General features: G+C 71.8%; 102 protein-coding genes, 1 tRNA gene and 2 pseudogenes (1 of these 105 cut by a window edge). 42 read left to right on the forward strand and 63 right to left on the reverse strand.

Going from position 1 to position 115343, the window contains the following annotated elements; translation table 11 throughout:
• Together O7605_RS14950 and O7605_RS14955 are read right to left on the reverse strand one after the other, a co-directional pair.
• Nucleotides 1-907 carry the beginning of a bifunctional FO biosynthesis protein CofGH gene (locus O7605_RS14950; RefSeq protein ID WP_269739756.1) on the reverse strand. It extends 1673 nt beyond the left edge of the window, so 907 of the gene's 2580 nt are visible here — the first part of the coding sequence; it begins with the start codon at nucleotides 905-907; its stop codon lies beyond the left edge, outside the window.
• 76 nt (nucleotides 908-983) lie between these two features.
• Nucleotides 984-2309 carry a hypothetical protein gene (locus O7605_RS14955; protein ID WP_269739757.1) on the reverse strand — a complete coding sequence of 442 codons (1326 nt, stop codon included), beginning with the start codon at nucleotides 2307-2309 and terminating at the stop codon, nucleotides 984-986.
• 97 nt (nucleotides 2310-2406) lie between these two features.
• Between O7605_RS14955 and cofD the strand changes: the two genes are divergently transcribed.
• Together cofD and O7605_RS14965 are read left to right on the forward strand one after the other, a co-directional pair.
• Nucleotides 2407-3354 (forward strand): 2-phospho-L-lactate transferase, encoded by a 948-nt coding sequence (gene cofD, locus O7605_RS14960; RefSeq protein WP_269739758.1) that lies wholly within the window; start codon nucleotides 2407-2409, stop codon nucleotides 3352-3354.
• Entirely contained in the window at nucleotides 3351-4439 is a 1089-nt protein-coding gene (locus O7605_RS14965; protein ID WP_269739759.1) for a coenzyme F420-0:L-glutamate ligase, read from the forward strand. The genes cofD and O7605_RS14965 overlap by 4 nt, the downstream gene beginning before the upstream one ends.
• A 10-nt stretch (nucleotides 4440-4449) precedes the next feature.
• Here O7605_RS14965 and O7605_RS14970 read toward each other — a convergent pair whose 3' ends face one another.
• Nucleotides 4450-5442 carry an ArsR/SmtB family transcription factor gene (locus tag O7605_RS14970; protein ID WP_269739760.1) on the reverse strand — a complete coding sequence of 331 codons (993 nt, stop codon included), beginning with the start codon at nucleotides 5440-5442 and terminating at the stop codon, nucleotides 4450-4452.
• Nucleotides 5443-5776: 334 nt separating this feature from the next.
• Between O7605_RS14970 and O7605_RS14975 the strand changes: the two genes are divergently transcribed.
• Nucleotides 5777-6376 carry an NUDIX hydrolase gene (locus O7605_RS14975; protein WP_269742640.1) on the forward strand — a complete coding sequence of 200 codons (600 nt, stop codon included), beginning with the start codon at nucleotides 5777-5779 and terminating at the stop codon, nucleotides 6374-6376.
• On the opposite strand, the gene O7605_RS14980 is transcribed toward O7605_RS14975, so the two are convergent.
• Together O7605_RS14980 and O7605_RS14985 are read right to left on the reverse strand one after the other, a co-directional pair.
• Nucleotides 6345-7436 (reverse strand): mannose-1-phosphate guanylyltransferase, encoded by a 1092-nt coding sequence (locus tag O7605_RS14980; protein WP_269739761.1) that lies wholly within the window; start codon nucleotides 7434-7436, stop codon nucleotides 6345-6347. The two genes, O7605_RS14975 and O7605_RS14980, sit on opposite strands and share 32 nt — an antisense overlap.
• Nucleotides 7437-7485: 49 nt before the next feature.
• A complete protein-coding gene (locus tag O7605_RS14985) occupies nucleotides 7486-8631 on the reverse strand; it encodes a glycosyltransferase family 4 protein (protein WP_164446048.1) in 1146 nt (381 codons plus the stop codon).
• Nucleotides 8632-8781: 150 nt separating this feature from the next.
• Between O7605_RS14985 and O7605_RS14990 the strand changes: the two genes are divergently transcribed.
• Nucleotides 8782-9492, forward strand: coding sequence for a TIGR03089 family protein (locus O7605_RS14990; RefSeq protein WP_269739762.1), 711 nt, complete (start codon nucleotides 8782-8784; stop codon nucleotides 9490-9492).
• A 630-nt stretch (nucleotides 9493-10122) separates the two neighbouring features.
• On the opposite strand, the gene O7605_RS14995 is transcribed toward O7605_RS14990, so the two are convergent.
• Complete coding sequence (locus tag O7605_RS14995; RefSeq protein ID WP_269739763.1) at nucleotides 10123-12105, reverse strand: acetoacetate--CoA ligase; 1983 nt, start codon at nucleotides 12103-12105, stop codon at nucleotides 10123-10125.
• A gap of 179 nt (nucleotides 12106-12284) precedes the next feature.
• The gene (locus O7605_RS15000; RefSeq protein ID WP_269739764.1) at nucleotides 12285-12806 is read right to left on the reverse strand and encodes an acyl-CoA thioesterase; all 522 of its coding nucleotides are present in this window, start codon (nucleotides 12804-12806) and stop codon (nucleotides 12285-12287) included.
• A 23-nt stretch (nucleotides 12807-12829) separates the two neighbouring features.
• On the opposite strand from O7605_RS15000, the gene O7605_RS15005 reads away from it, so the two are divergent.
• Entirely contained in the window at nucleotides 12830-13483 is a 654-nt protein-coding gene (locus O7605_RS15005) for a hypothetical protein (protein ID WP_269739765.1), read from the forward strand.
• Between the two features lie 73 nt (nucleotides 13484-13556).
• Here the strand turns inward: O7605_RS15005 and O7605_RS15010 are convergent, their stop codons facing one another.
• Nucleotides 13557-14720 carry an acyl-CoA dehydrogenase family protein gene (locus tag O7605_RS15010; RefSeq protein ID WP_269739766.1) on the reverse strand — a complete coding sequence of 388 codons (1164 nt, stop codon included), beginning with the start codon at nucleotides 14718-14720 and terminating at the stop codon, nucleotides 13557-13559.
• A 248-nt stretch (nucleotides 14721-14968) separates the two neighbouring features.
• Between O7605_RS15010 and O7605_RS15015 the strand changes: the two genes are divergently transcribed.
• Nucleotides 14969-16396, forward strand: a complete 1428-nt coding sequence (locus O7605_RS15015; RefSeq protein ID WP_269739767.1) for a UDP-glucose dehydrogenase family protein — start codon at nucleotides 14969-14971, stop codon at nucleotides 16394-16396.
• A gap of 110 nt (nucleotides 16397-16506) precedes the next feature.
• Entirely contained in the window at nucleotides 16507-21435 is a 4929-nt protein-coding gene (locus O7605_RS15020; RefSeq protein WP_269739768.1) for an SCO7613 C-terminal domain-containing membrane protein, read from the forward strand.
• A gap of 8 nt (nucleotides 21436-21443) precedes the next feature.
• Here the strand turns inward: O7605_RS15020 and purE are convergent, their stop codons facing one another.
• From purE to mca, 6 genes are all read right to left on the reverse strand, one after another.
• Nucleotides 21444-21935, reverse strand: a complete 492-nt coding sequence (gene purE, locus O7605_RS15025; RefSeq protein ID WP_269739769.1) for a 5-(carboxyamino)imidazole ribonucleotide mutase — start codon at nucleotides 21933-21935, stop codon at nucleotides 21444-21446.
• Nucleotides 21932-23128 carry a 5-(carboxyamino)imidazole ribonucleotide synthase gene (locus O7605_RS15030; RefSeq protein ID WP_269739770.1) on the reverse strand — a complete coding sequence of 399 codons (1197 nt, stop codon included), beginning with the start codon at nucleotides 23126-23128 and terminating at the stop codon, nucleotides 21932-21934. The genes purE and O7605_RS15030 overlap by 4 nt, the downstream gene beginning before the upstream one ends.
• A 12-nt stretch (nucleotides 23129-23140) precedes the next feature.
• Nucleotides 23141-25219, reverse strand: coding sequence for a thioredoxin domain-containing protein (locus tag O7605_RS15035; protein WP_269739771.1), 2079 nt, complete (start codon nucleotides 25217-25219; stop codon nucleotides 23141-23143).
• Nucleotides 25220-25262: 43 nt separating this feature from the next.
• A complete protein-coding gene (locus tag O7605_RS15040) occupies nucleotides 25263-27731 on the reverse strand; it encodes a putative bifunctional diguanylate cyclase/phosphodiesterase (protein WP_269742641.1) in 2469 nt (822 codons plus the stop codon).
• Between the two features lie 240 nt (nucleotides 27732-27971).
• The gene (locus O7605_RS15045; RefSeq protein WP_164446060.1) at nucleotides 27972-28268 is read right to left on the reverse strand and encodes a hypothetical protein; all 297 of its coding nucleotides are present in this window, start codon (nucleotides 28266-28268) and stop codon (nucleotides 27972-27974) included.
• A 48-nt stretch (nucleotides 28269-28316) separates the two neighbouring features.
• Nucleotides 28317-29198, reverse strand: coding sequence for a mycothiol conjugate amidase Mca (gene mca / locus O7605_RS15050; RefSeq protein WP_164446061.1), 882 nt, complete (start codon nucleotides 29196-29198; stop codon nucleotides 28317-28319).
• Between the two features lie 220 nt (nucleotides 29199-29418).
• Here mca and O7605_RS15055 point away from each other — a divergent pair, with 220 nt between their 5' ends.
• The gene (locus O7605_RS15055; protein ID WP_269739772.1) at nucleotides 29419-29853 is read left to right on the forward strand and encodes a DUF4307 domain-containing protein; all 435 of its coding nucleotides are present in this window, start codon (nucleotides 29419-29421) and stop codon (nucleotides 29851-29853) included.
• A gap of 191 nt (nucleotides 29854-30044) precedes the next feature.
• The gene (gene greA, locus O7605_RS15060) at nucleotides 30045-30542 is read left to right on the forward strand and encodes a transcription elongation factor GreA (protein ID WP_164446063.1); all 498 of its coding nucleotides are present in this window, start codon (nucleotides 30045-30047) and stop codon (nucleotides 30540-30542) included.
• Nucleotides 30543-30602: 60 nt separating this feature from the next.
• Here the strand turns inward: greA and ilvA are convergent, their stop codons facing one another.
• Genes ilvA through O7605_RS15080 form a run of 4 tightly spaced genes read right to left on the reverse strand, consistent with a single transcriptional unit; the run spans nucleotide 30603 to nucleotide 35347 of the window.
• Complete coding sequence (gene ilvA / locus O7605_RS15065; protein WP_269739774.1) at nucleotides 30603-31823, reverse strand: threonine ammonia-lyase; 1221 nt, start codon at nucleotides 31821-31823, stop codon at nucleotides 30603-30605.
• A 2-nt stretch (nucleotides 31824-31825) separates the two neighbouring features.
• Entirely contained in the window at nucleotides 31826-32734 is a 909-nt protein-coding gene (locus O7605_RS15070) for a DUF4328 domain-containing protein (RefSeq protein ID WP_269739775.1), read from the reverse strand.
• A 44-nt stretch (nucleotides 32735-32778) separates the two neighbouring features.
• Nucleotides 32779-34188, reverse strand: coding sequence for an amidase (locus O7605_RS15075; RefSeq protein WP_269739776.1), 1410 nt, complete (start codon nucleotides 34186-34188; stop codon nucleotides 32779-32781).
• A 16-nt stretch (nucleotides 34189-34204) separates the two neighbouring features.
• Complete coding sequence (locus tag O7605_RS15080; RefSeq protein ID WP_269739777.1) at nucleotides 34205-35347, reverse strand: cystathionine gamma-synthase; 1143 nt, start codon at nucleotides 35345-35347, stop codon at nucleotides 34205-34207.
• Between the two features lie 76 nt (nucleotides 35348-35423).
• Here O7605_RS15080 and O7605_RS15085 point away from each other — a divergent pair, with 76 nt between their 5' ends.
• From O7605_RS15085 to O7605_RS15135, 12 genes and pseudogenes are all read left to right on the forward strand, one after another.
• Nucleotides 35424-35750: a hypothetical protein gene (locus O7605_RS15085; RefSeq protein WP_269739778.1), complete on the forward strand. Its 327-nt coding sequence runs from the start codon at nucleotides 35424-35426 to the stop codon at nucleotides 35748-35750.
• A gap of 2 nt (nucleotides 35751-35752) precedes the next feature.
• Complete coding sequence (locus tag O7605_RS15090) at nucleotides 35753-36445, forward strand: nucleotidyl transferase AbiEii/AbiGii toxin family protein (RefSeq protein ID WP_269739779.1); 693 nt, start codon at nucleotides 35753-35755, stop codon at nucleotides 36443-36445.
• 57 nt (nucleotides 36446-36502) lie between these two features.
• Entirely contained in the window at nucleotides 36503-36919 is a 417-nt protein-coding gene (locus tag O7605_RS15095; protein WP_269739780.1) for an HIT family protein, read from the forward strand.
• Nucleotides 36920-36993: 74 nt separating this feature from the next.
• Nucleotides 36994-37653 carry a peptide-methionine (S)-S-oxide reductase MsrA gene (msrA, locus tag O7605_RS15100; RefSeq protein ID WP_269739781.1) on the forward strand — a complete coding sequence of 220 codons (660 nt, stop codon included), beginning with the start codon at nucleotides 36994-36996 and terminating at the stop codon, nucleotides 37651-37653.
• Between the two features lie 95 nt (nucleotides 37654-37748).
• Nucleotides 37749-38033, forward strand: a complete 285-nt coding sequence (locus O7605_RS15105) for a type II toxin-antitoxin system Phd/YefM family antitoxin (RefSeq protein ID WP_269739782.1) — start codon at nucleotides 37749-37751, stop codon at nucleotides 38031-38033.
• The gene (locus O7605_RS15110) at nucleotides 38030-38320 is read left to right on the forward strand and encodes a type II toxin-antitoxin system RelE family toxin (protein ID WP_269739783.1); all 291 of its coding nucleotides are present in this window, start codon (nucleotides 38030-38032) and stop codon (nucleotides 38318-38320) included. The genes O7605_RS15105 and O7605_RS15110 overlap by 4 nt, the downstream gene beginning before the upstream one ends.
• A gap of 41 nt (nucleotides 38321-38361) precedes the next feature.
• Nucleotides 38362-38439 (forward strand): annotated as a pseudogene (locus O7605_RS32120) (peptide-methionine (S)-S-oxide reductase MsrA); the annotation flags it as partial.
• Nucleotides 38440-38736: 297 nt separating this feature from the next.
• Nucleotides 38737-40521, forward strand: a complete 1785-nt coding sequence (locus O7605_RS15115; protein ID WP_269739784.1) for an N-acetylglutaminylglutamine amidotransferase — start codon at nucleotides 38737-38739, stop codon at nucleotides 40519-40521.
• A 2-nt stretch (nucleotides 40522-40523) separates the two neighbouring features.
• Complete coding sequence (gene ngg, locus O7605_RS15120) at nucleotides 40524-42416, forward strand: N-acetylglutaminylglutamine synthetase (protein WP_269739785.1); 1893 nt, start codon at nucleotides 40524-40526, stop codon at nucleotides 42414-42416.
• Nucleotides 42413-43606 carry an osmoprotectant NAGGN system M42 family peptidase gene (locus O7605_RS15125; RefSeq protein WP_269739786.1) on the forward strand — a complete coding sequence of 398 codons (1194 nt, stop codon included), beginning with the start codon at nucleotides 42413-42415 and terminating at the stop codon, nucleotides 43604-43606. The genes ngg and O7605_RS15125 overlap by 4 nt, the downstream gene beginning before the upstream one ends.
• Before the next feature lie 316 nt (nucleotides 43607-43922).
• The gene (locus O7605_RS15130) at nucleotides 43923-44852 is read left to right on the forward strand and encodes a ribonuclease Z (RefSeq protein ID WP_269739787.1); all 930 of its coding nucleotides are present in this window, start codon (nucleotides 43923-43925) and stop codon (nucleotides 44850-44852) included.
• On the forward strand, nucleotides 44849-45358 hold the full coding sequence (locus O7605_RS15135) for a GNAT family N-acetyltransferase (protein ID WP_269739788.1): 510 nt from the start codon (nucleotides 44849-44851) through the stop codon (nucleotides 45356-45358). The genes O7605_RS15130 and O7605_RS15135 overlap by 4 nt, the downstream gene beginning before the upstream one ends.
• Before the next feature lie 98 nt (nucleotides 45359-45456).
• On the opposite strand, the gene O7605_RS15140 is transcribed toward O7605_RS15135, so the two are convergent.
• Both O7605_RS15140 and O7605_RS15145 read right to left on the reverse strand, forming a co-directional pair.
• A complete protein-coding gene (locus O7605_RS15140; RefSeq protein WP_269739789.1) occupies nucleotides 45457-46827 on the reverse strand; it encodes a cystathionine beta-synthase in 1371 nt (456 codons plus the stop codon).
• Between the two features lie 82 nt (nucleotides 46828-46909).
• Entirely contained in the window at nucleotides 46910-47266 is a 357-nt protein-coding gene (locus tag O7605_RS15145; protein ID WP_269739790.1) for a YkvA family protein, read from the reverse strand.
• Nucleotides 47267-47405: 139 nt separating this feature from the next.
• On the opposite strand from O7605_RS15145, the gene O7605_RS15150 reads away from it, so the two are divergent.
• The 3 genes from O7605_RS15150 to O7605_RS15160 all read left to right on the forward strand — a co-directional run bounded on the left by O7605_RS15150 (nucleotide 47406) and on the right by O7605_RS15160 (nucleotide 50662).
• Complete coding sequence (locus tag O7605_RS15150; RefSeq protein ID WP_269739791.1) at nucleotides 47406-48458, forward strand: SGNH/GDSL hydrolase family protein; 1053 nt, start codon at nucleotides 47406-47408, stop codon at nucleotides 48456-48458.
• Between the two features lie 52 nt (nucleotides 48459-48510).
• Nucleotides 48511-49314 carry an SGNH/GDSL hydrolase family protein gene (locus O7605_RS15155; protein ID WP_269739792.1) on the forward strand — a complete coding sequence of 268 codons (804 nt, stop codon included), beginning with the start codon at nucleotides 48511-48513 and terminating at the stop codon, nucleotides 49312-49314.
• An 88-nt stretch (nucleotides 49315-49402) separates the two neighbouring features.
• Complete coding sequence (locus tag O7605_RS15160; RefSeq protein WP_269739793.1) at nucleotides 49403-50662, forward strand: acetyl-CoA C-acetyltransferase; 1260 nt, start codon at nucleotides 49403-49405, stop codon at nucleotides 50660-50662.
• Between the two features lie 71 nt (nucleotides 50663-50733).
• Here O7605_RS15160 and O7605_RS15165 read toward each other — a convergent pair whose 3' ends face one another.
• The 3 genes from O7605_RS15165 to O7605_RS15175 all read right to left on the reverse strand — a co-directional run bounded on the left by O7605_RS15165 (nucleotide 50734) and on the right by O7605_RS15175 (nucleotide 52326).
• The gene (locus O7605_RS15165; protein WP_269739794.1) at nucleotides 50734-51027 is read right to left on the reverse strand and encodes a hypothetical protein; all 294 of its coding nucleotides are present in this window, start codon (nucleotides 51025-51027) and stop codon (nucleotides 50734-50736) included.
• Between the two features lie 237 nt (nucleotides 51028-51264).
• Nucleotides 51265-52098, reverse strand: a complete 834-nt coding sequence (locus tag O7605_RS15170; RefSeq protein WP_093406384.1) for a Bax inhibitor-1/YccA family protein — start codon at nucleotides 52096-52098, stop codon at nucleotides 51265-51267.
• A gap of 147 nt (nucleotides 52099-52245) precedes the next feature.
• Nucleotides 52246-52326, reverse strand: a tRNA-Leu gene (locus O7605_RS15175).
• A gap of 101 nt (nucleotides 52327-52427) precedes the next feature.
• Here O7605_RS15175 and O7605_RS15180 point away from each other — a divergent pair.
• Entirely contained in the window at nucleotides 52428-54263 is a 1836-nt protein-coding gene (locus O7605_RS15180; protein WP_269739795.1) for a hypothetical protein, read from the forward strand.
• Between the two features lie 34 nt (nucleotides 54264-54297).
• Here the strand turns inward: O7605_RS15180 and O7605_RS15185 are convergent, their stop codons facing one another.
• The 13 genes from O7605_RS15185 to eno all read right to left on the reverse strand — a co-directional run bounded on the left by O7605_RS15185 (nucleotide 54298) and on the right by eno (nucleotide 65981).
• On the reverse strand, nucleotides 54298-55623 hold the full coding sequence (locus tag O7605_RS15185) for an NAD(P)/FAD-dependent oxidoreductase (protein ID WP_269739796.1): 1326 nt from the start codon (nucleotides 55621-55623) through the stop codon (nucleotides 54298-54300).
• A gap of 155 nt (nucleotides 55624-55778) precedes the next feature.
• Nucleotides 55779-56342 (reverse strand): hypothetical protein, encoded by a 564-nt coding sequence (locus O7605_RS15190; RefSeq protein WP_269742642.1) that lies wholly within the window; start codon nucleotides 56340-56342, stop codon nucleotides 55779-55781.
• A 58-nt stretch (nucleotides 56343-56400) separates the two neighbouring features.
• Nucleotides 56401-57753 (reverse strand): DUF58 domain-containing protein, encoded by a 1353-nt coding sequence (locus tag O7605_RS15195; RefSeq protein WP_269742644.1) that lies wholly within the window; start codon nucleotides 57751-57753, stop codon nucleotides 56401-56403.
• A gap of 44 nt (nucleotides 57754-57797) precedes the next feature.
• Nucleotides 57798-58805, reverse strand: a complete 1008-nt coding sequence (locus O7605_RS15200; RefSeq protein ID WP_164446087.1) for an AAA family ATPase — start codon at nucleotides 58803-58805, stop codon at nucleotides 57798-57800.
• Nucleotides 58805-59389, reverse strand: a complete 585-nt coding sequence (locus tag O7605_RS15205) for a hypothetical protein (RefSeq protein WP_269739797.1) — start codon at nucleotides 59387-59389, stop codon at nucleotides 58805-58807. The genes O7605_RS15200 and O7605_RS15205 overlap by 1 nt, the downstream gene beginning before the upstream one ends.
• Nucleotides 59386-60114, reverse strand: coding sequence for a DUF4129 domain-containing protein (locus O7605_RS15210; RefSeq protein WP_269739798.1), 729 nt, complete (start codon nucleotides 60112-60114; stop codon nucleotides 59386-59388). The genes O7605_RS15205 and O7605_RS15210 overlap by 4 nt, the downstream gene beginning before the upstream one ends.
• A gap of 8 nt (nucleotides 60115-60122) precedes the next feature.
• Nucleotides 60123-60863 carry a uracil-DNA glycosylase gene (locus O7605_RS15215; protein ID WP_269739799.1) on the reverse strand — a complete coding sequence of 247 codons (741 nt, stop codon included), beginning with the start codon at nucleotides 60861-60863 and terminating at the stop codon, nucleotides 60123-60125.
• Nucleotides 60856-61542 carry a dienelactone hydrolase family protein gene (locus tag O7605_RS15220; protein ID WP_269739800.1) on the reverse strand — a complete coding sequence of 229 codons (687 nt, stop codon included), beginning with the start codon at nucleotides 61540-61542 and terminating at the stop codon, nucleotides 60856-60858. Before O7605_RS15220 ends, O7605_RS15215 begins: the two co-directional genes overlap by 8 nt.
• A 127-nt stretch (nucleotides 61543-61669) precedes the next feature.
• The gene (locus tag O7605_RS15225) at nucleotides 61670-62623 is read right to left on the reverse strand and encodes a Ppx/GppA phosphatase family protein (protein WP_269742645.1); all 954 of its coding nucleotides are present in this window, start codon (nucleotides 62621-62623) and stop codon (nucleotides 61670-61672) included.
• Between the two features lie 344 nt (nucleotides 62624-62967).
• Nucleotides 62968-63480, reverse strand: a complete 513-nt coding sequence (locus O7605_RS15230) for an amino-acid N-acetyltransferase (RefSeq protein WP_269739801.1) — start codon at nucleotides 63478-63480, stop codon at nucleotides 62968-62970.
• Nucleotides 63477-64034, reverse strand: a complete 558-nt coding sequence (locus O7605_RS15235) for a DUF501 domain-containing protein (protein ID WP_269739802.1) — start codon at nucleotides 64032-64034, stop codon at nucleotides 63477-63479. Before O7605_RS15235 ends, O7605_RS15230 begins: the two co-directional genes overlap by 4 nt.
• Before the next feature lie 22 nt (nucleotides 64035-64056).
• On the reverse strand, nucleotides 64057-64668 hold the full coding sequence (locus tag O7605_RS15240; RefSeq protein WP_269739803.1) for an FtsB family cell division protein: 612 nt from the start codon (nucleotides 64666-64668) through the stop codon (nucleotides 64057-64059).
• Between the two features lie 29 nt (nucleotides 64669-64697).
• The gene (gene eno, locus O7605_RS15245) at nucleotides 64698-65981 is read right to left on the reverse strand and encodes a phosphopyruvate hydratase (RefSeq protein WP_269739804.1); all 1284 of its coding nucleotides are present in this window, start codon (nucleotides 65979-65981) and stop codon (nucleotides 64698-64700) included.
• Nucleotides 65982-66202: 221 nt separating this feature from the next.
• Between eno and O7605_RS15250 the strand changes: the two genes are divergently transcribed.
• Nucleotides 66203-66895, forward strand: coding sequence for a hypothetical protein (locus O7605_RS15250; RefSeq protein WP_269739805.1), 693 nt, complete (start codon nucleotides 66203-66205; stop codon nucleotides 66893-66895).
• Nucleotides 66896-66925: 30 nt separating this feature from the next.
• Here O7605_RS15250 and O7605_RS15255 read toward each other — a convergent pair whose 3' ends face one another.
• The 4 genes and pseudogenes from O7605_RS15255 to mfd all read right to left on the reverse strand — a co-directional run.
• A complete protein-coding gene (locus O7605_RS15255; protein WP_269739806.1) occupies nucleotides 66926-68545 on the reverse strand; it encodes a DUF885 domain-containing protein in 1620 nt (539 codons plus the stop codon).
• Nucleotides 68546-68664: 119 nt separating this feature from the next.
• The gene (locus O7605_RS15260) at nucleotides 68665-69663 is read right to left on the reverse strand and encodes a nucleoside triphosphate pyrophosphohydrolase (protein WP_269739807.1); all 999 of its coding nucleotides are present in this window, start codon (nucleotides 69661-69663) and stop codon (nucleotides 68665-68667) included.
• Nucleotides 69664-69665: 2 nt separating this feature from the next.
• Complete coding sequence (locus O7605_RS15265) at nucleotides 69666-70433, reverse strand: hypothetical protein (RefSeq protein WP_269739808.1); 768 nt, start codon at nucleotides 70431-70433, stop codon at nucleotides 69666-69668.
• Nucleotides 70434-70446: 13 nt separating this feature from the next.
• Nucleotides 70447-73929 (reverse strand): annotated as a pseudogene (gene mfd, locus O7605_RS15270) (transcription-repair coupling factor); the annotation flags it as partial.
• A 518-nt stretch (nucleotides 73930-74447) separates the two neighbouring features.
• Here mfd and O7605_RS15275 point away from each other — a divergent pair.
• Nucleotides 74448-75362, forward strand: a complete 915-nt coding sequence (locus tag O7605_RS15275) for a cyclase family protein (protein ID WP_269739810.1) — start codon at nucleotides 74448-74450, stop codon at nucleotides 75360-75362.
• Nucleotides 75363-75390: 28 nt separating this feature from the next.
• Here O7605_RS15275 and O7605_RS15280 read toward each other — a convergent pair whose 3' ends face one another.
• Nucleotides 75391-76431: a S66 family peptidase gene (locus O7605_RS15280; protein WP_269739811.1), complete on the reverse strand. Its 1041-nt coding sequence runs from the start codon at nucleotides 76429-76431 to the stop codon at nucleotides 75391-75393.
• A gap of 205 nt (nucleotides 76432-76636) precedes the next feature.
• Between O7605_RS15280 and ppc the strand changes: the two genes are divergently transcribed.
• Nucleotides 76637-79423, forward strand: a complete 2787-nt coding sequence (ppc, locus tag O7605_RS15285) for a phosphoenolpyruvate carboxylase (RefSeq protein WP_269739812.1) — start codon at nucleotides 76637-76639, stop codon at nucleotides 79421-79423.
• Nucleotides 79424-79532: 109 nt separating this feature from the next.
• Here ppc and O7605_RS15290 read toward each other — a convergent pair whose 3' ends face one another.
• Complete coding sequence (locus tag O7605_RS15290; protein WP_443083928.1) at nucleotides 79533-80267, reverse strand: hypothetical protein; 735 nt, start codon at nucleotides 80265-80267, stop codon at nucleotides 79533-79535.
• Nucleotides 80268-80378: 111 nt separating this feature from the next.
• Between O7605_RS15290 and O7605_RS15295 the strand changes: the two genes are divergently transcribed.
• Together O7605_RS15295 and O7605_RS15300 are read left to right on the forward strand one after the other, a co-directional pair.
• Entirely contained in the window at nucleotides 80379-81548 is a 1170-nt protein-coding gene (locus tag O7605_RS15295) for a DNA recombination protein RmuC (protein ID WP_269739814.1), read from the forward strand.
• A gap of 163 nt (nucleotides 81549-81711) precedes the next feature.
• A complete protein-coding gene (locus tag O7605_RS15300) occupies nucleotides 81712-84978 on the forward strand; it encodes a S8 family serine peptidase (protein ID WP_269739815.1) in 3267 nt (1088 codons plus the stop codon).
• A gap of 78 nt (nucleotides 84979-85056) precedes the next feature.
• Here the strand turns inward: O7605_RS15300 and O7605_RS15305 are convergent, their stop codons facing one another.
• From O7605_RS15305 to O7605_RS15315, 3 genes are all read right to left on the reverse strand, one after another.
• On the reverse strand, nucleotides 85057-85893 hold the full coding sequence (locus tag O7605_RS15305; RefSeq protein ID WP_269739816.1) for a hypothetical protein: 837 nt from the start codon (nucleotides 85891-85893) through the stop codon (nucleotides 85057-85059).
• Between the two features lie 72 nt (nucleotides 85894-85965).
• Entirely contained in the window at nucleotides 85966-86418 is a 453-nt protein-coding gene (locus O7605_RS15310) for a hypothetical protein (protein WP_269739817.1), read from the reverse strand.
• Between the two features lie 76 nt (nucleotides 86419-86494).
• Nucleotides 86495-87487, reverse strand: coding sequence for a 4-hydroxy-3-methylbut-2-enyl diphosphate reductase (locus O7605_RS15315; protein ID WP_269739818.1), 993 nt, complete (start codon nucleotides 87485-87487; stop codon nucleotides 86495-86497).
• Between the two features lie 157 nt (nucleotides 87488-87644).
• On the opposite strand from O7605_RS15315, the gene xseA reads away from it, so the two are divergent.
• Nucleotides 87645-88865 carry an exodeoxyribonuclease VII large subunit gene (xseA, locus tag O7605_RS15320; RefSeq protein WP_269742646.1) on the forward strand — a complete coding sequence of 407 codons (1221 nt, stop codon included), beginning with the start codon at nucleotides 87645-87647 and terminating at the stop codon, nucleotides 88863-88865.
• Between the two features lie 169 nt (nucleotides 88866-89034).
• Nucleotides 89035-89256, forward strand: a complete 222-nt coding sequence (locus O7605_RS15325; protein WP_269739819.1) for an exodeoxyribonuclease VII small subunit — start codon at nucleotides 89035-89037, stop codon at nucleotides 89254-89256.
• Nucleotides 89257-89449: 193 nt separating this feature from the next.
• Here the strand turns inward: O7605_RS15325 and O7605_RS15330 are convergent, their stop codons facing one another.
• The 3 genes from O7605_RS15330 to O7605_RS15340 form a co-directional block, all read right to left on the reverse strand.
• Complete coding sequence (locus O7605_RS15330; RefSeq protein WP_269739820.1) at nucleotides 89450-90286, reverse strand: hypothetical protein; 837 nt, start codon at nucleotides 90284-90286, stop codon at nucleotides 89450-89452.
• 234 nt (nucleotides 90287-90520) lie between these two features.
• Complete coding sequence (locus O7605_RS15335) at nucleotides 90521-91324, reverse strand: hypothetical protein (RefSeq protein ID WP_269739821.1); 804 nt, start codon at nucleotides 91322-91324, stop codon at nucleotides 90521-90523.
• 134 nt (nucleotides 91325-91458) lie between these two features.
• Complete coding sequence (locus O7605_RS15340; RefSeq protein WP_443083929.1) at nucleotides 91459-92034, reverse strand: DUF4245 domain-containing protein; 576 nt, start codon at nucleotides 92032-92034, stop codon at nucleotides 91459-91461.
• 144 nt (nucleotides 92035-92178) lie between these two features.
• On the opposite strand from O7605_RS15340, the gene glpX reads away from it, so the two are divergent.
• Nucleotides 92179-93210, forward strand: coding sequence for a class II fructose-bisphosphatase (glpX, locus tag O7605_RS15345; protein ID WP_164446111.1), 1032 nt, complete (start codon nucleotides 92179-92181; stop codon nucleotides 93208-93210).
• A complete protein-coding gene (locus O7605_RS15350; RefSeq protein ID WP_443083930.1) occupies nucleotides 93207-94235 on the forward strand; it encodes a DMT family transporter in 1029 nt (342 codons plus the stop codon). The genes glpX and O7605_RS15350 overlap by 4 nt, the downstream gene beginning before the upstream one ends.
• Here the strand turns inward: O7605_RS15350 and O7605_RS15355 are convergent.
• The 5 genes from O7605_RS15355 to O7605_RS15375 form a co-directional block, all read right to left on the reverse strand.
• Nucleotides 94165-94818 carry a rhomboid family intramembrane serine protease gene (locus O7605_RS15355; RefSeq protein WP_269739822.1) on the reverse strand — a complete coding sequence of 218 codons (654 nt, stop codon included), beginning with the start codon at nucleotides 94816-94818 and terminating at the stop codon, nucleotides 94165-94167. The genes O7605_RS15350 and O7605_RS15355 overlap by 71 nt on opposite strands.
• A 109-nt stretch (nucleotides 94819-94927) precedes the next feature.
• Entirely contained in the window at nucleotides 94928-95602 is a 675-nt protein-coding gene (locus O7605_RS15360; protein ID WP_269739823.1) for a lytic transglycosylase domain-containing protein, read from the reverse strand.
• A gap of 291 nt (nucleotides 95603-95893) precedes the next feature.
• Nucleotides 95894-97309 carry a PhoH family protein gene (locus O7605_RS15365; protein ID WP_269739824.1) on the reverse strand — a complete coding sequence of 472 codons (1416 nt, stop codon included), beginning with the start codon at nucleotides 97307-97309 and terminating at the stop codon, nucleotides 95894-95896.
• Nucleotides 97310-97691: 382 nt separating this feature from the next.
• A complete protein-coding gene (locus O7605_RS15370) occupies nucleotides 97692-98120 on the reverse strand; it encodes a hypothetical protein (RefSeq protein ID WP_269739825.1) in 429 nt (142 codons plus the stop codon).
• Between the two features lie 28 nt (nucleotides 98121-98148).
• Entirely contained in the window at nucleotides 98149-98493 is a 345-nt protein-coding gene (locus O7605_RS15375) for a hypothetical protein (RefSeq protein ID WP_269739826.1), read from the reverse strand.
• 264 nt (nucleotides 98494-98757) lie between these two features.
• Here O7605_RS15375 and O7605_RS15380 point away from each other — a divergent pair, with 264 nt between their 5' ends.
• The 3 genes from O7605_RS15380 to otsB all read left to right on the forward strand — a co-directional run bounded on the left by O7605_RS15380 (nucleotide 98758) and on the right by otsB (nucleotide 100605).
• Nucleotides 98758-99198, forward strand: a complete 441-nt coding sequence (locus tag O7605_RS15380) for an XRE family transcriptional regulator (RefSeq protein WP_269739827.1) — start codon at nucleotides 98758-98760, stop codon at nucleotides 99196-99198.
• Nucleotides 99199-99357: 159 nt separating this feature from the next.
• On the forward strand, nucleotides 99358-99711 hold the full coding sequence (locus O7605_RS15385; protein WP_164446118.1) for a hypothetical protein: 354 nt from the start codon (nucleotides 99358-99360) through the stop codon (nucleotides 99709-99711).
• 69 nt (nucleotides 99712-99780) lie between these two features.
• A complete protein-coding gene (otsB, locus tag O7605_RS15390) occupies nucleotides 99781-100605 on the forward strand; it encodes a trehalose-phosphatase (RefSeq protein ID WP_269739828.1) in 825 nt (274 codons plus the stop codon).
• A gap of 25 nt (nucleotides 100606-100630) precedes the next feature.
• Here the strand turns inward: otsB and O7605_RS15395 are convergent, their stop codons facing one another.
• From O7605_RS15395 to O7605_RS15410, 4 genes are all read right to left on the reverse strand, one after another.
• Nucleotides 100631-101401, reverse strand: coding sequence for an isoprenyl transferase (locus tag O7605_RS15395; protein WP_269739829.1), 771 nt, complete (start codon nucleotides 101399-101401; stop codon nucleotides 100631-100633).
• A gap of 31 nt (nucleotides 101402-101432) precedes the next feature.
• A complete protein-coding gene (locus tag O7605_RS15400) occupies nucleotides 101433-102575 on the reverse strand; it encodes an NAD(P)/FAD-dependent oxidoreductase (RefSeq protein WP_269742648.1) in 1143 nt (380 codons plus the stop codon).
• A 491-nt stretch (nucleotides 102576-103066) separates the two neighbouring features.
• Entirely contained in the window at nucleotides 103067-103927 is an 861-nt protein-coding gene (locus O7605_RS15405; RefSeq protein WP_269739830.1) for a hypothetical protein, read from the reverse strand.
• A 31-nt stretch (nucleotides 103928-103958) separates the two neighbouring features.
• Nucleotides 103959-105809 (reverse strand): phosphoenolpyruvate carboxykinase (GTP), encoded by a 1851-nt coding sequence (locus O7605_RS15410; protein ID WP_269739831.1) that lies wholly within the window; start codon nucleotides 105807-105809, stop codon nucleotides 103959-103961.
• 138 nt (nucleotides 105810-105947) lie between these two features.
• Between O7605_RS15410 and O7605_RS15415 the strand changes: the two genes are divergently transcribed.
• The gene (locus O7605_RS15415) at nucleotides 105948-106754 is read left to right on the forward strand and encodes a GtrA family protein (RefSeq protein ID WP_443083986.1); all 807 of its coding nucleotides are present in this window, start codon (nucleotides 105948-105950) and stop codon (nucleotides 106752-106754) included.
• A gap of 63 nt (nucleotides 106755-106817) precedes the next feature.
• Nucleotides 106818-107534 carry a GtrA family protein gene (locus O7605_RS15420; protein WP_269739833.1) on the forward strand — a complete coding sequence of 239 codons (717 nt, stop codon included), beginning with the start codon at nucleotides 106818-106820 and terminating at the stop codon, nucleotides 107532-107534.
• Between the two features lie 42 nt (nucleotides 107535-107576).
• Here the strand turns inward: O7605_RS15420 and O7605_RS15425 are convergent, their stop codons facing one another.
• Nucleotides 107577-108134 carry a PH domain-containing protein gene (locus tag O7605_RS15425; protein WP_269739834.1) on the reverse strand — a complete coding sequence of 186 codons (558 nt, stop codon included), beginning with the start codon at nucleotides 108132-108134 and terminating at the stop codon, nucleotides 107577-107579.
• A gap of 181 nt (nucleotides 108135-108315) precedes the next feature.
• A complete protein-coding gene (locus tag O7605_RS15430) occupies nucleotides 108316-109191 on the reverse strand; it encodes a biotin--[acetyl-CoA-carboxylase] ligase (RefSeq protein ID WP_269739835.1) in 876 nt (291 codons plus the stop codon).
• A gap of 74 nt (nucleotides 109192-109265) precedes the next feature.
• Here O7605_RS15430 and O7605_RS15435 point away from each other — a divergent pair, with 74 nt between their 5' ends.
• Entirely contained in the window at nucleotides 109266-110849 is a 1584-nt protein-coding gene (locus tag O7605_RS15435) for an acyl-CoA carboxylase subunit beta (protein WP_269739836.1), read from the forward strand.
• Between the two features lie 43 nt (nucleotides 110850-110892).
• On the opposite strand, the gene O7605_RS15440 is transcribed toward O7605_RS15435, so the two are convergent.
• From O7605_RS15440 to O7605_RS15450, 3 genes are all read right to left on the reverse strand, one after another.
• The gene (locus tag O7605_RS15440; RefSeq protein ID WP_269739837.1) at nucleotides 110893-111732 is read right to left on the reverse strand and encodes a hypothetical protein; all 840 of its coding nucleotides are present in this window, start codon (nucleotides 111730-111732) and stop codon (nucleotides 110893-110895) included.
• Nucleotides 111733-111736: 4 nt separating this feature from the next.
• Nucleotides 111737-112237, reverse strand: coding sequence for an RNA polymerase sigma factor (locus O7605_RS15445; protein WP_269739838.1), 501 nt, complete (start codon nucleotides 112235-112237; stop codon nucleotides 111737-111739).
• A 70-nt stretch (nucleotides 112238-112307) separates the two neighbouring features.
• On the reverse strand, nucleotides 112308-113048 hold the full coding sequence (locus tag O7605_RS15450; RefSeq protein ID WP_269739839.1) for a M50 family metallopeptidase: 741 nt from the start codon (nucleotides 113046-113048) through the stop codon (nucleotides 112308-112310).
• A gap of 132 nt (nucleotides 113049-113180) precedes the next feature.
• On the opposite strand from O7605_RS15450, the gene O7605_RS15455 reads away from it, so the two are divergent.
• Nucleotides 113181-113732 carry a Uma2 family endonuclease gene (locus O7605_RS15455; protein WP_269739840.1) on the forward strand — a complete coding sequence of 184 codons (552 nt, stop codon included), beginning with the start codon at nucleotides 113181-113183 and terminating at the stop codon, nucleotides 113730-113732.
• Nucleotides 113733-113850: 118 nt separating this feature from the next.
• Entirely contained in the window at nucleotides 113851-114600 is a 750-nt protein-coding gene (locus tag O7605_RS15460; protein WP_204004703.1) for a GH25 family lysozyme, read from the forward strand.
• A 105-nt stretch (nucleotides 114601-114705) separates the two neighbouring features.
• On the opposite strand, the gene O7605_RS15465 is transcribed toward O7605_RS15460, so the two are convergent.
• Nucleotides 114706-114942: a hypothetical protein gene (locus tag O7605_RS15465; protein WP_164446131.1), complete on the reverse strand. Its 237-nt coding sequence runs from the start codon at nucleotides 114940-114942 to the stop codon at nucleotides 114706-114708.
• Between the last annotated feature and the right edge of the window lie 401 nt (nucleotides 114943-115343).

The raw sequence follows: 115343 nt of genomic DNA on the forward strand, positions 1-115343 counted from the left end.
GCACCCGGGCCACCGCCACGGTGGCCGCGAGGTCGTGCAGTTCGGCGTCGGGCATCCCCCGCATCGCCGTGTCCGGCTTCGCCCGGAAGTTCTGCACGATCACCTCCTGGAGGTGGCCGTACTCGCGTTGGGTGCGCCGGATCGCGAAGATCGCGTCGACCCGTTCGGCGAGGGTCTCGCCGATGCCGATCAGGAGGCCGGTGGTGAACGGGACACCGACCCGGCCGGCGTCGTCGAGGACCCGCAACCGCACCGCCGGCTCCTTGTCCGGAGAGCCGTAGTGCGGGCCGCCGGGCTCGGACCACAACCGGGTGGCGGTGGTCTCCAGCATCATCCCCATGCTCGGCGCCACCGGCTTGAGCCGTTGCAGCTCCGCCCAGGAGAGCACCCCCGGGTTCAGGTGCGGCAGCAGGCCGGTCTCCTCCAGCACCGCCACGGCACAGGCCCGCAGGTAGTCCAGGGTGGACCCGTAGCCGCGTTCGTCCAGCCACTGCCGGGCCGCCGGCCAGCGCTCCTCCGGCCGGTCACCGAGGGTGAACAGGGCCTCCTTGCAACCCTGCGCCGCGCCGGCCCGGGCGATGGCCAGCACCTCCTCGCGGTCGAGGAAGGCCGCCGGCAGCCGGTGCGGCACCGTGGCGAACGTGCAGTAGTGGCAGCGGTCCCGGCAGAGCCGGGTCAACGGAATGAAAACCTTCTTCGAGTACGTCACGACGCCGGGCCGGCCGGCGTCCCGCAGGCCGGCGTCCCGGATCGCACCGGCGATGCCGAGCAGTTCCTCCAGCGCCGCGCCCCGCGCGGTCAGCAGGGTCGACGCCTCGTCGACGTCGAGCGCCCGCCCGGCGGCGGCGCGGCGCAGTGCCCGCCGTACGCCTCCGTCACCCGGCCCGCGCTCGCTCTGATCAACCATCCGCTCAGCCTATGCGCTGCGGCCCGGTGCGGCCCCGGCCCGTGGGCAACCGCACGTGCCTTCGACGACCCGCCGGTCAGCTCGGCTGCTCGCCCGGATCGATCCGCTGGGTGCGGTCGGCCTCTCCGTCGCCCGACCGGGAAACCGGCGGGGCGGCGTCACCGTCGCCCGGCCGCGCGATCGCCTGGGTCGGCTCGGCGCTCTGGTGCGGGATCGCCTGGGTCGGCTCGGCGTCCTGCCGCTCGGCGCGCCCGGCCTGGTCGCTCTGACGCGGCACGCCCCCGCCCGGATCGCCCTGGCGCGGGATGCTCTGGGTCGGGTCGGCCGAGGCCGGCTGCCCGAACGGCGGTGCGGCCGGCGAGGCCGGCGACCCGAACGGCGGCGCGGCCGGCGGGGCCGCCTGCCCGAATGTGGGCGCGGCCGGCGAGGACGGCGCCGACTGCGGTGGCACCGCCGGCTGGCCGTGCGGCGGCCAGGTGTGCGGTGACTCCGGCGGCCCTCCGGCGGAGGGTGCCTGACCGGCCATTGGCCAACCCGGCTGGCCGCCCTGACCGCCGGGGTGGCCCTGGCCGCCGGCGTGGCCCTGGCCGCCGGCGTGGCCCTGGCCGCCGGCGTGGCCCTGGCCGCCGGCGTGGCCCTGGCCGCCGGGGTGGCCCTGGGTCGTGCCGCCGGCCGGGTAGCCGCCGAACTGGCCGGACCCGGACTGATTCGGCTGCCCCGTCCCCTGGTGCCCGGAGCCGGGGTAGCCGGCCGGATAGCCGGCGGGCCGCTCGGCACCCGACCAACCACCCGACTGGCCGGGCGGCGCCCACCCGCCACCCTGCTGACCGGGCTGGCCACCGAACTGACCCGGGCCGCCCGGTTGCGGCCAGCCCGGCTGCGGCGTGCCGTACAGGCCGGGCTCGGGCTTGGGCCGGGGTACGTGGTACAGCCGCTGCCACACGCTCCACACCACGTACGCCGCCGCGGCGAACAGCGCCACCCAGGCGACCCGGGTGAGCAGTCCGGTCATCGCGTCGAAGAGCTGCGCCTCGGCCAGCCGACCGACCACCCAGATCAGCAGGGTCAGACCGCCGAGCACGGCGCTCACCGCGTACTCGACGAGCGCCACCTGCGTGATCAGTTTCGCCCGGCCGACGGTCGGGGCGAGGTGCGTGGCCAGCAGCACCGCCAACACCGGCAGCACCACCGCCTCGACGCCGATGAAGGCGAAGAAGGAGCTGGCGGCGCGCCCGGTGACCGTGCTGTAGGCGCCCTGCGGGGTCAGCAGCCGGATCAGCCCCACGAACAGAAAGACGGCGTTGGCGCCCAGGAGCACGAGAGCGACGAGTTCGCGTAGCGGCCCGGTCACCTGGCGGGCCGGGGTCGGGTCGGTGGGTGGGGGCTCGGCGGGGCTGGTCACGAACTCTCCCTGGGGCGAAAGCGGACAGATGCCGACGTGAGCCTAGTCTCCCGGGGCAGTTGGCTGCCGGAGGCGTCACGTAGGCGAGGATGGGCGGATGCGCATCGTGGTTCTGACCGGCGGAATCGGCGGTGCCCGGTTCCTGCTGGGGGTGCGGGCGTACGCCCGCGAGGTGGGTGCCGAGGTGACCGCCGTGGTCAACGTCGGCGACGACCTACGGCTGCACGGACTCCGCATCTGCCCGGACCTGGACAGCGTGCTGTACACCCTCGGCGGCGGCGCCGACCCGCAGCGGGGCTGGGGACGGGTCGACGAGAGCTGGACGGTCAAGGACGAGCTGGCGGCGTACGGCGCCGAGCCGAGCTGGTTCGGACTCGGTGACCGGGACATCGCCACCCACCTGGTCCGCACCACGATGCTCGACGCCGGCTATCCGCTGCACCAGGTCACCCAGGCACTGGCGACCCGCTGGCAGCCCGGCGTACGCCTGCTGCCGGCGACCGACGACCGCCTGGAGACGCACGCGGTCGCCGACCTCGACGGTGGTCAGCGGGCGATCCACTTCCAGGAGTGGTGGGTACGGTACCGGGCGCGGATCCCGACCCACCGGTTCGTCTTCGTCGGAGCGGAGTCGGCGAAGCCGGCACCTGGGGTCACGGAGGCGATCGCCGGAGCCGACGTGCTGCTCGTGGCGCCGAGCAACCCGGTGGTCAGCATCGCGCCGATCCTGGCCGTGCCAGGGCTGCGCGAGGCGGTGACGGACGGCACCGCCCCGGTGGTGGGCGTTTCACCGATCATCGGTGGCGCACCGGTACGCGGCATGGCCGACCGTTGCCTGGCGGTCGTCGGCGTGGATTGCAGCGCCGCCGGCGTCGGTGGGTTGTACGGAAGCCGGACGAGTGGCGGACTGCTCGACGGCTGGTTGGTGGCCGAGGAGGATGCCGCAACGGTGGTGCCGGACGTGACGGTCCGTGCGGTGCCGTTGCGGATGACCGACGAGGCGGCGACGGCGGCGATGGTCCGCGCCGCGGTGGAGTTGACGTGAGACTGGAGATCCTGCCGGTGCCCGGGATCGGGCACGTGACCGAGGGGGACGACCTCGCGGTCCTGATCGGGAGCGCGGCGCCCTGGCTGCGCGACGGGGACGTGCTCGTGGTCACCAGCAAGATCGTCTCCAAGGCCGAGGGGCGGCTGGTCGACGTGCCCGCCGACGGCCCGGATCGACAGGCCGTCCGGGACGAGGTGCTGGCGGCGGAGACGGTACGGGTGGTCGCCTCGCGCGGCCCGACCCGGATCGTGCAGACCCGGCACGGCTTCGTGATGGCCGCCGCCGGAATCGACGCCTCGAACGTCGACAAGACCCGGCTGGTGCTGCTGCCGGAGGACCCGGACGCCTCGGCCCGCGCGCTCCGCGCCGGCCTGCGCGACCGGTACGGCGTGGACGTCGCGGTCGTCGTGAGCGACACCATGGGCCGCCCCTGGCGCAACGGGCTGACCGACGTGGCCCTCGGCGTCGCCGGGATGGACGCCATCCGCGACCACCGGGGCGAGGTCGACCCGTACGGCAACGAGCTGGCGCTGACGCAGATGGCGGTGGTCGACGAACTGGCCGCGGCGGGTGAACTGGTCAAGGGCAAGTGCGACCAGGTGCCGGTCGCGGTGATCCGCGGCTACCTGACGCCGCCGCTGTCGGGGGACGGCGAAGGCGCCCGGGTGCTGGTCCGGGACGCCTCGATGGACCTGTTCTCGCTCGGCACCGCCGAGGCGACGGCGGCCGGTCTGGCGGCTGCCGCCGCCCTGCCGGATCACCTGTCCGACGCTCCACCCGACCCGGCCACCGTCGCGCGGGCGATCGACTCGGTCGCCGACGTGATCGCGCCCGGCACGGTCTTCACGCAGGTCACCGACGACGAGGTACGCGCCGCGCTGGCCCCCATCGTGCCGGGCTGGCCGGCGCACGCGACCGGCCTGGTGCTCTGCTCCCCACCCACCCCGGTGGGCCCGTTCCAACTGGTCCGCTTCGGCACGGACGTGCAACGCCTGCGCACCGCCCTCGCGGCGGCACACGTCCCCACCCAACTCCTTCCCCCACCCGGCGGCACCACCGCCGCCGCCACCCTCGCGCTCTGACAGGTGACTGTCAGGGGTTGAGGATGGCGCGGCCGAGCGGGGTGAGGGTGTGCAGGACGGTGTTGCGGTCCCGGTGGCTGACCAGCAGACCCGCGTTCCGCAGCACGGTGGTGTGCTGGCTGGCCGCCGCCGCCGAGATGCGCAGCCGGCGGGCCAGCTCGCCGGTGGTGCAGCCGTCGTCGCTGGCGGCGAGAACCGCCGCGCGGGTACGGCCGAGCAACGCGGCCAACGCCTCCCGGCCGGTGTCGCCCGCCGCGGGCGCGTCCCCGGTCAGGCCGCCCAGCCGGTCGACCGGGTAGACCAGCACCGGCGGTAGTTGCGGGTCGAGCAGCGCGACCGGCGTGTTGGCGCAGAAGAACGACGGCACCAGCAGCAGTCCCCGCCCCTCCAGGTGAAGTTCCCGGCTCCTCGGGTAGGTGGGAATCTCCAGCACGCCCGACTCCCAGCGCAGGCCCGGCCGCAGTGTGGTCAGCAGCCCTTCGACACCCCCGTCGAGCATCGCCCGGGCGCGGCGGGCACGATCGGCCTCCACCGCGCCCTGGACCCGCGTCCAGTACGGGCCGAGGGCGAGCTGCCGGTAGCGGTCCATCGTCTCGGTCAGGTGGATCAGGGCCTCCGGCTCACCCCGGGCGATGGCGGCCACCCCGGCGGGCAGGTTCCGGTTGTCGCTGGCGAGCAGCGTCAGGTCGCGTTGCAGCGACGCCACCGGGGTACGCCGCAGCGCCTCCATCCCCGCCTCGAAACCGTGCACGCCCTCGTACGGGGTGAGGAAGTCCGGAAAGTAGCCGCGCGGCGGGCTCAACGTGGAAAGCAGTCGCAGCGCCTCGGCGTCCAGTTGCCGACGCAGCCCCCGGGAGACCTCGCGACGCCAGCCGGCGAGCAACGGATCGCGGCTGCGCCCGGGCAGCAGGTGCAGACTCAGCACCACTTCCCAGACCGGATCGGCTGCCGGAGCCACCCGGGTCCGGAGAATGTCCTCGCCGGAGAAATGGATCTTCAGCATGGGTACTCCCACCGCCCGGCGGAGGGGGCACCCGGCGACCTCCGAACTCTACCCGGCCGCCCCGGCCTCGGGCAGTTAAGCCTCAGCTGAAAGACCTCGACGCCCGGGACGTGAATCCGCCATGCTTCCCGTGCCACAGGGGGCGACCCACGTCGAACGTGTCCGCCCACTGGGTGCCCGAGAGCGGGCGGCACCATACGAGGGTCTGCGGCTCAGCTTCCGCAGGGGGTGCCGCCCGTTCTCCCTGGCACCGGTCCGGCCGCCGCACCGGCTCGTCCACCAGCACCCCGTACGCTGGCTCGGACGAGAGGAGCGGCCGTTGTCGACGCCCCGAATGGTGGACCGATCCCCGTGCGACGACGCGGACGGCTGGACGGCGCTGCACGCCGACGCGCTGGCGGTGCTCACCGGCTGGACGCCGACCAGCCCCGACGCGGCGGTGGCCCGCGACCGGACCCTCGGCCTGCTCAACGCCGGGCCGATCGCGATGAGCCGCGCACACCGCGCCGGTCACGTCACCGCCAGCGCCCTGGTGTTCGACGCGACCGGCAGCCAGGTGCTGCTCTGCCTGCACGGCAAGTTCCACAAGTGGGTGCAGTTGGGCGGGCACTGTGAGCCCGCCGACCGGACGCTGGCCGGCGCGGCGTTACGGGAGGCCACCGAGGAGTCGGGCATCGCCGGTCTGCGGATCGATCCGCTGCCGATCGACGTGGACGTGCACCCGGTGGCCTGCCAGGGCGGGTCGCTGCACCACGACGTACGCTTCGCCGTGTTCGCCCCGGTCGGCGCGACGGAACGGGTGAGCGTGGAGTCCGAGGCGCTCGGCTGGTTCCCACCGGAGCGTCTGCCGCAGCCGCTGGCCGGCGGCACGGCCCGGCTCGTCACACCGGGCCTGGCGGCCTTCAGACGAGCTTCTCCGCACCCCGTCTCTTGAGTTCGTCCACGATCGACTTCACGTCCTGAGCGCGCTCGCGCGGGCATACCAGCAACGCGTCCTCGGTGTCGACCACGATCAGGTCGCGTACGCCGACGGCGGCCACCAGCCGACCGGCCTGCGGCGCCACCACCATGCCGCTGCTGTCGCGCAGCAGCACCTCGGTCTTGGCGTCGCTGGCCAGCACCACGTTGCCGTCCGGGTCCGCCGGCAGCACCTCGCCGAGGGTGTGGAAGTCACCCACGTCGTTCCACCGGAAGTCACCGGGCACGGTCGCCACCCGACCGGCCGCGGCCGCGCCCTCCATCACCGCGTAGTCCACCGAGATCTTCGTCAGCGTGGGCCAGACCGCACCGAGCACGTCGTCCTGTTCGTCGGAGTGCCACGCCGCTGCGATCGTGGTGACCCCGGCGTGCAGCTCGGGCTGCTGACGTGCCAGCTCGGCGAGAAACGCCGACACCCGCCAGACGAACATGCCGGCGTTCCAGAGGTAGTGGCCCGACCGCAGGTACGTCTCGGCGACCTCGGCGCTCGGCTTCTCCTTGAACTCGACCACCGGACGCATCGGGCCACCGTCGACGGGCTCGCCGGTCCGCAGGTATCCGTAGCCGGTCTCCGGCCGGGTCGGGGTGATCCCGACCGTCATCAGCAGCCCCTGCTCCGCGCCCCGGACCGCCTCGCGGACGGTGTCCACCCACCGCTGAGGATCGCCGATCAGATGGTCGGCGGCGAACGATCCCATGACGGCGTCCGGGTCGCGTACGGCGATCACCGCCGCGGCCAGCGCGATGGCGGCGCAGGAATCCCGTGGCGACGGTTCGACCAGGATGTTCTCCTCCGGCAGCCCGGTCAGCTGGCGGGCCACGGCCGCGGCGTGCGCGGCCCCGGTGACCACCATGGTGCGTTCGGGGGTGGTCAGCGGCCCCAGCCGCTCGACGGTCGCCTGCAACAACGACGCGGACGTGCCGGTGAACGGGTGCAGGAATTTGGGATGCCCGGCACGGGACAGCGGCCACAACCTTGTGCCGCTGCCACCGGCCGGAATGACGACATAGATCACCAGGACATCATGCCCGAACCGCCCGGACCGAGCGTCTCGGTTGCCGGCCTCAGGCCCGCGCCCTGGTCCACGCCGCGATGTGCACCTCGGCGCTGGACCCCCAGGTGAACTCCTTCGCCCGATCGAAACCGGCCTTGGCCAGCGACAACCGGCGTGGTTCGTCGTCGAGCAGCGCGGCCAGGTCGGCGGCGATCTGATCCGGATCCTCGCTGGTGTAGGCCACCGCGTCGCCACCGACCTCCGGCAGCGACAGCCGGGGCGTGGTGAGCACCGGGGCGGCGCACGCCATCGCCTCCAGGATGGGCAACCCGAACCCCTCGCCGTAGGAGGGGTACGCGGCCACCAGCGCCCCGCCGAGGAAGCCGGGCAGGTCGCCGTAGCGCAGGTAGCCGGGGCGCAGCAGCCGCAGGTGCGAGGGCACCTCGGCCACCGCGCGGTCGATGTCGTCGTCGTGGCCCTGTCCGCCGGCCACCACGAGTGCCGGCGGGTCCGGCCGCTCGGCGACCGCCCGGGCCCAGCCACGGATCAGGTTCGGCACGTTCTTACGCGGCTCCTTGGCGCCGAGGAACGCGACGTAACTGCTGCCGCCCAGCCCCAGGCGGGCCCGGACCCGGGCCTTCTCCTCGTCTCCGGGCGCGTGGAAGGCCTCGTGGTCCACCCCGTGGTAGGCCACGTCGATGCGGGTCGGGTCGGCGTCCAACAGGCGGATCAGTTCGTCGCGGGTCGCCTTGCTGGGCACGATCACCCGGTTCGCGCGCCGCAACGAGGTCTTGATCGCGCTACGGAAGAACGTCCGGCGGGACTTGTCGTAGTGCTCCGGCTCGGTGAAGAACGTCGCGTCGTGCACCGTCACGGTGACCGGACAGCCGGCCCGCAGCGGGCAGGTGTAGAAGGGCGAGTGCAGCACCTCCGCGCCGACCTGCTGGGCGAGCAGGGGCAGGCCGGTCTGCTCCCAGGCGAGCCGCGCCGGCCGGTGCGCCACCGCGGCCGGCGCCGGAATGATCTCCGCGCCGGGCAGCTTCCGCCGGTAACGCTCCAGGTCGGTGCGGAGGCTGACCACCACCAGGTCCACCGCCGATCCGCACACCTTGCCGAGGGCGCCGAGCAGGCCATCGACGTATCTACCGACGCCGCCGCGATCGGCGGGAACACTCGTGGCGTCGATGAGCACGCGGGGCGGGCGACCGGCGGTCACGGGGCGACTCCTTGCGGTGGCGGGACTGTGGGGAACGACACTCCGGCAAGCCTACGCCGGAGCCGGGCACGGACGCTGACTGCGACCCGACGGTACGCCGACTTGTCGCTGTCATCGAGTACGGCCGCCGGGCGCGTATCGTTCGCGCCGATGGCCGACAACATTGCCCGGGTACTCGCCGACGCGGTCGCGACCGACCCGAACCGCCCCATGCTGACCTGGTACGACGACGCCACCGGCGAGCGCACCGAGCTTTCCGGAGCGACGCTGGCGAACTGGGTGGCCAAGACGGCGAACCTGCTCGTCGACGAACTGGCCCTCGAGCCGGGCGGCACCGCGGCGGTGCTGCTGCCGCCGCACTGGCAGAGCGCCGCGGTGCTGCTCGGATGCTGGTCGGCCGGGCTGACGGTGCGTCCGGCCGGTCTGCCGGTCGCCGACCGGCCGGGCGAGGTGGACGTGCTGTTCGCCACCGTCGACGGCGTCGCCGAGGCCGACGCCTGGTCGGCGGCCGACCGATACGCGCTCGCGTTGCACCCGTTCGCGCTGCCGCTGCGGGAGGTGCCGGCGGGCTTCGCCGACTACGTCACCGAGGTACGCGCGCACGGCGACCACTTCACGGCGTACCCGCCCGGCGGCCCGGAGCACACCGCGCTGCGCGCCCGGGTCACCACCCGCGCCGCCGAACTCGGCATCTCCGCGGGCGACCGGCTCCTCGTGGACGTCGACCGCCGGCCGGACCCGCTCGACTGGCTGCTGGCCCCGCTCAGCGTCGGCGCCACCCTGGTGCTCTGCGCCCACCTTGACCGGGCCCGTCTGGCCGAACGCCAATCGACGGAACGCATCACCCACTCGCTGACCTGACCTGCCCGCCCAGTCCTGCCCTTACCGCCCGGACCCGCCCGCCGGGCCCGCCCGGCCCGGCCTGCCGGGACCGCCGGTCTACCCGGCCCGACCTGCCTTGCTGGCCCGCCCCCGCCCTATCCGGCCTTGACCGCCGTGCCCCGACCGCCGTGCCCTGACTCGACCGCCCCATGGCGAGGACGACGCTGCCCAGTGCCAGTGTTCGAACCAGCGAGTCGACCTTCACCCTCCGCGTCGCTCACTCACCGTTGCTACGCCAGCGCCGGGCTATATACCCCTTCCCGCCCTTTGCTCTGCTTCAACCTACGCACAACCGCCTAACCTGCAACGACGCAACGACGGTCCGGTGCCACTCACGCGTCGGACGCTACGAAAAGTAACTGTTGCGTGGGTTGAAGCAGAGCAAAGGACGGTGGAAGGTATTGGTTGGGCGAACTGCGACAGCACGCTGAGTAACGCAAGGTCTCAGCTCGTAGCTGCTTCTCGACGGAGGGAAGCTCGAGCTATGGCGACCAGCGCCCAGGCCGACACCGCCCGAGCCCGAGCCACACAGCCCGAGCCACAGCCCGGGCCGTCGCCGGCGGGGCGGTGCTGGAGGCTCGGGTCGAGGGGTCGGCGTCGAAGGTCGGGTCAGGTGGCGGGGCGGTCCGGGGTGCGCTGTCGGGCCAGGGTGGCGAAGGCGGTCAGGGAGTCCGGGTTGGCCAGGGCGCCCTTGGCCGCCGCCTGGTTGACCGGAGTCCCGGTGAGGATCTTCTTGACCGGCACCTCGAGCTTCTTCGCGGACAGGGTGCGTGGCACCGCGCGGACCTGGTGGATCTCGTCGGGTACGTGCCGGGGCGACAACGCGGTACGCAGCTCGCGGCAGATCGTCCGGCGTAACTCGTCGTCAAGGGTCACCCCCTCGGCGAGCACCACGAACAGCAGCAGCTCACCGGCGCCGCCCTCGTCGTCCTCCAGGTGCACCACCACCGAGTCGGCGACCTCGTCCAGCCCTTCCACGACGGAGTAGAACTCGGCGGTGCCGAGCCGTACGCCGCCCCGGTTGAGGGTGGCGTCGGAGCGGCCGGTGATGACACAACCGCCCCGGGAGTTGATGGTGATCCAGTCCCCGTGCCGCCACACCCCGGGATAGATGTCGAAGTACGCCTCCCGGTAGCGGGCTCCGTCCGGATCGTTCCAGAAACCCACCGGCATGCTCGGCATGGGTTCAGTGATCACCAGCTCGCCCAGTTCCCCGATGACGGGGGTGCCGTCCGGCGAGCGGGCCTCCACCTTCGCACCGAGGGCGCGGCAGGCGATCTCACCGGCGTGCACCGGCAGCAGCGGCACACCGCCGACGAAACCGGTGCAGACGTCGGTACCGCCGGAGAGCGACTGGAGCTGAAGGCCGTCGCCGATCGTGTCGTACACCCAGGTGAAGCCCTCGGCGGGCAGTGGCGCGCCGGTGGAGCCGAGGCCGCGCAGCGCGGAGAGGTCGGCGATCTCGCGCGGGACCAGCCCGGCCTTGCGGCAGGCCAGCAGGAACGGCGCCGAGGTGCCGAAGTACGTGGTGCCGGTCTGCTCCGCCAGCCGCCACAGGGCGCCCAGGTCGGGATGGCCGGGGTTGCCGTCGAACAGCACGATGGCCGCGCCCACCGCCGGCCCGGAGACCAGGAAGTTCCACATCATCCAGCCGGTGGTGGTGAACCAGAAGAACCGGTCCGCCGGGCCGAGGTCGTGGTGCAGGGCGAGCATCTTCAGGTGCTCCAGCAGGATGCCGCCGTGTCCGTGCACGATCGGCTTGGGCAGCCCGGTGGTGCCGGAGGAGTAGAGCACGTAAAGCGGGTGGTCGAACGGCACCGGGGTGAAGGCCAGCGGTTCGTCGGTCTCGACCGCCAACTCCGCCCAGGCGAGTGCGTCCGCAGCCGGCGAACCGTCGGGGTCGAGGTAGGGGATCGACACGGTGTGCCGCAGCGACGGCAGCGCGGCCCGGATCGCGGCCACCTCGGCGCGCCGGTCGACCGGCTTGTCGCCGTAGCGGTAGCCGTCCACGGCGACCAGGACCTTCGGCTCGATCTGCTGCCACCGGTCGGTCACGCTGCGGGTGCCGAATTCCGGCGCGCAGGACGAGAAGACGGCACCGAGGCTCGCGGTCGCCAGCATCAGCACGTACGTCTCGGGGATGTTCGGCGCGTACCCGGCCACCCGGTCGCCGGTGGTGACGCCGAGCCGGCGCAGTCCGGCGGCGACCCGGCGGACCTGCTCGCGCAACTGCCCGGCAGTCAGGGTGACCGGCGGCCGGGTCTGCCCGTGCGCCACGACCACGGGCTCGTCCTCGGCCCGGCCCGGCATCCGCAGCACGTTCTCGGCGTAGTTGAGGGTGGCGCCGGGGAACCACCGGGTGCCCGGCATGTCCCGGTCGGTCAGGGTGGCGGTCGGCGGGGTGTGCGCGACGACACCGAAGTGGTCCCAGATCGACCGCCAGAAGGCGTCCAGGTCGGTGACCGACCATCGCCACAGCGCGTCGTAGTCGGCGAACGTCAACCCCCGGTGCTCGGCGAGCCAACGCAGATAAGCCCCGATCCGGGACCGCTGGAGCACGTCCGCCGGTGGCGTCCACAGCACGTCCGTCACTGGTCCACTCCTCCCCTGGCCCGGCACGACGCTGTGCGGTGGGCCGTGGCGCCATCTTGCCCTACCTCGAAGCGCCATTGTCCGCACCCGACCCGCGCAGGCGCATGTGCCCGCCCCACACCCCCTGGACCCGACCAGTGTGGCCGGGACGCAGGAAGCGCCGTCGGCGGCCGGAGCGGTCAGGGTTCGCTACGGGCCGCCTGGATGGCCTGGCGGCGGGCCAGCCGGTGGGCGCGGCGGATCTCCGCCTCACGCCAGCGCCGCTCGTCCTCCGGCGTCTCCGGCAACACCGGACGCACCGGCCGGGGCGCGCCACCCACCTCGACCCCGACGAAGACGAGGTACGCGGTGGCCACCCGCACCGGCGCCTCGTCGGCCGAGTCCCAGCGCTCGGCCATCACCCGGACGCCGACCTCCATCGAGGTCTGCCCGGTCCAGTTCACCTGGGCGTACGCGTGCACCAGGTCGCCCACCCGGACCGCCTCCGAGAAGACGATCTCGTCGATCGCGGCGGTCACCGCCGTGCCACCGCTGTGCCGCGCCGCCGCCGCGCCGGCCACGTCGTCGATGAACTTCATCAGCACCCCGCCGTGCACCGTTCCGTACAGGTTCACATCCACCGCGGTCATGATCCGGCTGAGGGTTACCCGGGAGTACGAGGTCGGCTTGCCCGGCAGGGCGGTGGCGGGGTGCTCGGTCATGTCGGAAACGGTACGGTGCGCGGATGCGACATCTGTGGAGCTTCCTCGCAGGGCTGGTGGTGGTGCCGGTCACCTGGGTGCTGGTCACCCTCGGTCAGGACGGGTCGGCCGACACCGTCAACCGGTGGGTGGAGATCGGCACCGCCAACACGGCGAATCTCATCGAACCGGCCGTGTACCTCGCTGTCGGTGGCATCGTGCTGGGCCTGCTCGGCACGCTACGCATCTCACCGCTCGGTCCGCTGGTGGCCGGCCTGCTGCTGGTCACCCCGTACGTCGGACTGTTCGTCTCGCCCTTCCGGGTACGCGAGCGCATCCCGTCCGACTGGAGGTTTCTCGGCGACCCGCTGCCGCTGGGGCTGCCGGTGGAGAACGGCACGCTCTTCCTGATCGGCGTGCTGCTGCTGATCGCGACGTTCAGCGGGCAACGGTGGCGGCGTTGGCCGGTCGCGGCGCCGCAGCCGGAGTCGGGCACCCCCGACGCGCCGGCGCCGGACCAGACGTTGACCGACTGGTCACCAGGCCCGTCGGCGGAACGGGACACCGCGCCGCTGAGCCTGGGCTACCCGGACCCGGACCCGACACCGACCGAGCCGCTGCCCCGGCGGACCGGAGGTGGGTCGCCCTGGTCGGCACCGCCGGGCAACCTGCCCCGACGCGACGACGCCACCAGCTGACCCGACAGATACGGGTCGGCACCTCCGCCCGGCACCCGCGCGGGCGGAGGTGCCGACAGCCGTCGTCGGAGTGTCAGTCCTTGAGCAACTGCCGGGCCATGACGATGCGCTGCACCTGGTTCGTGCCCTCGTAGATCTGGGTGATCTTGGCGTCCCGCATCATCCGCTCGACGGGGTAGTCACGGGTGTAGCCGTAGCCGCCGAGCAACTGCACCGCGTCGGTGGTGATCTCCATCGCGGCGTCCGAGGCGAAGCACTTGGCCGCCGCGCCGAAGTAGGTCAGATCGGCGTCGCCGCGCTCGGACCGGCCGGCCGCCGCGTACGTCAATTGCCGGGCCGCCTCCAGCTTCATGCCCATGTCGGCGAGCATGAACTGCACGCCCTGGAACTCGGCGACCGCCCTGCCGAACTGCTTGCGCTCGGCGACGTACCCCTTGGCGTAGTCGAGCGCACCCTGCGCGATGCCCACCGCCTGCGCGGCGATGGTGACCCGGGTGTGGTCCAGGGTCTTCATGGCGGTGGCGAAGCCGGTGCCCTCGGCACCGATCATCCGGTCCGCCGGGATCCGGACGTTGTCCAGGTAGACCTCGCGGGTCGGCGACCCCTTGATGCCCAACTTCTTCTCCGGCGCGCCGAAGCTGACCCCCGGATCCGACTTCTCGACCACGAAGGCGGAGATGCCCCGGGACCGGGCGGTGGGGTCGGTCGTCGCGAAAACGGTGTAGAACTCCGAGACACCGGCGTTGGTGATCCAACGCTTCACCCCGTTGAGCACCCAGTGGTCGCCGTCACGTACCGCCCGGGTGGTCATCGCCGCCGCGTCGCTGCCGGCCTCCGGCTCGGAGAGGCAGTACGAGAACATCGCCTCGCCGGCGGCGACCGGCGTCAGGTAGCGGCGCTTGAGATCGTCGGATCCGGCCAGCAGCAGCGGCATCGTGCCCAGCTTGTTCACCGCCGGGATCAACGAGGAGGAGGCGCAGGCCCGGGCGACCTCCTCGATCACGATCGCCGTGGCCAGCGCGTCCGCACCCGCCCCGCCGTACTCGACCGGGATGTGCGGTGCGTGGAAGTCGGCGGCACGTAGCGCGTCGTACGACGCCTTCGGGAACTCACCGGTCTCGTCCGCCTCGGCGGCGTGCGGAGCCACCTTCGCCGCACAGACCTCACGGACCGCTTCCCGGATCGCCTCGTGCTCCTCCGGCAGGCGGTACGCGTCGAACGACTGCTCTGCGGCCATGTCGGCCCCTCCCCTTCACCGCTATCATGCGCAGTCTGTAACGTCGGCTGGACGCCCACCACGCAGACTGAAGGATAACGACCACAGTTCAGGTGATGTTACCGGCGCGTAGGCTGGGCCATGACGAAGCTCTGACGCCGCTCGGCGATGATGGACCCAGCAGACGACCCACCCCTGCGGTGCCCACCCTGGCGCCGTGGCGGAACGCGACGCAGCCACGCGGCGCCAGTGCGAGCGGAGAGACAGGCGTGACCATCCCGTACCCGAACACCCAGCCGGTGCCCGCCATCGCGGCGGTCACACCCCCCTCGGGTGCCTCCCGGCCCCGGGTGACCTTCCTGGGCACCGGCTACCTTGGCGCGACCTATGCCATCTGTTACGCCGAACTCGGCTACGAGGTGCTCGGCTTCGACGTCGACGCGGACAAGATCGCGAAGCTGAACGCGGGCGAGGTGCCGATCCACGAGCCCGGGCTCGACGAACTGCTGCGGCGCAACCTCGCCGCCGGCCGGCTGCGCTTCAGCACCGACATCGCCGAGACCGCCGACTTCGGTGACGTGCACTTCATCTGCGTCGGCACCCCGCAGCGGGCCGATGGGATGGGCGCCGACCTGTCGTACGTCGAGGCGTCGGTCACCGGCCTGGCCCAGCACCTGACCCGCAAGGCGCTGATCGTCGGCAAGTCCACCGTCCCGGTCGGCACCGCCGAGTGGGTGGAGCAGCTCGTCGGCAAGCACAGCCCGGCCGACCTCGGCGTCGAGGTCGCCTGGAGCCCCGAGTTCCTCCAGGAGGGCTTCGCCGTCGACGACGTGCTGCGCCCCAACCGCATCGTCGTCGGGGTCAAGAGCGAGTGGGCCAACGGCATGCTCTACGCCGCCCACAAGGGCGTGTTCGATCTCGCCGCCACCGAGGACCGGGAAGTACCGCTGGTCGTCACCGACTTCGCCACCGCCGAACTGGTCAAGGTCGCCGCGAACGCCTTCCTGGCCACCAAGATCTCCTTCATCAACGCGATGGCCGAGGTCTGCGAGGCCTCCGGCGGCGACGTGACCCAGCTCGCCAAGGCCATCGGCTACGACCCGCGCATCGGCAACCGCTTCCTCCAGGCCGGCCTCGGCTTCGGTGGCGCCTGCCTGCCCAAGGACATCCGCGCCTTCCAGGCCCGGGCGCAGGAGCTCGGAGCCGGCGAAGCCCTCCGCTTCCTGCACGAGGTCGACCTGATCAATTTGCGTCGCCGTACCCGCGTCCTGAACCTCGCCGCCGACCTGCTCGGCCGCCGCTCCGGCCCCGCCGGCCCCGACCTGTCCGGCACCCGCGTCGCCGTGCTCGGCGCCACCTTCAAACCCAACACCGACGACGTACGCGACGCCCCCGCCCTGGCCGTCGCCGCCCTGTTGCACAAGGCCGGCGCCGATGTCCACGTCTACGACCCCGAGGGCATGGAGAACGCCCGCCGCGCGGTGCCGGAACTCACCTACGAACCCGACATCAGCACTGCGGTCACCGACGCCGACCTGGTCTGCGTCCTCACCGAATGGGCCGACTTCCGCAACGCCGACCCCGGCCTCCTCGGCGACCTCGTCGCCGGCCGCCGCATCGTCGACGCCCGCAACTGCCTCGACCCGGCACTGTGGACCCAGGCCGGCTGGGAGTACCGGGGCATGGGGCGTCCGTGATCCCACCGTGTGGTGATGTTGGCGGTTGACCCGCCGACAACTGTCGAATTCCCGGCCCGCTTTGGGCATGCTGCGACAGTGGGATTCCACAGTGCGGGTGGAGGGGTGTCGTGGCGAGCTTTCAGTGCCCTTCGTGCGGCCGGGAGATCAAACCGGCGGTTCGCTGCCCGCACTGCGGTGCGCACCAGCCACAATGGGCCGAGCACCTGGCGGAGATCGAACGATCCATCGCGGAGTTGAAGGCCCGCGAGGCCGCCATCGCCCGCGAACAACGGCAGCTCGCCGCGAAGATGCAGGCCGCGCTCTTCCAGCGGGACATCCTCTCGCACGCCGGCAGCCAGGGGGACGAGCGCATCCGGCAGGCCACCCGCCCCCGGCGCGTACTCCGTCGCCGGCCACCGCGACGCTCCGCCTCCGCGGATGCCTCGCCGCCCCGCGACGGCGCGCCCCCGCCGCCCCGGGTACCCCGGCAGGGCGCCGCCGGCACCCAGGGGCCACCGCCACCGACCGAACCGGTCTGGCTGGACGCCGACGATCCTGAGCATCCGCCCGAGGCCTCCTCCCGGGAGGTCCAGAACATCCCGCTCGGTCTCGGCGCGCTGCTGCTCGGCGTCGCCGCCGTGGTGTTCGCCGTGGTCGCCACCAGCTCGATGGACGCGCTGGCCCGGCTGGGCATTCTGCTGCTCGCGACGGTGCTCATGCTGCTCGCCCCGCCGGTGCTGGTCCGGCGTGGGCTGACCTCCACGGCCGAGACCATCGCCGCCGTGGGTCTGCTCCTGGTGCCCCTCGCCGGGTACGCGTTGTGGGCCGTGGACCGGATCGGCAACGGCGGCGCCTCCGGTGCCGTCTTCGCCGGTGTGATCTTCGCGGTCACCGCTGCCGTCTCGGTCGGCTACGCCGGTTGGACCAGGCTGCGCGCACCCCGGTTCGCCAGCGTGCTGGCCGCCCAGCCGGTGGTGCCACTGCTCGCGTACGACCGGATCACCGGTCCGGCGGGCTGGGCGCTGGCGCTGACCGTGGTGGCGCTGCTCGATCTGTGGCTGGCCCGCTCACCGGTCACCGTGGAGCAGCCGGTCACCGACGGCCCGGCCGGCTCCGGCCGGTCGGGTGCCCCCCGGCAGCGGTCGGCCGAACAGAGCCAGGTTGACGGTAGGCCGGAGGCGGCGCCGGAGGAGAGCGGCGAACTGCTGGATCCCGTCGGCGGCAGCGTGACTGCGCCGACCCGACCGGTGCCGGGGTTGCGGGAACTGACCTGGGTGCTGCACGGGGTGGCGGTCGCCGTCGCCCTGGCGTACGCGGTGACCGCCCTGCTGCGGAGCACCACCGTGCCGGGCGCGACCGGCGCGGGCCTGGTGCTGCTCCTCGCCGCCGCCGTCTGCCTGGCCGGGACGCTCGTGCTCCGCCGTCCGCCCCTACCCGACCTGGGCGCGGGCGTGTTCACCCTCGCCGTCATCGGTGCCCTCGGGCGGATCGCCTCGGTGGCGCTCCCCGGCCGAGCCCTGCTGTTGATCGCCCTGGTGATCACGGTCACCGGTCTCGCGGTCCGGGCGGTACCCGAGTCCGCCCGCCGGGGACCACAACTCGCCTCCGCGGTGGCGCTCACGGTCAGCGGGGTGGTGGTCGCCGGCAGTGCGCTGCGTGCCGGCATCGCCCCGATCGAGGCGGCGCTGCCGGCCTGGGCGGCGGACCTCGACCGGTATCCGGGCGAACTGGCCGCCGCCGTGGGACCGGCCGCCTGGCAGCTCGCGGCCAGCGCCTTCCTGCTGACCGTGGCCGCGGTGCTGGCCCTACCGTCGGAGATCCGCCGTGAGTTCGCGGTGACCGGTGCCGCGCTCACCGCGCTGGCCGTACCGGCCTCCTTCGGGCTGGCCTGGACGTACGCGCCGTGGCCGATGGTGCTGACCGCGATCGGCATCGGGGCGGCCGGCCTCTCCGCCCGTACTCCCCGCGCCGCGTTGGCGCACGCGGTAGCCGCCGCCACGGTCGGGCTGGCCGGTGCCGGCGCGGCCCTCGCCCGGCCGGCGTTGACCGCCGCCGTGCTGCTCACCCTCGTCGTGGCCGGCACGCTGATCGCCGCCGCTCCCCGGATCCGGCTCGCCCCGGCGGCGGCGGACACCGTCTCGGCCTGGGCCGCCGGAGGTGCCGCCTTCGCGCTGCCCGGAGCGGTGGCCGCCTTCGTGGCGGCGACCCTGCCGGTGGATGACACGCCGACCCCGGCGAGCCTGCGCGAGGCGACCGTGCCGGTGCTCGCGGCGAGCTTCCTCGCCGTGTGTGTCACGCTCGGTTACGCCGCCCTCGTACAGGTGTCGCAGCGCCAGATCCCGGTCCCGCTGTCGGTGGGCACCGGCCTGGGCGCGTTGCTGGTCGCCGCGGCCGGATTCGGCGCACCGGGGGCCACCGTGGCGGATGCCTGGGTCGGCGCGCTGCTGCTGGTCGCCGCGGTACTCCTCTTCCTGGCTCCCTCGATCGACACCGGCCGCCGTTCCGATCTCACCCTCGACGGCTCCGACCTGGCGACCGCCGCGGTGACCGCCGCGCTGGTCGCCACCCTGCTGCGGATCGGCACGGTGCTGGCGCCGAGCGGGCAGCTCGCCGTCGCCGCCGCGCTGGTCCTGGTCGTCGCCGTGGCGGCCCGGGCGATGCCCGAGGAGTGGCGTCGTGGGCCGGTGCTCGGCCTCACCATCGGCGGCGTGCTGATCGGGCTGTTGGCAGGCTGGATGGCGCTGCGCGGTGGCGTCGGTGTGCTGGCCACTCCCGGCCCGATCTGGGACGGTGACCTCAGCGGTTGGCCGGCCGCGCCCACCGGCGGCACGACCTGGCAGGGCCCGATCGCCCTGGTGCTGCTCGCAATCGCGGCGGGGATTCTGCTGCCGCCACCCTGGCGCTACGACGTGGCGGGCGTGGCGGTGGTGCTCGCCACCATCGGCGCTCCCGCCGCGTTCGATCTCGCCTGGTGGTCGCCGGTCCTGATCGGCGGCATGGTCGCCACCATCTTCGGGATGGCCGCGGTCGCCACGATCGATCCCCGGGCCGCGCTGTCCCGCATCACGGTGGCCGGGGTGGTCGCGTTGCACGCGGCCGGCGCCGGCCTGGTACGGCCGTGGACGACCGCGCTGGCCCTGGGCAGCATCGTGCTGATCGGCGCGGTGGTGGCCGCGCTGGCCCGCAACCTGGCCGAGCCGCTCGTCGAGGACATCGAGGCGGAGGGCATGCCGCCGCACCTGGCGCAGATCGGTGGTGCGGGTTTGGGCGCGGCACTGTTGGCGTTGCCGGGTGCCGTCGCCGCCCTCGCCGTCGAGTTCGGCCACGCCCCGCAGGTGGTGCTCACCGCCGGCCTGGCCGCATCCAGTCTCGGCCTGGCCGCGGTGGCGGCGGCCCGTCGGCAGGTTCCCCAGTACCTGCCCTGGGCCAGCGCCGGGGTGGTCGGCGGAGCGAGCGTGACCGCGCTCGCCGCCGTCCCGATCGCCGTGCCCGTCGGTGTCTACGCCGCTGCGGCGGCACTGCTCGGTGTGCTCGCCGAACTGGTACGCGGGGCGACCGAGCCGCCGGCCGGCGCGGCCCAACCGGTGCGCCGCTGGACCGTGCTGCTGGACGGGGCGCTGCGCCGACTGCCCGACGACAACCGACGCCGGTGGCGGGTGAGCCCGGCCGCCGGTGCGCTGGCCGCCGCCGCCGTGCCGACCGTCCTGGCCCTGGTCTCCATCGCACCAGCGCTGATCGCGGCCCTCGTCGATCCGCATCGCACCGTCGGCCGGATCTGGCAGGGACCACCGGCGGTCCTGCTCGACCCGCCGCCGGCAGCGGTCAACCCGACCCATGTGCTCACCGCGTTGCTGCTCACCGCGACGGCGGCCCTGGCCGCGACCGGGTTCAGTGGCGGCCGCCGGTCCCGGGCCGTGCCGGTGGTGCTGCCCGGCGCCGCCGTCACGCTGCTCATCGCCCCGATCGCGCTGGGTGGCGGCTGGCCGACGAGCACCCTGTCGGCGCTGGCGGTGTTCACCATCTCGATGCTGGGGCTGGCGCTGACGCCGCCGCCGGCTCTGGTCGAACGGGCCCGCTCGTTGCGACTGGCCCGGGTGCTGGTCTTCCTGATCGGGCTGGCGGCGGGCGGGGCCGGGCTCGCCGGCAGCCTCGCCACCCGGGAGCTGACCCTGTTCACGCTCGGTGGTGCGGTCGGGGTCGGGCTGGTGGCCGCCCTCTACGGCCTCACCTCCCGGGCCCGGCTGCTCGGCTGGCTGTTCGCCTCGCTGATGGCGCAACTGTTCGTGCTCACCGCCGGTCTGGTGGCCGGGCTCGCCCCGGTCTGGTCGGCGTTCGGGGTGCTGGCGGTCGGCGCGGCGTTGCAGGTCTTCTCCGCCACTCTGCCCCGGCTGCGCCGTCCGGAGGCACGTCGCGAGGCGGCGACCGTGGAGTGGAGCGGCCACGCCGCCGCGCTGATCGCACTGGCGCTGGCGTTCGACTCGCCTCGGCACATCGCCGCACTGCTCGCCGCCTGGGGTGCGGTCCTCGGTCTCGCGGCGACCCGGCCGGGCCGCCGGCCGGCGGAGCGACGGGTCCTGTTCTGGGCGGTGGTGCTCTGCGAGATCACCGCCTGGTGGATCCTGATGCGGGTCGCCGAGGTGGCCCTGCCCGAGGCGTACACGCTGCCGTTCGCCGCGCTGGCTCTGCTGGTCGGAGTGCTCGAGCTACGGCAGCGCACCGACCTGAGCAGCTGGGTGGCGTACGGACCGGCGCTGCTCGCCGCCTTCGTGCCGACCCTGGCGATCGTGCTGGCCACCGATTCGAGCACCATGCGCCAGGTGCTGCTGCTCCTCGGCGCAGTCGCGGTGCTGGTCTTCGGCTCGATGACCCAGCAGCAGGCACCGGTCATCGTCGGTGCGGTGGTCACCGCCATCGCGGCGGTGCACGCGCTGTTCAGCCTCGGACCGTGGCTGGCGCTGATCCCGGTCGGCTTCCTGCTGCTGATCCTCGGCGCCAGCAACGAACGCCGACGCCGCGCCCAGGAACGCCTGCAAACGGCGCTACGCGGCATGCGCTGAGTGTGGCGTCAAGCCAGGGAGGCGCGGAGTGCGGCGTCCTTCTCGGCGACCAACTGCTCCAGGTCGGCCTGGTAGGCCGACATCCGGTCGAGCAGGGCGCGGTCGGCGGCGGCGAGGATGCGGACGGCGAGCAGCCCGGCGTTGCGGGCGTTGCCGATGGACACGGTCGCCACCGGCACACCGGCCGGCATCTGCACGATCGACAACAGCGAGTCCATGCCGTCGAGGTGCTTCAACGGCACCGGTACGCCGATCACCGGCAGCGGGGTCACCGAGGCGACCATGCCGGGCAGCGCCGCCGCGCCACCGGCCCCGGCGATGATCACTTTGAGTCCCCGATCGGCGGCGGCCCGACCATAGTCGATCATTTTGACCGGGGTGCGGTGCGCCGAGACCACCTCGACCTCGTACGGCACCTCGAATTCGGCGAGCACGTCGGCGGCGGCCCGCATCGTCGGCCAGTCCGAGTCGCTCCCCATGATCACACCGACCGTGCTCATGCCGCTTGTTCCTCCGGTGTTCCGTCCCGCAGCCAGCGGGCGGCCCGGGCAGCCCGGGCGCGTACCTCGTCCAGATCGTCACCGAGCACGGTGACGTGCCCGATCTTGCGGCCGGGGCGCACCTGCTTGCCGTACAGGTGGACCCGGGCGGTCGGCTCGGCGGCGAAGAGGTGGTGCAACCGCTCGTCGATCGACATGCCGCCGGGCTGGCCACCGAGCACGTTCGCCATCACCACCACCGGGGCGGTCAATGAGGTGTCGCCCATCGGATAGTCCAGCACCGCGCGCAGGTGCTGCTCGAACTGTGACGTCCGGGCGCCCTCGATGGTCCAGTGCCCCGAGTTGTGCGGGCGCATCGCCAGCTCGTTGACCACGAGCCGGCTACCGCCCGGCACCGTCGGGTCGACCATCTCGAACAGCTCCACGGCCAGCAGGCCCACCACGCCGAGCGCGGTGGCCAGGTCGATGGCGAGTTGCTGGGCGGCGACCGCCAGTTCCTCGGCCAGGCCGGGCGCCGGGGCCAGCACCTCGACGCAGATGCCGTCGCGTTGCACGGTCTCGACGACGGGATAGACCGCGACCTGCCCGAACGGTGAGCGCGCCACCTGCACGGCCAGCTCCCGGCGCAGCGGCACCCGCTCCTCGACGATCAGCTTGGTGCCGCCGGTGAGCAGCGTCTCCGCCAACTCGCTCGCGGACGCCGGGTCGGTGGCCGGCCACACGCCCCGCCCGTCGTACCCACCACGGGCGGCCTTGAGCACGACCGGCCAGCCGACCTCGTCGCCGAAGGTGACCAGCTCCGCGGGGGATCCGACCGGTCGCCAGCGCGGGTTCGGTGCGCCCAGGGTGGCGAGCCGTTCCCGCATGACCTGCTTGTCCTGGGCATGCACCAGGGCGTCCGCGGGCGGGAACAGCTTCACGCCCTCGCCGGTCAGCGTGCGGATGTGTTCGGTCGGGACGTGCTCGTGGTCGAAGGTGACCACCTCGCAGCCCTTGGCGAAGGTACGCAGCGCGACGAGGTCGGTGTGGTCGCCGTACTGGACGTCGGCGGCGACCAGCGCCGCCCCGTCGTCCGGGGTGAGCGCGAGCACACGCAGCGACTGGCCGAGGGAGATCGCAGCCTGGTGGGTCATCCGGGCCAGTTGGCCGCCACCCACCATGCCGACAACGGGCAGACCGGTACGGGAATCCATAGCGGCGTCAGCCTAACCGGGCCGGTCCCGGCACCGGCCGGCGGATCCGGCTCGACGCAACTGTCCCACCAGCTCCTCGACGCCGGTCACCGGTCGCTGGCAGACGAAGCCCCGACAGACGTACGCGGTGGCCCGCCCGTCGACCAGCGGACGGTCGGCCAGCAGCGGTGTCCCGGGCCGGTCCGGGGGGCCCGCCACGATCACCGCGCCGGGTGGGGCGTGCCGGTAAGCCGCCGCCACCAGCGGGTCACCCGCCGGATCCTCGGTCGCCACCGCGATCTCGTACGGCCCGGAGAGCAGCGCCTCGCCCACGGTCGCCGCGTAACCGGTGAAGCGGGCGTGCCGCCCGACGATCGGCGCGACGGTGGACAGGGCCGTCTCGGCGGCCTCGCGGTAGCGGTTCTCCCCGGTCAACGCCGCGTACGCGACGAGGGCGGCGACGATCGCGGACCGACCCGAGGGGGTGGCGTTGTCGGTCGGGTCGGCGGGCCGGGCGACCAACTGCTCCGCGTCGTCGGCGGTGTCGTGGAACGCTCCGCCGGGCGCGGCGAAGTGGGCCAGCGCCGCGTCGATGAGCTGACCGGCCAGGTCCAGCCACCGCCCCTCGCCGGTGACCTGGTGCATGGCGCAGAACGCCTCGGCCACACAGCCGTAGTCCTCCAGCACTCCGGCCGGATCGCCGACCCGGCCGTCGCGGGAGGCGCGGCGCAGCCGCCCGTCGACGACGTGCACCCGGGCGAGGTGCTCGGCGGCGTCCCGCATCGCCCCGTCGGCCACGATCGTGACCCCCTCCAACAGGTTCGCCTCGCCCTCGGTGCCGAGCCGGCCGGTGGTCTCGACCAGCCGGACGAACTCCGCCAACGCGGTGATCGCCAACCCGTTCCAGGCGGCCACCACCTTGTCGTCCCGCGCCGGCTGGGGTCGGGCGTCCCGGGCGGCCAGCAGTCGGCGGACCACCACCTGCCAGCGTTCCCGTACCGTCGGATCCGCGTCGTCGACGTCGCGCGCCAGCCGCAGCACGCTCGTACCGTGCTCGAAGCTGCCGGCATCGGTCACCGCGAACAGGTCGGCGGCCCACCGGCCGTCCTCCTCGCCCAGCACCTCGACCAGTTGGGCCGGCGTCCAGACGTAGGTCAGCCCCTCGACCCCCTCGGTGTCCGCGTCCAGCGCGGAGGCGAAGCCCTGCCCGGGCCGGTGCAGCTCGTCGGCGAGGAACCGGGCGGTGTCCCGGGCCACCCGCAGCGCCAGCGCGTCGCCGGTGAGTCGCCACAGCTGGGTGTAGACCCGCAGCAGCAGCGCGTTGTCGTAGAGCATCTTCTCGAAGTGCGGCACGGTCCAGTGCCCGTCCACCGAGTACCGGGCGAAGCCGCCGGCGAGCTGGTCGTGGAGGCCGCCACGGGCCATCGCCTCGCAGGTGTGCCGGACGATCTCCAGGCTCCGCGCCGAGCCGGTGCGTTGGTGATGGCGCAGCAGGAAGAGCAGGTTCATGTGCGGCGGGAACTTCGGCGCCCCACCGAAACCGCCGTTGACCTCGTCGTACTCGCTGGCCAACTGGTCGGCGGCGGCGTCGAGCAGCTCGGCGGTGAGCGGGGCGGTGGGGCCGCCGACGGCCTGGGCGCCGCCGATCGCCTCCACCACGGCGGCGCCCTGGCGCAGCACGGCCTCACGCTGGTCGCGCCACGCGGTGCCGACCGACTCCAGCAGCCGGACGAAGTTCGGCCGGGGAAAGTACGTGCCGCAGAAGAACGGGGTGCCGTCCGGCGTGGCGAAGACGGTCATCGGCCAGCCGCCCTGACCGGTCATCGCCTGCGTCGCGGTCATGTAGACCGCGTCGACGTCGGGCCGCTCCTCGCGGTCCACCTTGATCGAGACGAAACCCTCGTTCAGCAGCTTGCCGACCGCCTCGTCCTCGAACGACTCGTGCGCCATCACGTGGCACCAGTGGCAGGCCGAGTAGCCGACCGAGATCAGCACCGGCACCTCCCGCCGTTTCGCCTCGGCGAACGCCTCGTCGCACCAGGGCCACCAGTCCACCGGGTTGTCGGCGTGCTGGAGCAGGTACGGGCTGGTGGCGTCCGCGAGTCGATTCACCCGACGACCATATCCAGCCGGGCACCCGGTTGCCGGTCGGACGTCAGGAGGCGCCGTCGGCGCGGAGGGGGAGGACGTTCGTGGGGGCGCTGTCGCGTAGGGAGCCGAGGACGGCGGCGATCTTGTCGGCGGGCATCGGCTTGAAGAAGTGGTAGCCCTGGGCGGCGGTGCAGCCCAGCTCCGCCAGCGCGGACCGCTGCGCGGCCGTCTCCACCCCTTCGGCCACCACCCGCAGGCCCAACTGGTGGGCCAGACCGACGGTACTGCGCACGATGGCCGCCGCCTGGGGTGAATCCGCCATCTGCAGGACGAAGGAGCGGTCCACCTTCAGCTCGTCCACAGTGACCCGGGTCAGGAACGCCAGCGACGAGAAGCCGGTACCGAAGTCGTCCACCGCCAACTGCACGCCCATCGACCGCAACGTGGTGAGCACCTGGTCGATGACCTCCAGGTCGCTCATCACCACCGTCTCGGTGATCTCCAGGACCAGCCGGTCCGCCGGCACCTGGTGCCGACGCAGCGCCTCCGCGATCTCCGCCGGCAACCTCGGATCCAACAGGCTGCGAGCGGAGAGGTTCACCGAGATCGGGACGTCCAGACCCTCCCGGGCCCAGTCGGCGGCCACGGCGAGCGCCTTGTCGAGCACGTAGCGGGTGAAGGCACCGAGCTGCTCGCTGTTCTCCACCGGCCGGATGAAGTCGGCGGGCCCCAACCAGCCCCGCCTCGGGTGCCGCCAACGAATCAGCGCCTCCACACCGGTCGGTGCCCCGGTGACCAGGTCCACGGCCGGCTGCAACACCAGCACCAGCTGGTCGTCGGACTGCAACGCCTCCCGCAGCTCGGCGAGCAGGGCCAGCTGGTCGGTGCTGGCCGCGTCGCGTGCAGTGTCGTACGCGGCCACGCTGACACCACCCGACTTGGCCTGGTACATCGCGATGTCGGCCCGGCGCAGCAGTTCGGTCAGATCGGCGGTGCCGGCCGGGGCCACCACCACCCCGACGGAGACCTCGACGGACATCCGCACCCCGGCCACCTCGGTGGGGGCGGCCAGCCGCTCGGCGATGTCCCGGGCCTGACGCAGCGCGTACGCCATGGGCGCGGCGCGGTCGCCGACCAGCGGGACCGAACTCAGCAGCAGGGCGAACTCGTCGCCACCGAGGCGCGCCAGCAGGTCACCGGAGCGGGCCAGGGCACCCAGCCGGTTGGCGGTCAACCGCAGCAGTTGGTCACCGGCGGCGTGCCCGAGAGTGTCGTTGACCTCCTTGAACTGGTCGATGTCCAGCAGCAGCAGGGCGACCGGGTGGTCATGGGCCAGCTGCCGCAACGCCTGGTCGCCCTTGCCGAGCATCGCCGCCCGGTTGGCCAGGCCGGTCAGCGGGTCGTGCACCGCCTCGTACGAGGAGCGGGCCGTGACCAGGCGCAACTCCCGGTGGGTGGCGGCATCGTGCAACGCCGAGGCGAGGGCGTCGGCGAAGGCGGCGTGAGCGTCGCGTTCCCGACCGGTGGCCGGCGCCGTACTGGGAAAGCGCACCCGCAAGCGGCCCACTCGGGTATCGCCGACCGACAGGTCGCGGACCAGTTCCCCCGGTTCGGGCTCGTCGCCGCCGGGCGGAGCGATCTCCCGGTCGACCACCTGACCACCCGGGTCGCCCCGGTAGCGACGCCACCGACCGTCCCGCCGGGCCACCTCCACGTCGACCAGGTCCGCCTCGAACAGCGTCAGCGCTCCGGTGACGCCCGCCGTGGCGACACCTCGCTCGTCGAGCTGGTTCAGCGCCTTCGTGGCCTCGGCGAGCGATCGCCAAGTACGCCGATCGCGGTCCTCCCGCAACCGTTGCCGGTAGGTCTGCTGCAGCAGCCACAGCGGAGCGGGCAGCAACAGGAGCCAGCGTGGGTCGATCTCGATCAGCACCACCACCAGCACGCCGACCACCAGGTTGCCGACGAACATCAGCAGCTTGCCGCGCAGTGCGGCGAGCAGCGGGCGCCCGATCGGGATGCCGTGCCGCAGCGCCAGCATCACCCCGCCCAGCCAGGCGCTGGCGAGTAGATAGGCGAGGGCGCCGGCGGCCACCGCGAGCGCCAGCGCCGGGGTCGGACCAGCGAGCGTCGGCTGGCCCAGGGCGGTGGTGACCGCGACCGCCAGCGCGGTAGCGGCGGTGTGTGCGCTCGCGATTCGGATGACGTCCCAGGTGGCGCGTCCCTCGTCCACCAACGAGAGGGCCGTCCAGGCGAGCGCGACGCCGAGCAGCGCGGCCCCGGGCAGCCAGCCGGGTGGTACCAGGTAGAGGCAGACGACCAGGGCGGCTTCGGCCCAGGTGACGCTCACCACGCCGGCCGCGGCCCGGAACCGGAGCCGGGCCAGCTGGGACAGGGCGAAGAGGGCGACCGCGAAGCCGAAGCGGGCGGGCCCGGCGAGCGGATCGTCGGCGGGCAGCCGCGCCGGCAGGCTCAGGCCCACCACCGCAGTCACCAACGCGGTGGCCACGACGGCGGCGGTGAGCAGGTGCAGCCCTGTCGGCGTACCACGGACCCGGGGCCGGTCGAGCGGTTGACCGGCCCTGCCGGAGGTCACCGACCCCCTCCCGCCGACCCGGAACAGGCCGCGCGGCGGGCGGACACGACTGCGGTGGTCATCGGCGCCCCCTCCCGCGCAGCTTGAGGACTTTTGGTCCCCCCGGCGGAAGGCTAAGCCAAACCCGATGGTCGCAACAGGGGTCGACCATCCGGTTCGACGTGAATCATGCTCCGATCAGCCGTCGCGGCGCTGCTTGCGCCCGTTGGGAGCATCCGTGGATGAATCCTCCGTCACGATCCCACCTGTCGGATCATCGACCGAACGGTCCATCGACTCGGTGCCGGGCGCCGTCGGCCCCTCGGTCGGGAACCGGTCCGGAAGCCGGCGCAGCCGGGCGTTCATGTTCCGGATCAGCAGCACGGTGGCGGCACCGAGGACGAGAATGAGGAACAGGCCCATCGGCCCGGCGAGGCCACCGGTGCGGGTGTCCCCGAAGTTGTTCTGGGCGAGCACCTGAGCAGCGGTCAGCATGGGATTCCTCCGGGTCGCGGTGTGCGACCAGGGTAGCCCGCCGCCCGCTCAGCGGGCATGGGCCGTACCTCGCACGCCGGCGAACAGGTCCGACTCCGGCATCGGGCTGTCGACCGACGACCGGACCAGCTCGAAATCCTCCGTCGGCCAGGCGCGCTGCTGCAGCTCCATCGGCACCTGGAACCAGAAGCCGTCCGGATCCACCTGGGTGGCGTGCGCCCGCAGCGCGTCGTCGCGCACCGGGAAGTACTCGGCGCAGGGCACCCGGGTGGTGATCCGGGGCCCCTTGTCCGGCCGGTCCTCCCAGCGGGTCAGCCACTCCGCGTACGGCGACTCGGCACCGGTCGCGAGCACGGCCTCGTGCAACGCCAGGATCTTGCCCTTGGAGAAGCCGATGTCGTAGTAGAGCTTCAACGGCTGCCACGGCGCGCCCAGTTCCGGGTAGCGCTCGGCGTCGCCGGCCGCGTCGAAGGCCGCCACGCTGACCTTGTGGCACATGATGTGGTCCGGGTGCGGGTAGCCACCCTCCTCGTCGTAGGTGGTGACCACGTGCGGGCGGAACTCACGCATCAGCCGCACCAGCGGGCCGGCGGCCACGTCCACGTCCTGGAGGGCGAAACAACCCTCGGGCAGCGGCGGCAACGGATCACCCTCGGGCAGACCGGAGTCGACGAAACCCAGCCATGCCTGCTCGATGCCGAGGATCGCCCGGGCCGCGTCCATCTCGGCGCGACGGATCTCGGCGATGTTCGCCCAGACGTCGGGACGGTCGAGCTTGGGGTTGAGCACGCTGCCCCGCTCACCGCCCGTACACGTCACGACCAGCACGTCCACCCCTTCGGCGACGTACTTCGCCATCGTCGCGGCGCCCTTGCTCGACTCGTCGTCGGGGTGCGCGTGAACGGCCATGAGTCGAAGTTGCTCTGCCAAGGTCGGCGCTCCTCGTCTCTGCCCACCGGCGACCCACCCCGGGCCCCCGTTGACCTGCCGGATTCCTCCCCGTAGCGGCATCGGACCGCGCCGGCCTGTCATATTTGACCCCAGCCGTACGCGACGCTGAGCCAGATCTGGCGACCGAGTCGAACAGGAATGGCGGACTCTGCCATTCTTGCCGATACCGCTGACAACAACGCCAGGGAGATACCCGACGGTGACCGAGACGCACGCCACACTTGGACCGGACGCGCCGGTTTTCCCACCCGGTCGGTACGGTCGCCGCCGCGCGCCGCGCCGCCGCCGCCCGGTGCTGGCCGCGCTGCTCGCCGTCGTCGTGGTCGCGACGCTCACCGCCGTCTCGGTCCGGCTCTACCGGCAGTACGGCGATCCGGCGTACGACGCCCAGGTGATCAGCTACGGCGACATCACGGACGACCAGGTGGTGGTCGACTTCCGGGTGAACCTGCCGGACGGTGGTTCGGCGGTGTGCGTGCTGCGCGCCCGGGACCACGCCGGTGCCGAGGTGGCCCGCGAGGAGGTGCCGGTGACCGCCGTCGCCGGGCAACCTCACGTCACCGTCCGGCACCGCCTCGCGACCACGGCGCGGCCGTTCATCGGTGAGGTCGTCCGCTGCCGGCCACCCGGCTGAGATCCGCCACGAGAGCCGCCCGCTCTCCTGCGCCTCGGGTCCGGACGCCGACAGCCCGCGGCGGTCGACGGCCCCCGGTCCGGGCAGCCCGTCGATGCGCCCGGCGTGATCGCCGACACTCCTTGTCGTAGGGCACTGGTAACTTGGAGGTTCACCTGTCAGCCAGCACGCACAACCGAGGAGGACCGCCTGTGTCCAATGGCAACGAGGCGCCCGCCACCTGGCTGTCCCAGGACGCGTACGACCGCCTGAAGGGCGAGCTCGACGAGTTGATCGCCAACCGGCCGGTCATCGCCGCCGAGATCAACGCCCGGCGTGAGGAAGGCGACCTGCGCGAGAACGGCGGCTACCACGCCGCCCGCGAGGAGCAGGGCAAGGCCGAGGGGCGCATCCTCTACCTGAAGGAGCTGCTCCGCACGGCCCAGGTCGGCGAGGCGCCGACCGTCGACGCCGTGGCGCCCGGGATGGTCGTGACGATCTACTTCGACGACGACGCCGACGACACAGAGACTTTCCTGCTCGGCTCGCGTGAGATCGCCTCGACCACGGACCTGACGGTCTACAGCCCCGAGTCGGCCCTCGGCCAGGCGATCCTGGGCGGCAAGGCGGGCCAGGCCTGCACCTACACCGCTCCGAGCGGCGCCGACATCAAGGTGACCGTGGTCAGCTTCGAGCCCTTCTCCGGCTGACCGTCGTCGTCCGCCGGCCGAGCCGGCAGTCCGATCGTCCAGAGGCGTGACGCCACCGCGTCACGCCTCTGGTGCGATGGTCACCTGGTAGCCGCTGGCCCGCAGCGCGCTGATCAGCATGTCGGAGTGTTCGACGCCACGGGTCTCCACCGACAGCGCCACCTCCACCTCACCGAGGCGCAGGTGCGGGTTGGCCCGCTGGTGCACCACGTCCACCACGTTCGCCCGGTGCTCGGCGATCTCGCTCAACAGCGAGGCCAGCTGTCCGGGCCGGTCCGAGCAGCGCACCGTCACCCGCAGGTAGCGACCCGCCGCCGCCAGTCCGTGCTCGATCACGCGCAACATCAGCAGCGGGTCGATGTTGCCACCGGAGAGCACCACCACCGCCGGCGCGGTCACCTCGACAGCACCGGCCAGCAGGGCCGCCACGCCGACCGCCCCGGCCGGCTCGACCACCTGCTTGCCGCGTTCGAGCAGCATGAGCAACGCCCGGGAGATGTCCTCCTCGGAGACGGTGACCATGTCGTCGACGAGCTTGCGGACGTGGCTGAAGGTGACGTCGCCCGGCCGACCGACCGCGATGCCGTCCGCGATGGTGGTGAAGGCCGGCAGCCGGACCGGCTCGCCCGCGACGAGTGACGGCGGGAAGGCCGCCGCGCCGGCCGCCTGCACCCCGATCACCCGAACCTCCGGCCGGAGCGCCTTGGCGGCAACCGCCAGCCCGGAGATCAGTCCTCCCCCGCCCACACCGGTGACGATCGTGGTGACCTGCGGGCACTGCTCCAGGATCTCCAGCGCCACCGTGCCCTGCCCGGCGATGACGTCCCGGTGGTCGAACGGATGGATCAGCACTGCGCCGGTGCGCTCGGCGAACGTCTGCGCCGCGACCAGAGACTCGTCGACCGTGGCACCGATCAGCTCGACCTGGGCGCCGTATCCCTTCGTGGCCGCCACCTTCGGCAGTGGCGCGTTCACCGGCATGAAGACGGTGGCGTGGGTGCCGACCAGGCCCGCGGCGAGCGCCACACCCTGTGCGTGGTTGCCGGCGCTGGCCGCGACCACGCCCCGGGCATGCTCCTGCGCCGACAGCCGCGAGATCCGCACGTACGCGCCGCGCACCTTGTACGACCCCGCCCGTTGGAGGTTCTCGCACTTGAGCCAGACCGGCCCGCCGAGCGCGGCGCTGAGCGGGCGGGACGGCTCCAGCGGAGTGGTCCGGACGACCCCGTCGAGCAGGTCCCGGGCCGCGCGCACCTCGTCCAGGCTGACCAGTTCCGTCATGCCTAGATCGTGCCACCCGCCCCGTCCGGCGTCGGCGACGCCCGACCCGGAACAGCCGGCGGCGGACCGGTGAACGGTACCGGTGCCGGGACGGCCGAGGCCGGGTCCGGCGATGCGGCCACCGTCATACCGGGCAGGATCGGGCCGGCGGGCATCGACCGGGCGATTCGGGCGGTTTGCGCAGTGGAGATGCTCTGGATCAGCACGATCAAGGAACCCCCCGCCACCGTGCAGAAGATCGCCGGCACCAGGTACTCACCGGTCGCCCGCAGGTAATGGTCGGCGTACGCCTGGAAATCGGACGAGGTCCGCGGGTACGGCAGAGCCTCGTACTCGGCGGCGGCGGAGCGCGCGAACATCCGTTCCGCGAAGAGGAACACCAGCCAGCTGCCCCACCACACGTGCACGAGCACCGGGGTACCCAGCCGCCAGAGACTCTCCCGGGCGATGTTGCCCACCACCCGGTGCGGCATCACGAAGTTGACGAACGGCACCAACCATCCGGCGATCGCCCACCCGTCGGAGTTGGTGGGCCCGGCACCCGGGAAGGCGTCCAGGTTCGTCCGGGCCCGCCAGGTCCAGACGATCACGAGCACGATCGCGACCAGGAACGCGACCTGGTAGAGCAGTGCCGCCGCCAGTTCCAGCACCCCCGCGGTGAGCAGGAACGTCTCGCCGTCGAGGGAGTCGGCCGCCCGCTCGGCGAGCATGGCGTTCACCGGCTGGACGGCCACCGTCAGCAGCAGGAACGCGGTGGTGGCGGCGACGGCGACCGAGGCGGCCCGACCGACGCCCCGGACCCGTCGCACCCGGGCGCCCGGGTCGACGGCCGGCGCGCCGACCGGCGTGCGGCAGGTCGGGCATTCTCTGGTGCGTACGTCGGTGTCGGTGTCGCAGGTGTGGCAGCGCATGCCCGGCGGTCCTCCCCTGTCGCGGTGCCGGGGAGCCTAGATGATCAAGCGTTGGCTGGCCAGCCCGTTCCGACCCGCGGATATCCGGGTGCGTGCCGAGGCCACGGGCTCGCCATCTCGAACTGACCGGCGACGCCGAGCAGCAGCAGTTCCGACCCGGGTGGTCCGACCAGTTGCACGGCGAGCGGCAGCCCGTCCGGGCGGCGGCCCACCGGCACCACCAGGGCGGGCAGGCCGGCGATGTTCCACGGCGCGGCGTAGGGCGCGTACCGGATGCTGGCCAGCATGTTGGCCTGCCAGGAGCGGGTCGACCAACTGGCCGCCGCCGGCGGTGCGCTGGCCAGCGCCGGGGTGAGCAGCAGGTCCACCGAATGGTCGGTGAAGAAGCCGATCGACCGCTCGCGCCAGGCCGACCGGTCGGCCTCCCGGACGTACCCGCGCCGCCAGGCCCACTCGCCGAGGGCGACGTGCCGGCGGCTGCGGCGTTGCAGGGCACGCCGGTCGACCCCGGCGTCGCGCACGTCCGCCGCCGCGGCGGCGAACCAGGTGGCGATGCCCTTCAAACCCAGCGACGTCGGGTACACCGGGTCGGCCGGCACCGTGTCGTGCCCCGCACCGGCGAGCAGCCGACCGGCGGCGGCGACCGCGTCCCGGTTCGGCGCGTCGGGTGAGACGCCCCGCACGGGCGATCGCAGCGACACGCCGACCCGCAGCCGCTGCGGCGGTACGAGCTTGCTCTGGGCACGCCCGGCGAGCACCTGGAAACCGACCGCCGCGTCGGCGACGGTGGTGCTGAGCATGCCGTGCTCGGTCAGGCCGAACCAGTCCTCCGCGCCGAGCTGGCAGGGCACCACCCCGCGACCGGGTTTCAGGCCGACCAGCCCGCAGCAGGCGGCCGGGATACGGATCGAGCCGAGCCCGTCGTTGCCGTGGGCGATCGACACCAGTCCGGCGGCCACGGCCGCGGCCGCACCACCGGAGGAGCCGCCCGGGGTGCGGGACAGGTCCCACGGGTTGCGGGTGACGGCGGTCTCGTCGTCGGTGCTGCCCCACAGGCCCAGCTCGGGCATCCGGGTGACGCCGAGGATCACCGCGCCGGCTCCGCGTAGTCGGCGGACCACCTCGTGGTCGGCCTCCGCCACGGGGGTACGGACGGCCGCGGAACCGTTCCAGGTGGGCACACCGGCCACCGGGGTGTTCTCCTTGACCGCGACCGGCACCCCGGCCAGCGGGAGGTTCGCCAGGTCCTCCTGCTCGTCGACCTTCTCCGCCTCGGTGACCGCCTCCCCGCCGCGTACCGCGCGGAACGCGGCGAGGTCGACGTCGGTCTTGGCGACATGGTCGAGGTGGTCGGCGAGCACCTGGGTGGCGGAGACGTCCCCCCGGCGTACGCCCCGGGCGATCTGTTTGGCGGTCGCCCCGACCCAGGTCGGCATGATGTCCTGCACGGCCACCCTCCCAAGCCAGCGGTCAGCCCAGCGCCTGCTCCAGATCGGCGAGCAGGTCTTCGACCGTCTCGATGCCGACAGACAGTCGCACGAGATCGGAGGGAACTTCAAGCGGCGAGCCGGCAGCACTCGCGTGTGTCATCCGGCCGGGGTGTTCGATCAGGGATTCCACCCCACCGAGGGACTCGGCGAGCACGAAGAGCCGGGCCCGGTTGCAGATCTCGACGGCGTGCTCCTCGCCCCCGGCGGCCCGGAAGGAGATCATGCCGCCGAACCGGCGCATCTGCTTCGCCGCCACCTCGTGCCCGGGGTGCGTGGGCAGGCCCGGATAGAGCACCTGACCGACCTTGGCATGTCCGTCCAGGTACGCCACGATCCGTTCGGCGTTGTCGCAGTGCCGGTCCATGCGTACCCCGAGGGTCTTGATACCGCGCAGGGTCAGCCAGGCGTCGAACGGACCGTTGATCGCGCCCATCGCGTTCTGGTGGTAGCGCAGTCGCTCGCCGAGGTCGGCGTCGGCCGCCACCAGCGCGCCACCGACCACGTCGGAGTGCCCGCCGACGTACTTGGTGGTCGAGTGCACGACCACGTCCGCGCCGAGCGTGATCGGCTGTTGCAGGTACGGCGAGGCGAACGTGTTGTCGACCACCAGCAGCGCCCCGGCGTCGTGCGCCACGGCGGCCAGGGTGGCGATGTCGGCGATGCCGAGCAGCGGGTTGGTCGGGGTCTCCACCCAGACCACCTTCGTGACGCCGGGCCGGATCGCGGCCCGCACGGCGTCCGCGTCGGAGACCCGGGCCGGGGTGTACGCCAGGCCCCACCGCTCGGCGACCTTGGCGAAGAGCCGGTACGTGCCGCCGTACGCGTCATCGGGGATCACCACGTGGTCGCCCGGACCACAGACGGTACGCAACAGGGTGTCCTCGGCGGCGAGACCGCTGGCGAAGGCCAGGCCGACCCGGCCGGCCTCCAGCGCGGCCAGGCACTCCTGGAGCGCGTCCCGCGTCGGATTGCCGGAGCGGCTGTACTCGTAGCCGAGCCGTGGCGCGCCGACCGCGTCCTGGGCGTACGTGCTGGTCTGGTAGATCGGGGGGATCACCGCGCCGGTGCGGGCCTCGGGGTCCTGGCCGGCATGGATGGCGAGCGTCTCGAAGCCATGGGTCATTCCGCAGACGTTAGTCCTCCCGCCCGTCCCACCGTATGAAACCCACCCTGCCGGCCGGCTGGGTCATACTGGGCCGATGAGTCCGACGGAAACGCTGGCGTCTCGCCTGGCTGGCGCGGCCGACCGCATCCCGACGTCACTGGACCAGCTCACCGGGCCGGAGTGTGGCCACGTCGTACTGCCCCTGCGTTTGGCCTGGTCGGGTCTTACCGAGTTCGACATCGCCGATCCGCGGCAACGACTGACTCTGTACCGGACGTTGCTCGACTGCGGCCAACGGGACGATATCGTCCGCTACGTCAACGCGACGCTGCTCCGCAACGACTGGCCCCGCGTCAGGCGCCTCACCTCAAGGCGTCTGGTGGCGATCTGGGAACGTCGGCTTCCCGAGCTCGTTTCCTGAGTGTGGATGAACTACACCTTCGATTGCTGCGCGTCGGCTTCACTGCTGGCGACGACCTCGGGCTCGTCCTGGCCGGCGGCTACGCCCTCGCCGCACACGATCTTGTCAAACGACCGTCCCGGGACATCGACTTCGCGACAGCCACCACTCTTCCTCTACCGGTCGTGGCCGCGCGCCTTGTCGATGCGTACGTCGCAGCCGGATTCGACGCGCGCATCATCGAGGCGACCGCACGGATGGCACGGTTGATGGTCACCGCAACAGATCAAGCGTGCGAGGTTGACCTGTTGAAAGAGGCGATCGGGCCACCCGCCGCGCTCAAGCTTGGGCCCGTTCTCGCCTTCGACGACGCGGTCGGCCTGAAGATGCGAGCGCTTCACGAGCGCGCCGCGCACCGTGACTACATCGACATCCACGCCGCCAACGACCGCCTCCGTCGGCCCGACCTGGAGTCTCTGGGTGCCCGACACACGGTCGGATTCTCGTTGGAGGAGTTGGCTGACCGGCTCGGCGCCATCGGTGAGCTGGACGACGAGACGTTCACCGCGTACGGGCTGACGGACCCGAGGATCGTCGAGCTACGTGGCTGGGCCATCGCCTGGGAGGCGGACATCCGGTCCCGGCTGGCGAACGGGGAGACCGGTCCGGTCCCGGTGGCCGGCGACGAGTGGGACGCGTACCTCGACCGGCTGTGACCGGCGGTGCGCGGGTGGCGGCGGGCGGCGGCACCCGCACCGGCTTAATCTGGCGGGATGGCGGGTTGCGTGTTCTGCGGGATCGTGGCCGGTGAGGTTCCGGCGTTCCGGGTGACCGACGAGCCGGACGGGGTCGCGTTCCTGGACACCCGGCCGGTGTTCAAGGGACATGTGCTGGTGGTGCCGCGCACCCATCTGGTCACCCTCGCCGACCTGCCGCCGGAGTCGCTGCCCGGCTACTTCGGGTTGGTGCGGCGGATCGCCGTGGCGGTCGAGTCCGGTCTCGGCGCGGGCGGCACCTTCGTGGCGATGAACAACCGGGTGTCCCAGTCGGTGCCACACCTGCACACCCATGTGGTGCCCAGGACGAAGGGCGACGGGCTGCGTGGCTTCTTCTGGCCGCGTACCCGCTACGCCGACGACGCCGAGGCCACCGCCTACGCGGCCCGGGTCGAGGCGGCGCTGGCGGCCTGACGGTGCGCGACGCGGGTAAGGAAGCGAGGTCCGCCGGTGTTGCACGCGGGGAAGGGTACGAAAGGAGTTCCACCGTGTTCCTCCGCCGCTTGAAGGCCGAGATGATCTCACCCGACCGGGCCCTGCCCGGCCGGCCCATCGCGATGCCGGTGGCCGACCGGCACGAGGTGCTCGGGACCCCGCTGAAGGGCCCGTTCCCCGAGGGCTATCAGGTCGCCGTGTTCGGTATGGGGTGTTTCTGGGGAGCCGAGCGCCTGTTCTGGACCCTGCCCGGCGTCTTCACCACCTCCGTGGGTTACGCGGGTGGTTACACCCCCAACCCGAGCTACGAGGAGGTCTGCTCCGGGATGACCGGGCACACCGAGGCGGTCGAGGTGGTGTACGACCCCACGAAGATCAGCTACGAGGATCTGCTGAAGGTCTTCTGGGAGAACCACGACCCGACCCAGGGCATGCGCCAGGGCAACGACGTGGGCACTCAGTACCGGTCCGCGATCTACGCCAGCACGGACGAGCAGCTCGCGACCGCCGAGGCGTCGCGGGAGGCGTTCGCGCCGATCGTCGCCCGCGCCGGCAAGGGCGAGATCACCACGGAGATCGCCCGGCTCGGTGACTACTACCTGGCCGAGGACTACCACCAGCAGTACCTCGCCCCGACGAAGAACCCCAACGGCTACTGCAACCACGGCCCGAACGGCCTGACTTGTCCGGTTGGCGTGGCCAAGACCGCGTAGCGCCGCAGGCTACCGGGCCGATGGCCCGGTAGCCTGCGGCACCAAGCCTCAAAATTTGTACAGACTTCACGCCAGCAACTGCCTATACTTCGAGCATGACTGTCGTGCCGTTCACCGACGCTCGCAACCGCCTCTCGGAACTCATCGACGAGGTGACCTCGACCCATGAGCGGATAGAGATCACCAAACACGGCCACGCCGCCGCGGTGCTCATCTCCGCCGACGATCTCGCAGCCTTGGAAGAGACGCTGGAGGTCCTGTCCAGCACTGAAGCCATGCGGCAACTTGCCGAATCCAAGGCAGCCGTCGAAGCCGGTGACGTTCTCGACGCCGACGAACTCGCGGCGTTGATGGCGAAGCGGTCGAAGCAGGCACGGTGACTGGCCCAGTCCCCGACCGCTACCGACTTCAGGTCGCCGGCCCGGCCGCACGCGCCTTGGCTGGGCGGCTGCCAGAAAAGATCGCCGCAGCCGTCCACGAGTTCATTACCACCGCTCTCCTCGACAACCCCCATCGCGTCGGCAAACGACTGCTTCTGCCACCGTTCGAGGGAACCTGGTCGGCCAGACGGGGCACGTATCGAGTCCTATACGAGATCGACGAAGACGACGGCGTCGTGACCGTGACGGCAATAGAACATCGCGCCGACGCCTACCGATCGCGTTGATTCAACGGCGCGAATCAGCACATCACCGCTCGCCAGGGTTCAAGAACCCGAACGGCTACTGCAACCACGGCCCGAACGGGCTGAGTTGCCCGGTCGGGGTGGCGCGTACCGCCGGCTGAGCGACCACGCACGACGCACGCCATGACGACCGGCCCGCCGATTCGGCGGGCCGGTCGCCGTGCGCGCCCCCGACCACCGGTCTGTGACCACATCCACGCTGCACGTATTGCGGCATTCGTCACACCGGGAGCCACTCCTCATAGGCCGCAACGGGCACCAGACGGGTAGGAACAGCACAGCGCCCGGTCGACCGTGACACCTGCTTGATCGCGGGGCGCGGATTCTAGCAATGCTGTTACACGACCGTCATGGTCTCAACAGGCTAATCGCAACATCCTCTGGCAGCATGGGCACACATGTGCGGACTGGCTGGGGAGTTCCGACGGGACGCGACGCGTGCCGACGTCGCAGCGGTGGAACGGATGGCCGCCACCATGTGCGATCGGGGGCCGGACGGCAGCGGGGTGTGGTCACAGGGGCCGGTCGCCCTCGGCCACCGCCGTCTGAAGATCATCGACCTGTCGGCGGCCAGCGGTCAGCCGATCGTCGACTCCGCCGCCGGCCTCACCGGCGTGTTCAACGGCTGCATCTACAACTACCGCGAGCTGCGTGCCGAGCTGCAGGCCAAGGGCCACCACTTCTTCTCCAGCGGAGACAGTGAGGTCGTCGTCAAGGCGTACGCCGAGTGGGGGCTGGACTTCGTCGACCACCTGATCGGCATGTTCGCCGTGGCGATCAGCGAACGGGACACCGGCCGTCTGGTGCTGGCCCGCGACCGGCTCGGCATCAAGCCGCTCTACCTCGCCGAGTCCGCAGGTGTGGTGCGCTTCGCCAGCACCCTGCCGGCGCTGCTGGCCGGCGGCGGGGTGGACACCGGCATCGACCCGGTCGCGCTGGCCCACTACCTCAGCTTCCACAGCATCGTGCCGCCGCCGCGCACCATCCTGCGCGGGGTCACCAAGCTGCCACCGGCCACCGTGCGGGTCTACGAGGCCGACGGCCGCAGCCACGAGCGCGTCTACTGGGATCCACCGTTCCTCCGCCGCGACGAGCACTCCGGATGGTCCGAGCGGGAGTGGCAGGACGCGCTGCACGAGTCACTCACCACCGCCGTACGTCGGCGGATGGTCGCCGACGTGCCGGTCGGCGTGCTGCTCTCCGGTGGGCTGGACTCCAGCCTGGTGGTCGCCCTGTTGGCCGGGGAGGGGCAGCGCGGGCTGTCGACCTTCTCCATCGGCTTCGACGCCGTCGGTGGCCGGGAGGGTGACGAGTTCCGCTACTCCGACGTGGTCGCCAAGACCTTCGACACCGACCACCACCAGATCCGGGTCGCCGCCCAGGATCTGGTTCCGCCGCTGGAGGCGGCCGTCGCGGCCATGAGTGAACCCATGGTCAGCCACGACTGCGTCGCCTTCTACCTGCTCAGCCAGGAGGTGTCGCGGCACGTCAAGGTGGTGCAGTCCGGTCAGGGCGCCGACGAGATCCTGGGCGGCTACCACTGGTACCCACCGCTGGCGCAGGTCGGCCGGGAGCAGGCCCTCGAAACGTACGCCCGGGCCTTCTTCGACCGCGACGGCGCCGGCCTGGCCCGGGTGCTCAACCCTGACTGGCTCGCCGACGGCGATCCGGCGCGGGAGTTCGTCGCCGCCCACCTGGCGCGGCCGGGAGCGCAGACCGCGGTCGACGCCGGCCTGCGCATCGACACGCAGATCATGCTCACCGACGACCCGGTCAAGCGGGTCGACAACATGACCATGGCGCACGGGCTGGAGGCCCGGGTGCCGTTCCTGGATCACGAGTTCGTGGAACTGGCCGCCGCCTGCCCCCCGGAGTTGAAGCTGGCGCAGGGCGGTAAGGGTGTGCTGAAGGAGATCGGCCGTCGTGTGCTGCCGCACGAGGTCATCGACCGGCCGAAGGGTTATTTCCCGGTGCCGGGCCTGACGCACCTGGAGGGCAAGCTCCTCGACCGGGTACGCGACGCGCTGTCCGCTCCGGAGGCCCGCCGCCGCGACCTGTTCCGCACCGATTACGTCAACGCCCTGCTCGACGCGCCCAACGCCGAACTGACCCCGTTGAACGGAAACAAGCTGTGGCAACTCGGACTCCTGGAAATGTGGCTCCAGAGCCACGGAATCGACTGAGCGTGACCGACACCCTGGCCACCGGCGTAGCCCGGACCGACCGGGGCCGCGGCGCGGGCAGGCGGTACGAGCGGGTCGGGCCGGGCGGTGATCCGATCGCCACCGGTGGCGCCGAACCGACCGCCGACGAACGCCCGGGCACCGGTGCGGACGTGATCGTCGACTGCGGTTGGGGACGGCTGGTCTTCGGCCAGACGTTCGCCGACCAGTCCGCGGTCGCCGACGTGCTGCGCTCCGAGGCGGCCGGAGCCCGGGACATCTGCATCTACCTGCGGGATCCGCACGTGCTGGTCTCCCGGCTACCCGACGAGCTGTTCATCGACCCGTCGCTGACCTTCCGGCTGCCGCTCGGCGGGGACCGTCGCGGGCCCCGTCCCGGTGCCGGAACGACCGAGGAGGCCGGCACCGCCGAGACGCCGGCACCGCTCGACGGCCGCAACGAGCTGCCCGGGGTACGCATCCGCAGGTTGCGCGACGCCGCCGACGCGGACGCGGTCAACCGGATCTACGCGGCCAATGGCATGGTCACCGCCCCGGTCGACGTGCTTGTCGACAACGCCGCGACCGACCGGTTCCTGCACCTGGTGGCCGAGGCGGTCACCGGCGAGATCGTCGGCACCATCACCGGCATCGACCACGTGGCGGTCTTCGACGACCCGGACAACGGCGCGAGCCTGTGGTGCCTGACCGTCGACTTCAACCAGGCTCCGCCCGGCACCGGGCAGGCACTGATCACCGAGCTGGCCAGCCGGCTGGTCGCCCGGGGTCGCGCGTACGTCGACCTGTCCGTGCTCGCCGAGAACGCCGGGGCGATCCGGCTCTACGAGCGGCTCGGTTTCTACCGCACCGCCACGCTCTGCGTGAAGCGGAAGAACCCGATCAACGAACGGTTGTTCCTGCCGGCCATGCCGGTCGGATACGACAGACTCAACCCGTACGCCCGGATCGTCGCCGACGAGGCGATGCGGCGGGGCATCCGGGTGGAGGTGACCGACCCGGAGTGGGGCGAGCTGCGGCTGACCAGCGGCGGCCGGACCATCCTCACCCGGGAGTCGCTGTCCGAGCTGACCTCGGCGGTGGCGATGAGCCGCTGCGACGACAAGCGGGTCACCCGTCGGATCCTGACCGAGGCCGGCCTGTCGGTACCGCGTGGGCGCACCGCCACCGGCGACGCCGCCGACGCGGAGTTCCTGGCCGAGGTGGGCCAAGTGGTGGTCAAGCCGGCCCGGGGCGAGCAGGGCAACGGCATCACCGTCGGGGTGCGCACCCCCGAGGCGCTGGCCGCCGCCGTCGAGCTGGCCGCCCGGTTCTGCCCGGAGGTGCTGCTGGAGGAGCTGTGCTCCGGTGAGGACCTGCGGGTCGTCATGATCGATCACGAGGTGGTGGCCGCCGCCGTACGCCGGCCCGCCTCGATCACCGGTGACGGCGTGCACGACATCGCCGAGCTGATCGAGCGGCAGAGTCGCCGTCGGGCCGCCGCCACGGGTGGCGAGTCCCGCATCCCGCTCGACGACATGACCCGGGACGTGGTCACCGAGGCCGGCTACCAGCTGCACGACGTGCTGCCGGAGGGGCAGGTGCTCGCCGTGCGGCGCACCGCGAACCTGCACACCGGTGGCACCATCCACGACGTGACCGGCGAGCTGCACCCGCTGATCGCCGAGGCGTGCGTCGCCGCCAGCCGGGCCATCGACATCCCGGTCACCGGGCTCGACCTGCTGGTGCCGGCACCGGACCAACCCGAGCACGTCTTCATCGAGGCCAACGAGCGGCCCGGGCTGGCCAACCACGAGCCGCAGCCCACCGCCGAACGCTTCGTGGATCTGCTCTTTCCCGGGACTCGGGCACCGCAGAAGCTGTGGACCCCGGCGGGTGCGGCACCATCTGGGGCATGACCGTACGCAAGACCACTCCGCTCCCCATCGACCTGGACTATCTCCGTCAGGTGCTGGTCGAGCTGCTCGACATACCGAGCCCCTCGGGGCGCACCGACCACGTGCAGCAGTACGTGGGTGAACGCCTGTCCGCGCTCGGCATCCCGTCGACGCTGACCCGCCGGGGCGCGCTGAGCGCCTGCCTGCCCGGTCCCCGCGAGACCGGCGCGGACCGGGCCATCGTGGTGCACACCGACACCATCGGCGGGATGGTCAAGCGGCTGAAGGAGAACGGCCGGCTGGAGCTGAAGCCGATCGGTACGCACAGCGCCCGGTTCGCCGAGGGCGCCCACGTACGGATCTTCACCGACGACCTGGACCGGGTGGTCACCGGTCAGGTGCTGCCGCTCAAGGCCAGTGGTCACCGCTACAACGAGGGTGTCGACCTGCAGGGCTTCGGCTGGGAGCAGGTGGAGGTCCGCGTCGACGAGCCGGTGGAGGACCTCGCCGGGCTGCGGGCGCTCGGCATCGACGCGGGCGACTTCGTGGCGTTCCTGCCGAACCCGACGGTCACCCCCAGCGGGTACGTCAAGTCCCGTCACCTGGACGACAAGGCCGGCGTTGCCGCGGTGCTCGCCGCCCTGAAGGCGATGGTCGAGGCCGGGATCAAGCCCGCCGTGACCGCGCATCTGCTGGTCACCGTGACCGAGGAGATCGGCCACGGCGCGTCGCACGGCCTCGACCCCGACGTGGCCGAGATCGTCTCGGTGGACGCGGCGGTGGTCGCCCCCGGTCAGCAGTCCCGGGAGCACTCCGCCACCCTGGCGATGGGCGACGGCGTCGGGCCGTTCGACTACCACCTCACCCGTAACCTGGCGGCGATCGCCCGGGAACACGACGTGGATCTCGTCCGGGACGTCTTCGACTACTACCGCTCGGACGTGGCGGCGGCCGTGGAGGCCGGGGCGCACGCCCGGGTGGCACTGCTCGGCTTCGGCGTCGACGCCACCCACGGTCACGAGCGCACCCACCTGGAAGGGCTGCGCCACCTGGCCCAGTTGATCTGCCTCTACCTCCAGAGCGACCTGGTGTTCCCCGAATGGGACGCCGAGCCGGAGGGCGATCTGGCGGACTTCCCGTCGCTGGCGGTGCAGCCGGCCAACGCGGAGGGCCCCCGCGAGGGTCCGATCGGCATCGCCCAGACCTCCTGACCGGAGCCGCGACGGCGGTGTGATCGAAATCCGTTGCCGGTGGGCCGCCGGCTGGATAGCGTGGCGGTACACGGGAAAGGAGGTGGTCCAGACTTGTATAGCAATCGGACTCGTGAGGTGGCTGTCCGCTAGCCGCTGTCCTCGACAGTGACAGCTCGTCCCTCGGGACGGGCACGGTAAGAGTCGTCGAGACCGTGTGGCAGCGGTGCGGCGAAACCACGACAGCCACCCGACCCCCGGGGTGCCGGCCCAGTCCAGTCGGCCCGCGCGTCAGCGCGGAAGCCCCGGGGGTCGCTTCATTCCACCGGAGGCGGCCGTGTCCATGCGCGAGCTGGTGGTGCTCGGCACGGCGAGCCAGGCGCCCACCCGGACCCGCAACCACAACGGGTACGTGCTGCGCTGGGACGACGAGGTGATCCTCTTCGACCCCGGCGAGGGCAGCCAGCGGCAACTGCTGCACACCGGCGTCACCGCCACCGACCTGACCCGGATCTGCGTCACCCACTTCCACGGCGACCACTGCCTCGGCCTGCCCGGCACCATCCAACGCCTGTCCCTGGACCGGGTGCCGCACCCGGTTGCGGTGCACTTCCCGGCCGGCGGTGCCGACTACTTCGCCCGGCTGCGACACGCCAGTTCCTTCCACGAGACCGCCGAACTGGCCGTGGCGCCGATCGAGGTGGACGGGCAACGGATCGCGCTGCGCTGCGGGACGCTGGAGGCGCGTCGGCTGCGGCACCCCGTCGAGACGTACGGTTATCGACTGGTGGAGCCGGACGGCTGCCGGATGCTGCCGGAGCGACTGGCCGCGTACGGCATCGCCGGGCCGGCGGTCGGTGAGCTGCACCGCACCGGCCACCTCGACCTCGACGGGCGCCGCGTCACCCGGGACGAGGTGAGCACGCCACGACCGGGGCAACGGTTCGCCTTCGTGATGGACACCGGCCTCTGCGACGGGGTGTACGCCCTCGCCGAACACGCCGACCTGCTGGTCATCGAGTCGACGTTCCTGGAGTCGGAGGCCGCGCTCGCCGCCGAGGTCGGGCACCTCACCGCCGGCCAGGCGGCGCGGGTGGCGGCCGAGTCGGGGGTACGCCGACTCGTGCTCACCCACTTCTCCCAGCGGTACGCCGATCCGGCCCGCTTCGCCGACGAGGCCCGCCGGCACTTCGACGGAGACCTGGTCATCGCCGAGGATCTGGCCACGGTTCAGGTGCCACCCCGGCGGGTACTCTCGGCTGGGTGAGCGTCACGCTGCGTCCGGCAGAGTCGGCCGATCTCCTGCCGGTGGGCGCCCTGCACCAACGTTCCCGGGTCGCCGCGTACTCCTCGTTCCTGCCGACGGAGGCGCTCGCCGACCCGACACCGGAGGCGATGGGTGAGTACTGGGTGCACCGATGGACCTGGGAGCGGGCGGACCATCTGATGACCGTGGCCGAACGGGACGGTGTGCTGGCCGGCTTCAGCTACTTCGGCCCCGACGACGCGGGCGACCCGGCGACCGGCCTGCTCAACGCCATCCACCTGGAGCCGACCGAGCGCGGTCGCGGCGTCGGCCGGGCGCTGATGGTCGACGCCCTGACCAACATGCGGGCCCGCGGCTGGCGCCGCGCGGTCCTCTGGGTACTACGCGACAACACCCCCGCCCGCCACTTCTACGAGCGCGGCGGCTGGCGCCCCACCGGCCAACAGCGCGACGAGATGATCGGCCAAGCCCTCACCCCCCAACTCCGCTACACCCGCCCCCTCTAACCCCCCACCACCCCGTTGATCATGAGCGGCATCGTGGAGATCGACAACTGCCGCTAACCTCATGATCAACACTGGGTGGGGGGGGTGGGGGGGTGGGTTCAGCGGGCGCCTAGGTGGGCTAGGAGGTCCTGGCGGGTGAGGACGCCCTTGGGTTTGCCGTCGATCAGGACCAGCGCGGCGTCGGACTTCTCCAGCAGGTTCACCGCCTCGCTGACCGGCTGGCCGCCGCCGATCATCGGCAGCGGCGGGCCCATGTGCCGCTCGATGGTGTCGTGCAGGTGCGCCTGACCGGTGAAGAGCGCGTCGAGCAGGTCCTTCTCGGCGATCGAGCCGGCCACCTCGCCGGTCACCACCGGCGGCTCGGCCTTGAGCACCGGCAACTGCGAGACGCCGTACTCGCGCATGTAGTCGATGGCGTCGCGGACCGTCTCGGTCGGATGCACGTGGACCAGTTCGGGCAGGCCACCCGGCTTGCCGGCCAGGGCCTGCGAGACGGTGGGCTCCGAACCGGAGGCGTCGAGGAAGCCGTAACGCGCCATCCAGGCGTCGTTGAAGATCTTGGAGAGATAGCCCCGGCCGCCGTCCGGCAGCAGCACCACGACCACGTCGTCCGGGCCGGCGGTGCGCGCCACCTCCAACGCCGCGACCGCCGCCATGCCGCAGGAGCCACCGACGAGCAGGCCCTCCTCGCGGGCCAGCCGCCGGGTCATCTCGAAGGACTGCTTGTCCGAGACCTCGATGATCTGGTCGGCCACGCTCCGGTCGTACGTCTCCGGCCAGAAGTCCTCGCCAACCCCCTCGACCAGGTACGGCCGACCGGTGCCGCCGGAGTAGACCGAGCCCTCCGGGTCGGCACCGATGATCTTGACGGCGCCGTTGGAGGCCTCCTTCAGGTAGCGCCCGATACCGGAGATGGTGCCGCCGGTGCCCACCCCGGCCACGAAGTGGGTGATCCGTCCCTCGGTCTGCTTCCACAGCTCCGGGCCGGTCGTCTCGTAGTGCGAGCGCGGGTTCGCCGGGTTGGCGTACTGGTTTGGCTTCCACGCGCCGGGGATCTCCCGGGCCAGCCGGTCGGAGACGTTGTAGTACGAGCGGGGGTCCTCCGGCGCGACGGCCGTCGGGCAGACCACCACCTCGGCACCGTACGCCCGCAGCACGTCCTGCTTGTCCTGGCTGACCTTGTCCGGGCAGACGAACACGCAGCGGTACCCCCGGAGCTGGGCCACCAGGGCCAGCCCGACGCCGGTGTTGCCGCTGGTCGGCTCGACGATGGTGCCGCCCGGACGGAGAATCCCCGCCGCCTCGGCGTCCTCCACCATGCGCAGCGCGATCCGGTCCTTCACCGACCCGCCGGGGTTGAGGTACTCCACCTTCGCCAGCACCGTCGCCCGGATGCCCTCGGCGACGTTGCGTAGCCGCACCAGCGGCGTGTTGCCGATCATTTCGACGACGTTGTCGTAGTACTGCACCTCGTTGTGCCCTTTCGCTCCGGCACCGGCACGCCAGGCCGGGCGGGTGAACCAGGTGGAATTCCCGCCCAGGGTACGTCGGTCAGCGCACCACGTGGCCCGGGACCACGGTGCTGCGACGTGCCTCCCACTCCAGGAACCGCTCGGTCTCGGCGAGCACCGAACCGGCCAGCCAGGTGACCATCACCGCGTCGTCGATGAGCCCGAACACGGTGAGGAACATTTCCGGGACCGCGTCGATCGGCGAGACGATGTACGCCGTGGCGGCGGTCATCATGGCCAGCCGCAACCCGCCGTCGTACTGGCCACGGGCGGTGGCCGCGATCATCCTGGGCAGCGCCCCGATCCGGGCGCCGAGCGACGGCCCGCCCCGGGCACCGGCGGTCATCGCCCGCGCCAGCGCCACGAACGCGGCACCTCGCTTCAACGTCTTCGCCATCGTCGTGCTCCTCTCCACGTGCAGCGTGACGCCCCGCCGCAACACCGTCCATCCAAGTACCCAGGACGGTCGATTTCCAGGCACCGTAGCGCCGCAACGATGACAGCAGGGCGTCAGACGGGCGCGCTAATGTCACGGTATGGGGGTCGCTGGTTCCGTCGTACCGGATCGTCCGCGCTGGCGGCGCACCCTGCGGGTGGCCCGGCTCGCGGCCATCGGCACGGGCGCCACGGTGGCCGCCGCGGCGGCGACCACAGGTGTGCTCCTCGGTCAGGCCCGGCAGGCCCGACGCACCATCCCGATGGCCGAGGCGCCGCCGCCACGCTGCGACGGCATCTACGGCCCGAAGTTTCCCGGGCCACCGATCACCATGGTCGTTCTCGGTGACTCGTCGGCCGCCGGTTACGGAGTGCACCGACGCCGTGAGACGCCGGGCGCGTTGTTGGCCACCGGCCTGTCCCGGCGACTCCGGCGGCCCGTCCGGTTGCACCGGTTCGCGGTGGTGGGCGCCATCTCGGCCGGCTTGAAATTCCAGGTCGAGGCGGCCCTGGAGTGCGACCCCGACGTCGCGGTCATCCTGATCGGCGGCAACGACGTCACCAACCGCACGCCGCCGGCCCTGGCCGTGCGCTACCTCGTCGAAGGGGTCCGGGCGCTGCGCGCGGGCGGCGCCGAGGTGGTCGTCGGGACCTGCCCCGACCTGGGCGCGATCCGACCCATCCAGCCGCCGCTGCGCTGGTTGGCCCGCCGGTGGAGCCGGCAACTCGCCGCGGCGCAGACGGTAGCGGTGGTCTCGGCCGGTGGTTGGACGGTCTCGCTCGGCGACCTGCTCGGTCCCCGGTTCACCGCCGAGCCCGGGCGGATGTTCGCCTGGGACCGGTTCCACCCCTCCGCCGAGGGGTACGCGGCGGCTGCCGCCGCCCTGTTGCCGACGGTGCTCTCCGCGCTGGGGCACGGCGGCGAACGCAGGCCTACGCCAACGCGTCTCGAAGGCGTACGGTCGTTGCCGAAGGCCGCGCAGGAGGCGGCTCGGCATCCGGGGACGGAGGTCAGCGGTACGCAGGTCCGCGGCAGCGAGAGCGGCCCGGCCGGCCGTTGGGCGCAGCTGCGCCGGCGGGCATTCTTCGGTGTCGGTCCGACGCCGAAGGGCGCCCCCACCGTCGACTCACCCGCAGTGGAAGGATTCTCATGACCGAGCGGATCAGGGGCCGGTTCGGCTCCGGCGCCGGCCCGAGGCGGGCATCATGACCGGTCTTCCTCCCGGCGACCGGGTCGCCGCCCGCGTCGCCCGCACCGCCGCGTTCTCCCTGCTCGCTGGGGCGCTCGGCGGAGCCGCGGTGCTCGCCGGCGAGGCCGTGGTGGCACGCAACCGACGCTACGCCCAGCCGGAACTCGGCCTGGCACTGCGGGCCACCGTCGGTCGGTCCGGCGCCCCACCGCTACGTCTGGTGCTGCTGGGCGACTCCGCCGCCCTCGGCGTCGGCGTGGACCGGCTCGGCGACACCATCGGCGGGCAGTTGGCGGAGCTGCTCGCCGAGGGGCCGGGCGGGCGGCAGGTTCACCTGTCCAGCGTCGGTGTCTCCGGGTCCCGCTCCACCGACCTCGCCACCCAGGTGGCCCGGGCACTGCTCGGTGAACGGCCGGACGTGGCGGTCATCCTGGTCGGCGCCAACGACGTCACCGGCATGCGCCGGCCGGCCGAGGCCGCCGCCTACCTCGGCGCGGCGGTGCACCGGCTGCGGCACGCCGGAGTGGAGGTCGTGGTCGGCACCTGCCCGGATCTCGGCGCGGTACGCGCGATCGCGTCGCCCCTGCGGCAGGTCGTCGGCTGGCTGGGGCGCCGCGTCGCCCGGGCACAGACCGGTGCGGTGCTCGACGCCGGGGGGACGGTCGTCGATCTGGCTACCGAGACGGGTCCGGTGTTCCGGGCCGACGCCGGCACCTTCTGCCACGACGGCTACCACCCCTCCGCCGACGGCTACCGGGTCTGGGCGCACGCCCTGTTGCCCGCGGTGGTCGCCGCAGCGGCCGTCACCCCACGCCACTGAGCCGCCCGCTCGTCCGGGTGCGCGGGGTGACATTTCCCGGCACCCGGAAAACTTCCGCCGCAAGTTACCGGCGAGTTAACGTGACCGTATGCCGATTGAGTCGTCCCGCGACGCCGTCATCGTCGCCACCGCCCGCTCCCCCATCGGCCGGGCCCACAAGGGGTCCCTACGGGATCTCCGCCCGGACGATCTGGCCGCCACCATCGTGCAGGCGGCCCTGGACAAGGTGCCGCAGCTCGACCCGCGACAGATAGACGACCTCTACCTCGGGTGCGGCCTGCCCGGCGGGGAACAGGGCTTCAACATGGCTCGCGTGGTGGCCGTGCTGATGGGTCTCGACGGTCTGCCCGGCGCGACCCTGACCCGCTACTGCGCCTCCTCGTTGCAGACGACGCGGATGGCCATGCACGCGATCCGGGCCGGTGAGGGCGACGTCTTCGTCTCCGCCGGGGTCGAGATGGTCTCCCGGTACGCGCGCGGCAGCTCCGACGGCCTGCCGCCCGAGGCCCAGGCCCTGCTCGGCGGCTGGGAGAACCCCCGCTTCGCGGCGGCACGTGAGCGGTCCAAGGCCCGCGCCGAGGCCGGCGCGCCGGTCTGGACCGACCCGCGCGAGAAGGACGCCCTGCCCGACGTGTACCTGGCCATGGGGCAGACCGCCGAGAATCTCGCCCAGGTCCACGACGTGACCCGCGCGGAGATGGACGCCTTCGGCGTACGCAGCCAGAACCTGGCCGAGAAGGCGATCGCCGACGGGTTCTGGGCCCGGGAGATCACCCCGGTCACCACGCCCGACGGCACGGTGGTCAGCACCGACGACGGCCCCCGCGCCGGGGTCACCCTGGAGGCGGTCGCCGAGCTGAAGCCGGTCTTCCGCCCGGACGGCCGGATCACCGCCGGCAACTGCTGCCCGCTCAACGACGGGGCCGCCGCCGTGGTCGTGATGAGCGCCCAGCGGGCCGAGGAACTGGGCGTGACCCCGCTGGCGCGGATCGTCTCCACGAGTGTCACCGCGTTGTCGCCGGAGATCATGGGCCTCGGCCCGGTGGAGGCGAGCCGACAGGCACTCGAACGCGCCGGGATGACCATCGACGACGTCGACCTGGTCGAGATCAACGAGGCGTTCGCCGCCCAGGTGATCCCGTCGTACCGCCAGCTCGGCATCCCGGAGGAGAAGCTGAACGTGATGGGCGGGGCGATCGCCGTCGGTCACCCGTTCGGAATGACCGGTGCCCGGATCACCGGCACGCTGCTCAACGCCCTGCAGTGGCACGACAAGACCATCGGCCTGGAGACCATGTGCGTCGGCGGCGGGCAGGGCATGGCGATGGTCGTCGAGCGCCTGAGCTGACATCGCGACGACGGCCGACGTCAGCGACGGCGGTCGCGACAGTGCGGCACGGGCGGCTCGGGACGCCCGGTCTAGAGCGCGGTGCGGGTCGCGGTCACCTCGGTCGCGGCCCGGGCCAGGGCCTCCTCGCCCGGGTCCGCCGTGAGCAGGTCGGCGGCGACCACCCGGAGCTGGTCGGGCAGGGCGAGGTCGTTGTCGAGTCGGGGTACGTCCCGGCGTGGCTGCCCTTCCGCGTCCGCGGCGAGGTTGGCGATCTCCTGTACCAGCCGGTGCACCAGATCCGCCCGGGACACGTTGCCGACCGACGCCGCGGCCGACCACCGTGGCTGCTGCCAGTGGCTGACCTGCCGCACCAAAAGCTCCACCCCCCGCACAACCTCCGCCCCTGACTCACTCCCACCAACACCCGCCACCCCCCGCACTCTACGCACGACCCCCAACCGACCGCCGATCATGGGGTTGTGGTAGTTGATTCCTCCGCTTAAGCCCGACCTGTCCGGTGCCACAACTGCATGATCGGCACAGAGGGAGGGTGGGGGTGGGGAGACGACGGCGCCCGCCCCGGGGTGGGGCGGGCGCCGGTCGGTCGTCGGGCGGCGAGGTCAGTCGTCGCCCTGGAAGTAGCTCAGCAGACGCAGCATCTCGATGTAGAGCCAGATCAGGCTGACCAGGATGCCGAACGCGGCAACCCACGAGTAGCGCTGCGGCAGGCCCATCCGGACGCCGTCCTCGACCTCCTTGAAGCTGAGCACGAAGCTCAGCGAGGCGACCACGATGCAGACGATGCTGAACCCGATGGCCAGCGGGCTGCCGTCCCGCAGACCGGTGTTGACGCCGAAGAGCGCCAGCACCAGGTTGATCAGCATGACGGCGAACAGGCCCGCCATCACCGCGATCATGCCCTTGACGAACTTCGGCGTCGCCCGGATGACCCGCGCCTTGTAGAGCATGGCCATCACGAAGAAGACGCCGAAGGTCGCGGTCACCGCCTGGAGCACGATGCCGTCGTACAGCGATTCGAAGAACTTGCTCACCGCGCCGACGAGGACACCCTCGACGACGGCGTACGCGACGACGAGCGCCGGGTTCGCCATCCGGGAGAACGAGATGATCAGGCCGAGCACCAGGCCGACGATGGCCGCGCCGATCCAGGCGACGCCGAGCAGCGCGTCGGGCACCAGCGCCCACGCCGCCGCGGCGGCGACGCCGACGATGGCCAGGAGGGTGACCGTCTTGACCACCACGTCGTCGATCGACATGGGGGTGACCGCCGGCGGGGCTGACGGAAAGCCGGGCGCGCCCGGGTAGCCGGCCTGCGGCGGAACCTGCTGGGGGTAGCCGGGCTGTCCGTACGGCCCGGACGGGGCGTACCCGGCGGCCCGCTCCCGCTCGGCCGCCTGACCGAGCCGGGCGAGCACCGGGTTCGAAGTCTTCACTGTCTGGCCTCCCTAAGGGGGTCGTGGCACGTCAACGCGCGCTACAAGAGTAAACGCCCCGCACAGCCCAGTGGTGATCGGAAGGCTGAGCGAACGCTGAGAGTGCCCGGTTCGGGTCGCCAGCGCCGGACCCTGCGGACGGCGGGGTGCCCGGGGCGGGGGTCGAACCCGCACGCCTTGCGGCAGCCGCTTTTAAGGCGGCCGTGTCTGCCGTTCCACCACCCGGGCGGGTGACACCGGGGCGCCAGCGCGAACGGTGCAGTGCCACGGTAGCGGGTTCGTCGCCACTGCGGCGTCCCCCGTCGAGCACCGCCACTAGGGTCGAGGCCGTGAGCAGCCGCGCACCCATCGCCCCCACCGACGACGTGGCCACGCAGGCGGATCACCCTCTTGCCCGGGTACGCCGGCTGCCGCTCACCCGGTGGGGCCGGACGTTCGCCCGGCATCGGATCGACCTGCTGATCGGGCTGTTCTTCGCGGCGCTGGCCGGCGCGCTCACCCACCGGCTCTGGGCCGACCCGACCGGTCTGGTGCTCGCGCTCAACCCCGAGGACCAGGTGCTCTACGAGTGGTTCCTGGCCGTCGACGCGCGGGCTCTGCTGGGCGACTTCGGCCTGTCCACCGACCGGCTCAACGCCCCGGTCGGGGTCAATCTGATGGCCAACACGTCGGTCATCGCCCTGGGTGTGCTGTTCGCCCCGATCACCCTGCTGTTCGGCGCTCCGGTCACCTTCGTCCTGCTGGTGACGCTCAACCTCGCCGGCACCGCGACCGCCTGGTACCTCCTGTTCAGCCGTACGCTGCGGGCCCGCCGGGCCGCCGCGACGCTGGGCGGTGCCCTGTGCGGCCTCGCCCCGGGCATGGTGTCCCAGAGCAACAGCCACCTGCACATGACGGCGCAGTGGCTGCTCCCGGTCATCGTCTGGCTGGTCGTACGCCTGCTGCGGGCCGCCGAGCCCGCCGCTGGAGCGGCGGGCGGGCCCGACCGACGCCGGCTGACCACCTCCGCGCTCGGGTTGGCCGCCGTCGTCTCCGTCCAGGTGTTCATCGGCGAGGAGGTGCTGTTCCTCGCCGCGCTCACCCTGCTGGTGATGGCGACGACGATGATCGTCGCGGACCGTGACCTGGCCCGCCGGGCGCTGCCCGCCTTCACCGGTGCGATGGCCCTCGCCACCGGTGCGGCCCTGCTGGTGCTCGCCCGGCCGCTGTGGCTCCAGTTCGCCGGTCCGCTCGGCGTTGCCGACGGCATGTTCAGCCCGCACTACTTCTCCGCCGACCTGCGTAGCTGGTGGGCGATCTCGCCGCTGTCCCTGGTCGGGGACGAGCGTGCCGCCCGGCTGAGCACCGGCCCGGCCGAGTACAACACCTTCCTGGGCTGGCCGCTGCTGGTGGTCACCGTCGGCTGCGTCGTCTGGCTGGGCCGCCGTCCGCTGGTGCTGGCCTGCGCCACCGGCATTCTCGTGATGGGTGCGCTGTCGCTCGGTCCCGAGGTGGTCCTCGACGGCGAAGGCACCGGTCTGCCCGGGCCGTACGCGCTGCTCGGCGGCCTGCCGGTGGTCGACGGCGCGCTGCCGATGCGGTTCGCCCTGGCCGTACCGCCGCTGGTCGCGACGCTGCTGGTGCTGGCGGTCGACCGGGCACTACGCGGCACGGCCCGCACCCGCCGGCTGACGCTGGTCACGGTCGCCGTGGCGGTGCTACCGCTGATCCCGGCACCGCTGCCCACCGCGCACCGACCGCCGGTTCCCGAGTTCATCACCGCCGGCCACTGGCGGACGTGTGTCGAGCCGGGCGGCGTCCTGGTACCGGTGCCACTGGCCACGCCCAAGCAACCCTGGCCGATGCGGTGGGCGACCGCCGCCGACGCCGCGTTCAGCATGCCGCAGGGATTCTTCATCGGCCCGCACGGCCGGGGTGGCAGCGCCGCGATGGGCGTCGCCCCGCGCCCCACCTCCGCTCTGCTGGCCGAGGTGGCCCGCAGCGGCCTCCGGCCGGTCGTCGGCGACGAGCAGCGCCGCCGTGCGGCGGCGGACGTCGAACACTGGGGTGCCTCGTGCGTGGTGCTGGCCGCCGACACCGCGCACTCCGACAGCCTGCGACTGACGTTGGAGGCGCTCTACGGCCCGTCGACCCGACTCAGCGACGCCTGGTACTGGCGGGTCTGAGCGCGTGGGGCGCCGATGGCGCCCCACGCGGGACTCACACCTTTGCCGGTGGCTGGGACGCCTCGGCGAACTCCTCGCGCGGGTCGTGCAACTGGCCGAGGGCCACCACCTCACGCTTGAGCACGAACGCCAGCGTCCAGTCGACCACCACCCGGACCTTCCGGTTGAGGGAGGGGATCCGGCTCATGTGGTACGTCCGGTGCATGAACCACGCCGGCCAGCCGGTCATCTTGATCCCGTAGACCTGGGCGACCCCCTTGTGCAGGCCGAGGCTCGCCACGCTGCCGGCGTGCTTGTGCTTGTAGGGGACCGGCTCGCGGCCCCGGAGCACGGCCACGATGTTGTCGGCCATCCGCTGGGCCTGGCGTACCGCGTGCTGGGCGCTCGGCGAGCAGTAGTTGCCCGGCGGCTTGGTCAGATCCGGTACGGCGGCACAGTCACCGGCGCTCCAGGCGCCCTCGACCACCCGGTCACCGTCGACCACCTGGAGCGTCGGCAGGCAGGTCACCCGGCGTCGCTCCTCGCGGGGGAAGTCGGTCGCGTCCAGCATCGGTGACGGCTTCACCCCGGCGGTCCAGACGATGGTGTCCGCGCTGAAGCTGTCCCCGTCGGAGAGCTTGACCACCCCGTCGACGCAGGACTCCAGCCGGGTGTCGAGCCGGATGTCCATGTCCCGCTTCAGCAACTGCTGCACCGTGTAGGCGCCCATGTCCCGGTCGACCTCCGGCAGCACCCGCTGGGTGGCCTCGACCAGTACCCAGCGCATGTCCGACGTGTTCAGCTCCGGGTAGTACTTCAGCGCGTGCCGGGCCATGTCCTCCATCTCGGCCAACGCCTCGATGCCGGCGTACCCGCCACCGACGAAGACAAAGGTCAGCGCCCGGCGGCGTACCTCGGGGTCGGTCGTGGCGGCGGCCACGTCCAGCTGTTCGAGCACGTGGTTGCGCAGGAAGATGGCCTCACCGATGGTCTTGAAGCCGATGCCGTGCTCGTGCAGGCCGGGGATCGGCAGGGTCCGGGAGACCGAGCCGGGCGCGACCACCACGTGGTCGTAGGTGATCTCGCGGGGCGGGCCGATGATCGGCTGCACCGTGGCGGTCCTACTCGCGTGGTCGATCCGGGTCACCGCACCGGCCACCACCTTGCACCGGCGCAACTCCCGACGCAGCGGCACCACGGAGTGCCGTGGGGAGATGTTCCCCGCCGAAGCCTCGGGCAGGAACGGCTGGTACGTCATGTGCGGCTGGGGGTCGACGACGACGACCTCAGCCTCCCGGGAACTCAGCTTCTTCGACAGGCGCAGCGCCGCGTAGAGACCGACGTGCCCGGCGCCCACCACAAGGATCCGCTTCGGATTCACGCCTACCATCTTTCCCCTACCGACAGCGGTAATCCCGGCTGCGCCCCCGTTCTGTGACCGAGCACAAGGCGGCTGTGACGCCGGTAACGGCGGCCACCGTCGCCACCGCCGACGCAGCAACACCCCCGGTCACCCCGGCCCCGACGGCCCCTGGTTCACCTGCGTCGCAGCAGCCCGGCCAGCAACGCCGTCACCCCGACGGCAAGCAGCAGACCGGCCACCGTCACCGCCTGCCAGCCGCCTTCGGCGGCCCGGACACCGGCGAGTTCGAGCAGCAGCACGCCGAGCACCGACGTGGCGAGCAACACTCCCGCGGCCCGGGTGAGCCAACGCACTATCACGTCCGGATCCACCACGGCGTCATACGGCAGCACCGCCACCAGCGCGCAGAGCGTGTGGGTCAGGTAGAGCGCCACGGCCACCGCCATCAGTCGCCACAACGCGATCGGCCGGTCGTACCCGTCGGTGGCGAGCAGCCACCCGCCGACCGTGACCAACGCGGCGAAGGTCGGCCAGAGCCGGCGCGGCGCCACCGCCGGCAGCACCGCGACCGCCACCAACGGGCCCAGTGCCCGCCCGACCACGACCTCGGCGGGGTACGCGAGCAGCAACCCCACGAGCGTGCTGAGGAAGATCCCCACCCGGACCAGTACGGGAGTGAGGGAGATCCGCGCCGCGGCCGTCCGCACCGCCCGGACCCGCCCGATGACCGACCCCATCACCGGGCTGACCTCTCGCTCGCGACTGCGGGACTCCGCTGCGCTGCGTTCCTCGCGCTCACCGGCCACCCACCCGAGGGGCGGTGGCCAGCCTCGCCACGTCACGCAGCACCTGGTCGAGACTGCCGGTGCCGGCCCACGGCACCACCGGCACCCCGTGCTCACGCAACTGCGCGATCATCGTGTCCCGGTCCAGTCGCCACAGCCGGTACGCCACCTCGACCCAGCCCCGGTCCTGCGGCGGTGACAGGTCCGCCGGAAGCGTGTCGACGGCCACCACGAACCGTCCCGAACGGGCCAACCGGGCGAGCATCTGCGCCGACCGCTCCTCCAGCAACGGGGTGAGCACCACCACCAGCGCGTCCGCGGAGAGCAGTTGCGGACCGAACACATGGTCGTACGGCTCGTGCGGGGAGGACTGGGCCTTGACGTCCAACAGCCACTCCAGCACGGTCAGGTACTGCCGTCGTCCGGTGGCCGGACGCAGCCGCCGGGCACTCGGGCCGTACTCCAGCAGTGCCACCCGGTCACCCCGGTGCAGGTAGTGCTCGGCGATCGCGGCGGCCGCCCGGACCGTGGTGTCCAGCACCGACGCGGTGCCGGTGACCCCGCCGGAGCGCCCCGCCTCGGCCAGCACGTCGAGCAGTACGACCACCTCGGCGTCCCGGTCGGACAGGGTGGCCGCCACGTGCAGTTGCCGGGCCCGCAGCGACACCCGCCAGTCGATGCGGCGCAGCCGGTCACCGGGGGCGAAGACCCGCACCCCGGCGAGTTCGCCCCCCTCGCCGGGACGACGCGAGTGATGCGCCCCGACCAGGCCGGCGGCCCGGGGCATCACCTCGACCGCTTCGAACGGCTCGGTCTTCGGGTACACCTTGGACCTGACCGGTTCGACGACCACCGCGCGCGAGACCAGCAGGCCCTGCGCGGCGGCGACCCGGGCGCCCGCCGGGCCCAGCGGATGCCGACCCCACCGCAGCGCGGTACCGGCCAGTTCCAGGTCGACGGCGGTGTCCGGGGCTACCGACGTGACGAACGGACGGTCCGCGACGGTCGGCCGACCGGCACCGGCGGGCCGACCGGTGCCGACGACCGCGCTGCCGGCGAGACCCGCCCGCTCGACCCGCAGCCACGGTGAGACGCGGGTACGCAGCACCGCCACGTCGTAGGAGACCGTACCCGGGTTGCCGACGGTGACCGTCCCGGTCATGGCACCGCCTTCCACCAGGGGGTCCTCGTCGGCGCTGAGCCACACCCGGGGCAGGTCGACGGGTCGGCGCCGCAACGCGTACGCGGTGCCGAGGGCGAACGGGACGGCCAGCACGATCAGATCCACCCGTCCCAGCACCACCGCGGCGATCAGGAGCAGGCCGGTGAGCAGCACCGCCCGGCCGAACGCCCAGGTGGGCATCCAGTTGGTCGGTGCCGACTGTTCGCTCCGCTCGCTCACGCCGGTCAGTCTCCCGGCCGACCGGCGGCGTAGCTGGGCAGCGCGCCGCTGGCCGGCGCCGGGGTGCCGTCGAGAACCTCACCGACCACGAAGGAGGGATCGACGCGGCGCAGCCACATCTCCGGTCGCAACGTGATCCGGTGTGCCAGCGCCGGGGCCGCGACGTCCTTGACGTCCTCGGGCACCACGTAGTCCCGCCCCGAGAGCACCGCCCGTACCCGGGACAGCAGCAGCAGGGCCAGCGATCCGCGTGGCGACGCACCGACCAGCACCGACGGATGCTCGCGGGTGGCCGCGGTCAGCGCCACGATGTACCGGCCCACCGAGTCCTCGACCACGACGTCCTCCAACGCCGCCTGCATGGCGCGCAGGGTGCCGGCGTCGACCACCGGCTTGATGTCGGCCTCCTCCCGGCGGCGCGCCATCCGCCGACGCAGCACCTCCCACTCCTCGTCCTGCGCCGGGTAACCGAATGACACCCGCAGCAGGAACCGGTCCAGCTGCGCCTCCGGCAACGGATAGGTGCCCTCGTACTCGATGGGATTGGCGGTGGCCAGCACGTGGAACGGCTCGTCGAGCCGGTACGTCACGCCCTCCACCGAGACCTGCTTCTCCTGCATCGCCTCCAGCAGGGCCGACTGGGTCTTCGGCGGGGTCCGGTTGATCTCGTCGGCGAGCAGCAGGTTGGTGAAGACCGGCCCGGCCCGGAAGGTGAAGTCACCGCTGCGCTGGTCGTAGAGGAAGGAGCCGGTGACGTCGGCGGGCAGCAGGTCGGGGGTGAACTGCAGCCGCCGGAAGTCCAGGCCCAGCGCCTGGGCGAAGGACCGCGCGGTGAGCGTCTTGCCCAACCCCGGCAGGTCCTCCAGCAGCACGTGGCCGCCGGCGAGGATGCCGGCCAGCACCAGCTCCAGGGCGTCCCGTTTGCCGACCACGACCTGGCCCACCGCGTCCAGCACGGCCCGGGCGAGGCGACCGACCTCGGTGGGGGGCATCGTCCGGCCGACGTCGTTCATCAGATCTTCTCCAGTTCGGCGACGATCGCCGCGAGGTCGCGCGGCGAAGGGGTGCGGCGGGGTGGGGTCTCCAGGAACGTCGACAGGCGGTCGCCCAGCAGGGCGCGGGCCCGGGTCGGGTCGGACTCGCGGGTGACGCCGTACTTCAGGCGCATCCGCTCGTCCGCCAGCTCGGCCAACCGGGGCAGGATCATCGTGGTGAACCGTTCGGGGCTCGTCTTGGACCACTCCAGAGGTGTCGCCCAACCGTTGACCGCCACCCGCAGCGCGTCCCGCGCGTCCCAGTTGTAGGTGCCGGGTTCCTCGCCGCCCCGCGACGACGAACCCTGGCCGGACTTCGCCGGTGGCGCGAGGGTGGCGACGATCCGGCGTACCACCAGCAGCGCGACCACGGCGGTGACCAGCACCAGCAACGAGACCCGCAGCCCGACCGCGCGCAGTCCGGCGACGGCGACCACGGTCACCGCCACGGTGACACCGAGCACGCCGGCGACGGTACGCAGCCGCCCGCCCCGGCGTCGCTCGGACTGGACCGGCCGGTCCTCGGAGAAGCTGAGCAGGTCGTCGATACTCGTGCTGCTCACACCGGCTCACCTCCGGCCAGTGCGGTCAGTTCGCCACGCAGCCGGCGCAGGGCCACCCGGGCCTGGTCCCGGGTCCGTTCGTCCACCGGGCGGGTGGCGTACCGGGCCTCGCGGTAGACGTTCGCGAAGCCGGCCAGCACGTCGGCGCTCACGATCGCCGGCACGCCGGTGGACGGATCACCGGCGAGCAGCCGGGTGACCAGGTCGGTGGGGGTGTCACCGGTCAGTCGGGGCACCCCGGCGACGGCGGCGGCCTCTTCGAGCCGCACCCAGCAGGCGATAACCGCGGTCCGTGGATCGGTGGCCTGGTCGTCCAGGTCCACCAGGCCGGCGTCGACGGCGGCGACCACCTCCGCGGCGGTGCCCTCGGCACTGCGCCGGGTCGGCTGCCCGGGAAGTGCCCGGGTGACCCGCCGCTGCACCCCCCGGGCCACGGTCCACAGCAGATAGCTGAGAGCGGCGAGCAGCGCCAGCCCGAGCACCGCCACCGCCACCGTGCCGAGCCAGGACGGGATCCGGGTGCGGGTCTGCTCGGCGGCCTCGCGGGGTTCGGCCGGGATCGACGGACGCGGCTCCCCGCTGGGGTACTCCAGCACGAAGGGGGCGTCCTTGACCGCGGGCGGTATCCGGCTCGCGCCGATCGACGAGTGCGCGGTGGCCAGGGTCACGGCGGCGAGCAGGGCAATCACCGCCGTCACCGGCCACCACCTGCGAAGCACGTCCATCGATTACCTCAGTCCACCCCCGCCAGCAGTTTCGCCCGGGCGAACACGTCGTCCAGCATCTCTGGTGTCAACCGACCGGTGAAGGTGTTCTGCTGGCTGACGTGGTAGCAACCGAGCAGTTCCGGTCCGGTCGTGCCGGACCAGTGTGCCCCATGCCCGAACGGCGGTCGCGGGCTGGGCGGAGGAACGCCGTATCCGGCGCGTAACGCCGGCCACCACGCGGCCCAGGCGAAGGCGCCCAACGCCACCACCACCCGCAGCGTCGGCCGGATCAGCTCGACCTCCCGGTGCAGCCAGGGCGCGCAGGTGTCCCGCTCGCCCGGGGTGGGCTTGTTGTCCGGTGGGGCGCAGCGTACGGCGGCGAAGATCCGCGTGTCACGCAGCGTCAGACCGTCGTCGACGGCCACACTCGTCGGCTGGTCGGCCAGGCCGGCCCGATGCAGGGCGGCGAAGAGCACGTCACCGGACCGGTCGCCGGTGAAGACCCGGCCGGTGCGGTTGCCGCCGTGCGCGGCCGGGGCCAGCCCGAGGATGGCGATCCGGGCCGCCGGATCACCGAAGCCGGGCACCGGCCGCCCCCAGTACTCCTGATCGCGGAAGGCTGCCCGCCTGGTGCGGGCGACCTCCTCCCGCCAGTCGACCAACCGGGGGCAGGCGAAACAGTCGGCGACGCCCGCGTCCAGATCAGCCAGGTCCGTCGCGCGCGCGGCGCGGGTGAGGACCTCGGAGGGGGTACGCGACTCAGCCAAGCTTGGCCCGGAAGAGTTCGAGGGTGCGCGCCCAGGCACTGGTGGCGGCCCGCTGGTCGAACTTCTCCGGCCGGTCCTCGTTGAAGAAGGCGTGCGAGGTGCCCGGGTAGTCGTGCAGCTGGCAGGTGCCGCCGGAGTTCTCGATGGCCCGGCGTACCGCCTGCACACCCGGATCCGCGGAGGTGCCGTCCGCCTCCGAGCAGTGCACCAGCGCGTCCTTGCCCGCGTAGTCGGTCCACTCGGTACGCATGCCCTCCCAGGGCAACTGGGGGTAGAAGGCGGCGGTGGCGACGATCCGCTCGGAGAAGTTCGCCGCCCACAGCGCCAGGCTGGCCCCGGCGCAGAAGCCGGCGCAGCCCACCTTGCCGGTGACCTCGACGCGGCCGGCGAGGTAGTCGGCGGCGGCGGCGATCTCCTGTGCCGTCTCGTCCATCTGCGGCCCGTTGAGCAGCCGCCGGGGCTCACTCGGCTTTCCGGCCGGCTCGCCGTGCCGGAAATCGGGTGCGAGGGCGACGAAGCCCGCCTCGGCGAAGCGGTCCACCACCGACCTGATGTGCGGCACGAGGCCCCACCAGTCCTGGATCACGATCACTGCCGGGCTCGCCGCGCCGGTGGCGGGTATCGCGAGATATCCCTCACCCGTGCCGGCATCACCACGGTAGGTCACCATCTCGCCCATCGGCCCGTCCTCCTAGCGGTCAGTCATCGTTGGCTGGTCGCCCAGTGGTCCTACGTGCGGGTAGCCTGCCACGCGGTGACCACCGCCGGGAAGATGCCGGAACAGTGGCATTCACCTCCCGTTCGCGTCAGCGCCGATACCTCCCGTTGGCGTTTGCCATACTCCAGGCGATGCCGTCGAGGATGTCGTGCTCGGAGGCGACCACGGCGGCCATGCCGGCCCGCTCCATGGCGACGCGGAGCACCAGGGCGCCGGCACCGATCACGTCGGCGCGGCCGGGATGCATCACCGGGATGGCCAGCCGCTGCTCGCGCGTCATGGCCAGCAGGTCGGCGGTCACCTCCGCCACCCGGTCGTACGACACCCGGGCGTGGTGGATGCGGGCCGGGTCGTACCCGGTGAGGCCCTCGGCGATCGCGACCACGGTGGTGACCGACCCGGCGAGCCCGACCAGCGTGGCCGCCTGCCGTCCCGGCACGGCCGTCAGCGCCCGATCCACCGCGACCGCGATGTCGGCTTGGGCGGCGGCGATCTCGTCCAGGCCGGGCGGGTCCGCGCGCAGGTGCCGTTCGGTCATCCGGACGCAGCCGATGTCCATGGAGACAGCGGCGTCGACACCACCGTCCCGGGTGCCGACGACGAACTCGGTCGAGCCGCCGCCGATGTCCAGCACCAGGTACGGCGACGGCGCGTCGGCGGGCAGGCCGCGCACCGCTCCGGTGAACGACAGCCGCGCCTCCTCGTCCCCGCTGACCACCTCCGGCACGACGCCGAGCGTCTGCTCGACCATCGCGCGGAAGTCGGCCGCGTTCTCCGCGTCCCGGCTGGCCGACGTGGCACACATCCGCACCCGCTCGGCACCCAGCTTGTCGATCTCAGCGGCGTAGTCGGCGAGCGCGATCCGGGTCCGCTCGATCGCCTCCGGAGCGAGCCGGCCGGTGGCGTCCACCCCCTGGCCGAGCCGGACGATCTCCATCCGCCGGCTCCGGTCGACCAGCGGCGCCTCCGGCCCGGCCGAGGGATCGGGCAGGTCGGCCACCAGCAACCGGATCGAGTTGGTGCCACAGTCGATGGCCGCCACGCGCGTCGTCACGCCGAGAACCCTACCGTCGTCTCCGACCCACCACTCCGGCCACCGGGCTCACGGAAAGTAGCCATGCGATTAGTGACTCTCCGAAGTCGAGCAGCCGAGGAACCCACTATGCCCAGCCCGTCCTTTGCTCTGCTTACCTATACGCAATACCTCGATGAGCAGGTATTCCTTGAAACATGGCCAGGCCCCCAACCGCCCAGCCGTCACCGAAAGTGAACCTGTGCGTATAGGTAAGCAGAGCAAAGGTGGCGGAAGGGAGAGTGGGATCCGGCGGGTGTGGCCACCGTCAGTTATGGCGCAGGACCACGGAGAGGGGCAACGCGGGGGCGTGGTCAGAGGCGTAGCAGCATGCGGGTGTTGCCCAGGGTGTTCGGCTTGACCCGTTCCAGGTCGAGGAACTCGGCGACACCCTCGTCGTACGAGCGCAGCAGTTGCTCGTAGACGAGGTGCGGCACCGGGGCACCGTCGATCTCGGTGAAGCCGAACGAACCGAAGAACCGGGTCTCGAAGGTCAGCACGAAGATGCGGGCCACGCCCAGTTCCCGTGCCGCGCCGATCAGCTCCGCGACGATCCGGTGCCCGATCCGCTGCCCCCGGCAGCAGGGATCGACCGCCACCGTGCGGATCTCCGCCAGGTCCTCCCACATCACGTGCAGCGCGCCGCAGCCCACCACCGTGCCGTCGGCGACCCGGCTGGCGACCCGGAACTCCTGCACGTCCTCGTACAGGGTGACGGTGGCCTTGCTGAGCAGGCGGCGGTCGTCGGTGTAGGTGTCCACCAACCGCCGGATCGCCCGTACGTCGGCGGTCCGGGCCCGCCGGATCACGACATCGTCGTCGCTCACCCGGGCTCCGGCACGTCGACGCAGGGTCCGGTCGTCCACCACGGCTCGACCAGGTCGAGCGTCTCGTCACCGAAGGGGTTGACACCCGGCCCGGCGGCGAGCGCGTGACCGAGCTGGACGTGCAGGCACTTGACCCGGCCGGGCATCCCACCAGCCGAGATGCCGGCGATCTCGGGCACCCCGGCGATGGCGTCCCGGCGGGTCAGGTAGTCCTCGTGGGCCGCGCGGTACCGGGCGGCCAACTCCGGGTCGTCGGCCAGCCGCTGCGCCATCTCCTTCATCAGGCCGGCCGACTCCAGCCGGCTGCACGCCGCGGTCGCCCGGGGACAGGTCAGGTAGAACAGCGTCGGAAAGGGGGTGCCGTCGGCCAGCCGGGGTGTCGTCTCCACCACGTCGGGCAGGCCACACGGGCAGCGGTGGGCCACCGCCCGGGTGCCCCGGGGTGGGCGTCCGAGCTGCGCGCCCACCGCGGCCAGGTCGGCCTCCGTGGCCGGTTCCCGCTTCGGCGGGGGTACGGAGGCCGCCGCCGGCTCCTGCGGTGGTACGACAGTCACGATGCCAGCTCTCGTCGGGTGCTCAGTCTTCGGTCTGGTGGGCGTCGGCGGCGCGCACGCTGGACCAGAGCGTGTCGTACCAGGGGTCGGGGGTGACCGGGGTGACCGGGCCCTCGGCGGTGCCCGCCTCGCGGGCCGCGCCGGCCGGATCGTCGAGCAGGATCAGCATCTTCTCACCGGGCCGCCGCATGAAGAACCGCTCCCGGGCCTGGGTCTCGATGTACGCCTTGTCCTGCCACTTCTCCGCCTGGGTGGTCAGCTCGGCGATCAGCTCCCGCTGGGCCGCCTGCGCAGCCTCCATCCGCTCGATGTCGGCCTGCTGGTCGAGGTAGACCCGGACCGGGTAGGTGTAGGCGAGGGCGAGCGCGATCAGCACCGCGAACAGCACGGTGGCGCGGCCGGTGAGACCTCGGGATCGGGGTGCGGACAACCGCGTCACCGCACCACCGGCGGCGGCCCGCCGGGCGGCGGCGGGGCGCTTGGCGGAGCGTACGCCCTCGGCGCCGCGGGTGGCCGACGGCGCCCGGCCGGCGGCGGACCGCGACTCGGCGCGGACGCCACCGTCGCGGGCCGTGCCGGCGCGGGCCGGCCGGCGGACCGGACGCTGACCACCCGGCGTGCGGCGCTGCTGCATCACACCCCTCCCCCGAGGTATGGCATCGGTCAGGCGGAACGGTAACGCGGGAAGGCTCCGGCACCGGCGTACCGCGCCGCGTCGGCCAGTTCCTCCTCGATCCGCAGGAGCTGGTTGTACTTCGCGACCCGGTCCGATCGGGCCGGCGCACCGGTCTTGATCTGGCCGCAGCCGGTCGCCACCGCCAGGTCGGCGATGGTGGTGTCCTCGGTCTCGCCGGAGCGGTGGCTCATCATGCACTTGAAGCCGGCCCGGTGGGCCAGGTCCACCGCGTCCAGCGTCTCGGTGAGCGAGCCGATCTGGTTGACCTTGACCAGCACCGCGTTGGCCGCCTGCTCGGCGATGCCCCGGGCGATGCGCTGCGGGTTGGTGACGAACAGGTCGTCGCCGACGATCTGGATCCGGTCACCGATCGCGGCGGTCAGGGTCTGCCAGCCGGTCCAGTCGTCCTCGGCCAGCGGGTCCTCGATGGAGACGATCGGGTACGCGTCGGCCAGCTTGGTGTAGTACTCGCTCATCTCCGCGGCGCTCTTGGTCGCGCCCTCGAAGGTGTAGCTGCCGTCGGCGAAGAACTCGGTGGCGGCGACGTCGAGGGCGAAGACGATGTCGGTACCGAGCCGGTAGCCGGCTTTCTCCACCGCCTCGGCGATCAGGTCCAGCGCGGCGGCGTTGGTCGGCAGGTTCGGCGCGAAGCCGCCCTCGTCGCCGAGCCCGGTGGAGAGGTCCTTCTTCTTCAGCACCGACTTGAGCGCGTGGTACACCTCGGCACCGGAGCGCAGCGCTTCCCGGAAGCTGGGCGCGCCGATCGGCGCGATCATGAACTCCTGGATGTCGACGTTGCTGTCGGCGTGGGCCCCGCCGTTGAGGATGTTCATCATCGGCACCGGCAGCAGGTGTGCGTTCGGCCCACCCAGGTAGCGGAAGAGGCTCAGGTCGGCGCTGCCGGCCGCGGCCTTCGCCACCGCCAGGGAGACCCCGAGGATCGCGTTGGCGCCCAGCTCGGCCTTGTTGTCGGTGCCGTCGATGTCGAGCATCTTCTGGTCGATCGCCCGCTGCTCGCTGGCTTCGTAGCCGATCAGCTGGTCGACGATCCGGTCCTCGATGTTGGCGACCGCCTTCTCCACTCCCTTGCCCAGGTAGCGGTCCTTGTCACCGTCGCGCAGCTCGATCGCCTCGAAGGCGCCGGTCGAGGCGCCGGAGGGCACCGCCGCCCGGGAGATCGTGCCGTCGTCGAGCCCGACCTCGACCTCGACCGTCGGGTTGCCCCGCGAGTCCAGGATCTCCCGAGCCTCGATTACCTCGATGGTTGCCACTGAGTCGCTCCTCGTTCGTGTGGTCTCGTCCGGTATGGGCCGCGACGGTGCGGCAGCGGCAGGTGTTGAACGCAGCGTATCGGTCCCCGCTCCCCGGCACGGCGACCGGGCGGGTCGACGACCACGCTGCGGTAACCGACGGGTCGGACATTCCCGGATTCTCGTGCCTCAACCGGCAACCGGTTTGCACGAGCGGGACCCGATCGACAAGGCTGGTCGTCATGCCCGCCGCTTCGACCACTCTCCGTACGCTCGCGGTGTCGGTCATCGCGTTGCTCACCGTCACCGGCTGCCAGGCCCTGGACGACGCCGGGCGGGCCATGGGTCGATCCGACATCGTCAACGACCTCGCCGCGCGGATGGACCGGGCGCTGGAGCTGACCTATTCGGCCGAGTACCAGCTTCCGGGCGGGCGGAGCGCGTCGTTCGTCCAGTCGCAGGACCCGGCCCGGTCCAGCTACACCTGGCCCGGCGGAAAGCTGACCGTCACCGACGAGGCGACCACCCGGTGCGACACCGACGGCGATCGGGCCGTGTGCACCGTGGAGGAGCCGCCCGCCCCCAACAGCAAGCCCTCGGTGGTGGTCTTCGCCGAGGCCGAGCTGCAGGGGCTGGTCACGCCTCCGATGGTGATGGGCCGGCTGACCGCCGCGGCGTTGGATCCGGACGCGGTCATCACCGAGCGCAGCAGCACCGTCGTCGGCCACCACGCGACCTGCGTCGACGTGCGTCAGAACGGGGAGAGCTTCACCGCCTGCGTGACCGGGGAGGGCGCGCTGGGCAGCTTCACCGGCCAGGTCGACGGGCAACCGGTCGAGCTGGCGCTGAGCCGCTACCGCGACCAGGTCGACGGCGGCGCCTTCGACCTGCCGGCGGGTGCCGACGTGGTGGACCGGCGCACCGAGGGCCCCTGAGCCGGCCCCCGCGCGGCCGGGCCGGACGGCCTACAGGTCGAGCAGGGTGCGCAGGTGGCGCGGTGGCGGGCTGCCGTGCGCGAGCATCTCGTCGTGCCAGTCCCGCAGCGGCACGTGGTGCGGGCGAGCGGCGGCGATCTCGGCCATCTCGCTGTAGCCGACGAAGTACGTCGACAGCTGCGCCGAGGTCAGCAGCGCGCGACGCCACTTGCCGGCCGCCTCGCCCTCCTCCTGGAAGCCGCGTCCGGTCAACAGCGCCATCGCCTCCGCCTCGGGCAGATCCTCGGCGTGCGTCAGCTGATCGAGCAGCGCGTTGAGGGTCATCCGCAGCTGCATCTTCAGCTGCTGCAACCGCACCGGCAGGCCACCGAAGCCGCGGTCGACCATCAGCTCCTCGGCGTAGACCGCCCACCCCTCGACGAAGGGGCCGGAGCGGATCAACGCCCGTACCCGGGTGGAGCCGACGTACCGCCGGGCGTGGGCGAGTTGGAGGAAATGGCCCGGCATCGCCTCGTGCACCGTGAGGTTACGGATCATGTGGTCGTTGTACTCGCGGTAGAACGACTCGACCCGGCGCGCGGGCCAGTCCACCGGTGTCGGCGCGATGCAGTAGAACGTCGGCACCGCAGCGGTCTCCAGACCACCGGGCGCGTCGCAGTAGGCCACCGCCACACCCCGGGCGAACTGCGGCATCACCTGGATGACGCACGGGTCGTCCGGCACGCTCACCAGGTCGTGCGCCCGGACGACGTCACTCGCCTCGTCCAGGGTGATCGAGGCCAGGTCGACGATCGTGTGGTCGTCGGGGTGTTCGGCGGCGAGCAGGTCGAGGGACCGGCGTACGGTCTCGTCGTCGGCCGGGCCACCGACCAGTTCGACCGCCGCCGCGCGGATCTCGTCGGTGACCCGGTCGAGGTTCGCCCAGGCCCGCCGCTGAATCTCGGCGGCGCTCAGCTCGGTGTCGAGGGTGTGCCACAGGCGCGCCTCCCAACGCCGCCGACCCAGGCGGGGATCGCGGCCCGGGCCGGCGTCGGCGGTCAGGCCGACACGCAGCCAGGCGACGAACTCGTCGAGCGCGGCCAGCGCCGAGGTGGCCGCCGGCTCGATCCGGTCGAAGCCGGCGGGGGCCTGCGCGAGCAACGCGGGTACCTCGTCGCGGATCAGCGCCGCCACCCCGGTGAACTGGCCGACCGCCGTCTCGGCGTGGATCCGGGGCATGTCACGCAACGTCGCGCGCGCGGTGGCCAGCGCGTCCGGGATCGCGGCGAGCCGGCCGGCGAGGGCGGTCAGCCGCACCTCCACCGGCGCGTACGGGCGCGACAGCAGGGCGTGCAGCAGTGGACCGGGGTTGTGGACGAGCGGGTCCCACTCGTGTCCCCGGATCTCGGTCAGCTCGAACAGTTCCCGGTCGACGAGGGCGGAGAGCACGGCGTGGTCGACCCGTTCCTCGGCGTCGAGGTCATCGGGGTCGATCTCGACGAGCGCGCTCGCCGCGTCGACGAGCATCGCCCGGTCCCCCGCGACCGCGTCGGCCGAGAAATCCGGCAGCCGGTCGTCGACCCGATGGTCCCCCGCCAACGCGGCGAGCCCCGGCCGACCCCCCAGCAACGCCTCGACAACCCGCTCCCCCACCACCCGAAACCGCTCCACCCCCCGACCCTAACCACCCCCACCCAAACCCGCCCGCCAGCGCCCCACCCCCACCTTTGCCTCGTTGATCATGAGGTTAGCGGCACGGAATCCGACATTTCGCTCCGCTAACCTCATGATCAACGCGGCTGGGTGGGGGTGGTGGGTGGGGGTGGGGGTTCGGTGGTGCGGATGGTTTGGGCGTGGGAGAGGGCGGTGCGGCGGAGGGCGGCTTCGGGGTCCACGTCGGACGTGCGGGCCTGGGCGACCAGGGCGAGCAGGTGGGCACCGAGGGTGGTTTCGGGGTCGGGTTGTGTCTCCGGTGACGGCAGCGGCGCGGTGACGCCGGCCCGGGCGGCACGCTCGACGATCTTCGCCGCCAGGGCGAGCGCCGGTTGGCTCAACGCGATGCCGTCGAGGACCGAGTCACGGGCCTTCTCCGCCTGCTTGATCCGCTCCCAGTTGGCGGTGATCTCCTCCAGGGTGCCCGCCTCGGCACCGGCGAAGACGTGTGGGTTGCGTCGGATCATCTTGTCCACCAGCCCACCGGCCACGTCGTCGATGGTCCAGCGTTCGTCCTCGGGCAGCTCCTCGGCCAGCCGGGCGTGCAGCACCACCTGGAGCAGCACGTCGCCCAGTTCCTCGCGCAGCGCGTCGGTGTCCCCGGCGCTCATCGCGTCATAGGCCTCGTAGCTCTCCTCCAGCAGGAAGCGGGCCAGGCTGCGGTGGGTCTGCGCCCGCTTCCACGGATCCCCGCCGGGCGAGAGCAGCCGGTCGAGCACCGCCACCGCGTCCAGCAGGCGAGCGCCCGGAGGATCCCACGAGCCGTACATCAGCTCCAGCTCCGCCAACCCTGGCTCGCGGGCCAGCCGCAGCCCCAACTCCCGGGCCACCGACTCGTCGCCGGCCGGGCCGGCCAGCCAGACCACCGTGTCATGTGCCGCCACCGCGTCGAGCAGCGCCGGCACCGGCGGCCCGTCGAGCACCCGCACCTCGGCGCCCGCCGACCGCAGCGCCGTGGTCAGCTCGCTCTCCTCGGCGACCAGCACCGGAGCCGCGCGTACGACGTCCCAGGCGGCTGCCGTCAGCAGCCCGGCCGGCAACCGGGGCGAGGTCACCAGCAGGACGATCCGGGGCATGCTCAGCCGGCGGACGGTACGGGCGGCTCGGGGCGCGGCTGCGGGGTGGAGATGTCGGTGACCGCGTCGGATCCCGGCTCACCCAGCGGCACGCCCACCGCGATGGCCTGACCGGTGAAGCTCAGCACCGGGAACACCAGCGGCCGGTACCGGGGGTTGACCGTCACGTCGTAGGTCTCGACGGCCTCGCGCAGCGAGTTGCGGTTGGCCAGGGCCTGGCGCAGCTGGTCGCCGTCGAGCTGGGCGGCGGCCTCCTCGACGGTCACCTCGGGCGGCACCGCGCCGGCCCGCTTGCCCGCCTCGACCAGCTCGGTCAGCTCCTGCTCGGTGGGGGCCACCGGAGCGCCGATCGGGATGCCGGACAGGCAGGTGTACAGCTCGGCCACCTGCCGCACGTACCCCGTCTCCGGGCTCAGGCCGATGCCCTGCGCCACCTGCGCCGGGTCGATCTGGTTCTGCGGCCGGTAGCCCTCGTCGGCGGAGACCCGCTCGCAGACCTCGCTGAGCACCAGGGTGCTCACCACCTGGCTGCGCGCGGGCAGCTGGGGCTCCTGGCCGGGCAGCGGAGGCTCCTGGCCGGGCGGCGCCTCGTCCCCCTCGGTCGGGGTCGGGTTCTTCGCCTGAACGTCCTCGATTACCTCGGTGACCGCGTCCTCGGTGATCCGATGGTCACCGACGTACGCGGCGACACCGGGCTCGGAACGGCAACCGGCGAGGGCGACGAGGCCGACCGCCACGCTGGCGACGGCGACAAGACGGCGAGCACGCATGCCCGTCACTCTCTCATGCCCCCTGTCCACCGGTGACACCGGCGGGTGCGCCGAGCACGTCGGAGAGGAGCTGGGCGCACCACTCCAACAGGGGCTGGTCGCGCAGCGGCTCGCCACCCACCCGGCGGGTCATCGGGCGGGGAACGCTTACCTGGTCGAGGGCGGCCTTGTAGACCGAGTCGGGGTGGTAGCGCTTGAGCCGCAACTGCTTGGAGTCGGGCAGCGGCAGCGGACCGAACCGGAGGTGTTTGCCCTGCATGCTGACGTCGGTGAGGCCGTAGGACCGGGCCAACAGCCGGAACCGGGCCACCGCGATCAGGTTCTGCACGGGTGCGGGCGGCTCGCCGTACCGGTCGGTCATCTCGGCGGCCACCTCGCGCAACCGCTCCTCGTCGCGGGCCTCGGCGAGCTTGCGGTACATCTCCAGGCGCAGCCGTTCCACCCCCACGTAGTCGTGCGGCAGGTGCGCGTCCACCGGGAGGTCGATCTTGATGTCGGTCTCCTCCTCCGGACGCTCACCCTTGAACGCCTGCACCGCCTCGCCGACCATCCGCACGTACAGGTCGAACCCGACGCCCTCGATGTGCCCGGACTGCTCGCCGCCGAGCAGGTTGCCGGCGCCCCGGATCTCCAGGTCCTTCATGGCCACGTACATGCCGGCGCCCAGCTCGGTGTGCTGGGCGATGGTGGCCAGCCGCTCGTGGGCGTGCTCGGTGAGCGGCTTGTCCGGCGGATAGAGGAAGTACGCGTACGCCCGCTCCCGGCCCCGGCCCACCCGGCCCCGGATCTGGTGCAGCTGAGCCAGGCCGAGCAGGTCGGCCCGCTCCACGATCAGCGTGTTGGCGTTCGGGATGTCGATGCCGGACTCGACGATCGTGGTGCAGACCAGGACGTCGTACTCCTTCTCCCAGAAGCCGACCATGACCTTTTCCAGGGCGTCCTCACCCATCTGCCCGTGCGCCACCGCCACCCGCGCCTCGGGCACCAGCTCGCGCAGCCGGCGGGCGGTCCGCTCGATCGACTCGACCCGGTTGTGCAGGTAGAAGACCTGACCGTCGCGGAGCAGCTCACGGTGGATCGCGGCGGCCACCTGCCGGTCGTCCTGGGCACCGACGGCGGTGAGCACCGGGTGCCGCTCCTCGGGCGGAGTGGCGATCGTGGACATCTCCCGGATGCCGGTGATCGCCATCTCCAGGGTGCGCGGAATCGGGGTGGCGGACATGCTCAGCACGTCGACGGCGGCCCGCATCGACTTGAGGTGCTCCTTGTGCTCGACGCCGAAGCGCTGCTCCTCGTCGACGATGACCAGCCCGAGCGACTTGAACCGGGTGGCCGACGCCAGCAGTCGGTGGGTGCCGATGACGATGTCGGCGGTGCCGTCGGCGACCATGGCCAGGGTCTGCTCCGCCTCCTTGGGCGTCTGGAAGCGGGACAGCTGCCGGATGGTCACCGGGAACTGACTCATCCGCTCGGCGAAGGTGTTGTAGTGCTGCTGCACCAGCAGGGTGGTCGGCACCAGCACGGCCACCTGCTTGCCGTCCTGCACCGCCTTGAACGCCGCCCGTACCGCGATCTCGGTCTTGCCGTAGCCGACGTCGCCGCAGATCAGCCGGTCCATCGGGATGCTCTGCTCCATGTCCCGCTTGACCTCTTCGATGGCGGCGAGCTGGTCGGGCGTCTCCTGCCAGGGGAAGGCGTCCTCCAACTCCCGCTGCCACGGGGTGTCCGGCCCGAAGTTGTGCCCCTTGGACGCCTTGCGGGCGGCGTAGAGCTGGATCAGCTGGGCGGCGATCTCGCGGACCGCCTTGCGGGCCCGGGCCTTGGACTTCTGCCAGTCCGAGCCGCCCATCTTGTGCAGGGTGGGCTGCTCACCGCCGACGTAGCGGCTCAACTGGTCGAGCTGGTCGGTGGGGACGAAGAGGCGGTCACCGGGCTGGCCGCGCTTGCTCGGGGCGTACTCGATGACGAGGTACTCCCGGGAGGCGCCGTTCACGGTGCGCTGCACCAGTTCGACGTACCGGCCGATGCCGTGCTGCTCGTGCACCACGTGGTCGCCGGCGCGCAGCTCCAGCGGGTCGATGGTGTTGCGCCGCCGGCTCGGCATCTTACGCATGTCACGGGTGGACACGCCCCGACCGCCGGTCACGTCGCTGCCGGTGAGCAGCACGAACCGGGCCGCCTCGTCGACGAAGCCACCGGTCAGGCTGCCGCAGGTGACCAGCAGTTCCCCGGGGGCGGGCGCGGCCGGCACCTCCTCGGTCATCCGGGCACCGAGACCGCCGTCCCGGAGCACCTCGACGGCCCGTTGGGCGGGGCCGTGCCCCTCGAAGACCAGCGCGATCGACCAGCCCTCGCCGGCCCACCGCTTGAGGTCGTCGACCACCCGGGCGGTCTCGCCGTGGTAGAGCGGTGCGGGCTGGGCCGCCAGGGCCACCGCGATCGCGTCGTCGGGAGTGACGTCGACCGCCGCCGGCTCGTCCTCCCAGGGCTGCCGGGTCGCGGCCGGGCCGACCGGCTCGGCCAGGCCGAACGGGGACAGCGTCCACCAGGGCTGGCGCAGGGTCGCGGCGTGCGCGCGTACGTCCGCGAGGGTGTGGAAGGCGGCGGCGCCGAGGTCCACCGGGGCCTGGCCACCGACGGCGGCCGCGGCCCAACTGGCCTGGAGGAACTCCTCCGAGGTACGCACCAGGTCGTGCGCCCGGGTGCGGATCCGCTCCGGGTCGCAGAGCAGCACGTGGGTGCCGGCCGGCATGCAGTCCAGCAGCAACTCCATCGAGCCGTCGCCGATCAACGCCGGGGCCAGGGACTCCATGCCCTCCACCGGCACCCCGCCGGCCAGCTTGTCCAGGATCTCGGCCAGCTCCGGGTGCTGCTGGGCGAGGGTGGCGGCCCGCTCCCGGATCTCGGGGGTGAGCAGCAGTTCCCGGCAGGGCGGGGCCCACAGCTGGGGGATCTGCTCGATGGTGCGCTGGTCGGCGACGGCGAAGGTGCGGATCTCCTCCACCTCGTCGCCCCAGAACTCGACCCGGGACGGGTGCTCGTCGGTGGGCGGGAAGACGTCCAGGATGCCGCCGCGCACGGCGAACTCGCCCCGCTTGGTGACCAGGTCGACGCGGGCGTACGCCATGTCGGTGAGCCGGCGGGCGACCTGCTCCAGGTCGGCCTCGTCGCCGGCGGCCAACCGGACCGGTTCCAGGTCGCCGAGCCCCTTGAGCTGGGGTTGCAGCACCGAGCGGACGGGGGCCACCACCACCCGCAGCGGGCCGGTGCGCCCGTGCGCGTCCGCCGAGTCCGGGTGCGCGAGCCGGCGCAGCACGGCCAACCGCCGGCCGACGGTGTCGGAACGTGGGGAGAGTCGCTCGTGCGGCAGCGTCTCCCAGCTCGGGAAGATCGCCACCTGCTCGGGCGGCAGCAGGCTGCCCAGCGCGGCGACGAGATCCTCGGCCTCGCGGCTGGTGGCGGTGACCGCCAGCACCGCCCGCCCCGCGCCGCCGGCCGTCGCGCCGCTCCCCGAGCCGCCGCCGCTCCCCGAGCCGCCGCCGTTTCCCAGGCCGCCGGCACGGTCGTCGGGATCCGCCGCGACCGCGGCGACCGCGAACGGGCGCAGCGCCGGCGGGGCGGTCAGGTCGAGCCCGTCGACCTGGGCCGCACCGGAGCGCGCCAGGTCACGGACGCGGGCCAGGCCCGGGTCGGCCAGGGCGGCGGCGAACAGTCCGGTGAGCGCAGTCATGATCACTTCCGAGATGGGGACACGACGATCACCCCGCGTCCAGCCCGGACGGGGGGTGCGCTGCCAGCCTAGCTCTGCCCACCGACCTTCACCCCGCTTCCCACCCTCCCGGCCGCCGCCGCACAGAAGCGCCCCGACCGGCCCGAGGGCGTGTGCAACTGCGGGGAAAGTGCAGGCTGCGGGGCGTGGGAGGCCACACTTTGCCCGAAGTTGTCGCCTCGCCCGGGGCGGCAGGGGCAGTGGCGGATCTTGACTGGTCGGGTGGGGGGTGATCGGGTGCTGGAATGAGCGGGGAATATCGTGCGCGGTTCGACGCGGAGGTCACCTTCGCCAACGGCGGGGGCCTGAGCACCGAGGGGTTCCGGTTGGACATCCCGGGTGACCGGATCGACGACGCCGACCTGGCGGCGCTGTTCGTCCGGCATCTCGGTCTGCTGATGGTCGCCGAGGTACGGATCACCAACAAGACGGTCATCGAGGAACCGCACAAGGGCGGTCGCGCCGTCCGCAATGCCGTGGACAGCGCCCACGGGCGGCGGCTGATCGAGTTGAGTCACCTGGTCACCGACGGGATGACCACCCTGCCCGGCTGGCCGGCCCCGAAGATCACCGAGTGGCTGAGCCGCGAGGCGTCCCGCGAGCACTACGCGCCGGGCACCGAGTTCCAGGTGGCCCGGATCGACATGATCGCCAACACCGGCACCTACCTGGACACCCCCGCCCACCGGTACGCCGACGGTGCCGACCTGTCCGGTTTCCCGCTGGACCGCCTCGCCGACCTGCCCGGACTCGTCGTCCGGCTGCCCGCCGGCACCCGCGCGGCGGACCGGCTGCTGCTGGCGCCGTACGACGTGGCCGGCAAGGCGGTGCTGCTGCACACCGGCTGGGACGCGCACTTCGGCACCGACGGGTACGGCGCACCGGAGGCGCCCCACCTGACCGCTGACGGCGCGCGGGCGCTGGTGGACGCGGGCGCCGCCCTGGTCGGCATCGACTCGATCAACATTGACGCCATGGGTCCCGCGGCCGGCGGCGAGCGGCCCGCGCACAGCCTCCTGCTGGCCGCCGGCATCCCGATCGTGGAGCACCTGACCGGGCTGGACGCCCTGCCGCCGGACGGCTTCCGGTTCACCGCCGCGCCACCGAGGGTGGCCGGCATGGGCACCTTCCCCGTCCGCGCCTTCGCCGTCGTGGACTGATGGGCCCCTCGGCGCGTCGGCTTGGCGGTCAGTAGCGGACCGAGATGCGTCGCTGGACCGGGTCCACCCGGACCTCGCCGCCGTACGGGATGATCAGCTGCGGATCGGTGTGACCGAAGTCGACGTCGAAGACCAGGACCGTGTCGCTGGCGTACTCGGCGAAGGCACGGGTGACGGCGGCGCGCTGGTCCTCGGCGTACGCCTGCTTCTCGGCCGGGGTGAGCCGGCGGCTGAACTCCCACGCCTTGGCGCGGCCGACGAGCGCGGCGGGGAAGCCGCCGAGCAGCCCACGCTCACCAAGGTTACGCAGCATCCGGTAGACCTCGACGGCCGATGGCAACTCCTCCGAGGTCTCCATCAGGAAGACCGACCCGGCCAGCGTGGCCGCCGGAGCGACCCGGTCGGCGGCGAGCAGCCAGTGCAGCACCTCCAGGTTGCCGCCCCAGGTGCGTCCCTCGACCACCTTCGCCGGCCCCTGCCAACGCCAACCGGTGCCGGGGAACATCACCGGCTCGGCGGCGAGCGACGCGGGATCGTTCCAGTCGTTCGGCTCGTCGCCCCACTGCGCCGCCGGGGTCAGGTCGTACCAGTCGCTGCCGAACAGCGCCGCGCGCAGCGAGTCGGCGGTCAGCGGGTGCAGCGCGCCGGGGCGGCCGAGGTGCACCAGCACGGACCCGCCGTGATAGCTGACCACGCCCAGCCGGTGCAGGTGGTTGAGCACGTTGGTGTTGTCGGAGTACCCGAAGTAGGGCTTCGGGTTGGCCCGCAGCACCTCGTCGTCCAGGTGCGGCGTCACGGTGATCAGATCGTCGCCGCCGACGGTGGCCAGCACAGCGGTGATCGTCGGATCGGCGAAGGCGGCGGTCAGGTCCCGGGCGCGGTCGCGCGGGTCGGCGCCCATGACCCGGGTGGTCGGGTACTCGACCGGCTCCAGGCCGTACTCCGCACGCAGCCGGCGCAGCCCCAGTTCGTACACGTGCGGGAAGAGAGCGGGCAGACCGGCGGAGGGTGAGACGATCGCCACTCGATCGCCAGGTCGCGGCTTCGGTGGCTGGACCAACGACGTCATGTCCTCGACGCTATCGGCCGTGAACAGCGGTTTTCGACCCCCGGAAGTCCTCGACCGGCGAACCTCTGCAGCGTCGACGTCCGGCTGGGGTCCCCCTGAAACAAAGGGCGTTATCAAGGGGGCCTTCCTTCCGGGCGGGTTCGCGTGGATACGATCGGGGGAGTCGGACAGCGCTGTCCTTCGTACTTGACGTGAGGAGCGCATGGTGACCGACCAGCACGATCACGACGGCCCCGACGCCGCGCTGCGCGCCGACATCCGTAGGTTGGGCACGTTGCTCGGGCAGACCCTGGCCCGCCAGGAGGGCCGCCCGCTGCTCGACCTCGTCGAGGAGATCCGGGCCCAGGTCCGCACCGACGCCCCGGCCGCCGCCCGGCGGCTCGGCGGGCTCGACGTGACCACCGGCACCAAGCTGGCCCGCGCCTTCTCCACCTACTTCCACCTGGCCAACATCACCGAGCAGGTGCACCGGGCCCGGGACCTGCGGCGTCGCCGCGCCGTCCAGGGCGGCTGGCTGGACCAGGCGGCCAAGATGATCGCCGAACGCGGGGTGCCGGCCGAGGAGATCGCCTCGGTGGCCCGCCGGCTGGCGGTACGTCCGGTCTTCACCGCTCACCCGACCGAGGCGGCCCGCCGGTCGATCCTGTCGAAGCTGCGCGCGATCGCCGACGAGCTGGACGCCGAGACGGCCAACGCGATCCTCTACGGCGCCAGCGACGAGGGCCCGGCGAACCGGCGGCTGGCCGAGCTGCTCGACCTGATGTGGCAGACCGACGAGCTGCGGCTGGACCGGCCGGACCCGACCGACGAGGCGCGCAACGCCATCTACTACCTGCGTGACCTGTACGCCGAGGCGGCCCCGCAGGTGCTCGACGACCTCGCCGAGACGCTGCGTACGCTCGGCGTGGAGACCTCGCCGACGGCCCGACCGCTGACCTTCGGCACCTGGATCGGCGGTGACCGGGACGGCAACCCGTTCGTCACTCCGGCGGTGACCCGCGAGGTGCTGGCCATCCAGCACGAGCACGGCCTGACCGCCACCGAGGCGGCGATGGAAGAGCTGATCAACGAGGTGTCGGTCTCCCGTCGCCTGCGCGGGGTCTCGCTCGACCTGTCCGCCAGCCTCGCCGCCGACCTCGACGCGCTGCCCGAGGTGGCACCGCGCTTCCGTCGGGTCAACGCCGAGGAGCCGTACCGGCTCAAGGCCCGCTGTGTCCGCGCCAAGCTCGCCAACACCCGGGCCCGGCTGCGTCAGGGCACCCCGCACGTGCCGGGGCGCGACTACCGGGGTTCGGCCGAGCTGATCGCCGACCTCGATCTGCTGCGTGCCTCGCTGGCCCGCAACTCCGGTCAGCTCACCGCCGTCGGCCGGCTCGCCTCGACCATCCGTACCGTCTCGGCGTTCGGTCTGCACCTGGCGACCATGGACGTCCGCGAGCACGCCGAGAAGCACCACGAGGTGCTCACCCAGCTGTACGCGGCGGTGGGTGAGGTGGACGACTACCCGTCGCTGAGCCGGCTGGAGCGCACCAAGCTGCTCGCCGACGAGCTGGCCAGTCGCCGGCCGCTGTCGACGTCGGACACCCCGCTGAGCCAGTCGGCACGCAAGACCTTCGACGTGTTCAGCACCATCCGGGAGGCGCAGGACCGGTTCGGCGCCGAGGTGATCGAGTCGTACATCATCTCGATGACCCTCGGCGTGGACGACGTGCTCGCCGCCGTGGTGCTCGCCCGCGAGGCCGGCCTGGTCGACGTGCACAGCGGCCGGGCCCGGATCGGCATCGTGCCGCTGCTGGAGACCCCGGCCGAGCTGAACTCCGGCGGCGAGCTGCTCGACGAGCTGCTGTCGCTGCCGGCGTACCGGGCGCTGGTGGCGGCCCGGGGCGACGTGCAGGAGGTGATGCTCGGTTACTCCGACTCCAACAAGGAAGCCGGCATCACCACCAGCCAGTGGTCGATCCACCGAGCCCAGCGGGCACTGCGCGACGTGGCCGCTCGGCACGGCGTGCACCTGCGGCTCTTCCACGGCCGGGGTGGCACGGTCGGACGTGGTGGCGGCCCCACGCACGACGCGATCCTGGCTCAGCCGTACGGCACCCTGGACGGCGCGATAAAGGTGACCGAGCAGGGTGAGGTCATCTCCGACAAGTACACCCTGCCCGCGCTGGCTCGGGAGAACCTCGAGCTGAGCGTGGCCGCCGTGCTCCAGGCGACGCTACTGCACACCGCGCCCCGCCAACCCGCCGAGATGTTGGAACGCTGGGACGCGACGATGGACGTGGTGTCCGAGTCGGCGTTCCGGTCGTACCGCTCACTGGTGGAGGATCCGGACCTGCCCGCGTACTTCTGGGCCTCCACCCCGACCGAACTGCTCGGTGCGTTGAACATCGGCTCCCGGCCGGCGAAGCGGCCGAACACCGGCGCCGGCCTGTCCGGGCTGCGGGCCATCCCGTGGGTGTTCGGCTGGACCCAGACCCGGCAGATCGTGCCCGGCTGGTTCGGGGTCGGCTCCGGTCTGGCCGCCGCCCGGGAGGCCGGGCTGGCCGACGTGCTCGCCGAGATGCACCGCAACTGGCACTTCTTCCGCACGTTCCTGTCCAACGTGGAGATGATGCTGACCAAGACCGACCTCGGCATCGCCCGCCGGTACGTCGAGACCCTGGTCCCGAAGCAGCTGCACCCGATCTTCGACAAGATCGAGCAGGAGTACGAGCTGACCCGGCGCGAGGTGCTCGCCGTCACCGACTCACCGGACCTGCTGGAGAACTCCCCGGTGCTGCAACGCACCCTCGCCGTCCGTGACACCTACCTGGAGCCGCTGCACCACCTTCAGGTGGCGTTGCTGCGGCAGTACCGCGACTCCGGGGCGGCCGGCCGGGCGGTGGCCACCGCACCGGGTGGCCGACGCGCCCCGAGCGACGGCACCGCCCTGGAGCGGGCCCTGCTCACCACGGTCAACGGCATCGCCGCCGGCATGCGCAACACCGGCTGAGAGGTTGTGTGATCAGGAAGGGCATCTTTCGTCTCCGGTAGCGAAAGGTGCCCTTCCTGATCCTGACAGCGCTCGGTCGGCTCGTTAGGTAGTCGAACGATGGTGGGCGTCAGAAGTCCCCGCCACCGAAATCGCCGCCGCCAAAATCGCCGCCACCGAAATCTCCGCCACCGAAGTCCGCGCCGGCGTCGCCCGGATCGTCGAAGCCACCCGCGGCGGCGGCGTCATATCCGGGGTCGCCGAAGGACGGCGAGAACAGCGCGTCCGCGATCAGCATGCCGCCGAGCACCCCGACGCCGGCCCCGAACGCCGTCTTCCACCAGGGGGTGGAGTACCACCCGGCCGGCACCGGTCGGCCCCGCACCCGCCCGCCCGGGTAGTAGTAAGGCGTGTCCTGCCCCGGCTGCGGGCCGGCCTGGAACGTCTGCCCCTGCACCTCGACCTGACGCGGCACGGTCAGTTCCCCGGCGCCGCTGGCGGCGGCCAACGGTGGCAGGGGTGGGCCCGGGTCGATGCCGAGCGCCAGCCGGGCCGCCCGGATGTAGGTGAGGCCCTCCACCGCGGTCTCCCGGGCAAGCCGGTACTGCGTGATGCTGCCGGCCTGCTCCAGCTGGGAGCCGGCGGCGTGGTAGCGCTCGGCGGCGTCGGCAAGTGCCTGGCGTGCCGCCGGGTCCTCGCCGCTGAGGTTCATCACCTGTCCGCCGAGGCGTTCGTACCACCGCCGCGCGTCGGCCCGCACGTCGGCGAGGTTGCGGGCCTCACGGGCGGCGCGTTCCCGGCGCCACCAGAGCAGGGCACCGCCGAGCACCACCACGATCAGTACGAGCAGCAGAAGTTCCACCATCTCAACCTACCCAGCGTGGACCAACCAGCTCCGCTGCGACGATTCCGGCGCGGGGGAATCAGGACGCACCCGTCCGGGCGTACCGGGCCCACTTTTGGCAAGCTCCTGAGGATGGACCTGGAGACCCTCGCGGTTGTCGTCGTCTGTCTCGGTGCCGGCGGCGCGGTCGGCTGGTTCGCCGCCCGGGCCCGCTCGGTGACCGAGATCACCCGGCTGGACGCCACGCTGCGCGCCACCCGGGAGGGCGAGGCGCGGCTGGAGCAGTCGATGCGGGCGCTGAGCTACGAGGCGACGGCCCAGTCGCAGGAGGCGGTCGCCCGGGCGGTGGCCCCGTTGCACGAGACGCTGCGGCGCTACGAGCAGCGGGTCGCCGATCTCGAACGTGAGCGGGTCGACGCGTACGCCGAGCTGCGCGAACAGGTCCGCGCGATGAGCGCGGTCTCCGGCGAGCTGCGGACGGAAACGAAGCAGTTGGTGGCCGCCCTGCGTGCGCCGCAGGTACGTGGACGGTGGGGCGAACACCAGCTGCGCCGCATCGTCGAGGCCGCCGGAATGCTGGAACACTGTGACTTCGCCGAGCAGGTCACCGCCGCCACCGACCAGCAGACGGTACGCCCCGACCTGGTGGTTCGCCTGCACGGCGGCCGGAGCGTGGTGGTGGACGCGAAGGCGCCGTTCGACGCGTACCTCACCGCGATGGAGGCGCGCGACGAGCGGGGCCGGGACACCCATCTCGACGCGCACGCCAAGCACCTGCGGGCGCACGTCGACGCGCTGGCCGCCAAGTCGTACTGGTCCGCGTTCGAGTCCACTCCGGAGTTCGTGGTGCTCTTCGTGCCGGCCGATCCTTTTCTGGACGTCGCACTGCAACGTGATCCGACGCTGCTGGAGCACGCCTTCGCCCGTAACGTGGTGCTGGCCACCCCGGCCACCCTGGTCGCGCTGCTGCGTACGGTCGCCTGGTCGTGGCGGCAGGAACAGCTGACCCGCAATGCGATGGCCGTGCACACGCTGGCGCGGGAACTGTACGGACGGTTGTCGACGCTCGGTGACCACGTCGGCAAACTCGGTGCCTCACTCGGTGGTGCGGTCACCGCGTACAACCGGGCGGTGGGCTCGCTGGAGGCGCGGGTGCTGGTGAGCGCCCGCAAGCTGGCGGAACTGGGCGTGTCGGATCAGGAACTGCCCAGCCCGGGGCAGGTGGAACTGGCGCCACGACAGCCGCAAGCGCCAGAGCTGCTCGTCGAATCCACTCCAGATGATCGAACTCGGTCTAACTGAAATCGGCCCCTATCATCTTCGATGTGACAATGAGCGTCTCGCATATCACGAGATGGTCACAACGTACCTGGCGGTAGTGACATCGACGGTCGGCACCACGAAGGATTTCGCTCACGCGTGCCCTGCTTCTGAGGGCGCCTGAGTTCTCTGGAGGAAAGAGAACGTGAGTAAACCCCGAAACCTGAGCCGGCGTACCTCCGCCGCGCTCTTCGCCTCGGTGATGGCGGCCAGCGCCGTGACCGTGGCGGGCGGTGCCGCCACCGCGAGCGCCGCTCCTGCCGGACCCGACGCCGCGCAGGCCACCCCCGCCGAGTCGTTGGACCAGCACGACGCCAAGCTGCTCGCCGAGGCGGAGGCGAAGAAGGCCCCCACGGTCACGATGATCGTCGCCACCGACAAGGGCAAGGCGAAGGACGTCGCCGACGACCTCGAGGATCTCGGCGCGGCCGTCACCGAGCGCTTCGACACCATCGGTTACGTGCTCGCCAAGGTGCCGACCGGCAAGGCGGTCAAGGCCGCCAAGCTGCCCGGCGTGGCCACCATCGACCTGGACGAGAAGATCCAGCTGCCCGACCCGAAGCCCGAGGTCGCCCCGGGCGGCACGAAGGGCGGCAAGCAGGGCGGGACGCTCAGCGGACCGGGCGCCCGGACCAAGGCCGACAACCCGTACATGCCGACGAACGAGACCGGTGCGGTCAAGTTCGTCAAGCAGCACAAGAAGTGGGACGGCCGAGGCGTCACCATCGGCATCATGGACTCCGGCGTGGACCTGGAGCACCCGGCGCTGCAGGAGACCACCACCGGCGAACGCAAGATCGTCGACTGGGTCACCGCGACCGACCCGTTCGAGGACTCCACCTGGCGTCCGATGCTCAACCAGGTGACCGGGCCGACGTTCACCCTGGCCGGTCGCACCTGGACCGCGCCGGCCGGCACCTACCGGTTCAACCTGTTCAGTGAGAACATCACGAACCAGAGCGACCCGGCCGGTGACGTCAACCGCGACGGGGACAACACCGACCAGTTCGGCATTCTCTTCGACCCGGCCACCAACAACATCTGGGTCGACACCGACCAGGACGGCGACTTCACCGACCAGGCCGTGATGCGGCCGTACAAGGAGAAGTTCGACGTCGGCCACTTCGGCACCGACAACCCGGCGACTCCGATCAAGGAGCGGATGTCGTTCGTCGTCGAGTACCGCAAGAACGTCGACACCACCCCGGTCGGCGGCCCCGGCCTGGTGGACTACGTCAACATCGGCATCATCGAGAGCGCCCACGGCACGCACGTCGCCGGCATCACCGCCGCGAACGACATGCTCGGCAACGGCGCGTTCGACGGTGCCGCCCCCGGCGCCAAGATCGTTTCCTCCCGTGCCTGCTCCTGGGGCGGTGGCTGCACGGCCGCCGCGCTCACCACCGGCATGGCCGATCTGGTGATCAACCGCGGGGTCGACGTGATCAACATGTCGATCGGTGGCCTGCCGGCGCTGAACGACGCCAACAACGCCCGCGCCACCCTCTACAACAACCTGATCACCACCTACGGGGTGCAGATGTTCATCTCGGCCGGCAACTCCGGCCCGGGTGTGAACACCATCGGCGACCCGTCGGTGGCAAGCAACGTGGTCAGCGTCGCCGCCAGCATCAGCAAGGACACCTGGCTGGCGAACTACGGCTCGGTGGTCAAGAAGAAGAACGCGCTGTTCAACTTCTCCTCGCGCGGCCCGCGTGAGGACGGTGGCGCCAAGCCGAACATCGCCGCGCCGGGTTCGGCCATCTCCACCACGCCGGTATGGCAGCCCGGCAGCCCGGTCGCCGAGGCCGGCTACGCGCTGCCGCCGGGCTACGGCATGTTCAACGGCACGTCGATGGCCTCTCCGCAGGCCGCCGGCGCCGCCGCGCTGCTGCTCTCGGCCGCCCGGGCGACCGACAAGGGCATCACCCCGGAGATGCTGCGGCGGGCGATCTTCACCTCCGCCAAGCCGATCGCCGACACCCCGACCTACGGGCAGGGCTACGGCATGTTCAACGTGCCGGGTGCCTGGAAGCTGCTCAAGAAGGGTGTGCAGACCCGCTCGTACACCTCCGAGGCCCCGGTCTGCACGGTGCTCTCCGGCCTGTTGGCCACGCCGAACCAGGGCACCGGCATCTACAACCGCTGCGGCTCCGCCGACGGCGGCCACCAGGTCAACCAGTCGAAGTCGTACCAGGTCAAGCTGACCCGGACCAGCGGCCCGACCGGCAACGTGAAGCACAACATCGGCCTGCGCGGCAACGACGGCACCTTCTCGGCGCCGAAGAACGTCACGCTTCCGCTGAACACGCCCGTCACCATCACGATCATCGCCAAGCCGAAGACCGTCGGCGCGCACGGCACGATCGTGACCGTCGACGACCCGGCCACCAGCACGATCGACTTCGAGGTCTCCGCCGTGGTGGTGGTCTCGAACGACGTCAGCAAGCCCAACTTCGCCTACTCGGCGCAGGGCTCGGTGGACCGGAACAGCACCACGTCGTACTTCGTGACGGTCCCCCCGGGTGCCGGTGCGCTCCAGGTCAACCTCTCCGGCATCGCCACCGGGTCGCAGACGCGTTTCATCGCGTTCAACCCGTGGGGCGTTCCGGTGGAGAGCACCTCCAGCCTGGCCTGCTTCACCAACCACAACAGCACGGTCGTCTGCAACGCCTTCGAGCGCGACTACCAGAACCCGATGCCGGGTGTCTGGGAGATCGAGGTCGAGTCGCGGCGGACCTCGCCGTCGCTGAACAACCCGTACCAGCTCCAGGCACGGGTGCAGGGCGTCGCGGTCGAGCCGGCCGTGGTCGAGCTGCCGTCGGTCACCGCCGGCGCCCCGACCCCGGTCACCTGGTCGCTGAAGAACACCTTCGGCCCGGTCACGGTGACCGGCCAGGGCGGCGCGCTGGCCAGCTCGCACGCGGAGCGGCCGACCATCGTCGAGTACGCGACGCAGGAGTACACCGTGGACGTGCCGGCGGGCGCCACCAGCTTCACCGCCCGCATCGGCAACACCTCGGATGCCGGCGCCGACCTCGACCTGTTCGTGTACCGGGGTGGCAGCCTGATCGCGTACAACGCGGACGGCGACTCGGAGGAGTCCGTGACCCTGAACAACCCGGTGGCGGGCACCTACACCGTCGTCGTCGAGGCGTACTCGGTCGACGGGGCCGGTGGCAGCACCGAGTACGACTACCGGGACTCGTTCTCCTCCCCGGCGCTCGGCACCCTCTCGGCGTCGAGCACGCCGCTCACGCTGGCCCACGGTGCCACCGGCACCATCTCGGGCACGGTGACGGCCCAGTCCGCCCCGGCCGCGGGTCGGAGCCTCTACGGTGAGCTGACCGTCGTGACCACCGAAGGCGCGGTCGTCGGCCGCGGCGCGGTGGACATCGGCGCGGTGAACTGACACCACCAAGCGCACCACCAGGAAGCCCGTCTCCGGTTCTCCGGAGACGGGCTTCCGTCCGTCCACGGGCCGAGCCGGTCAGCTGACCGGCTCGGCCCGTCCCGGGTGGCGGCCGACCAGGCCCACCACCAGCAGCAGGTACGCGGCCACCTCGACGGCGGCGAGGACGGCTGGTCCGGACGCCGGCAGGCTCGCGTTGGCCTGGTAGACAGCGGTCAGCAGGACACCCTGTCCGGCGGCCGACGGCAGCGACAACGCGTCGAGCGCCACGTCCAGGTGGGTCACGGCGACCAGCACCAGCAGGACGGCACCGCCGGCGGCGATCCGGTGGCGACGCCCGGCCAGCAGGGCGGCCAGGACCAACGCGCCGACGGCGAGGACGAGCGGTGCCAGTATGGCGCCGACCGTGGCCACGGCGGACGGGCCGGTGTCGCCGGGACCGGACCGCTGGGTCGCGCGTACCGCAAAGTGGATCTCGGCCAGCCGGACGGCCGCGTACCCGACCACGAGCGTCGCCGCCAGCACCGTACCGGTGAGGGCGGAACGTCCCGGGCGGGCATCGCGCCACCGACCGGTCAGCAGCAGGATCAGGACGAGAAGCAGCGCCGCCCAGCTCAGCCGGAGGCCGGTGACGAACCCCAGGGTCGGGTCAACCGCGTCGGTTCGGAAGACCTGCCATTCCCGGTCGGCGGGTTCGGCGGGCATCGTGATCCACGCGTCGACGACGAGCACGGTGAGCGCCACCGGCAGCGCCCAGGGCAGGTCCGGTGGCCGGGCGGTCAGCGCGTACGCCGCCAACAGCAGCAACGCGGCCACCTCGGCCTGACGCAGCAGCGGAACACCGGTGAGGATGTTGAGGACGTGGACGGCGGCGAGGGCCCCGGCCGCCGCAGGAAGGATCGGTCGGTACCGCACCGGGGCATCCTGCCATCAACTGATCCACATCGTCGGCCCGTGCCGCCGTCGCGGGCGGCCCAGGGCCAGAACTCAGCCGCGCCTGGCGGAGGCCACGACGAACGGGGTGCCCTGCTGACAGGTGGACATCATGGTCGGGTCGGGACGCCCGGTCACCGTCACCGACGCGCCTGCGCTGAGCACGTCGCGCGGACCGCCGAGCAGCAGGTAACCGTCGAGCAGCAGGCAGCCGGGCTCGACGCCGGACTCGATCCGGCCGGTCAACGTGATCTCGGCGGTCGCGGGTGGCTTCGACGGGGCGCTCGGCCGGACCGTCGGTCGGGTGGTGGGCGCCGTCGGGTCCACGGGGTCGGAGGGTGAGGGCGCGGGCGCGGACCCGGTCGGGTCCGGGGTGGGCAGTTCGGTCACCGGTGACGCTCCCGTCGGGGTCGGGGTGGTGGGGCCGTCACCCGCCTCCTGGCCGGCACAGGCGGCGAGCGCCGTGCAGACGATCAACGCGGTGACGGCGATCCGAATGGTCCTCATACCAAGCTCTGACGCACCGGGCCGGTGAACAGTTCCACCGGGCCGGCCTGGCGTGTTCACGAACCCGTCCGGCGGCTCAGTCGCGGGCCGCAGCGGCGGCGGCCTTCATGTCCCGCTTGAGTTCCTGCGGCAGTGAGAAGGTGAGCCGCTCGTTCGCGGTCACCACCTCCTCGACGTCGGTGAAGCCACGCTCGGCGAGGTGTGCCAGCACCTCCTGCACCAACTCCTCCGGCACGCTGGCACCCGAGGTCAGGCCCACCGTACGCGCGTCGGCCAGCCAGGCGTCCTCGATCTCGTGGGCGAAGTCGACCAGGTGGCCGCCCCGGGCACCGCCGTCCAGGGCCACCTCGACCAGGCGTACCGAGTTCGACGAGTTACGCGAGCCCACCACGATCACCACGTCGCACTCCGGCGCGATCTCCTTGATCACGTGCTGCCGGTTGCTGGTGGCGTAGCAGATGTCGTCGCTGGGCGGCGACTGGAGCATCGGCAGCCGCTTCTTCAGCCGGGCGACGGTCTCCATCGTCTCGTCCACCGACAGCGTGGTCTGCGACAGCCAGACCACCTTGTTCGGATCCCGCACGGTGATCCGGTCGGCGTCCTCCGGACCGTCCACCAGCTGGATGTGCTCCGGCGCCTCGCCGGAGGTGCCGATGACCTCCTCGTGCCCCTCGTGACCGATGAGCAGGATGTCGTAGTCCTCGGCGGCGAACCGCTTCGCCTCGTGGTGCACCTTCGTGACCAGCGGGCAGGTGGCGTCGATCGCCTTCAGCGACCGCTGCCTGGCCTGCTCGTAGACCTCGGGTGCCACGCCGTGCGCGGAGAAGATCACCGTGGCGCCCTCGGGCACCTCCTCGTTCTCCTCCACGAAGATCGCGCCCTGGGCTTCCAGCGTCCGCACCACGTGCTTGTTGTGCACGATCTGCTTGCGGACGTAGATGGGGGCTCCGTAGAGTTTGAGCGCCTCCTCGACGGTCTGCACCGCCCGGTCCACGCCCGCGCAGTAGCCGCGGGGCTTGGCCAGGAGCACGCGCTTGCCGGTCCGGGAAGTCGCCTCAGCCTCAGTCACCCCCTCATCGTACGTGCCACCACCGGACCCGGCAGCGGCCGAGCCGACCCCCACCGCCCGTTGACCATGAAGTTGACGCCCGCGACACGCCGCGCCGAGCACAACAACTTCATGATCGACGCCGGCCCGGAGGGGGTCGTAGGGTGGGCGGGTGAGTGTGGGTGAGGGGGCTGGTGGGAAGAGCAGCTCGGATGAGCCGTGGCCGGTGCGGGTGGTCAGTCAGAAGATCGGTGCATGGGTGGCCCGGCTCGGGTGGGTGTGGGTGGACGGGCAGGTGGCGCAGATCAGCCGGCGGCCCGGTGCCAGCACCGTGTTCCTGACGCTGCGGGACCCCTCCGCCGACCTGAGTCTCACGGTCACCACCAACCGGGACGTGCTCGACTCCGGCGCACCGGAGCTGCGCGAGGGCGCCCGCGTGGTGCTGCACGCCAAGCCCGAGTTCTACGCCGCCCGGGGCACGCTCAGCCTGCGCGCCGACGAGATCCGTCAGGTCGGCCTCGGTGAACTGCTCGCCCGGCTGGAGAAACTCAAGAAGCTGCTGGCCGCCGAGGGGTTGTTCGACCGGGCGCGCAAGCGCCGCCCACCGTTCCTGCCGCAGCGGATCGGGCTCATCACCGGTCGGGCCAGTGCCGCCGAGCGGGACGTGCTGACGAACGCCCGCCGGCGCTGGCCAGCGGTGGAGTTCCGCACGGTGAACGTGGCGGTGCAGGGCCCGACCGCCGTTCCGCAGATCGTGGACGCGCTGAAGGTGCTGGACGCGGACCCGAGCATCGACGTGATCATCCTGGCCCGCGGCGGGGGTGGCATCGAGGATCTGCTGCCCTTCTCCGACGAGGCACTGTGCCGTGCCGTTTTCGCCTGTCGCACACCGGTGGTCAGCGCCATCGGCCACGAGACGGACGCGCCGCTTGTCGACTACGTGGCCGACGTCCGGGCGTCGACCCCCACCGACGCGGCCAAACGGGTGGTGCCCGATCTCGCCGAGGAGGTACGCCTGATCAAGCAGGCCCGGCACCGGCTGCACCGGGCCGTGCACAACCTCGTCGATCGGGAGGCCCACCGCATCGACGCACTACGCTCCCGACCGGTGCTGGCCCGGCCACAGGTGATGATCGAGCAACGGGCCGCCGATCTGGTCGCACTGCGCCAGCGCGCCGGCCGCTGCCTGGACCACCGGCTCGCCGCCGCCGACGACGACCTGCGGCACACCCTGGCCCGGCTGCGCGCTCTCTCCCCGGCCGCCACCCTCGACCGTGGGTACGCCATCGTGCAACGCGCCGACGGCCACGTCGTACGCGCGGCCACCGAGGTGGCGGCCGGCGACCCGCTGCGGGTACGCCTGGCCGACGGCGAACTGTCCGCCACGGTCGACACCTGACCAGACACGGGCACCGCCCGAACCGCCGACCTCGCCCGGGGCCGCCGGGTACGTGAGCCACCATCCCGAGCCCCGGCGTGACCGCTACCGGCGGCCTAACCGCAATCGGGCGCGGACGACGGCGGTGCGGTCGCCGGTGGTGTCGGGCCGTTGTGCTGAGATGGGTGCGATGACTGACGAGAAGACAGCCGGGTCGGACGAGCGGCTCAGCTACGAACAGGCCCGCGCCGAACTCGCGTCGGTGGTGGAGCGGCTGGAGGCCGGCGGCACGTCGCTCGAGGAGTCGCTGGCGCTCTGGGAGCGCGGCGAGGCGCTGACGGTGATCTGCCAACGTTGGCTCGACGGTGCCCGCGCCCGTATCGACGCCGCCCGGCCCGATCCGGCTGCCTGACCGGCCCCCGGGAACACATCGCCTCCGGCGCGGCCGACCCACCGCCCGGGCGATCCGGCAGGCCGACGCGGCAGCTGACCGGCGGGCCGGCCGATTCCGGCAGGCGGCGCGGCGGGAGCCGACCGGCTCCCGCCGCGATCCTTGGTCCGACTCCGGCGAGGCGGCCGTCCGGCCAGGTCGCCGCGCTTCGGGCTCAGTCGAACAGGTTGTACAGCTCCGGCGGCGCCTCGACGACCTGGTCGGCCGGCGGCTTGGTCGCCTCGGTCGCGTTGCCGTAGTCGGAGTAGGTCACCCGGATCTCCTGCCCGGCGGGCCGGCCACCCTCGGGCAGTCGGATGACCATCTCGGTGAGCCGCCCCTGGGCGTCGGTGGTCGCGGTGAACGGCACCGACTTCGCCTCCGCGCCGAGCGCGGTGACCACGCTCGGGTCGAGGGAACCGGCGTCGGCGGCCTTCGACAGGTCGAGGGTGCCGGCGTACGCTCCGTCGCCGGTACGGCGGACATCGGTGACGGCCTGGGTCAGCGCCTCACTGCCGGCGGGGTCGACCTTGTCGAAGTCGAAGCCCAGGCTGCGGTTGCCCTGAATCCGGCTCTGGTCGAGGTGGTGGTACTTGCCCAGGTTGAGTCGGTCCGCCCCGGGCACACCGCTGGCCGCCTGGCCCTGCAGGTCCAGCTTCACCCAGCTGTCCGGCTTGGCGTGGATGACGTCAAGACTGATGGCCAGGTCGTCGGTCGACTCGCCGAGGCGTACCCGCATCTCGGCGGTCTGGCTCGGCTGGTGCACCTGCCCTTCCATGACCGAGCCGGCGCCGGACATGGTGAACCTGAAGTTGCCGTTACGGATTTCCCGGGTCGAGTCCAGCAGCGCCTGCTTCGCCTCGGTGTCAGCCTCGGAGGCGGCACCGGTGGCGGTGGCGGTGGCGGACGGTGTGGCGCTCGGCCCGGCCTCGCCGCTGGTGGTGCAGGCGGCGACGCCGGGCGTGAGAAGGGCGACGGCCACCAGGCCGGCGCTCAGTCGTCGAACGGTCATCGGTGTCTCCCAGCAGGGTCATCCGGTGCCTTCTCGCGCCGGAGGCTTCCCTATCTGTTCCCTGCCGGCCGCTCCCGCAATCACCCGAAACCGACCACAACTCCCGGACCGCCGCCGATCCGCCCGGCCTTCCGGCGCGCGGCGTACGCAAGCGCGACCCACCCCGACGGTCAACGATCCGCCGAAAGCGAACGGGGGTGGGCTGAGCCCACCCCCGTAGCGTCGTCGCTCGGCCTACTTGAACATCTCGTAGGTCTGCTCGCTCGCCTCGATGACCTGGTCCGCCGGCGGCTTCTGCACGGCGGTCGCGGCACCGTAGTCAGCGTAGTTGATCTTGATGTCCTGCGCCTTGGTCTCGCCCGCCGCCGGGATGGACATGACCAGCTCGCTCAGCCGACCCTCGGCGTCCAGCTTCGCGGTGAACGGGATCGCCTTGGCCTTGTCGCCGAGCGCCTTGAGCATGTCCTCGTCGGCGGCCACCGAGTCCTTCACCGAGGTGAGGTCGAAGGTGCCGCTGTAGCTGCCCGCACCGGTCTCCTGCACCTCGGCGAGGCCCTCGAACATGCCGGCGGCGTCGGCCGGGTCGGTGCCCTCCTTGAAGATGTCGAGGTTCTTCGCGTCCTTGGCCTTGGCGGCGTCGAGGTGCTGGTACTTGTCCTTGATCGCCTCCATCCCCGGGACGCCGGCGAACAGGTCACCGAGGTCGACCTTCACCCAGGTGTCCGGCTGGATCTGGATGAGGTCGAAGTCCATGGTGAAGTCTTCGTCACCCACGGTCATCGTCATCTGAGCGCTGTTGCTGGGCTTGTGGAACGTGCCCTTGCCGGTCATCGAGTCGGCCGCGATGGTGAACGTGAAGTTGCCCTCGGCCAGCCCCTTGGTGGAGGCGACCAGCGCCGCCTTCGGGTCGGCCGGAATGCCGGAATCGGCCGAGGCGCCCGCGGAGGGCGAGTCGCCGCTGGCGTTGTTGCAGGCGGCGAGGCCGGGAACGAGCAGCGTGGCGGCGATGAGGCCCACGCTCCAGCGTCGAATGTTCACAGATCGTCTCTCTTCAAGCATGAAAGCCCGACCGACCACAGCCGGCCAGGCATCGAACCCGGGGAGCGTAGCGGATCGGACCGACACGCAGGGGGCACCCGATCTGCCGGCCCACCCGTACCGGTCGCCGCCGTTCAGTCCACGGCGGTGGCGAGCGCGCGCAGCTCGTTGTCCCGGGCGTCGCCGACGACGATCACCGTGCGCTGCGGTTGCAGCAGCACCAGCGCCTGCTCGTTGCCCCGGGCCGTGTACCGCTGCCAGGTGCCCGACCCGAGATCGGCCTGCCCCTGCGGGCGGCCCTCGTCGGTCAGCTCGGCCGGCAGCAGCCGTTCCGGCGGCACGTTGCTCTGCACCAGCTGCAGGCCCCGCCCCTCCGGGGTGACATATCCCACCCGCAGGATCGCCCCGTCCTCGGCGGTGCGGTAGGCCGCGCGTACCGCCCGCCAGCCGTCACCCAGCTCGGTGGGCTCGCTCACCGGAAACGCGCCGGCCGATCTCGCCTGTTCGAAGGCGGGCGCCGGATCGACCGTGTTCGGCTGGTCCCCACCGAGAAAGCCCCGGTAGAAGGCGAGTAGCAGGGCGATCGGGATCAGCAGCACGAGCAGCGAGATGGCCATGTCCCGCGGCGACCGCTCGGACTTCGCGGCGGCTGCGGGTGGTGGCACGGGCTCGTCGTCGGGCGTGCGGTCAGCAGGCTGTGCAGGTTCCACCCCGCCATTCTCGCAGCCGCTCGACCGGCGGTATCCGTCCCATCACCGCCCCGACCCGGCTGCGCATCCGCCATCGTGTGAGGATCAGCGACGAAGCCGGCAGCGCCGGCCCGCCCCGCACCGCCGCGAGGAGGAGCCGTTTTCATGACCACCATCAGGACGCGAATTCCCCAGAACCTCGACCGCAACCTCGCCCTCGATCTGGTCAGGGTCACCGAGGCCGCGGCGATGGCCGCCGGCCGGTGGGTCGGCCGGGGCGACAAGGAGGGCGGCGACGGCGCCGCCGTCGACGCGATGCGCAAGCTGATCAACTCGATCCCGATGAAGGGCGTCGTGGTGATCGGCGAGGGCGAGAAGGACAACGCCCCGATGCTGTTCAACGGCGAGGAGGTCGGCGACGGCGACGGCCCCGAGGTGGACGTCGCGGTGGACCCGATCGACGGCACCACCCTGATGAGCAAGGGCATGCCGAACGCCCTCGCGGTGCTGGCCGTGGCCGAACGCGGGGCGATGTTCGATCCCAGCGCGGTCTTCTACATGGAGAAGCTCGCCGTCGGCCCAGCCTATGCGGACGTGGTGGACATCGAGGCCGGCACGGTCGAGAATCTTCGCCGCATCGCGAAGACCAAGGGCACAAGCGTCTCCGAGGTCACGGTCTGTGTGCTCGACCGCTCCCGGCACGACGGCCTGGTCGACGAGATCCGCCGCGCCGGGGCCGGCATCCGCTTCATCTCCGACGGCGACATCGCCGGCGCGATCGCCGCCGCACGCGGTGAGTCGGACGTCGACGTGCTGATGGGCATCGGCGGCACCCCGGAGGGAATCACCGCCGCCTGCGCCCTGAAGTGCATGGGCGGCATGATGCAGGCCAAGCTCTGGCCGCGCGACGACGCCGAGCGCGAGAAGGCGGTCGCGGCCGGCCACGACCTGGACCGGGTGCTCACCACCGACGACCTGGTCACCGGCGACAACTGCTTCTTCGTGGCCACCGGCATCACCTCCGGGGACCTGCTGCGCGGCGTGCGGTACCGGGCCGGCGGGGCGTACACCCAGTCGATCGTGATGCGCTCGAAGAGCGGCACCATCCGGGTGATCGACTCGTACCACCGCCTGGAGAAGCTGGCCCTCTACTCGGCGGTGGACTTCGACGGCCGGCCGCTGGACGAACAGGCTTGAGCGCCCCCACGGCGACCCGGCCGGCGGTGTCGGCGGGTCGCCGGTTCGGCGCGGTGGCGCTGGCGGCCCTGGCCGGGGTCGCGGTGGCGACGCAGTCGCGGATCAACGGCGAGTTGGGCGTACGCCTCGGCGACGGGGTCGCCGCCGCGGTCGTCTCGTTCGGTTCGGGCCTGCTGCTGCTGTTGCTGCTGGTACCGGCCACCCGCGCCGGGCGACGCGGGCTGACGACGCTGCGTACCGCCCTCAACCGGGGAGCGCTTCGGCCCTGGCAGTGTCTGGGTGGTGCCTGCGGCGCGTTCCTGGTGTTCTCCCAGGGCGCCACCGTCGGCACCCTGGGAGTTGCGGTGTTCACGGTGGCCGTGGTCGCTGGCCAGTCCGCGAGCAGCCTGCTGGTCGACCGGGCGGGGATCGGCCCGAGTGGCCGGCAGGCGGTGACCGGTGCCCGGCTGGCCGGTGCGGCGCTGACCGTGGTCGCGGTGCTGCTGGCAGTCAGCGACCGGTTCCGCGAGCCGTCCACCCTCGGTCTGGCCCTGCTGCCGCTGCTGGCCGGGTTGGCGGTGGCCTGGCAGCAGGCGGTGAACGGGTGGGTCCGGGTGGTCACCCGGAGCACGCTGACCGCCACGCTCGTCAACTTCACCGCCGGTACGGCGGTGCTGCTTGTCGCGTTCCTCGTCAGCCTCGCACTGCGGGGCCTGCCTCCCGGCGGGCTGCCCACCGATCTCTGGCTCTACCTCGGCGGGCCGATCGGCGTCGCGTTCATCGCGGTGGCCGCGGCGGTGGTCCGCCTCACCGGCGTGTTGCTGCTCGGTTTGGCCACCGTCGCCGGCCAGGTGGTCGGCGCCGTGCTGCTGGACGTGCTGATGCCCTCCGCCGCCTCGCATCCCGACCCGACCACGCTGCTCGGTGCCGTCCTGACCCTGGTCGCCGTGGCGGTCGCCGCGCTCGGCGGACGCGTCAGGGCATGGTCATCGGAGACTCGGAGCGGTACGGCCCGTCGAGGTCGGACCGACGACGGCGGAAGATGATCGCGGCCACGATGCCGCCGAGCAGCCCGAACAGGTGGCCCTGCCAGGAGATCCGTTCGTCGGTGGGCAGGACGCCGACCAGTTGGCCGCCGTAGAGGAGCCCGACCAGCAGGAACACGGCGAAGTTCCACCAACTCCGCTCGAAGATGCCCCGGGTGAGCAGGATGCCGAGGTATCCGAAGATCACCCCGCTGGCACCGACCACGATCGTGTTGGACGAGCCGGTGAACCACACGCCGAGCCCGCTGACCAGAACGATCACCAGGGTGGACCAGAGGAAGCGTCGGGCACCCGCGGCCAGCACGAAGGTGCCGAGAAGAATCAGCGGGATGCTGTTGCTGTAGAGGTGGTCGAAGCCGTGATGCAGGAACGGCGAGAAGAAGATGCCGTCCAGTCCGTCGATGCGCTGCGGGATGATCCCGGCGGCGGAGTCGAATCCGGCGCCCAGCCAGACGTCGAGGCCCTCGATCAGGAAGAGCACCGGAACCACCGCGCACATGGCGACGAACGCCCGGCCGATGGACGCGTAGAAGGCCAGGGTGCCGAACCGGTGGGGATCGCCACTTCCGGGAAGCAGGGTCACCCGTCAACAGCTATCAGCAAACGGCGACGGCCGCCACTTTTCCCGGCACGAGGCACGAGTGCCACGGCGGCGGGGCGCGGTCGCCCGCGCCCCGCCGCCGTGGTTCAGCTCAGTAGTAACCCTTGGCCTGCGAGTGGTTCCACGCCGCGCAGGGCGTGCTGTAGCGGCCCTTGATGTAGCCGAGCCCCCACTTGATCTGGGTGACCGGGTTGGTCTCCCAGTCGGAGCCGACCGAGGACATCTTGTTCCCCGGGTACGCCTGCGGGATGCCGTACGCCCCGGAGGAGGGATTACGGGCCTTGTGGTTCCAGCCGCTCTCCTTGTTCCAGAGCCGGTCCAGACAGGGGAACTGGTCGATCTTGAAGCCCGCGTCGATCATGAGCGCGCAGCCGACCTTCCGGTTACCGCTGTACTCCTCGCAGGACTCGGGAATCGGGCCGTCGTACGGCTTCGCGGCCCGGGCCGCAGCCTCCCGGGCGGCCTTCTCCTCGGCCTTCTTGCGTGCCGCCTCCTCGGCCTTGCGGGCCTTCTCGGCGGCGGCCTTGGCCTGCTTCCGCACTTCGGTGGCCTGTTGCCGGGCGGTACGGACCTGGCGGGAGACCGTCTCCTGCTGCCGGTACTCGACGTCGACGTCGACATCGCTGACGCTGCCGGCCACCTGGGCGCCGGGGCCGGAGCGCTGGGACTGGCGGTCCTCACTGAGGTAGAAACCACCGGCCACGCCCACCGAGAGCAGCGCGACGGCTGCGGTGCGGGCGGCGAACCGGCTCCACGGCCGACTCACGAAGTGATCCCTTCGTCGGGGTCAGGGTCGCGGTGCGCCGAGACCAGACTGAGGTCGTAGCGCACCACGGGCGCCCGCGGCCGGCGGATATACCGGCCACCGTGGACGCACCCCGTCGCGTGGTCGGTGTCGTCCGCCCCGAATGGGAGTGACGAATGATCACTAACGATGCGTCGGGTGCGTGGGCGCCCGTGGGACACGATCGCGCACAGTGAGGCTGTTGGGAAACTGCGGACCTCAATTGTGATGTGGGTCACGCCAAATTTCGGTACAATCCCCCCAATAAGGTGGTCAGGTCGGGATGTCCTCCAGTAGGTCCGTCACCATCGCGGCGATCGGAGACCGCTCCGAACGGCTGAGCGTCACGTGCGCGAACAGCTGATGGCCCTTCAACGCCTCGATCACCGCCGTGACGCCGTCGTGCCGTCCGACCCGGAGATTGTCCCGCTGGGCGACGTCGTGGGTCAGTACCACCCGCGAGCCCTGGCCGATCCGGGAGAGCACGGTCAGCAGCACGCCGCGTTCGAGTGACTGCGCCTCGTCGACGATGACGAAGGCGTCGTGCAGGCTGCGCCCCCGGATGTGGGTCAGCGGCAGCACCTCGAGCAGACCGCGTGAGGTGACCTCCTCCAGCACGTTCTCGTGCACCACCGCACCGAGGGTGTCGAAGACCGCCTGCGCCCAGGGCGACATCTTCTCCGACTCCGAACCGGGCAGGTAGCCCAACTCCTGCCCACCGACGGCGTACAGCGGGCGGAAGACGATCACCTTCTTGTGCCGGCGACGTTCCATCACCGCCTCGAGCCCCGCGCACAGCGCCAGGGCGGACTTGCCGGTGCCGGCCCGACCGCCGAGCGAGACGATGCCGATCGACTCGTCGAGCAGCAGATCGAGCGCGACCCGTTGCTCGGCCGAGCGCCCGTGCACACCGAACGCCTCCCGGTCGCCACGGACCAGCCGCACGGTCTTGTCCGGCAGCACCCGGCCGAGCGCCGAGCCCCGGGACGAGTGCAGCACGAGGCCGGTGTGGCAGGGCAGACCGGCCGCCGCGTCCACGTCGATGACCTCTCCGGCGTACAGCCGGGTGATGTCGTCCTCGGCCAGCTCCAGCTCGGCCATCCCCGTCCAGGTCGGGTCGCTGGCCTGGCCGTGCCGGTACTCGTCCGCGCGCAGCCCGACGGAGGCGGCCTTGACCCGCAACGGCATGTCCTTGCTGACCAGCGTCACCTCCCGACCTTCGGCGGCGAGGTTCAGCGCGACGGAGAGGATCCGTGCGTCGTTGGACTCGTTGCGGAAGCCCGGCGGCAGCACCCCGTCGTCGGTGTGGTTCAGCTCCACCCGCAGCGTGCCACCGACGTCGTTGGCGGGCACCGGCCGGTCGAGCCGACCGTGGCGCACCCGCAGCTCGTCGAGCATGCGTAGCGACTGTCTGGCGAACCAGCCCAGCTCCGCGTGATGCCGCTTGCCCTCCAGTTCGGAGATCACCACCAGCGGGAGCACCACCTCGTGCTCGGCGAAGCGGTGAAACGCCGCTGGATCGCTGAGCAGGACCGAGGTGTCCAGCACGAAGGACTGGCCCGCTGGTCGAGGCTCCCTGGGGTCGGCCGAACCGGCGGCCGCCGTGCGGCGGCTCCGGGTGCTGCGGCGGGTCGTGGTAGTCGCGGCCGGGCCCTGGTCGGCACCGGCGGTCGTACGGCGAGTCGTCACAGGCCTGCTCCGGCGGATGGGCACCCGGCCACCCGCGGTCCGCCTCCTCCGGATGCCCGGCTGACACGGGGTCGGATGCGGGCCCCGTGCGCGAGGTCACAGGCCGGGCGGGCCGGCTGGCTCGGGACAACCCCGCGCCATGCCTAGACGCTAGCTCCCCGCACCCGTCCCGGCTAGTGGTCGTTCATGAACGGCTGCGGGCGGACGCGGTCGAGTTCCGCAACCCGTGCGGAGCCCACGCGATGAACCGGCCGGGATGCATGCCCCCTGCGCGCATCCCGGCCGGTGGGACCACCGCCACCGGTCTGACGTGGCCCCGGCGGCGCCACCCGGAAGGGCGTACGCGCCGCGCCTGTGGACGGGCCGGAGCCCGTCGACCGGTTCAGCCGGTCCGTCGGACGAGGGTGCCGGTCGGGTGCCGCCCGGTGACCGAGGCGGCCGGCTCCCCGAAGGACGACCCGGTGTACGTGGTGCCCGGGCGGACTGTCGGGCCCTTCTCGATCTCCCCCGGTGACCCGTCGGCACGCAGCGCCGGAGGTGGCACACCCGTTCCACGCGGCTGAAGCGGATTCACCGTCGCCGAGACCCGAGCGGGGGTCGACGAGGGTGTGGCGACGGAGAGGGCGGAGGCGATGGCCGCCTGAGCCTCCCGACGACGCCGGTTCCACGCGCCGCGGTCCCCGTCGAAGTAGCCCTGCCGGTAGCCGAAGCGGTAACCGATCCGGTAACTGAGCTGCCCGTGCAGCCGCCCGGCGGCGTAGCTCGTCGCGGCGAGCACGAGCACCAGGAAGATCGCCAGGAACGGGCTCATCCGGCGGCTCCGGTGCGCCGCGCGGCCCTCATCGTTCCTCCGGTTCGACAGTGGTGGGGTCGGCGACCAGGAGCCGGTCGAGGTCGTCGGTGCCGATCTCCTCCACCAGTTCCACGCTGATCCGACAGCCATCCATGACCACCTCGGCCATCGAGGAGCGGCGGATCTCACCGCCGGCGTCGTAGACCCGGACGCTCAGTTCGGGGCAGCCGAGATGGGTCCGCCAGGCGTTCCACTCGGCCCGGTCACCGACACTCAGCGACAGGTAGCGGCAGCCCCGGGCGAGGTAGAGGCGCCACGGCGCGCTGAGCCCCGCGGCGACCCCCTCGGCCACCAGACCGAACGCCTGGGCACGGGTTGCGAGTTCGGTCACCGCGTCCCCCTCGCACCGGGCGCGTGACGCAGGTGAGCACTGATCGTCTCATGCACGTGACACACCGTAGGTTGTCCCATGAACGTGACAGTATCAGCTTTTCGTTCGTTTGCCTCCGCACCTACGTACATCTATCCTGCCCAGGTGACACCCCTCAGGAAGAGTGCCGGACCCCCATCCGGCTCCACCCCAACGACGTCACGCAAGCGTGACAGACGCGTGGCAGGCGCCGTCACCCAGGCTCAACGGTCGTACGGTCACGAGGTGACCGAGACGGCCAACGCCAGGAAGATCGCCTTCGCCACCTTCGTCCGGCGCGCGCTCGACGAGGCCCGCGCGACCCGGGCGTGGAGCGGCACCGAGGTCTCCCGGCGCACCGGCGTCTCGCGACAGACCATCAACCGGTGGGTACGCGGCGACTGGGCCAGCGACCCGGAGGCCGAGCGGGTGGTGGCGTTCTGCGAGGGCCTCGGGCTCGACCCCGCCGTGGCCTTCGCGGCGTTGGGCTGGGACCGGACAACCTCCCGCCGAACCGCACCGTCACCACCACCGATGGACCCCGACGTCGAGGCACTGCTGCGCCGGCTGGTCGATCCCGACGTCTCGGATGCGGAGAAGTTCCACATCCGAGAAACCATTCGTTACCTCGCATATCGCCCGACGTTGCCGCTCGATGTCCGAAAACGAGGAGACGCTGCCAGTTAGTTCTCAGATGGCGAAAGAACGGCAGGTCAGCCTCATTCGTTTCGCTACGGGGCGGGATCGGGCGCGCTAGCGTCCGTATTCGTACTGCTTGGGCTCGTCGTCGGCGGGGGGACGGGACAAGGCCGAACCCAGCCCTGCGGGACAGAAAGGGGTCTCTCCATGACCCTGAAATGGTTGGCTGTCGTGGTCGCGACGGTCTCGGTGACGCTGTGCATCACCGGCAACGCGGTGACCCTGACCCTGAACGGCGGGCAGCTTCCGCTGCTCGTCAACCTCTTCGCGCTCGCCACCGCCGGCACCGCGATCGTCCTGGCCGTGGTCGCCGAGCTGCACGACCGGCTCAACGACCGGCTCACCGCGCTCACCGAGTTCCTGGTCGAGCGGCTGCGGGAGATCGAGGCGCACACCGGCGACCGGAACTCCGGTTTCGTGGAGGGCTACCTGCTCAGCCACGGCCAGGAGGCGGCGGTGGTGCCGTTCGGACGCCGGGGACGTGGAGCCGCCGAACGCTGAATCACACCTGTCGCCCACACCGGATTCACGTCAGGATTGACCGGTCGAACCCGGGGTACGCTTTCGCGCGTGCCGCCGTTGAATCTGGGCAACCAGCAGCCGAAGACCCCGCTGAACGCCGACCAGGCCTGGCGGGCAACCGCCGACCGGGCGGCCGAGACCGTCCTCTTCTTCGACTTCGACGGCACCCTCGCGCCGGTCGACGACGATCCGACGCAGGTGCAGCCCGCGCCGAAGGTGCTGGCCGCCATCGAGACCCTCGCGCCGATCGTGCGGCGCATCGCGATCGTCTCGGCCCGACCGGTGGAGTTCCTGCGCGACCACTTCGACGGGCTCACCGGGGTCGACCTGTACGGCCTCTACGGCCTGGAACACAGCCACTCGGGCGGCGACACGGTCACCGAACCGGCCGCACTGCCGTGGGTGCCCACCATGGCTGAACTCGCCGAACTCGGCCGCGCCGAACTGCCGCCGGGCACCCTTGTGGAGTACAAGCGGCTGTCCGTGGCCCTGCACTGGCGAACCGCACCGCAACTCGCCGCCACCGTCGAGCAGTGGGGCCGGGATCAGGCGGAGCGCCTCGGCCTGCGGGTGCAGATCGGACGGATGGTCCTGGAGATCAAGCCACCGGTCGACCGGGACAAGGGCATGGTGATCGCCGAGCTGGTGCAGGGCGTACGCGCGGCCTGGTATTTCGGCGACGACGTCTCCGACATCAAGGCCTTCGCCGCGCTGCGCGCCCGCGCCGCCGCCGACCCCGACTTCCTCGGCGTCTGCGTCGCCGTCGCCAACCCGGAGACCGGTGACGAGGTCGCCGAAGCCGCCGACCTCACCATCGACTCCCCGGCCGCCCTGGGTGACTTCCTCACCGAGGCGACCCACCGGCTCGCCTGAGCCGGACCGGTGCCGCTGCGGCGTCTCAGACCCCGTAGCGGCGCTGGCGGGTGGCGTACGAACGCAGCGCGCGGAGAAAGTCGACGCGACGGAAGTCGGGCCAGTTCAGCTCGCAGAAGTAGAACTCCGAGTGCGCCGACTGCCACAGCATGAAGCCGGAGAGGCGCTGCTCACCGCTGGTCCGGATGATCAGATCCGGATCCGGCAGGCCCCGGGTGTACAGGTGCTCGGAGATGTCGTCGACGTCGAGCGAGCCGGCCAGATCCTCCAGCGTGCCGCCGTTGGCCGCGTGTTCCAGCAGCAACGAGCGCACCGCGTCGGCGATCTCCCGCCGCCCGCCGTACCCGACGGCGATGTTGACCTGCGCGCTGCCGGCGCGTTCCCGGGTCCGCTCCTCGGCAGCCTTGAGCGCCGTGGCGAGGCGCGTCGGCAGCACGTCGAGCGCACCGACCATCCGCAGCCGCCAGGGGTTGCTCTCCTCGGCCAGCTCGGTGGTGAGGTCCTCGATGATCTGCAGCAGCGGATCCAACTCGGCCGACGGGCGGGACAGGTTGTCGGTGGAGAGCAGCCACAGGGTCACGTGTCCCACGCCCGCGGCGTCACACCAACGCAGCAGCTCCTTTATCCGCTCGGCACCCATCCGGTGCCCGTCGTTCGGATCGACGAAGCCCATCTCCCGGGCCCATCTGCGGTTGCCGTCACACATCACACCCACGTGGCGGGGCACCGGCCGACCCGCGAGCTTGGCCGTGAGCCGCCGCTCGTAGACGGAGTAGAGAAGTTTCCGCAGACTCATCACTAAGCAGGGTAGCGAGCCGCCGTACGGATCAGTGTGCCGGTGGCCGATGCCGCACCGACAGGCCGAGGGCGATCAGGCCGAGCGTCCGGCCGTCCAGCAGCCCGTCGCCCAGCCCCAGCTCGGTCACCCTGCCGAAGACCCGCGCGTCCCGACCGGCCGCCCGCACCGCCGCGTCCACCACCCGGCGTCGCCGGGCCAGCCAGGCCGCCGCCGAACTGTGCCGCAGATGGGTGCCGAGCCGGTGCCGCAGGGCGGTCGCGTACCGCCGCGCGGCCTGCTCGGGAGCGCCGACGGCGGCGTACCCGGCCAGCACGCCGGAGCGCAACGCGTAGAAGATCCCCTCGCCGGTCAGCGGGTTGATCAGCGAGAACGCGTCGCCTGCGAGAAGCACCCGACCCCGCCCCGGCGCCGGGCGGAACGTGGACAGGGGCAGGTGATGGGCGCGCAGCGAGCCGACCGTCGCCGGGTCGGTGCCCGGCAGCAGCGCGGCCAGCCGGTCGAGCAGGTGCGCGCGGGTCAGCGACTCGCCCCGCAGCACCTCCCCGTACCCGACGTTCGCCCGGCCGTCACCGATCGGGAACGACCAGGCGTACGCCGGCCAGCGGGCGGCCGAGGTGACGATGAGCTGCGCGGGCGGACCGGGCGGCGCGGGCGCGTACCCCCGGATGGCCAGCGCCAGGTGACGGTCCGGATTCGTCGGCTCGCCGAGCGCCCGGCGCACCACGGACCCGGCACCATCGGCACCCACCACGACCCCGGCGGAGATCTCCCCGTCCAGCACGACCCGGTCGGCGCGCACCTCGACCCGGCGCACCGCCCGCCGGCTCAGCGGCACGCCGCCCCGGACCGCCGCCGCCACCAGCCGGGCGTCGAACACCTGCCGCGGCACGGTGTACGCGGGCCTGGGCAACGCCCGCGCCACGGCACCGCCGTCCGGCGCCACCAGCCGCAGGGCCGGCACCGGCGCGAAGCCGGCCACCGCGTCGGGCACACCCAGTTCGGCGAGTACGTCGAGCGCGTGCGCGGCGATACCGTCTCCGCAGGCCTTGTCCCGGGGAAACTCGGCCCGGTCCAACAGCAGGACCTCGGCACCCGCCCGGCGGGCCGCCAGCGCGGCAGCCGCCCCCGCCGGCCCCGCCCCGACCACCACCACGTCGAACTCGTCGCGCACAGCCCCTCCCCGCCGCTCAGCATCCCGCTGCTTCTCCGCCCCGCTGCCCCGCTGCTTCTCCACCCGCTGCCCGCTGCTTCTTGTCCCGCTGTCCCCCTGCTTCTCCACCCGCTGCCCGCTGCTTCTTGTCCCGCTGTCCCCCTGCTTCTCCACCCGCTGCCCGCTGCTTCTTGTCCCGCTGTCCCCCTGCCCCGCTGCTCCGCCTCGACTGCGCGGCACTTGCTGCTCTGCCGCCTTTGCTCTGCTTCAACCCGCGCACTGCGATCGTCCCGGATCCAGCGCGCCCGTTGAAGCAGAGCAAGGGGGTCCGGCCCCGAATTGTCGACCAGCCGCTCGTCAAGATCCGGGCAAACCCGCCGCCGGGGGAACAGGAAGCAGCAACATCAGCGATGTTGTCCCCGCACGGGCGCCCGAGACAGCAACGTCGGGGAAGTTGCTGTCTCAAGGCGTCCGGGGGTCAGGGCGGGGTGGGGGTCAGGGCGGGGTGGGGGTCAGGGCGGGGTGGGGGTCAGGGCGGGGTGGGTGGCGCGGTGGATGCCGTAGACGGTGAGGGCGGCGGCGACGACCAGCGGCGCGCCGTCCCGGATCAGGCCGTCGACGCCGAGCAGCCACCAGCACAGCGGAAGGTCGACGGCGAGCACGGCGGCCGTGACGACGACCAGCAGGGTGCCCGCCCAGCGTCGACCGCGCAGCAGAAACGCCGTGCAGAACAGCACCAAATAGCTGGTCGCGACACCGGCTCCCAGCCAGAGCAGCACGGCGGGCACGGCGAGCAGTTGGCCGTCCAGGATCGCGGCGGTGGCGACCAGGGCCGGCACCAGCATCAGCGGGCTGTAGGTGAACGCCGCCACCCGGGCGGTCAGCAGCCAGGCGCTCGCCTCCGGCCGGCGCGGTGGCGTTTCCCGCCAGGAGATGCCGGTGCGGTCGATCACCAGTCGGGGCCGGTGCCGCACCAGGTGCTCGGCGAGCGCCGGCGACCGGTACAGCAACCAGACCACTGTCGCGCAGAGCGTGGTGAGCAGGGCGAAGCCGAGCAGACCGGGCAGCGGCGGTACGCCCTGGCGGGGCACGATCAGCCGGCCGACCGCGAAGACCGTGGTGACGGCGAGGATCAGGCCGAACGGGCGGGCCACCGTCCGGCCGCGCCGCACGTGCCCGATGAGCAGCAGGAAGCCGAACGAGCGCAGCGTCGCCCAGCCGGTGCGTACGGCGAGCCCGAAGCCCTGCTCCGGCGCGTACCACCAGTTGAGCACCTCGACCACGACGGTGGCCGCGGCCGTCACCGCCAACAGTGCGGTCAGGGCCCGGACGGCGGGCGGCCGCCGGACCTCGGTCACGGCGGCCGTCCTCATGGGATCCGATGATGCCCGGATCCGGCGTCGATCACACCCCTCGCTGCGGTTGCTCCGCGTCGAGTCGAGCCCGCAGTGCGTCCAGCTCGGCCCAGAGGACACCGGGCAGCTTGTCGCCGAACTTCTCGAACCACTCGGTGACCAGCGGCAGCTCGTCGCGCCACTCGTCCGGGTCCACCTTCAGCGCGATCCGGACGTCCTCCGGCGTCATGTCCAAACCCTCGACGTCCAGGGAGTCCAGGGTCGGCACCATGCCGATCGGGGTCTCCACGGCGTCCGCCCGGCCCTCGATCCGCTCGACGATCCACTTGAGCACCCGCGAGTTCTCGCCGAAGCCCGGCCAGAGGAACCCGCCCTCCGGGTCCTTACGGAACCAGTTGACGTAGTAGACCTTGGGCAGCTTCGACTCGTCGCCGTCGGTGCCCTTGCCCATCTCGATCCAGTGCCGGAAGTAGTCGCCACCGTGGTAGCCGATGAACGGCAGCATCGCCATCGGGTCGCGACGCACCACACCGACGGCACCGGAGGCGGCGGCGGTGGTCTCCGAGGAGAGCGTGGCGCCCATGTAGACGCCGTGCACCCAGTCCCGGGCCTCGGTGACCAGCGGCACGGTGTCGCGACGGCGGCCACCGAACAGGATCGCGTCGATCGGTACGCCGTTGGGGTCGTAGTAGTCCTCGGCCAGGATCGGGCACTGGGTGATCGGGGTGCAGAACCGGCTGTTCGCGTGCGAGGAGAGGTTCTCGCTCTCCGGCGTCCAGTCGTTGCCCTTCCAGTCGATCAGGTGGGCCGGCGGTTCACCCATGCCTTCCCACCAGATGTCACCGTCGTCGGTGAGGGCGACGTTCGTGAAGATGGAGTTGCCCCGGTCCAGCGTACGCATGGCGTTGGCGTTGGTCTTCCAGTCGGTGCCCGGTGCGACGCCGAACAGGCCGTACTCCGGGTTGATCGCGTAGAGCCGGCCGTCCGGGCCGAACCGCATCCAGGCGATGTCGTCACCGATCGTCTCGACCTTCCAACCGGGGATGGTCGGCTCCAGCATGGCCAGGTTGGTCTTGCCACAGGCCGACGGGAAGGCACCGGCGATGTGGTAGACCCGACCCTCCGGCGAGGTGATCTTCAGGATCAGCATGTGCTCGGCGAGCCAGCCCTCGTCCCGGCCCATCACACTCGCGATACGCAGCGAGTAGCACTTCTTGCCGAGCAGCGAGTTGCCGCCGTACCCGGAGCCGAAGGACCAGATCTCGCGGGTCTCCGGGAAGTGCGAGATGTACTTGGTGTCGTTGCACGGCCAGGCCACGTCCTGCTGACCGGGGGCCAACGGTGCGCCGATCGAGTGCAGGGCGTGCACGAAGTCGGCGTCGTCGCCCATGGCCTGCAGAACGGCGGCGCCCATCCGGGTCATGATCCGCATCGAGGCGACCACGTACGGGCTGTCGGTGATCTCAACGCCGAACATCGGGCTCTCGGCCTCGACCGGACCCATGCAGAACGGGATGACGTACATCGTCCGGCCGCGCATCGAGCCGCGGTAGAGCTCGGTCATGGTCCGCTTCATCTCGGCCGGCGCCATCCAGTTGTTGGTGGGTCCGGCGTCCGCTTCGTCCACGGAACAGATGAAGGTGCGCTCCTCGACCCGGGCGACGTCCGTCGGGTCGGTGCGCGCGTAGAAGGAGTTGGGCTTCTTGTCGGGGTTCAGCCGGATGAGCGTGCCGGCTTCGACCAGCTCATCGGTGAGGCGACGCCATTCCTGGTCGGACCCGTCCACCCAGACGACCTGGTCAGGGGTGGTCAGTTCAGCGACCTCACGGACCCAGGCGAGGAGTTTCGGGTGGGACGTAGGGGCCTGATCGATACCCCGAACGGTGGCCGGAGCAACCATGACACATCTCCTTGTGGTCGACGCTGACCGGTCTATGGAGTGCACGAGTCTCGGCGCCGCGATGCGCGTCGCCTTCGTGGAAACCTGGGATTGGCCTCAGCGTAAACCGAGGGACCTCTCCAGTCAGTGGGACTGGTTGTGAAGAACTGCACAAGGTGCGGTCACGCTGCGGCATCACGAGCCTTTACCCGCTTTCACGCGCAGTTTCACGCAAATCCTTCGGTAGACCTCCTGCTGGCGGCACCCACACCGGCGTTTTCCGACCGGGAGCACCGAAGCGGCGGAGAACACCCGATCGCACGGATCCGGTTACGCTCCGTTCGTGCCCGTCCGTGCCGCGGCACCGGTGCACCCCGGTGCCGGTTGCTACCCGCTCCCGGGGTCACCAACCGGTACGCTCGCACGGTGGCCGCCACGATGACCGGGGAGCCAGGCTCCCGGCAGACCCGCTCGGGTCTGGTTCACTCCCTGATCGACCGTTTCGGTCACCTCGTCCGGGAGATGAGCAAGTTCGCGACCGTCGGCGGGATCGCCTTCCTCATCGACTTCGCACTGTTCAACTACCTGATCGGCCCGCAGGGCGTGGAGCAGATCACCGCCAAGACGATCGCGACGGTCATCGCCGCGACGTTCGCCTTCCTGGGCAACCGGTTCTGGACCTGGCGGCACCGTAAGCGCTCCCACCCGGCCCGGGAGTACGCGCTGTTCTTCTTCTTCAACGCGGTGGGCCTGGGCATCGCGGTGGCCTGCCTCGCGATCAGCCACTACGGGCTCGGCAGCGTCTGGCCGTCCGTCTTCCAGACCCGGCTGGCCGACAACGTCGCCAGCTTCGTCGTGGGTACCGGGTTCGGCACGCTGTTCCGATTCTGGTCGTACCGACGGTTCGTCTTCGTCGAAGCGGGAACGCCACCCGTCGCGGAAGCGAACCAGGACCGCCGGGCGTGACCTGCCGCCCACTCGTTCGGTCGGAGCCAGCCGACCCCGACCCACTGCCCTAAGGTGTTGCGCATGCCTCTCGTCCGTCTGCTGCCTGAGCGCTGGCAGAAGTTCATCCACGAGGCACTCAAATTCGGCCTGGTCGGTGGCATCAACACGGTCATCAATTACGCCGTGTTCAATGCACTCGCACTCACGGTCTTCGTCGACGGCCAGCTGAAGGCGACCGTCGTGGCCACCATCGTGGCCACCATCACGTCATATCTGATGAATCGGCACTGGACGTACCGTGATCGTCCGAAATCAGCGATGCAGCGGGAATACGCCCTGTTCTTCCTTTTCAACGGAGCTGGGCTGCTGATCGAACTCGGCGTACTCGCCGCCGCCAAGTACGGACTGGGCGTGACCGGGCTGCTGGCGCTGAACATCGCGAAGACCGGCGGCGTGGTGCTCGCGACGCTGTTCCGCTTCTGGTCGTACCGGACGTTCGTCTTCCAGCCCGCCGCACCGGCCGAGGCGACGCAGCGGTGGCACGGTCTGCCCCGCGACGAGTGGGACACCATGGCCGGAATGGACCCGGTGGCCGAACTCGCCGAGTCGGTGACGGAGCTGGAGGAGGAGCAGCCGCCCGCCGCCCGGCCCGGCGTGACTCCCCGGCCACTCCAGCCGAGGTCCGCGTCGCTGCCCGACGAGGCCCGGCTGACGGCGGAGTTGGACGCCGAGTTGGAGGCCGAGTTGGCCGCCCAGTTGCAGCCCGCGCCGGCCCCCCGTCGCCCTCGCCGTCGCTGACCGGGCGCTGCGGGCGGGCGCGCCGGATCCGGGTCCGGGCGGCTACGCCCCGGCGGCCGTGTCGCGCTCGCCGAGAATCTCGCGCAGCTCGCCGTCACCGAGCGAGTGCCGGTCGTCGAACGCCTCCACGAGTTCGTACAGCTTCGTCTGGACCCGGTCGACCTTCGGTACGTCGTGCAGCACGGACTGTCCGCGCTCACCGGCCGACTCGATGGTCAGCGTTCCGTAACCCAGCAGCCGGCCGGCGAACTGCTGACTCATCGAGTGGTCGTTGACCCGGCTGAGCGGGATGTCTCGGCGATCGCGGGAGAAGACGCCGTGCTGGAGCACGACCCGCTCGTTGGTGAAGAGGTAGTGGGTGCTGCGCCAGGAGACGTACGGCCGCACCGCCAGCACCAGCACGGCCAGCAGGGCCAGCCCGCCGATCACCGCGAGCGCCACGGCACCGCCCCCGCCCGAGGGCAGGAACAGCACGCCGACCACCACCGCCGCGACGGCGAGCACCAGCACCGCCACCGGCCGGATCAGCGCCTTCCAGTGCGGATGCAGGTGCAGCACGACGTGCTCATCCTCACTGAGCACGTCCTCGGGAAACGCCACGGAACCCTCCTCGCCGAAACGGACGCCCAGACCGTAACCCCCACCCCCACCACCCCACATCCGCCACGCGGCTCAAACCCCACCCCCACCCCACCCCCAGCCCATCGCGCCGATCATGAAGTTGTCGTCGCCCAGGCGCGATCCACTCGACAACAACTTCATGGTCAACTAATCAAGGTGGTCAGCGGAGGTGGTGGAGGTCGGCGGCGGCCAGGGGGCGCGTGCCGGTGGGGGTGGTGAGGAGGAGTTGGCCGTCGGGGTCGACTCCGGTGGCGGTGCCGGTCAGGGTGGTGCCGTCGGGGAGCAGTGCCCGGACCTCGCGGCCGATGGTGCCGCACGCCGCCAGGTACGCCTCGCGCAGACCGCTGGCCGCCGCGTCGCCGCCGGCCGCGCGCCACCGGGCGTACCAGTCAGCGACCGAGCGGAGCAGGGCCCGCAGCAGCGGATCCCGGTCGGTGGCCGACGCGCCGGCCAGTCGCAGCGAGGTGGCCGGCAGACCGGTCGGATGTTCCGGCAGCTCGTCGGCGCGCAGCGTCACGTTCAGCCCGATACCGACAACGACCGCCGGCGGGTCGTTCAGCCCCGGCCCGGGCACCCCCTCGGCGAGAATCCCGGCGCACTTGGCACCCCCGATGAGCAGGTCGTTCGGCCACTTCAGGGTGGCGTCCAACTCGGCCAGCAGCGTCACCGCCTCGACCAGCGCCACACCGGCCAGCAGCGGCAGCCACCCGTACCCCGAAGGTGGCGCCGGCGACCAGCCTCGGGCCGGCACGGCCTCGCCGGGCCGGAGCAGCACGCTGGTGGCGATGCCGGCTTGCGGCGGCGACTGCCAGACCCGCCCGCGCCTGCCCCGGCCGGCGGTCTGCCGCTCGGCCACCACGACCAGGCCCTCCGGCTCCCCCGCCCGGGCCGCCTCGGCGACGTCGGCGTTCGTGGACCCGGTCTCCGTCCGCAGTTCCAGCCGGGACCACGGACCGTGCGGCGCGACCAGCGCCCGACGCAGCCGGGCCGCCGACAGCGGCGGACGATCCAGATCGGTATACGGAGAACCCGGCACGCCATCAGCCTACGGGTGGCCGGTGAGGCGAAGTGCACAGCGGCGGCGACCTGAACCATCGTTATATTCCCAGGGTGACTACCGAGACCGGGACCAACATCCACAGCACCGCGGGCAAGCTGGCGGACCTGGCACGACGGGTCGACGAGGCGGTGCACGCCGGGTCGGCCCGCGCCGTGGAGAAGCAGCACGCACGCGGCAAGAAGACCGCCCGGGAGCGCATCGAGATGCTGCTCGACGAGGGGTCGTTCGTCGAGTTGGACGAGTTCGCCCGGCACCGGTCCACCAACTTCGGGCTGGACCGGACCCGCCCGTACGGCGACGGTGTGATCACCGGCTACGGCACCGTCGACGGTCGGCAGGTCTGCGTGTTCGCCCAGGACTTCACGGTCTTCGGCGGCTCCCTCGGCGAGGTCTTCGGCGAGAAGATCGTCAAGGTGATGGACCTGGCCATGAAGATCGGCTGCCCGGTGGTCGGCATCAACGACTCCGGTGGCGCCCGGATCCAGGAGGGCGTGGCCTCGCTCGGCCTCTACGGCGAGATCTTCTTCCGCAACGTCCGCGCCAGCGGTGTCATCCCGCAGATCTCGCTCATCATGGGCCCGTGCGCCGGTGGCGCGGTCTACTCCCCCGCGGTCACCGACTTCACCGTGATGGTCGACCAGACCTCGCACATGTTCATCACCGGTCCGGACGTGATCAAGACTGTCACCGGCGAGGACGTCGGCATGGAGGAGCTGGGCGGCGCCCGCACCCACAACAGCCGCAGCGGCAACGCGCACTACCTCGCCACCGACGAGGCCGACGCGATCGACTACGTCAAGGCGCTGCTGTCCCACCTGCCCTCGAACAACCTGGACGAGCCGCCGGTCTTCGACGCGCCGGCCGACCTGGAGATCAGCGACGCGGACCGGGAACTGGACGCGCTGATCCCCGACTCGGCCAACCAGCCGTACGACATGCACCGGGTGATCGAACACGTGCTCGACGACGGGGAGTTCCTGGAGGTCCAGCCGCTCTACGCGCAGAACATGGTGGTCGGCTTCGGTCGGGTCGAGGGCCGGCCCGTCGGTGTGGTGGCCAACCAGCCGATGCACTTCGCCGGCACGCTTGACATCGCGGCCAGCGAGAAGGCGGCCCGCTTCGTCCGCACCTGCGACGCCTTCAACATCCCGGTACTCACCTTCGTCGACGTTCCCGGGTTCCTGCCCGGCACCGGACAGGAGTGGGACGGCATCATCCGCCGGGGCGCGAAGCTCATCTACGCGTACGCCGAGGCCACCGTGCCGAAGGTCACCGTCATCACCCGCAAGGCGTACGGCGGCGCGTACGACGTGATGGGCTCCAAGCACCTGGGGGCCGATCTCAACTTCGCCTGGCCCACCGCCCAGATCGCGGTGATGGGCGCGCAGGGGGCCGTGAACATCCTCTACCGGCAGGAACTGGCCGCCGCCGAGGACCCGGCCGCGGTCCGCGCCGAGCGGATCGCCGAGTACGAGGACACGCTGGCCAACCCGTACGTGGCCGCCGAGCGCGGGTACGTCGACGCGGTGATCCCGCCGCACGAGACCCGTACCCAGCTCGTCCGGGCGCTGCGGGTGCTGCGCACCAAGCGGGAGACGCTGCCGCCCAAGAAGCACGGCAACATCCCGCTGTAGCCGCCACGAGCGGACCCCTCCCGCCCTCGCCGGGAGGGGTCGGTCAGCACGGTGGGTTGGCAGCGACGCAGAGCCGGTCGGCTGCCACCGTGGCCAGCCGGCGCAGCTCTCGTTCCGTACCGTCCCGGCCCAGACCCATCACCGTGACCAGGTCGCCGACCCGCACCACGGCGGTCCTGTCGAGCTGGCCCGGCTTCCGGCTCTCGCCGGTTTCCAGATTCCGTATCTCCGTGACGCTGTGCTGGATCACCATCGACTGATCGCCGACGAAGTCGCGGGCGGTCACCTCCCACCGGTGGTCGGCCTCGGCCGCGACGACCTGTTCATCCCAGAGCATGTCCCCGCTGGACCGCCAGTTCGCACACGGGGCGAGCGACGCATCGATCCGAGCGAAGATGCGGTCGGCTACCTGCGGAGCGAGCCGGTAGACGGCCTGGCTGAACACCTCGTCGGCCGGGAGACGCTCGGCAGGCGCCCGCAGCAGCGTCTGCGAGCGCGAGTAACGCGACGTCTCCCAGTCGGCGCTGCGACCCTGGTCCTGGTGACAGGCGAGCAACACGTGATCGATCTGCACCGGTTCACCCAGGCCGGACTGGCCGAGCGGAGGGCCGGTCTCGACGGGAAGGTCGCCCGGTTGCACCATGGCGTCCCGGGGAATCTCGGCGGACGGGACCGACGTGGTCGGCGCGGCCAGCGGCGCCGCCGGTGGTGGTGCGGCGAGGTCCTTCGTGACGACGACGGAGGCGGCGGCCACCACCAGCACGGCGACAGCCGATCCCACCGCCGCACGCCTGCGGCGGCGGGTACCCCGCTCACGCAGTTCCGCCGGCTCAGCCCAGCGGACCTCCCGCAGGTCCTGGTGCATCCGCTCGAGAAACCTCATCTCGTCAGGCACCGTGAGCCTCTTCAAGATCAGAGACGGCGAGCAGCCCGGCGAGCGCGGCGCGCCCACGGGAAAGTCGTGCCTTGACCGTGCCGACCGGAGCCGCGGTCTGCCGCGCCACCTCCGCGACCGGCAGTCCGGCGAGGTAGTACAACGCGATCGCGACGCGTTGTTCCTCGGGGAGCTGGCGCAGGGCGGCGACCACCTCGACGGTGTCGGTGGTGGGTCCGGGCACGCTGTCTACCGCGCCGTGTCGCAGGTAGGCCCGGGCGCGGCTGCGCAGGCTGCGCCACCGGCTGACCGCGATCCGGGCCGCCACCACGCGTACCCACGCCTCCGGATCGTCGTAGGCTCCCACGGTGGACCAGCGCTGCCAGGCCCGGATGAACGCCTCCTGCACGGCGTCCTGCGCCTCGGTGCGGTCGCCGGTCAGCACGTAGACGTACCCGAGCAGCCGCTGCCGGCTGCCCCGGTAGAACTCGTCGAACCCCTCGACATCGGCCACCCGCACCTCCCCGTACCTGACAGAGCACACGCACCGGGGGGCGGTCCGGGTTGCCGACCGGGCGTCGAAATCAGGTGAGACCGGCCTCGGCGAGCAGCGGGCCGGCCAGCAGCAGGCCGCCGGCCGCCAGCACGGCGAGGTTGCCCAGGCCGAAGAGGACCACCCAGAAGAACGCCGGCAGCGGGGTGATCCCGGCCAGCTGGTCGGCGTCGGAGGCCGGCATGCCGCGTCGCGCACGCATCCGCTGCAACTCCACCACCGGCCGTACGCCACCGAGCAGCAGGAACCACACCCCGGTCCACGCGAAGGCGGCCTGGACCTGCGGGCTGGCGTACCAGGAGACGGCGAGCACGGCACCCCCGACGATCACCAGAGTCAGCGCGCCGTAGAGGTTGCGGATCATCACCAGCATGGCGAACAGCAGGATCACCGCGATCCACAGCAGCAGGGTGATCCGGTTGCCGGCGAGCAGCCACGCCCCACCCAGGCCCACCAGGGGCGGGGCCAGATAGCCGGCGAGCAGGGTGAGCACCATGCCCGGGCCGGTCGGGCGGCCGGCGGACAGCGTCAGACCGGAGGTGTCCGAGTGCAGCCGGATGCCCTGCAGCTTGCGTCCGGTGAGCACGGCGACCAGCGCGTGACCGCCCTCGTGGGCGATGGTGATCGCGTTACGGGCGATCCGCCACGGCAGCCGGGTGACCACGACGACCAGCGCGACCAGGCCGGTGAGCACCACGAGTAGCGGAGGCGGGTCGGGCTGCGCGCCGAAGAGGCGGTCCCAGAAGTCGGCCATGCCCTCGATCGACACCATGAGGCGGCAGCCTACCGCTCACGTTCCGCCGCCGGCGTCGCGCCGGGTGACCGTTGCGGTGTCGGTCCCGGGCCAACCGGTCGTATCGTGTGAGACTGACCGGGTGGCGATCGGATCGGGAGGTGAACGCCGGTGAGTGCGGCCCCCCTGGAACCCCACGTCGGCCTCTGGACGGAGGCCGAATACTTCGGCACGGGTGAGACGAATGCCCGGTTCGAGCTGCTCGACGGGAGCCTGATCGTGAGCCCTGCCCCGAGCAAGCGGCATCAACTGGTGTCTCGATGGCTGGCCAACAGCCTCGACGCGGCGGCTGCTCCGCTCGGCCTCACCGTTTTCGAGGCGGTCAATCTTCGGCTCGGGCCGAACCGGATCGCCATTCCGGACGTCGTGGTGGCCGATACCGACGACGAGGGCAGCGTGGTCGAAGCCGCCGAGGTGGCGCTCGTCTGCGAGATCGTGTCGCCGGGCAACGCCGCCGCTGACCGAGTGCTCAAGATGCAGCTCTACGCGATCGCCCGGATCCCCTGGTACCTGCTGGTCGAGCAGGACGGCGACACCCACGCGCTGCGGCTCTACCGCCTCGACGGCGGGCACTACGTCGAGGACCGGGTGGCCAAGGCCGGCGAGACGCTCACCCTCACCGACCCGTTCCGCTGGCAGGTGGATCCGGCCACGCTGCGTTGATCGCCAGGTGGGTTGCCACCACAACCAGCACATCGAAAGTTGTCTTGATCCCTCTTGCCCTGGCCGACGATCACCTTCAAAGATGTCTGTCTATCGACAGTCGTCTCAGGAGGACGCCATGGGTCGGACCAGATCGCTGCGTCGGCTGACCGCCGCCGCACTCGCCGTACTCGCCACCGCCGCCGCCGGGCTCGTCGCCACCGCGACCCCGGCCGCCGCCGCCACCGTGCCGGGCATCGACGTCTCGCGCTACCAGGGCACCATCAACTGGACGAGCGTCCGCAACTCCGGCATCCAGTTCGCCTTCATCAAGGCCACCGAGGGTACGAGCTACCGCGACCCGAACTTCAACACCAACTACGTGAACGCGTACTACGCGGGAGTGATCCGCGGCGCGTACCACTTCGCCCGGCCCAACATCTCCTCCGGCGCGGTCCAGGCGAACTTCCTGGCCTCCAACGGCGGTGCCTGGTCCGCGGACAGCCGCACCCTGCCGGCGGCGCTGGACCTGGAGGCGAACCCGTACAGCGGCGGCTACTGCTACGGCCTGAGCACCACCGGCATGCGTAACTGGGTGCAGGACTTCCTCAACACCTACCGGTCCCGCACCGGCCGGTACGCGGTCATCTACACCACCACCAGCTTCTGGAACCAGTGCACCGGTTCCTGGAGCGGGCCGTGGAACAACCACCCGCTGTGGGTGGCCCGCTGGTCGTCCTCGGTCGGGGCGCTGCCGGCCGGCGCGCCGTTCTGGAGCTTCTGGCAGTACACCGACTCCGGCAGCGTCCCCGGCATCAGCGGCGGCGTCGACCGCAACTACTGGAACGGCGACCGCAGCCGGCTGATCGCGCTGGCCAACAACACCTGACGTACGCCGCGACGGCGGGCCGACGTCCTTCGCTCGGAGCGGACGTCAGCCTGCCGTCGCGCCGCACCCGGACACTGTCGTCGCGCCGGGCGTCACGGGAAAATCTCAGGCCCGCCGCCGCGCGGTCATCGCGACCGGCACGCTCATCCCCGCGCCACGGGACACACTGCCCCGACGGGTGAGGTGCCAGCCGGCGAACGCGGCACCGGCGAGCGTCACCAGGCTCAGCATGGTCGCCAGCACCGCGACTCCGACGGTGGCGACCAGCAGTACGACGTTGCCCAGCACCACGGCCGTCCACAGTGCCAGCCGGGGCCGGGCGTCCCTTCCTCGGTAACCCATCTCGGGCCTCCCTTCCGTCGTCGGAGATCAGATACCCCGAACGACGAAGGGCCATGCCTGCCGATCAGTCCTGCCGGTCCGGCACGAACTCGCGGAAGATCATCTCGAAGTTCTCCAACTGCTCGTCCCAGTCGCGGTCCGCGACCTCCCACCGCAGCGCGAAGCCCCGGTTGCTGGCGGGGACGAAGGCCCGGTTGCGGACCCGGATCCGGGTGCCGTCGCGGGTTTCCCGCCAGTCCCAGTCGGCGCAGGTCCGCCACTTGCAGTCGAACGAGGAGATGTCGATGTACTCGTAGTTGCGGACCAGGTTCTTCCGGTTCGGCTCCTGCGACCGCCAGTCGGCTTCGGCGTCCCGCTTCGGCGTGTCGGTGCGGTCGATGAGCAGTTCCCGCACCCCGTCC

Origin of the sequence: Verrucosispora sp. WMMA2121, from assembly GCF_027460185.1 — a bacterium.
In the GTDB taxonomy this organism is placed as follows: Bacteria; Actinomycetota; Actinomycetes; order Mycobacteriales; family Micromonosporaceae; genus Micromonospora; species Micromonospora palythoicola.

Excerpts from the sequence above, each read along its gene's own strand:
- O7605_RS15310 (WP_269739817.1), bottom strand. The coding sequence starts at position 86,418 with ATGAGGACCATTCGGATCGCCGTCACCGCGTTGATCGTCTGCACGGCG.
- O7605_RS15265 (WP_269739808.1), bottom strand. The coding sequence starts at position 70,433 with ATGCGTGCTCGCCGTCTTGTCGCCGTCGCCAGCGTGGCGGTCGGCCTC.
- O7605_RS15465 (WP_164446131.1), bottom strand. The coding sequence starts at position 114,942 with ATGGGTTACCGAGGAAGGGACGCCCGGCCCCGGCTGGCACTGTGGACG.
- O7605_RS15450 (WP_269739839.1), bottom strand. The coding sequence starts at position 113,048 with ATGGTGTCGATCGAGGGCATGGCCGACTTCTGGGACCGCCTCTTCGGC.
- O7605_RS15325 (WP_269739819.1), top strand. The coding sequence starts at position 89,035 with ATGACTGACGAGAAGACAGCCGGGTCGGACGAGCGGCTCAGCTACGAA.
- O7605_RS15195 (WP_269742644.1), bottom strand. The coding sequence starts at position 57,753 with ATGCCCACCTGGGCGTTCGGCCGGGCGGTGCTGCTCACCGGCCTGCTC.
- cofD (WP_269739758.1), top strand. The coding sequence starts at position 2,407 with ATGCGCATCGTGGTTCTGACCGGCGGAATCGGCGGTGCCCGGTTCCTG.
- O7605_RS15105 (WP_269739782.1), top strand. The coding sequence starts at position 37,749 with ATGACTGTCGTGCCGTTCACCGACGCTCGCAACCGCCTCTCGGAACTC.
- O7605_RS15030 (WP_269739770.1), bottom strand. The coding sequence starts at position 23,128 with ATGGATTCCCGTACCGGTCTGCCCGTTGTCGGCATGGTGGGTGGCGGC.
- O7605_RS15410 (WP_269739831.1), bottom strand. The coding sequence starts at position 105,809 with ATGGTTGCTCCGGCCACCGTTCGGGGTATCGATCAGGCCCCTACGTCC.
- O7605_RS15460 (WP_204004703.1), top strand. The coding sequence starts at position 113,851 with ATGGGTCGGACCAGATCGCTGCGTCGGCTGACCGCCGCCGCACTCGCC.
- O7605_RS15240 (WP_269739803.1), bottom strand. The coding sequence starts at position 64,668 with ATGCAGCAGCGCCGCACGCCGGGTGGTCAGCGTCCGGTCCGCCGGCCG.
- O7605_RS15000 (WP_269739764.1), bottom strand. The coding sequence starts at position 12,806 with ATGACCGAGCACCCCGCCACCGCCCTGCCGGGCAAGCCGACCTCGTAC.
- O7605_RS15125 (WP_269739786.1), top strand. The coding sequence starts at position 42,413 with ATGACCGTACGCAAGACCACTCCGCTCCCCATCGACCTGGACTATCTC.
- O7605_RS15250 (WP_269739805.1), top strand. The coding sequence starts at position 66,203 with ATGCCCGCCGCTTCGACCACTCTCCGTACGCTCGCGGTGTCGGTCATC.
- O7605_RS15200 (WP_164446087.1), bottom strand. The coding sequence starts at position 58,805 with ATGAACGACGTCGGCCGGACGATGCCCCCCACCGAGGTCGGTCGCCTC.
- O7605_RS15070 (WP_269739775.1), bottom strand. The coding sequence starts at position 32,734 with ATGCGCTGCCACACCTGCGACACCGACACCGACGTACGCACCAGAGAA.
- O7605_RS14975 (WP_269742640.1), top strand. The coding sequence starts at position 5,777 with ATGGTGGACCGATCCCCGTGCGACGACGCGGACGGCTGGACGGCGCTG.
- purE (WP_269739769.1), bottom strand. The coding sequence starts at position 21,935 with ATGAGCACGGTCGGTGTGATCATGGGGAGCGACTCGGACTGGCCGACG.
- O7605_RS15080 (WP_269739777.1), bottom strand. The coding sequence starts at position 35,347 with ATGACCCATGGCTTCGAGACGCTCGCCATCCATGCCGGCCAGGACCCC.
- O7605_RS15330 (WP_269739820.1), bottom strand. The coding sequence starts at position 90,286 with ATGACCGTTCGACGACTGAGCGCCGGCCTGGTGGCCGTCGCCCTTCTC.
- O7605_RS15190 (WP_269742642.1), bottom strand. The coding sequence starts at position 56,342 with ATGGGGTCGGTCATCGGGCGGGTCCGGGCGGTGCGGACGGCCGCGGCG.
- O7605_RS15115 (WP_269739784.1), top strand. The coding sequence starts at position 38,737 with ATGTGCGGACTGGCTGGGGAGTTCCGACGGGACGCGACGCGTGCCGAC.
- O7605_RS15005 (WP_269739765.1), top strand. The coding sequence starts at position 12,830 with ATGCGACATCTGTGGAGCTTCCTCGCAGGGCTGGTGGTGGTGCCGGTC.
- O7605_RS15220 (WP_269739800.1), bottom strand. The coding sequence starts at position 61,542 with ATGGGCGAGATGGTGACCTACCGTGGTGATGCCGGCACGGGTGAGGGA.
- O7605_RS15420 (WP_269739833.1), top strand. The coding sequence starts at position 106,818 with ATGCCTCTCGTCCGTCTGCTGCCTGAGCGCTGGCAGAAGTTCATCCAC.
- O7605_RS15145 (WP_269739790.1), bottom strand. The coding sequence starts at position 47,266 with ATGGCGAAGACGTTGAAGCGAGGTGCCGCGTTCGTGGCGCTGGCGCGG.
- O7605_RS15160 (WP_269739793.1), top strand. The coding sequence starts at position 49,403 with ATGCCGATTGAGTCGTCCCGCGACGCCGTCATCGTCGCCACCGCCCGC.
- O7605_RS15260 (WP_269739807.1), bottom strand. The coding sequence starts at position 69,663 with ATGCCCCGGATCGTCCTGCTGGTGACCTCGCCCCGGTTGCCGGCCGGG.
- glpX (WP_164446111.1), top strand. The coding sequence starts at position 92,179 with ATGACCACCATCAGGACGCGAATTCCCCAGAACCTCGACCGCAACCTC.
- O7605_RS15370 (WP_269739825.1), bottom strand. The coding sequence starts at position 98,120 with ATGAGCCCGTTCCTGGCGATCTTCCTGGTGCTCGTGCTCGCCGCGACG.
- O7605_RS15275 (WP_269739810.1), top strand. The coding sequence starts at position 74,448 with ATGAGCGGGGAATATCGTGCGCGGTTCGACGCGGAGGTCACCTTCGCC.
- O7605_RS15290 (WP_443083928.1), bottom strand. The coding sequence starts at position 80,267 with ATGGTGGAACTTCTGCTGCTCGTACTGATCGTGGTGGTGCTCGGCGGT.
- O7605_RS15280 (WP_269739811.1), bottom strand. The coding sequence starts at position 76,431 with ATGACGTCGTTGGTCCAGCCACCGAAGCCGCGACCTGGCGATCGAGTG.
- O7605_RS15405 (WP_269739830.1), bottom strand. The coding sequence starts at position 103,927 with ATGAGGACGGCCGCCGTGACCGAGGTCCGGCGGCCGCCCGCCGTCCGG.
- O7605_RS15395 (WP_269739829.1), bottom strand. The coding sequence starts at position 101,401 with ATGAGTCTGCGGAAACTTCTCTACTCCGTCTACGAGCGGCGGCTCACG.
- O7605_RS14970 (WP_269739760.1), bottom strand. The coding sequence starts at position 5,442 with ATGCTGAAGATCCATTTCTCCGGCGAGGACATTCTCCGGACCCGGGTG.
- O7605_RS15095 (WP_269739780.1), top strand. The coding sequence starts at position 36,503 with ATGGCGGGTTGCGTGTTCTGCGGGATCGTGGCCGGTGAGGTTCCGGCG.
- O7605_RS15150 (WP_269739791.1), top strand. The coding sequence starts at position 47,406 with ATGGGGGTCGCTGGTTCCGTCGTACCGGATCGTCCGCGCTGGCGGCGC.
- O7605_RS14990 (WP_269739762.1), top strand. The coding sequence starts at position 8,782 with ATGGCCGACAACATTGCCCGGGTACTCGCCGACGCGGTCGCGACCGAC.
- O7605_RS15295 (WP_269739814.1), top strand. The coding sequence starts at position 80,379 with ATGGACCTGGAGACCCTCGCGGTTGTCGTCGTCTGTCTCGGTGCCGGC.
- O7605_RS15440 (WP_269739837.1), bottom strand. The coding sequence starts at position 111,732 with ATGAGGTTTCTCGAGCGGATGCACCAGGACCTGCGGGAGGTCCGCTGG.
- O7605_RS15085 (WP_269739778.1), top strand. The coding sequence starts at position 35,424 with ATGAGTCCGACGGAAACGCTGGCGTCTCGCCTGGCTGGCGCGGCCGAC.
- O7605_RS15010 (WP_269739766.1), bottom strand. The coding sequence starts at position 14,720 with ATGGCCGCAGAGCAGTCGTTCGACGCGTACCGCCTGCCGGAGGAGCAC.
- O7605_RS15210 (WP_269739798.1), bottom strand. The coding sequence starts at position 60,114 with ATGGACGTGCTTCGCAGGTGGTGGCCGGTGACGGCGGTGATTGCCCTG.
- ilvA (WP_269739774.1), bottom strand. The coding sequence starts at position 31,823 with ATGACGGAACTGGTCAGCCTGGACGAGGTGCGCGCGGCCCGGGACCTG.
- O7605_RS15385 (WP_164446118.1), top strand. The coding sequence starts at position 99,358 with ATGACCCTGAAATGGTTGGCTGTCGTGGTCGCGACGGTCTCGGTGACG.
- O7605_RS15155 (WP_269739792.1), top strand. The coding sequence starts at position 48,511 with ATGACCGGTCTTCCTCCCGGCGACCGGGTCGCCGCCCGCGTCGCCCGC.
- O7605_RS15045 (WP_164446060.1), bottom strand. The coding sequence starts at position 28,268 with ATGCTGACCGCTGCTCAGGTGCTCGCCCAGAACAACTTCGGGGACACC.